Raw genomic sequence first — 115,343 nt, forward strand, 5'->3', positions numbered from 1 at the left:
ACCTGGGATCAGGTTGAAGTTATTGCTAAAGACAAGATGTCTGACCTGAATGCGTTCACCCTTAACAGCGCCATGAGCATGGTTGCTGGTACTGCACGCAGTATGGGTTTAACTGTAGAAGGAAAAGCCCCCTGGGAAAACAATTAATTTATTCACCTTTTAATCTGTAAAAAATGTCACTGACTAAGAAAAGAAAAGTAGCAGCAGCAAAGGTGGATAAGACGAAAGCTTATTCCCTGAAAGAAGCCTCTACACTTGTAAAAGAAATCAACTGTACCAAATTTGATAGCTCTGTTGACCTGCATATTCGTCTGGGTGTAGATCCTAAGAAAGCAGACCAGCAGGTTCGTGGTACCGTTTCATTACCACATGGTACCGGTAAAACCAAAAAAGTACTGGTACTTTGTACGCCAGATAAAGAAGCATCTGCAAAAGAAGCTGGTGCTGATTTTGTAGGTCTGGATGAGTTCATCACCAAAATTGAAGGTGGATGGACAGATATCGACGTGATCATCGCTACACCAGCCGTAATGCCAAAAATTGGTAAGCTCGGTAAAGTGTTAGGTCCACGTAACCTGATGCCCAATCCTAAAACCGGAACAGTAACCAATGATGTTGCTGCAGCGGTAAATGAGGTGAAGGGTGGTAAGATCGCCTTTAAGGTTGATAAAGCAGGTATTGTTCACGCTTCTATCGGACGTGTATCATTTGCTCCTGAGAAGATTGCAGAAAACAGTGCTGAACTGATCAATGCAATCATCAAACTGAAACCATCTTCTGCCAAAGGTATTTACCTGAAAGGTGTGAGCATGGCCAGCAGCATGAGCCCCGGTATCGCTTTAGACACCAAATCATTAATGAACTAATTCCTGGTGATCCTTACTCGCCTTAGGCGAGTTGGAAATGACCTGGGTTTTTAAAAAAGATCAGATATGACAAAAGATCAAAAAAATGAGGTGATCGAAATTCTGAAAGAGAAATTCGCTCAATACAATAACTTCTACATCACCGATACAGAATCGCTGACTGTAGCACAGGTGTCATCTTTGCGTCGCACTTGCTTTGATAAGCAGGTGGAGATGAAAGTGGCCAAAAACACCCTGATCCGTAAGGCTCTTGAGTCTTTGGATGCAGAAAAATATGCAGGTGTGTATGAGTCTCTGAACAATGTAACTGCATTGATGTTCTCAGAGAATCCAAAAGAACCAGCATTGATCATCAGCTCTTTCCGTAAATCAAGCAATGGTGAAAAACCAGTATTGAAAGCAGCATTTATCAATGGTGATATCTACACTGGCGATAACAACCTGAAAACACTTACCCAGATCAAGACGAAGAATGAACTGATCGGTGAAGTAATCGGATTGTTGCAGTCTCCTGCTAAACGTGTACTGGCTGCATTATTGCACCACCACGAGAAGCAAGCGACAGCGAGCGCAGAATAATTTGAAAATTCGGGAATTTGAAAATTTGAAAATGGAGAACCATTTCAATATTCCAAATGCCAGACTTTCAAAATAAATTGTGTTAACTGAAAATTAAGGGGTTTGCTCATTTTCAAATTTTCAAATTCCCAAATTTTCAAATTAATAAGGATCAAATTTTTTTAAACCATCCGCCGGACTCTTACAGGGAATGAAGGCGGAAAAAATTGAAACAAAATGGCAGACGTAAAATCATTAGCCGAAACATTAGTAGGCTTAACAGTAAAAGAAGTTCAGGAATTAGCTGATGTATTGAAAGCTGATTACGGTATTGAACCAGCTGCTGCTGCAGTTGTAGTTGCTGCTGGCGACGGCGGTGGAGCTGCTGCTGCTGAAGAGAAAACATCTTTCGATGTTGTACTCGTTAACGGTGGTGCAAGCAAACTGAACGTAGTTAAAATCGTGAAAGAGTTGACTGGTCTTGGACTGAAAGAAGCAAAAGACCTGGTTGACGGTGCTCCAAAACCAGTAAAAGAGGGTATCTCTAAAGCTGAAGCTGACGATATCGTTGCTAAGCTGAAAGAAGCTGGTGCTGAAGTAGAAGTGAAGTAATTTCACAAGCTGTTAAGCAAAAAATATAGCCGCTCCTGTTGGAGCGGCTTTTTTGTTTCTAGCTTCTAGCTGCCAGCTACTAGCAAAAGAGGTAGAAAATTAAATAGCAGTTTGGTTTCATTAGCTTGTAGCTAGAAGCTGGCAGCTAGTAGCCTATTTATTTCTTCCACTGTTTCTCCAGCATCTTAATAAAATATCCCCCCACCACACTTCTTGCCTGGAAACCTACCTGTTTGCCATCAGTTGTTTCATGCCAGTCGCTGAGCGGCACCCGACTGCTGGTTTCTATGGCATATTTATAAACCGGATTGATAAATGTTTTGAAGTCTTTCTCTTTATTGGCCAGAACAGAAGTCCATACAATCCAGTCGCTCTTGGTATACGTTTTACGGCTGTCTAAGGGTAAGCCATATTTGTTTTGTTTAGTAAGATAGTAGCTCACTTCTTTTTCATATACCGAAGCCGGGAAGAGGTTTAGGTTTAACAGTTTATCCCATACCAGGTTATACTTCTGGCTCCAGGTTCCTTTCTGGTCAAAAGCCAGTGTATAATGATCACCATCGTTTGCCATCTGCATCCATTTGAATGCATAGTCACGGGCAATTTTATTATATTTCTCAGCTTCTTCTTTTTTGCCGAGCTGTAAAGCCATTTGTGCGTATGCACCAATACCAACAATGGCTTTCATCGATAAATTGGTATTGCGTGCAAGATGGCCGGCGAAATCATCCGTACATAACTGGTTGGCAGGATCGAATCCATCTTTGTTTAAAAACTCTACCCACTGACTTAATAATGACCAGTGTTTTTTTGCAAACACTAATGATTTTTCTGCTTTACAGATGGCTGCGGTAAGAATGATCATATTGCCCGATTCTTCTACAGGCATATCTTCTCCATAAGTTTGACCATTCGCCAAAGGATATGTGCCAAGATCATGTGCAGGAAAAGGTTTGGTCCATTTACCTGATTCACTGTACTGCATAATGGGCTCTACCATACCTTTTAATAAAGCGGGATTATAAATTAAAGTAAGAGGCGCAGAAGGATAAGTTACATCAACGGTCCAGATAGAACCATTGCTGAAATTTTCTTTCTGCGGAAACAGGATTTCATCATTGGCTCCTCTTACGAGTTTGTGGGCCGCCAATGATTCCCGGTAAGCAAGTACACAAAGTCTTGCATAGTTTTCGCCACCGGCTTTTAATGCATCAGCATACAGTTGCTGATCGAAAAGGTTACAGCTTGCTTCAATGCTTTTAAATTCTTCCATCGATTTTTTTAGCATTTCTTCTGTAGAGCTATAATTCTTTTTCCACCAGGCTTTTAAATTTTCATTGAAATACTGAATGGAATAGAGATCATCATAAGCCAGTATCACGGTTTTGGAGACGGGAGCAACACTCACTTTGCCATAATCCATTGTAAGGTTACAGATAGCAGCTATATCAGTTTTTGATGCTGTATTGTTATGACTGATCGGATTGGGTGGCGATAAGCGTGTTCCTTTTTCCTCTGTTACAGCGAGATAGGCATAACCCCAGTCAATCCGTACATCATCACCTTTTCTTTTTAAAATTTCCTGTGCAGTAGTGCCTGTTGTTTGTATCAGTAATGAACCATATTTATTGATCTTGCTACTAACCGGCTGACTTATTTTGTTGCGGGCAATATCGGCACTGCTGTTAAAAAATATTTTTACATCGTGCTGCTTACCGTCGGTTGATTTTGTGTCAAAACTGATATAGCTGATGGGGCGGGAATAAATATCAAGATTGCTCATCAGGAGCGGAGATAAAAATTTCACACCAAGGTTGATGCCTTCACAACTAAACTGGTAATGTGTTTGGGTAGCCGTGATGTTGACAGCTATTTGTGTGGCCTGTGAAACCGGTTCATCAGGCAATTGGTTATACAGCCCTGCATCAATGATGCCCGGACCACCAGTATTCTCGCAATAAACGGCCAGGGTATTCTTGCCCACCTGTATCTTGTTGGCTATTTCTTTTGTCAGTTTTATTTCTTTATTGGAGGAGCAACAGCCTGCTTCATAAATTTTCTCGCCGTTCAGGAACACTTTAATATTATCGTCGTATTTGAGTGTTAGTATTAACTGATTGAAATTGGTTTCTGTAACTGTGAAGGTTCGGCGGAACCAGATTTCCTTGCTGTTCCATTCTGTGGTAGCATCCATGTTTTTAGAGCCAAACATGCCTTTGCCCGTTTGCCAGTTGTTATCATTGAAATCTCGCTCATGCCAGTTGGCAGCGGGTTTTGTTTCGGTAAACCTGCAATCAAAACCAGCGAGGTCGCTGTTCGCCAGAATGGGCTGCAGTTTCCGGGGAGCTGCGCCGAGAAATTTATACAGTTTATTATCTACCGAAATATAACCCAGGAGTGAATGATCGGCACCTGTCCAGTGTTTGGTGGTGCTCTCATTCAGTTGATCCGAAAAACTCCAGATGCTGAAATACGGGTCATGTGTAACCAGTGGATAGGCTGGTGCTTTTGAAACCTGGGCAAAAATGGATTGACTCATTGCAAAGGCAATGAACAGACAGTAAATTTTCTTCATGGCTTAAATAATCAAGGGTATATGATGTACTAAGATTCAATTTAGTAAAAATTGAACCAGGAAAGCCAGTATCATCATTTTCTAACAGATTTTTACTGACGAAACAATCGAATGGTATAATCAAGCAAGGCTTTGTCGCCGGGCTGCCCGTGCCCAGGGATGACGATTTTGATCCCCGGATACTGTTTTTTCACCGCTTCTACAGTGGGTGACCAAGCTTTTTCATTGGCATCGCCCAGATAACCTTTGTTGGCATCGAGTTCTTTAATGAGACAACCGCCAAAGAGTATCTGATCCGTTGGAAAATAACCCACGATATTATCTTTTGTATGCCCCTCACCAAAAAACCGGGCATACAGTTTTTCTCCTCCAACTGTTAAAACAAGCTGGTTGGTAAATCCATTGACAGGTACAGGATATTGTTGTGCTTTTGCTAAAGTGATCGTTGACTGATTGGCATAGGATGCAATATTGGATTGGTGGAATTCTTTTAAACCTCCCAGACAGTCCCCATGAAAATGGGTTGGTATGATGGCTTTGATGTTGCTTTTTGAATCAGTTTGTATCCAGTTAATTAATTCAGCCGTACTGGTATCATTGGCCGGGGTATCAAAAACAACTGCTTCTTTTTTGTTGAGTACAATCATGCCATTGCATGGTACTTTACCAAAACTGTTGGTGTACAGATAGCTGGTATGTACATAACAGTGTTTTGATAAACGGGTAATGATGAGCTGTGCAGACCGATATACCGTATCATCTGTTGAGATGCTGTTGGAAAAACATGTATCAGGAATGCAAAAGAGCATGATGATGGCCCAGCAAGAGATAGTTTTCATAGTTAGATTGATCATACTTTGTAAATATACAAAATCGCATCATTTGAATAATGAAGAGATAGCGTTAACCATTCGTAAAATGAATCGGAATGCAGGTAAAATGAAACTCGCATACTCATAAATTCACTTCAAGTAAAGTGTACTTCACGACAGCTTTAGCAGATCCGATTTTAATCGGATAAACCTACACTAGCTAATGAGGGAAGGGTATATTTAGTCGTAAATGTTAATAAAAAAATAGTTCACAAATTGTGAACTTCATAAAAAAATATATACCTTTGTTATGAAAGTACATTTGATAAGACGAGAAACAATTGATGCATATAAAATACAAAATGCACAAAGCAGGGTGTCATTTGATGAATGGTTTAGCAAACTAAAGTATGCAGATTGGCATGAGCCTGCCGATATGCAGCTTAGTTTCCGGAGTACAGATTTACTGGGTAAAGGATCGAACAGAGTTGTGTTTGATATTGGTGGGAATAAGTACAGGCTCATTGGCAAATATGCTTTTGGAGATACGCAGGTGCATCTTTTTATTTGCTGGATAGGTACGCATGCGGAATACAGTAAACTCTGCAAAACAGGAGAACAGTTCAGTATCAATAATTATTAAAAGATAGATCATGTCAACATTAAAATATAAAGTAATTACCAGTAAAACCCAGTACAAGGAATATTGCAATGTATTGGAAGAACTCGTGTTCTCTGGAGCAAAAGACAGAAACACCAAAGATGAAATTGCATTACTTACACTTCTTATCGAAAAATGGGATGCAGCTCATCTTTCATCTACTGATCTAGACCCTGTTCAATTATTGCAGTCTTTCATGAACGATCATCACCTGAAAGCAAAAGACATGGTCGATATATTGGGTATTAGTAAGGGTTATGTTTCTGATATCCTGCATTATAAAAAGGGGTTGTCAAAGGAAGTGATCAGAAAACTGGCTGAATATTTTAAAGTATCGCAGGGAGCGTTTAACCGGCCTTATGCGTTGGTGGTTCCGGTAAATGTTATGAAAAGTGTGCGTAAGAAGAGGGCAGTGGCGGTGTAGTATTATATTGCTATTACAGCAGTACGTGCGTTTCGTCACCCTGACGAGCATCTCGATCGCAGATCGTGAATTGCAAGGAAGGGTCTGTTTGTTAGTAATGAAACTGCAGTGTAAAATTAAATGCAGATACGGTGGCTGTCTGACACGAAGAGTCCTTAGGAAAACTTCACAGAACTTTTTGAAGACCCTACAGAGAAGAAAAATAATGAACGGGGAAGTAACTTTCCGACATTCCGATCTTCTGTCTTCCAAACTAATATGTAAACGGTTTGGTAATCCCCTAATAATTCCAAATATTTATCCAACTAAAACTTCGCTATGAAACAAATCATACCCGCACTTGCAGGAGTCGCTTTATTGTTTGCATCCTGTAAAAACAATGCAGACCAGTCAAGTTATTTCGATAAATCCGGCATGGATACAAGCATTCACCCCGGCGATAACTTCTTCATGTATGCCAATGGCGCCTGGATCAAAAACAGTGTGATACCAGATGACCAGAGCGGATGGGGTAGCTTTTATACCTTATATGATGAGAACCTGAAAAAACTCAGAACCATTTTAGATGAAGTCTCTGCAAAGACCAATCATAAAGCAGGAAGCCTCGAACAAAAAGTAGGCGATTTTTATGCGAGTGGTATGGATACCGTAGCCATTGAAAAAGCTGGTTACGATCCACTCAAACCTATGCTGGCCAAAATTGATGCGGTGAAAGATTATAAAGAACTGGTGAACCTGCTGGCAGAAAGTTACACGGAAGGAGATGGCGACCTGATTGGTATTTATATCGGCGCTGATGAACGAAACAGCAGTAAAAATATCCTGAGCTTATACCAGACAGGTATTAGTTTACCAGAGAAAGACTATTATACCAAAACAGATTCTACCACTGCAATGCAGCGTCAGAAATTTGTAGAGCATATCACTAATTATTTTGTCCTCACGGGTGTATCAAAAGAAACAGCCACCCAACAGGCGGCCGGTATACTGAAACTCGAAACAGAAATTGCCAAATCGCATCTGGCACCTGTTGAATTGCGTGATCCCATTCGCAATTACAATAAAATGTCGGTAAGGGATCTGGAGAAAATTTCACCTAATATTAGCTGGAGCAGCGCACTTCAGAAAATGGGGATTAAAACCGATAGTATTAATGTAAGTCAGCCCGCCTATTACAAAGCATTAAGTGCTCTGCTGGCAAGTCAACCGATTGATGTATGGAAAAGTAAAGTGCGTTATGATTATATCGCATCGAATGCTTCGCTGTTGAGTAAAGCTTTTGTTGATGAGCGTTTTTCGTTCAATAAATTATTCTCCGGTGCCAAAGTACAGGAAGACCGCTGGAAGAAAATGGTGAACATGGCTGATAACGGTTTGAAAGATTTATTGGGTCAGCTTTTTGTACAGAAATATTTTCCTGCTGATGCCAAAAAAAGAATGGATGAGCTGGTGAATAACCTTCAGACTGCTTTCAGCAAACGCATCAATGCTTTGGATTGGATGAGCGATACCACTAAACAAAAAGCACAGGAAAAACTGGCTGCTTTTATGAAGAAGATCGGTTATCCGGATAAGTGGAAATCATATGATGATGTTACCATTACACGAACTGCCTTCTACGATAACATGCGCAGCATCGCCAAACACGATTATAAAGAGAGCATTGCTAAAATTGGTCAGCCAGTAGATAAAACAGAATGGCAGATGACGGCACCAACCGTGAATGCCTATTACAATCCTACTTTCAATGAGATTGTTTTCCCGGCCGGTATTTTGCAGTTTCCTTTCTTTGAACTGAAAGCAGATGATGCGATCAACTATGGAGCGATAGGGATGGTGATTGGTCATGAAATAACACATGGTTTCGATGACCAGGGCCGTCAGTATGATGCACAGGGTAACCTCACCGACTGGTGGACGAAAACCGATGGCGAAAAGTTCAATGCTAAGGCCAAAGGGGTGGTTGAGCAGTACAATGCCTATACCGTATTAGATAGCTTACATGTAAACGGTGCGCTTACACTGGGAGAGAACCTGGCCGATATAGGCGGACTCGCCATTGCATTTGATGCATTTAAACTTACCAAACAGGGGCAGGGAACAGAAAAGATAGATGGCTTTACACCTGACCAGCGTTTCTTCCTGGGTTATGCACAGGTATGGCGACTGATTGATCGTCCGGAGAGTATGCGTACCCGTATTACTACCGACCCACATAGTCCGGAAGAGTTTCGTGTAAACGGACCACTGGCCAATTTTGAACCTTTCTATAAAGCTTTTGGGGTAACCGAGAAGAATAAACTCTACCGCCCGGCTGATCAGCGGGCGAGAATTTGGTAATTTTTTTTACCACAGAGTACCACAGAGTGTGGCACGGAGTTTCACTGAGGTTTTCTATTCTGCGACTAAGCGCTAGTAATTCAACCTCCGTGAAACTCCGTGTTTACCTCTGTGCAACTCTGTGGTTAACTTACTTTTCCCGTAAGATTACGGCGGGTGGTGGGATAGCTGTTCTGGCAATAGAGGGAAATCTAATATATTGATTACCATTTACTTACTCACTACTGACTACTCGCCACTCACTCCCCATTCACCATTTGCCTATAAATTTGTTTTTGCAATTGCCTGCCCATTTCTTACCTTTGCCATCCTTATTTTTGGGCCAATTAGCGGGTGGACATTTTTATCATTGACGTTTGAATGATGAATGAGCCGATTGTACGTTAAGAGAATCTCACCATTCTCCCCAAATTTTTATCGTATCAAAACCGGTTTTCATTTATATGTCTACAACAACATTGAACAACAGGGTCGGCTTCGGTAAAACTAAACATTTGGCTGATGCCCCTGACCTGCTCGACATCCAGTTAGAATCATTCAGAGAATTTTTTCAGTTAGAGACAACACCCGATAAACGTAATGTGGAGGGTTTGTTCCGTGTGTTCAAGGAAAACTTTCCTATCACCGACACGCGTAACATTTTCGTACTGGAGTTCCTGGATTATTTCATTGATCCGCCCCGTTATACACTTGATGAGTGTATGGAGCGTGGTCTTACTTACGCTGTGCCTTTAAAAGCAAAACTGCGTTTAAGTTGTAATGATGAAGAGCACGTAGATTTCCAGACCATCGTTCAGGATGTGTTCCTGGGTAATATTCCTTACATGACGCCCCGTGGTACTTTTGTAATCAACGGAGCTGAGCGTGTGGTAGTATCACAGTTACACCGTTCACCTGGTGTATTCTTTGGTCAGTCTGTACACCCCAACGGTACCAAAATTTATTCTGCCCGTGTCATTCCTTTCAAAGGAGCATGGATGGAGTTTGCTACCGATATCAATAACGTGATGTATGCCTACATCGATCGTAAGAAAAAGTTCCCTGTAACAACCCTGTTACGTTCTATTGGTTTTGAAACCGATAAGGATATCCTGGAACTCTTCGGTATGGCCGATGAGGTAAAAGCCGATAAGAAAACCCTTGCCAACCATGTTGGTAAAAAACTCGCTGCCCGCGTATTAAGAACATGGGTAGAAGATTTCGTGGATGAAGATACTGGTGAAGTTGTGAGCATTGAGCGTAACGAAATCGTAATGGAGCGTGATACTGTTTTAGATGAGGAAGCCATTGCTACCATCATCGAAATGGAAATCAAGAGCGTATTCATCCAGAAAGAAGATGTGGGTGGTGATTATGCGATCATCTACAATACTTTAAACAAGGATACTTCAAACAGCGAACTGGAAGCGGTACAACATATCTACCGCCAGTTACGTGGTGCTGATGCGCCTGATAATGAAACAGCGCGTGGTATCATCGACAAACTGTTCTTCTCAGACAAACGTTATGATCTGGGTGAAGTAGGCCGTTATAAAATTAACCGTAAACTGAATCTCGACTATCCGCTGACCAAGAAAGTATTGACCAAGCAGGATATCATTGAGATCATCAAATACCTGGTTCGTTTAACCAATGCGAAAGCAGAGATCGATGATATTGATCACCTGAGCAACCGTCGTGTTCGTACCGTAGGAGAGCAGCTCTATGCACAGTTTGGTGTAGGTCTGGCCCGTATGGCACGTACCATCCGTGAGCGTATGAACGTGCGCGATAACGAGGTATTTACACCGGTTGACCTGATCAATGCCAGAACACTGTCATCTGTAATCAATTCCTTCTTCGGAACCTCACAGTTGTCGCAGTTCCTTGATCAGACCAATCCATTGAGTGAGATCACCCACAAACGTCGTATTTCGGCACTCGGACCAGGTGGTCTGAGCCGTGAGCGTGCCGGTTTCGAGGTACGTGACGTACACTATTCTCACTATGGCCGTTTGTGTACCATTGAAACACCGGAAGGACCAAACATCGGTCTGATTTCGACCCTTTGTGTACACGCTTCTATTAACGATATGGGCTTTATTGAAACGCCTTATCGTAAAGTAGAGAACGGAAAAGTAAACATGAAAGAACTCACTTTCCTGAGTGCAGAAGAAGAAGATACTGCGAGAATCGCGCAGAGTAACTCTCCGCTGACTGAGAAAGGAGAATTTGCAGAAGATAAAGTTGTTTCCCGTCAAACAGGTGACTTCCCGATTTTAGATAAAGAGGATGTGGAATATATGGACGTAGCGCCCAACCAGATTGTAGGTCTGAGTGCTTCCCTGATTCCGTTCCTCGAACATGATGATGCCAACCGTGCGCTGATGGGATCAAACATGCAACGTCAGGCCGTACCATTGATCCGTCCGGAAGTGCCTATCGTAGGTACCGGTCTGGAAGGAAAAGCTGCCCGCGATGCACGTATCCAGATCCACGCAGATGGTAATGGTGTGGTGGAGTTTGTGGATGCCAACGAAATTCATGTTCGTTACGACAGAAATGATATCGACCGTCTGATCAGCTTTAATGATGATCTGCAGGTATATAAACTCACCAAATTCATCAAAACCAACCAGGCAACCTGTATCAACCTTCGTCCGGCCGTGAAGAAAGGACAGAAAGTGAAGAAGGGCGACTTCTTAACGGAAGGTTATGCAACCAAAGATGGTGAACTGGCATTGGGTCGTAACCTGCAGGTGGCATTCATGCCATGGAAAGGTTACAACTTTGAGGATGCGATTGTAATCAGTGAGAAAGTGGTTCGTGAAGATTTATTTACCTCGATCCACATTGATGAATATGAACTGGAAGTGCGTGATACCAAATTGGGTGAAGAAGAGCTGACACCAGATATTCCTAACGTATCTGAAGAAGCTACCAAAGACCTTGATGAACATGGTATCATCCGTATTGGTGCCACCATTAAAGAAGGAGATATTCTGATTGGTAAGATCACACCAAAAGGTGAATCTGATCCTACACCGGAAGAGAAACTCTTACGTGCCATCTTTGGTGATAAAGCAGGTGATGCAAAAGATGCTTCACTGAAAGCGCCAAACGGTACAGAAGGTGTGGTGATTGATAAAAAACTGTTCCAGCGTGCGAAGAAAGACAAGAATGGTAAGATCCGTGAGAAAGCACTGTTGGAGAAAGTAGAAAAAGTACACCAGCAGAATACAGAATCTATCAAAGAACTGTTACTGGATAAACTGCAGACTTTGCTGAAAGACAAAGCATCTACAGGTGTTAGCAACAACTTCGGTGAAATGTTGATTGGTAAAGGTGCCAAGTTCAATCAAAAGAACCTGAGTACCATCGATTACCAGAATGTAAACCCATTGGGTTGGACTGGTGATGCGAAAACCGATGATCAGATCAATACCTTATTGCACAATTACAGCATCCGTTACAATGAAGAACTCGGACGTTACAAACGTGAGAAGTTCAACATTTCAATCGGTGATGAGTTACCAGCAGGTGTATTGAAACTCGCTAAAGTTTACCTCGCTGTAAAACGTAAGTTGAAAGTGGGTGATAAGATGGCGGGTCGTCACGGAAACAAAGGTATCGTTGCGAAGATTGTACGTGCAGAAGATATGCCTTTCATGGACGATGGTACACCGGTTGATATTGTACTGAATCCATTGGGGGTACCTTCAAGGATGAACCTGGGTCAGATTTATGAAACCATCCTCGGATGGACCGGTAAACGCCTGGGTGTGAAATTTGCAACACCAATCTTTGATGGTGCAAGCACCGATGAGATTGAGCAGTATTGTAAAGATGCCAGCATTCCAAGAAACGGGCATACTTACCTGTTTGATGGTGAAACAGGAGAACGTTTCCACCAGAAAGCAACTGTGGGTGTGATCTACATGATCAAACTGCACCACATGGTTGATGATAAGATGCACGCACGTTCTATCGGACCATACAGCTTGATTACCCAGCAGCCGTTGGGTGGTAAGGCTCAGTTTGGTGGACAGCGTTTTGGTGAGATGGAGGTATGGGCACTGGAAGCATATGGTGCGGCCAACATCCTGCAGGAATTGCTGACGCTGAAGTCTGATGATATCATCGGAAGGGCGAAGACCTATGAAGCCATCGTGAAGGGAGATAATATCCCACGCGCCGGTGTACCTGAATCGTTCAATGTATTGGTACATGAACTGAGAGGTTTGGGTCTTGACCTGAAATTTGAATAAGAGAAATTAGCAGCTACTAGCTGCTAGCTTTTGCGAATACTAATCTTTTTTAAAATTTAAATACAGCTAGTAGCTAGCAGCTAATAGCTAGAAGCTTAAAAATATGGCCATTAAAAGAGACAATCGCCCTAGACCAACCTTCTCCCAGATCACGATCAGTCTGGCATCGCCGGACAGTATCCTGGAAAGAAGTTTTGGCGAAGTACTGAAGCCTGAAACCATTAACTACCGTACATACAAACCAGAACGTGATGGGTTGTTCTGTGAAAGGATTTTCGGTCCTGTAAAGGATTACGAATGTGCCTGCGGTAAGTATAAACGTATCCGTTACAAAGGCATCGTGTGCGACCGCTGCGGTGTGGAAGTAACAGAGAAAAAAGTTCGTCGTGAACGCATGGGACACATCAAACTGGTGGTTCCTGTTGTACATATCTGGTATTTCAAAAGCTTACCCAACAAGATTGGTTATTTGTTAGGTATGAGCTCTAAGAAATTAGAGACCATCATCTATTATGAAAGATTTGTGGTAATACAGGGTGGTGTGAAGGAAAACCTGAACATGGGTGATCTGCTCACAGAAGAAGAGTACCTGGATATCCTGGATAATTTGCCAAAAGATAACCAGTACCTGCCCGATGATGACCCACAAAAATTCATCGCCAAAATGGGTGCTGAAGCTGTTCATGCATTGCTGGAAAGAATAGACCTCGATGGTCTGAGCTTCTCTCTGCGTAATGCCGCAGCTACTGAAACATCACAGCAACGTAAAGCAGATGCCTTAAAGCGTCTGAGCGTAGTGGAATCATTCCGCGATGCAAGCACCAGAATCACCAACCGTCCAGAGTGGATGGTGATGCAATATATTCCCGTTATTCCACCAGAACTGCGTCCGTTGGTTCCTTTGGATGGCGGTCGTTTTGCGAGTTCAGATCTGAATGATCTGTACCGTCGTGTGATCATCCGTAACAACCGTCTGAAAAGACTGTTGGAGATCAAAGCACCGGAAGTGATCCTGCGTAACGAAAAACGTATGTTGCAGGAAGCCATCGATTCACTCTTCGATAACAGCCGTAAATCAAATGCGGTGAAAGCAGAAGGTGGTCGTGCACTGAAATCACTCTCAGATGTACTGAAAGGTAAACAAGGTCGTTTCCGTCAGAACCTCTTGGGTAAACGTGTGGATTATTCTGGTCGTTCGGTTATCGTGGTAGGTCCTGAACTGAAAATGCATGAATGTGGTCTGCCAAAAGATATGGCGGCAGAACTGTTCAAACCATTTGTGATCCGTAAACTGATTGAAAGAGGTATCGTGAAAACAGTGAAGTCGGCCAAGAAACTGGTTGACCGTAAAGAAGCTGTGATCTGGGATATTCTGGAAAATATTCTGAAAGGACACCCTGTATTGCTTAACCGTGCCCCAACACTGCACCGTTTGTCGATCCAGGCCTTCCAGCCAAAATTAGTAGAAGGTAAAGCCATTCAACTGCACCCTCTCGTAACTTCAGCGTTCAACGCCGATTTCGATGGTGACCAGATGGCGGTACACGTGCCTTTGAGCAATGCCGCAGTACTGGAAGCTCAGTTGCTGATGCTTTCTTCACACAATATTCTTAACCCACAGAATGGTACACCTATCACCCTGCCTTCTCAGGACATGGTACTGGGTCTGTACTATATTACCAAGGGTAAGAAAACAACAGAAACAGAAATCGTAAGAGGAGAGGGCAAGGCTTTCTATAGTATGGATGAAGTGATCATCGCTTACAACGAACAGGTGGTTGATCTGCATGCCAATATTAAAGTGAAAGTAAATGTGCGTGAAAGCGGTAAACTGGTGAAAAAACTGATCGACACAACTGTTGGTCGCGTATTGTTCAACCAGCATGTACCTGTTGAAGTAGGATATATCAATGCATTGCTTACCAAGAAAAGCCTGAGAGAAATCATCGGTGATATCATTAAGATCACTGATGTGCCTAAGACAGCTAAATTCCTCGATGATATCAAAACACTCGGTTTCCGTATGGCCTTCCGTGGTGGTTTGTCATTCAACGTGAACGATCTGATCGTTCCTGATATGAGGAATGAACTGCTGGAGAATGCAAAAGTGGAAGTAGAAGAAGTATGGGAAAACTATAACATGGGTCTGATCACCAATAACGAACGTTATAACCAGGTGATCGATATCTGGAGCCGTGTGGATACACGTATCACAGAAACCCTGATCCGCGAAATGCAGAATGATAAACAAGGGTTTAACTCTGTTTACATGATGCTTGATTCCGGAGCCCGTGGTAGTAAAACACAGGTAAAACAGTTGGTAGGTATTCGTGGTCTGATGGCGAAACCGCGTAAGAGTGGTAGTACAGGAAGCGAGGTAATTGAAAACCCGATCCTGTCAAACTTCAAAAGCGGTCTGAACGTATTGGATTACTTTATCTCTACCCACGGTGCGCGTAAAGGTCTGGCGGATACGGCCCTTAAAACAGCCGATGCCGGTTACCTGACCCGTCGTCTGGTAGACGTATCACAGGATGTGGTCATTTCTGAAGAAGATTGCGGCACATTGCGTGGTATTGCTACAACAGCATTAAAAGATAATGAAGACATCATTGAACCACTGGCAGATAGAATTGAAGGACGTACTTCATTACACAATGTCTATCATCCGGTAACGGAAGAACTGATCATTGTGGCAGGTGAAGAAATTTCGTCTGAAGATGCAAAAGCCATTGAAGATGCAGGTATTGAAACCGTAGAGATCCGCTCTGTACTCACTTGCGAAAGCAAACGTGGTGTGTGTGTGAAATGCTATGGTAAAAACCTGGCAACAGGTTACATCACACAGAGAGGTGATGCTGTGGGTATTATCGCTGCACAATCAATCGGTGAGCCTGGTACACAGCTTACACTGCGTACCTTCCACGTGGGTGGTGTTGCAGGTTCTGCTTCAGTAGAATCTGGTCTGGCAGCTAAATTCGACGGTACTATCCAATTCGATGGTCTGCGTACTGTAGATACCCTGAACAATGAAGGTGATAAAGTAAAACTCGTTATTGGTCGTACCGGTGAGGTAAGGATCATGGACGTGAAGAACGACCGCCTCATGATCACCAACAACGTACCTTATGGTGCCACGCTGAACGTGAAAGACGGACAGCAGGTGAAGAAAGGAGATATGATTTGTACATGGGATCCGTTCAACAACGTAATCGTTGCAGAACAGAACGGTACCATCAAATTTGAAAATGTACTCGATGGTATCACTTACCGTGATGAAGCTGATGAACAAACAGGTCACCGCGAGAAAGTGGTTATTGAAACCAAAGACAAAACCAAAATTCCTACTATCATCGTAGAAGGAAAAGAAATCAAACAATACAACTTACCTGTAGGTTCACACATTGCTGTAGAAGAAGGTGATGACGTGAAAGCGGGTCAGGTAATGGTGAAGATTCCACGTATCCTCGGTAAGCTGAGAGATATCACCGGAGGTCTGCCTCGTGTAACTGAATTGTTTGAAGCACGTAACCCGGGTAACCCTGCAATTGTGTGTGAGATTGATGGTGTGGTTGCATTTGGTAACGTAAAACGTGGTAACAGAGAGATCATCGTAGAATCGAAAGATGGTATGGTGAAGAAATACCTGGTTCCATTGACACGTCAGATCCTGGTACAGGATGGCGACTTTGTGAAAGCAGGTACACCAATGTCTGACGGACAAATTGCACCAGCCGATATCCTCGCTATTAAAGGTCCATTCGCTGTACAGGAGTACGTAGTGAATGAGATCCAGGAAGTATATCGTTTGCAGGGTGTAAAGATCAATGACAAACATATTGAAGTGATCGTACGCCAGATGATGAAGAAAGTAGAAATTGTAGATGCAGGCGATACCAAATTCTTAGAGGAGGATCTGGAAGACCGTTTCGACTTTATCGAAGAGAACGACAGGATCTACGACAAGAAAGTTGTAACCGATGCAGGAGAAAGCACCAAACTGAAAGCGGGTCAGATTATCACCCTGCGTGAGTTGAGAGAAGAAAACTCAATTCTCCGCAGATCTGATAGAAAACTCGTGGAAGTACGTGATGCAAAACCTGCCACTGCCACACCGGTATTGCTGGGTATTACCAAAGCATCGCTGGGCGTACAAAGCTGGATTTCTGCTGCTTCGTTCCAGGAAACAACCAAAGTATTGAGCCAGGCTGCTATACAGGGTAAGACCGATGCTATGCTGGGTCTGAAAGAGAACGTGATCACTGGTCACCTCATCCCTGCAGGTTCCGGACAGAAAGAGTTCGAGAACATGATTGTAGGTAGTAAGGAAGAATACGAAGTGCTGGCAACCACACGCGAAGCGATGAGCTTTGATGATGATGAGTAAGCATCCGTAATGGAAGGAATAAATGTTAAAAGTAGGAAGTGAAAACTTCCTACTTTTTTTCAGGTACACACCCTGTTACTTATACAGGATTTTTGTATGCTGATATTTATTGTTAATCTTGTCATCCGGGGAAAGAACCGGGATAAAAGCGTTTAATTTTATTACCTAAATTTAGTTCATGAAAAATTTTACGATCGGATTAAATATTGCTTTAGTCATTGCGGTGGCTGTATTGTTTTACCTGCAGTTCTCATCTGGTGGAAATGGTAAAACAGGTGTGTCAACTGGTACCAAAGAAGTACCACAGGGTAACTTTAAAATTGCATATTTCGAGATCGATTCTATTGAAGCACATTTTACTTACTACAAAGAAGTAAGTAATTCTATCCAGGCAAAAGCCCAGGAGAATGGCAAACAACTAAATCAGTTAAAAGAAGCATTCGCAGCCAAGTACCAGGAATTACAACGTACTGCACAAACTATGACGCAGGCGGAAGTAAATAACAAGCAACAGGAGCTCATGCAGATGGAGAAAACCTACAACAGCAAGGAGCAGATGATGAACAATGAGATGCAGGACGAGAGCATGAAGAAAATGCTGGATGTGCGTCAGCGAATCAGCGATTACCTGAAAGAATACAATGTGTCGAAAGGATATGCATTCATCGTAGGAAATAATTCAGAATCACTGGCTTTTTACTATAAGGATTCAGCATATGATATCACAGCAGATGTGATTAAGGGGTTGAATGAGAAGTATAAGAAGAAGCAGTAGCAGCAAAAGCTACTAGCTTCGAGCTTTGAGCTTTGAGCTTTGAGCTTTGAGCTTTGAGCTTTGAGCTTTGAGCTTTGAGCTTTGATAAAAAATAGCATACAAGTTAATTTTTTTTGAGACGCATGGATAAAATCCATGCGTTTTTTTTTACACCTGGCCCTCACTAAAAAGCGTACCAGATGGACTTTCGTTGAGGTCTTTTAAAAATATGAACTATTGGCTAGCAGCTAGCGGCTCGAAGCTCGTAGCTCAAAGCTCACAGCTTGCTGCTTGCAGCATTTTTTCCTTATCTTGAACCCCTAACTACGCAACCATATGAGTAATACGAACCCTTCGTTTAAACCTACCCTGAGTTTATTTGATGCCACCATGATTGTAGCCGGGGGCATGATCGGATCGGGAATTTTTATTGTAAGTGCGGATATCACCAGGAATGTGGGAAGCGCCGGATGGCTGGTGCTGGTATGGCTGATTACCGGTTTTATGACCATCACTGCAGCCGTGAGTTATGGTGAACTGAGTGCCATGTATCCAAAAGCAGGCGGACAATATGTATACCTGAAGGAAGCGTATAATTCGCTCGTGGGATTTCTTTTCGGCTGGAGCTTTTTCTCCGTAATTCAAACAGCAACCATTGCGGCCGTAGGTGTAGCATTCAGCAGGTTTACCGCTTACCTCATACCTTCTGTGAGTGAACAAAATATTATTGCTGATCTGGGTTTCATCAAAATTTCTGCAGCACAATTGCTGGCCATAGCCATGATTGTCTTTCTCACCTATACCAATACCCGTGGGGTAAAAGGGGGTAAAATTATTCAAAGCACATTTACGGTTACCAAATTGATATCCCTGTTCGGCTTAATTGTATTTGGGTTCCTGCTGACTAAACAAAGTTTCTGGTCCGAGAACTGGCAGACTGGTTTATCAGCTATGCAGGATATGGGGGCAAAAGATGCGGCCGGCGCATTACAACCCACCGGCTGGCAACCTATTTCAGGAGCCGTATTAATTGGAGCCGTAGCCGCCGCCATGGTGGGCTCTATCTTCAGCAGCGACTCCTGGAACAACGTAACTTTTATTGCGGGCGAAATCAAAAACCCGCAACGTAATATTGGGCTTAGCCTTTTCCTGGGTACACTGATTGTAACACTCATTTATATTACAGCCAACCTGATGTACCTCCATGTTTTGCCATTGCAATCCATCGCTTTTGCTGAAAACGACAGGGTAGCAGTAACTGCTGCCAATGAAATATTCGGTAATGCCGGTACCATTGTAATCGCTGTCATGATCATGATTTCCACTTTTGGTTGTAACAATGGTCTTATCCTCGCCGGTGCCCGTGTCTATTATACCATGGCACAGGATGGATTGTTCTTTAAAAAAACAGGAGAGCTGAATAAAAATTCCGTACCCGCTTATGCGTTATGGATCCAGTGCCTGGTGGCTTCGCTCTTATGTTTAAGCGGCAAATACGGTGATCTGCTGACCATGGTATCTTTTGTGGTGGTGATTTTTTATGTACTCACCATCATCGGCATTTTTATACTCCGTAAAAAACAACCCGATCTGCCAAGACCATACAAAGCCTTTGGTTATCCAGTATTACCCATCATCTATATCATACTGGCCTCATTATTTTGTGTAGGACTGGTATGGTCTTCTCCCACTTATTCATTATGGGGATTGGCCATTACGCTGATTGGTATTCCTTTGTATTATCTTGCAGTCCGAAATAAGAAACAGGAAGCCTGATGAATTTTGAACAGCTTTTTGCAGATTTTAAGCATACACGTGTTGCCATTCTCGGCGATGTAATGCTCGATACCTATTGGTGGGGTTCGGTAGATCGTATATCGCCGGAAGCACCTGTGCCCGTTGTGGCATTAAAACGAAAGGAATTGCGTGTAGGTGGTGCAGCTAATGTAGCACTCAATACTGCTTCACTGGGTGCCAAAACAACCATGATATCAGTGATTGGTGCAGATGCTGATGGAGAAGCATTGCTGCAACTTTTGCAGGAAAAAAATATTGATACACAATACATCAAACCAGCAGCCAACAGGGTAACCACCAATAAAACCCGTGTGATGAGTCGTAATCAACAGATGATGCGGCTGGATGCAGAAATGACGACTGATATTGATACAGCAACAGAAGATGTATTACTGGAACAGGTAAAACTTTGTATTGAAACACAGAAGCCTCAGATACTCATACTGGAAGATTATAATAAAGGAGTGCTTACACCGCGTGTCATTCATCAAGTGATTGCCTTATGTAAAGAAAAAAATGTAATCACGGCTGTTGATCCCAAGAAAAAGAATTTCCTGGCCTACCAGGGTGTTACCATCTTTAAGCCCAACCTCAAAGAAGTAAAAGAAGGATTGAATTTACTGGTAGATACGATTGATCTTTCGTCGTTGAAACAGATTCATGAAACATTACAGCAGCACTTACAGCACCAGGTCTCACTAATTACTTTATCGGAGAAAGGAGTATTCTATCAGGATCAAACATCGCACCGCATCATCCCTACGCATATCCGTAATATCGCCGATGTAAGTGGGGCAGGAGATACTGTTATTGCGGTAACCTCATTATGTTATGCAGCAACAAAAGACATGCACCTTGCCGCCGAAATGGCCAATATTGCAGGCGGTCTTGTTTGCGAAGAAGTAGGTACGGCAGCCATTAATAAAGAAAGATTATTGCAGGAATGTGAGCTGTTGCTTGGTAGTTAATAGTTAATAGTCAATAGTCAATAGTGAGTAGTGAGTAGGGGAATGCACCTTTTACTACTTTGTTTACTCACTATTGACTACTCACTACTCAAATACTTTCTCTCCCTCTCCCTGCCATTGCATTATTCAAAAAAATAATCTATCTTACTGTTTTGATGATGTAGTCTATGCCTGCTTACCAAAAACTCCAATATCGGCAAGGCTTTCGGGAGAATCCTGATAAGGCTTTGCGCTCTGTACATTCAGTAGGGAAATCTCTCCCTGCAGTAAGCCCTTATTCTCAGGCGGCTATATCACCAAATACGGCACCCATTCAAATGTATAAGGAAGACAAGGGTTATAAAATCTCCGATAATAACCAGTTTGCTGTATTTAATGAAGGACAGCCCGATAGCAAAATGTATGCTACCAAACATGCAAAACCAGCAAAACTGAAAGAAGAGGTAGTTTCGTTTAATATGGTTGATACCGCTGACTATCCGCAGGAATATGGTATGCAGGAAGTGGTGCCTGATAAAAGAATGTCACCCGAAGAAATAAAGGCCATTCATTGCGGCCCCTTCTCCAGAAAAGCCACAGGCAGACAAGAGGAAGTGGAAAATGAAAATGCACCGCCGGGTAGAAGTCTTTATGTAAACGATTTTCGCTGGAGTGAGCCCAAAGGTCTTAAGGAGGATAATCCGAGCAGGGGTACATGGGAAAATCATTATGCGCCGGTTATTCTACAGGATGGAGATGACAGAGGTACTTTCGAAACGGCAGTGCATGTAGATCATGCTTATTTTGGCATTTATGGCAGTAAAAGAGGCCAGACATTCCGTTTAAAAACAGTGATGGCTGATATTGAATTGTCTGTAAAGCGCGGACTACTGGCGCGTGATGTTGCAGACAAACTGAAACAGGGTATTAATAATTATATCAAAAATGATCCTGTTGGAACAGACGATACATACCTTACACAGGAGATAGCAAAAATTGAGCAGATCAGTACCAGTAATCCCGATATAGATAAGCCTTTCAGGGAAAGAGAAGAAAAAAGCCGGCAGTTTGAACAAAAACAAAACGCTTTCTGGAAACTGGTAGAAACAGGTGATACAGAAGAAATATGGTCCCGCATTAAAGAAGAGGATAATCTGCGTTTTGCTCTTACATTCATGGCCACTTTCAGTCAAAAAGCCAAACGCGAAGGGAAACCTGATGTTGATAAAAAAATACAGGACTGTATAAAAAGAATTAATAAAGCATTAGAGGATGAATCGGAAACCCATAATGCAGGTAATTCAGGTATCGGAATAGCTACTGTGGGTGTGGGGATGGTTGCCGCCGCCGGAATTGCATATGGTATATTAAGTCTCCTGAAGCACAAAGGATATATTAAGTAGGGTACGAGTGAAAGTTGCTCACTACTCACTATTCACCATTTCCCCCTCTTCTTTAAAACCTATCTAACAAATCATCCAAACAATTCGATTTTATCAGTTTTCTTATTGGCTAATTTCGGGTGCTTTAAGAAACAGCTATGGCAGAGAATTTCACGATTGTAGTACATGGTGGGGCAGGAACCATCCTGAAAGAAGATATGACCCCCGAACTGGAACAGGCTTACCAGACAGGTTTACAACAAGCGCTGGATGTTAGTTATGCAGTACTGGAGCAGGGTGGTACAGCAGTGAACGCTGTAAAAGCAGCGATTGTAATACTCGAGGATAATGTATTGTTCAATGCAGGCAGAGGCTCTGTATTTACCAAAAAAGGTTTACAGGAAATGGACGCTGCCATCATGGACGGGTCAACACTGGCTGCAGGTGCCGTTGCTGCTATCAGGAACGTAAGAAACCCGATAGAGCTGGCCACTGAAGTGATGCGCAACAGCAATCATGTGTTCCTGAGTGGAAAAGGAGCCAATGATTTTGCCATTAAACAGGGTGTGAAACTGGAACCCGATGAGTATTTTTTCTCACAGTTCAGGTACGATCAATGGAAAGCCATCAGGGATTCAGATAACTATTCACTCGATCATACCAACCATCACTTGGAAGAACTGATGCGCGATAAAAAATTCGGCACCGTAGGTGCTGTAGCCTGCGATACCAAAGGAAATATAGCAGGCGCCACATCAACAGGTGGTATGACAAACAAAAAATATGGCCGTATAGGCGATAGTCCGCTGATTGGCAGTGGTACTTATGCCAATAATCATACATGTGCCATCAGTTGTACAGGGCATGGGGAGATGTTTATCAGAACTGTGGCTGCCTATGACGTAAGTTGCCTGATGGAATACAAAGGCCTCAGTTTGCAGGAAGCCATGGAAGTGGTGGTGCACGATAAACTCATGAAACTGGAAGGGGAGGGAGGCATGATTGGTGTTGATGCCAAAGGCAATGCCGCCATGGTTTTTAACAGTGCAGGCATGTACCGGGGGCTGAAAAATAGTGGGGGCAGAAATGAAGTTTTTATTTACAAATAATTATATTTGGTTAGAACTGATACACATGAGAAAAGGGTGGGCTACATTTGTAGCCCTCTTTTTTTAGAGAAAACATCATGCAAAAAATTGCTGTTATTGTTGCCGGCGGAACGGGCCAGAGAATGGGGGCCTCCATACCCAAACAATTCCTGTTATTAAACGGGAAACCATTGCTTTATTACAGCATTCAACGATTCCTCGAAACATGGCCTGATCTTGAGATTATTCTCGTATTGCCTAAAGAACATATTGCTGCAGGTAACGACATCATAAATGAGTTACAGGCAAGTTCACGCGTAAAAATAACAATTGGAGGAGACAGCCGGTTTCATTCTGTGAAGAATGGACTGGCACTGATAAAAGATCAGGCGGTTGTATTTGTGCATGATGGTGTCAGATGTCTTGTCAGCAGCGATCTGATCAAACGCTGTTATGCGCAAGCACTGGAAAAAGGAAGTGCCATACCAGCTATTGCGGCAACAGACAGTATCCGTATTGCGAATAAAGATCATCACGAAATAATCGACAGAAATAAGGTTCGCATTATTCAGACACCACAGACATTTCTGAGTGAAATACTTATTCCGGCTTTTGATCAATCCTACGAAGAAAAATTTACAGATGAAGCAACAGTGGTGGAAGCTTCAGGCAAAGAAGTATTTCTGGTAGAAGGAGAATACACAAATATAAAAATCACCAGACCTGCAGATCTGGTGATTGCTGAACAGATCATGCAATCGCAGGACCCTGTTTAAAGTCCTGTTAGAAAATTCCTTTTATAATGAAAATAAGGCTGAACATGTCCGCCGAATTTTTTGTAAAAAGTTTTAACGCCCTCCAGTTCAGAACCTTCAAAATCAAATAAAAGATCCTGTCCACCAAATTCCTGTAAAATCTGGTCAAGCAACCAGTGATTACTATGCTGTAATCTTCCCTCTGCAGTGGTAGTATTAAAGAGATGATAGATTCGTTTATTGTCTCTTAAAAGCAAAGCATTAGACAGCATTGTACCGTTTTCATTACAAACCGATCTTACAATACAATTACGACGGTTATCCAGTTGTTTACAAAGCACTGTAAACCTCGAAAATTCATCTTCACTTACATGGGGTATTCGGGTAGCATAGTTTTGCTGATACGATTCAATAGCCGATAAATAATCATATTGCTTGTTCAGTAAAAAACCCGGGTTGCTTTTTTGTAATGTTTGTTTGAGATCATGGCTATAGGCGGCCTGGATGGCGGTATAGCCGTTGCTGAGGTTGATGATAAAATTGGTTTTGTTTTTAGCTTTTACTGCCGAAGCGAGCCGGTGATTACTGAAATTCAAATAAAGATCACCATGCCAGGCAAACCAGCGAATCTTTCTGATAAGCCTGTCATAATCAACAGCCTCTGTATTGCCCATAATACCCAATTGCTGAATAAAGGGAGGCGTATAATAATACCTGAAGCCATACTTTTTTCTCCAGGGTAAAGTCATGATTGCTTCATAATCACCCACAACAATACCGTGCCAGTTGTCGCATATATTGTCTAAATAATCATACTGAGCGTAAATCAGGCCATTGGAACTGTTATGAATACAATTATCCCATTTGCTCTGTTCAATAAGATGGGGGGGTAATATCAGTATTTCTTTATTCAATCATCGTCAGTTAATACGTGTCCATGTTTCTGTTCTGCCCAATAATGCAACGCCAATGTATCCTCTAACACTTAATATTTTTACATCTTTTAACCGTAAAAAACATTTATAGTCTTTGCCGTTTTGCGGATCATAGATTCTTCCACTGTTCCATTCATCATCATCAAATACAAAGTCGCGAAGAATGATTGCCCCAATCAGAGGTTTGGTTTTAAGCGAAGCATTTGGATTTTTCGAATCAACTTTCGGATTACCCTGTTCATCATTAGGTTCTTTTAGCCATACCAGTTTGCCATAATATTTATTGCCCTGTTTATAAATCTGAATTTGTCCTTTCCCGGAAGCATTCAGCCAGGTGCCAATGATCGCATCAGGGTTTATCTTATCGTTACCGAATGCGATGAACGAGCATAAAAACAACATGCTGGTCAGTAATAATCTTACTCTTTTGCGCATATTAATCTGATTTAAGGATGTAGGTAAACTTTCCCTTCTTTAATCACCAAAACCGTTTTTCTCATCATTGAAATATTCTCGAACGGGTTTCCATCAACAGCAATGATATCGGCCAGTAAACCTTTTTGCAACCGGCCAATTTTATCAGCTACCCCAAATACGCCCGCATTAACTGATGTGGCGGATTTAAGTACGTCAATGGTTGGCATACCATACTCAACCATCAGTTCCATCTCACGTGCATTATCGCCATGAGTAAATACACCCACGTCACCACCAAAGCAAATGGTTACAGCTTTCTTTAGTGCAAGCTGAAAAGTTTTTTTCTTGGCAGCTACGCGATCAGTTGGTGGCATGCTTCCTTTTTTCCAGCCATTATAGCTTGCGGAAGCTTCAGCGGCACTGAGGGTGGGGCAGAGTGCTACTTTATTGCGGAGCATCCAGTCAAACACTTCATCATTGGCATAATCACCATGTTCAATGGTGCTGACACCTGCTTGTGCTGCTCTTTTCATGCCTTCAGCGGTACTGGCATGTGCCACCACCTGCCGGCCTGCACTTGCAGTCACTTCAACAGCTTTGCGTAGCTCTTCAAGCGTAAAAGTGGGTGCAGGCAAGTCATCTGGGCCCCATCTGTAATCGGCATATATTTTTATCAGATCAGCACCATTACCTATTTGTTGCCTGATTTCTTTTGTCAATTGTTCCACACCATCTGCTTCGGCAGCACCTTTCACCAACTGGTGGCTCAGGTTGCCGAGCTTAGGGCCATAAGTACCAGTGGCAACAATGGCTTTGGTGGCAATCAGCATTCTGGGGCCGGGTATAATTCCTTTTTCAATAGCCGATTTTAAACCAACATCTGCATAACCTGCACCTTCGGAGCCTAAGTCTCTTACAGTCGTAAATCCGGCCATTAGCGTGTTGCGGGCGTGAACAACGGCCCTGGCAATTCTTTCTGCATCAGATTCTCCCAATACCTGCTTTTCCCAGGTAGCCTCATTGTATGGGTGGAGAAGCAGGTGAGAGTGGCCCTCAATCATACCCGGCAATATGGTTTTGCCTTTCAGGTCAAAAGTCTTAATCGCAGCGGGTTTCGGCAGACTTTCCAAAGGGCCGGTGGCGATAATTGTTTTTCCCTGTATGAGAACACCCCATCCGGTATGTATTTGTTCGCCATCAAAGAGGCGATCGCCTTTAATCAGTATAAAACTATCGGTTGTTTGTGTTGCGGTTGCCTTGAGGCTTCCAGTAAGCAATAGAAGGGGCAGTAAATAGCGGAATTGGATCACCAGCTTTCGGTTTTCCTGAAAATACCAAACTATGATCGAAAAAAAATTTGTTTGTATAATACAAGTACCCCATTTTTGCAACACGATGAAAATAACAATCAACATTCAGTGGTGGTGGCATTCAAACTCCAATCGGGGATTGTAATGGCGTAGCCAATACTGTATGAATCATATTCAGAAACCCCGACAGTCATTGTCGGGGTTTTTTGTTGATATACCCTAGGGTTCAAAAAAGAAACATGAAAAAGATCCAGATTCAGACGAGTGTAAAAAAAATACTGGCAGATGTGTACACACCGGTTGGTATCTACCTGCGTATCCGCGACAGGTTTCGGGATACTATTTTGCTGGAAAGTACCGATCATCACGCAGCAGAGAACAGCTATTCATTTATCTGTATCAATGCCATTGCAGGTGTTGAAATACGTTCGGCAGATACCATGGAAATAAAACTACCTGCACAGCAGCCTGAAAAACGGGGAATCAGCGATCAATCGACGGTGCCCGTTCAGTTATGGGATTTTATGAAACAGTTTGATGTCGAGGCAGTACCAGCAAAAGAAGCGGCTTTTGCACAGGGGCTTTTTGGTTACAGTTGTTTTGATGCAGTCAGTTTTTTTGATACTGTTCAGTTAAAAAAAACAACATCAGAAAAAACAGTGATTCCTTTGATGCGGTACAGGTTATACCAGTATGTAATTGTATTCAATCATTTTAAAGATGAATTGTTTATCTGCGAAAACAGGATCAATGGAATTGAGTCTGAACTGGCCGTTGTGGAATCATTGATCAGGAGTAAGGATGTGCCTGTTTATCCATTTAAGGTAAAAGGGACAGAAACATCAAACATGACTGATGCGGATTACCGTTCAATGGTACAGAAGGGAATCCAGAGCAGTTTGCGGGGAGATGTATTCCAGATTGTATTAAGCCGGCGTTTTCAGCAATCATTTACAGGCGATGAATTTAATGTGTACAGGGCTTTGAGGACAGTGAATCCATCACCTTATTTATTCTTTTTTGATTATGGTGAATACAAACTGATGGGATCATCACCCGAAGCACAATTGATCATACAGCAGGGTAAAGCCATTGTTCATCCGATAGCCGGTACATTTAAAAGAACGGGCGACGATGAAGTGGATCAGCAGATGGCAGCCCGCTTACTGGATGATGCCAAAGAAAATGCAGAACATGTAATGCTGGTAGACCTGGCCCGCAACGATTTGAGCCGGACCTGTTCTGAAGTGGAAGTAAGCCAGTACAGACAAGTACAATACTATAGCCATGTGATTCATCTGGTAAGTGAAGTGAGGGGGAAAGTACCTGCAGGACATAACCCATTTGCCATCCTTGCACAAACCTTCCCTGCTGGCACATTGAGCGGAGCGCCAAAATTCAAAGCGATGGAACTGATTGATGCATATGAACCAACGTCCCGCAGTTATTATGGAGGTGCAATTGGATTTATGGGTTTTGATGGCAGTTGCAACCATGCTATTATGATCCGTACATTCCTTAGCAGAAACAATACGCTTTATTATCAGGCAGGAGCAGGTGTTGTAGCCGCTTCCAATCCGGAAAGCGAATTACAGGAAGTAAACAATAAATTGAATGCGCTCAAAACAGCCATCGGTATAGCAGAGAAAATAGGTGATGCCTGAGCCAACAAATCAAAAATCAAAGATTCCCAAAGGGGACTTTCAGACAAAAAATTAAACTTAATGAACATCCTTGTTTTCGATAATTACGATTCATTTACCTATAACCTGGTTCACCTGGTCGAAAAAATCATTCATGGGAAAGTAACCGTGAAAAGAAATGACCAGATAACACTGGAAGAAATAGAGGTCTTCGATAAAGTTATTTTATCACCTGGGCCAGGTGTGCCAACAGAAGCAGGCTTGTTATTACCCTTAATTAAAACATATGCGCCATCAAAATCAATATTAGGCGTTTGTCTGGGGCACCAGGCGATTGGAGAGGCTTTTGGGGGGAGTTTAACCAATCTCAGTACGGTTTATCACGGAGTGGCTACACCTATTCAATTACAAACCGCAAGCCGTAAGCCACACGTAAATGATGTTTTCCAGGGGTTAGAAAAAGAACTGATCGTTGGGCGATACCATAGTTGGGTCATCAATGAAGACAATTTTCCTGCTGAACTTGAGATTACAGCAAGAGACCAGCATAATTATATCATGGCATTACAACATAAGACTTATGATGTACAGGGCGTGCAATTTCATCCCGAAAGTGTATTAACGCCAGATGGAGAAAAAATTATGCGCAACTGGTTGAGACAATAACACAATTTTGAATTTTGATTTTCTGGACTATGAAAAAATTATTACAATATTTATTTGAGCATAAGACATTAAGCCGTGAAAAGGCAAAAGAAGTATTGCTTCAAATGTCTTCCGGCCAATTCAATGAATCGGAGATGGCTTCCTTCATTACCGTGTTCCTGATGCGCAGTATTACCATTGAGGAATTACAGGGATTCAGGGATGCTTTGCTGGAGCTTTCTGTGAAAGTAAATATGAACGGACATGAAGTAATGGATATTGTTGGAACTGGTGGAGATGGTAAAAACACTTTTAATATCTCCACTTTATCCTGCTTTATTGTAGCAGGTGCGGGGCAGCAGGTAGCCAAACATGGTAACTATGGTGCATCATCAGTTAGCGGTGCATCAAACGTAATGGAGCAGTTGGGGTATAGATTTAAGAATGATGAAGGACAGTTGAAAAAAGAATTGGATGCGGCCAATATCTGTTTTCTGCATGCGCCATTGTTTCATCCAGCCTTAAAAGTAGTATCGCCTATTCGTAAAAATCTGGGGGTACGTACTTTTTTTAATATGCTGGGTCCAATGGTAAATCCTGCATCTCCTGTATACCAGTTGGTAGGTGTATATAACCTCGAAATGGCGCGTATTTATAATTACCTGCTACAGGAAACTGGCAGAGCATTTACGGTGATCCACAGCCTGGATGGCTACGATGAAATTTCATTAACCAACGATACCAAAGTGATTACCAATGAAGGCGAAAAAATCATGACACCGGAGCAACTGGGTAAACGAATGGTAACGGCAGAAGATATATATGGAGGTAACACAGTTGAGGAAGCTGCCAAATTGTTCACACGTATCATCAAAGGAGAAGGAAGTTGGGCACAGAATGCGGTGGTACTGGCCAATGCCGCCATGGCACTACATTGTACCGGAAAATATAATAACTATGAAGCAGCCTATGCTGCAGCAGTAGAAAGCCTTGAAAGCAAAAAAGCATTCCTGGCATTAGAAAAATTAATCAACCTGCAATAAGATGAATATACTGGATACCATAGTAGCACAAAAAAGAAAAGAGGTTGAGCAGCGTAAATTAACTACACCCATAAGTGTATTGGAGCAACAGGCTCATTTTATCAGACCTGTTTTTGCGCTTACGGTTTTTCTGGCCGATAGTAACAGAACGGGTATTATCGCAGAGTACAAAAGAAAATCACCATCAAAAGGCATCATCAATGCTACTGCAACAGTTGAAGAAGTAACAAAAGCCTATGCAGAACATGCGGCAGGCATATCTGTACTCACCGATACGGATTTTTTTGGGGGAAGTACTGCTGATCTTGAAAAAGCACGCTTCAATAATATTCCCATTCTCCGTAAAGATTTTATAATCGATGAATATCAGGTATATGAAGCCAAAGCCATGGGTGCAGATGTAATATTGTTGATTGCAGCCTGCTTAACGCCACAGCAGGTAAATGAATTGGGAGCCTGTGCCAAAGGACTGGGTATGGAAGTATTACTGGAAATTCACAATAACGAAGAGCTGGAACATATCAGCGATATGGTAGATATGGTAGGCGTAAACAACCGAAACCTTAAAACATTTGAAGTGGATATACAGACCTCGCTTCAACTGATCGACCATATTCCTTCTGGGAAACCAGCTATTGCAGAAAGTGGCATCAGTAATGTAGATACAATCGTAACTTTACGCAATGCCGGGTTCTCTGGTTTTCTGATAGGAGAAAACTTTATGAAAGAACCCAACCCTTCGATTGCTTTTGCTGATTTTGTACATCAACTAAAAGCAAACTGATATGCGAATCAAGGTCTGCGGTATGACCAATACCGAACAAGTCATGCAACTGGATACGATGGGAGTTGAATTTGCCGGGTTTATTTTTTACCCCAAATCACCCCGTTATGCATTCAGGAATATGTCAAGACCTGAGATAAAAAAAATAAAAGGACAACATATCAATAAAGTTGGTGTTTTTGTGAACACCCCAGTTGAAGAATTGTTACAGACAGTAGATGAATGTGGTCTGCACCTCGTGCAATTACATGGCGATGAAACACCTAAGTACTGTGAAAAAGTGGCAGATTATGTAGGTGTAATCAAAGCATTCAGGTTACGCGAAGAAGACCAGGTGCTGTGGAAGGTAAAAGACTATCAGGATATTGCTGATATGTTTTTATTCGATACAGATGGAATGGGCTACGGAGGAACAGGAAAGAAATTCAACTGGACCATGCTCAAAGGACTCAATATCAACAAACCTTTTTTTCTGAGCGGAGGTATTGGTCCGGGAGATGTAGATGAATTATCTTCTTTTGTAAAAGACCCGGTTGCAAAAGATCTTTTTTCTATAGACGTAAACAGCAAGTTTGAAACAATACCGGGTTTAAAAGATATGCAGGCAGTGGAAAAATTTGTGCAGGCAATAAAACAATTATAAATGACAACTACTTATCAGCAACCAGATGTACAGGGTTATTACGGGCAGTTCGGTGGAGCGTACATTCCTGAAATGCTGCATCGTAATGTAGCAGAACTGAGGGCTCAATACCTCAACATTATGAACGACCCTGCATTCAAAACCGAATTTGAAGCATTGCTAAAAGATTATGTAGGTCGACCAACACCATTGTTTCATGCTGAACGACTGAGTAAAGAAACAGGAGCAACCATTTTTTTGAAGAGAGAAGACCTTTGTCATACCGGTGCGCACAAAATCAATAATACCATCGGACAAATACTGCTCGCCCAACGATTGGGTAAAACAAGAATTATTGCAGAAACAGGAGCGGGTCAGCACGGCGTTGCAACAGCTACAGTTTGTGCGTTAAAAGGCATACAGTGTATCGTTTATATGGGTGAGAAAGATATTGACCGACAGGCGCCCAATGTAGCAAGGATGAAGATGCTGGGAGCAACAGTCATTCCAGCCACAAGTGGGAGTAAAACATTAAAAGATGCTACCAATGAGGCGATACGCGACTGGATCAACAATTCCAACGACACACATTATATTATCGGCAGTGTCGTGGGTCCGCATCCATATCCCGATATGGTAGCAAGATTCCAGAGTGTCATCAGTAAGGAAACACGTGCACAGTTAAAAGAAAAAACAGGTACAGAACTGCCAACGCATGTCATAGCTTGTGTTGGTGGTGGGAGCAATGCAGCAGGAGCTTTTTACCATTTCCTGGACGAAACATCTGTACAACTGGTGGCAGTAGAAGCAGCAGGTCATGGGGTAAATAGCGGCATGAGTGCGGCGACTACCCAATTGGGTAAACCGGGTATTTTACATGGCAGTAAGAGTTTACTGATGCAAACAGCAGATGGACAGGTAATAGAACCACACAGTATTTCTGCGGGACTTGATTATCCGGGTATTGGCCCATTGCATGCCAACCTGTTTGAAACAGGAAGGGCTGTTTTTGTGAGTGCAACCGATGAGGAAGCTTTACAGGCCGCATTTCATGTCAGTAAAACAGAAGGTATTATACCGGCCCTCGAAACAGCGCATGCGTTTGCTGTATTAAACAAACTGAACCTGAAAAATACAGATCGAGTAGTGATTTGTCTCAGTGGCAGGGGCGATAAAGACCTGTCAACCTATATGCAACATTTATAAAGTTTACAACAACAAATGAGCAGGATACAACACTTATTTCAACAAAAAAAACAAAGGGTACTGAATGTGTATTGCACAGCAGGCTATCCGGGGATGAACGATACCATTCATATAATACAGGCCCTTGAAGAGAGTGGGGCAGATTTAATAGAACTGGGTATGCCTTACAGTGATCCGCTGGCCGATGGTCCGGTGATACAAGCCAGTAGCACCGTTGCTTTGCAAAATGGAATGAGTATCGCTATTTTGTTTCAACAATTAAAAGACCTGCGTTCTACAACAGATATCCCCTTGATACTGATGGGTTATATGAATCCTGTATTACAATATGGGTTTGAACAATTTTGTAAAGATGCGGCAGCAGTAGGGGTTGATGGATTGATATTACCCGACCTCCCGGAATATGAATACGAAATCATCTACGGATCGGTAATCAAAAAATATGGCCTTGATTTCATTTTTCTGGTAACACCGGAAACCAGTGAAGAGAGAATTAAAAAACTCGATACACTGAGTACTGGGTTTTTATATGCTGTTAGTTCATCGGCTACAACAGGAAATGACAAAGATTTTAGTTTGGTTGAAACTTATCTGCAACGTTTGCAAAGTCTTCAGCTCAGCAACCCCATACTGGTAGGCTTTGGTATCAAAGATAAAGCCACTTTTGAAGCAGCCTGTAAATATGCCAATGGCGCCATCATTGGCTCTGCATATATCAAAGCATTGGAACAAGGAAAAGATATTCGTGCAACAACAAAACAATTCCTGGAACAGGTATTACAATAAATATGAATCTGGTAATCATAAAATATAATGCGGGGAACATTCAATCGGTTCGTTATGCATTGGAACGAATTGGCGCAACAGCAACTGTTACAGATGACCATGACAGTATAGCTTCTGCTGATAAAGTAATTTTTCCCGGTGTAGGAGAGGCGAGTACTGCCATGCAATATCTCAAAGAAAGAAAACTCGATCAGCTTATTACCACTCTCCAACAACCCGTGTTGGGTATTTGTCTGGGAATGCAACTGATGTGCAAGCATTCGGAGGAGAATAACACTATCTGCCTGAATATTTTTGAGGAAGAGGTAAAACAGTTTAAACCAGAACAGGGTGATGGTTTGAAAGTGCCACAAATTGGCTGGAACACAATACAGCATTTAAAAACACCGCTTTTTGATGCAGTAGCAGAAAACAGCTATTGTTATTTTGTACACGGTTATTATGCGGCAAAGGGCGAACACACAATTGCTGCGACTGATTATATACAACCCTATAGTTCTGCATTACACCGTGATAATTTTTATGGTGTTCAGTTCCATCCCGAGAAAAGTGCGGAAGTGGGAGAGAAAATATTGGCTAATTTTTTAAAGATCTGATCAAAAAATGCAAATTATTCCGGCAATAGATATCATTGATGGTAAATGTGTGCGGCTTACGCAGGGCGACTATAACCAGAAAACCATTTACAACGAAAATCCGTTGGAAGTGGCTTTGCAATTCCAGGACGCTGGTTTGCAGAGACTACATTTGGTAGATCTGGACGGAGCAAAAGCCGGCGCTGTAAAGAACTGGAAAGTATTGGAGCTGTTAACAGCCAAAACATCTTTGGTGATTGATTTTGGTGGTGGTATTAAAAAAGAAGAAGACCTGTCTGTGGTGTTCGATTCAGGAGCTGCTTATGCTACCATTGGTAGCCTTGCTGTAAAACAGGAAGATGTTTTTGCAGCATGGATAAAAAAATATGGAGCCAATAAGTTTTTACTTGGTGCAGATGTGAAAGATGAAAAGATAGCTGTAGCAGGCTGGCTCGAAACAACAGATATATGGATTTATGATTTTATTGAAAAATACATGGGGCAAGGCATTCGGCAATTGTTCTGTACCGATGTAAGTAAGGATGGTAAACTGGAAGGGCCTTCTGTTGTTTTGTACAAACAGATACTCGAAAAATTCCCTTCACTCCAATTTATTGCAAGTGGTGGTGTAAGTAATATGCATGATCTTGAATTGTTACGTGAAACAGGATGCAAAGGTGCCATTGTAGGTAAAGCAATCTATGAAAACAGGATCAGCTTAAAAGAACTGTCAAAGTTTAATAGATAAGTTTAAAAATAAGAGAACGCAGCGTTAATAGTTAGAAATCATTTTGAAAAATGCTCACAAAAAGAATCATACCCTGTCTCGATATTAAAGATGGCCGTACTGTAAAAGGGATCAATTTTGAAAATATTCGCGATGCAGGTGATCCTGTTGAGCTGGGTGCATTGTATGCCAGAACAGGAGCCGATGAACTGGTGTTTCTGGATATAACGGCTACCAATGAAAAACGTAAAACCCTGAGCGCACTGGTCAACCGTATCTCTCAAAACATCAATATCCCTTTTACTGTTGGTGGTGGTATCAGCAGCGTGGAAGATGTACAGGTGTTGTTACAGCATGGTGCTGATAAAATATCCGTAAACACGGCTGCTTATAAAAATCCGCAACTGATTGCCGATCTCTCAAAAGAATTTGGCTCGCAGTGTGTAGTGCTGGCGATAGACACCAAACAGGAAGCAGATGGTCAATGGTATGTATACCTGAATGGAGGACGGGTAAAAACAGATACCCTGTGCACAGACTGGGCAAAACAAGCGGTGAATCTTGGAGCCGGTGAAATATTGCTGACCTCCATGAACCATGATGGCACCAAACAGGGTTTTGCATTGGATATAACAGCAACACTTGCCGGTAGTTTATCTGTTCCGGTTATTGCTTCTGGGGGTGGTGGTACCATGCAACATTTTACAGATGTATTCACGCGTGGAAAAGCTGATGCGGCACTCGCGGCCAGTATTTTTCACTTCAAAGAAATCGGTATACCGGAACTGAAAGAGTATCTTGCAGAGCAGGGAGTAAGGGTCAGGAAATAGATAATGAGAAATCAGGAATAAGCGATAATTGAATAATGACGTGGGGGGCTTTTTTTGAGTGATTAAACTAATAGTATTATGAAAGTAGATTTTGGGAAATATGCGGATGGGCTGGTGCCGGCGATTGTGCAGGACTTCAATACACATAAAGTATTGATGCTGGGTTTTATGAACCAGGAAGCACTTGCCAAAACCGAAGAATCGGGGAAAGTTACTTTTTACAGCCGCAGTAAAAAAAGGCTCTGGACCAAAGGGGAGGAGAGTGGTAATTTTCTGGAACTGAAGAGTATAGCTGCTGATTGTGATAACGATACTCTACTCATACAGGCGCATCCAGTAGGACCTGTATGTCATACAGGAGCAGATACCTGCTGGAGCGAAAGAAACCACAGCGAAGATTTTTTATTGTACCTGGAAGACATTATCCGTTTGCGAAAACAGGCTTCACCTGATGAGTCATATGTAGCAAAATTGTTCTCAAAGGGTATCAATAAAGTGGCCCAGAAAGTAGGAGAAGAAGCAGTAGAACTGGTCATTGAAGCCAAAGATGACAATGCCGAACTCTTTCTGAATGAAGCAGCAGACCTGCTCTTCCATTATTTACTTTTACTTAACGCCAAAGGCCATAACTTAGGGTCGGTGATAGATATATTGAAAAAAAGACACTCGCGATAGTATGAAAAAATTATTGGTGCTATTATTACTGCCCTCTGCTCTTTGGGCTCAGGTGGGCAAAGATTCTTTCGCTATAAAGGGCACGATCAAAGGTCTGCCAGATAATACCATTGTTTTTGTAAGCAATGGGGTAACCGGACAAACCCTTACAACCGATGTGGCGAGTAAGGGCAATTTTTTATTAAAAGGCCGGGTAAAACAGGCAGAACTCCTTCAAATTGGTTTTGTAAGACGGAATGAAAAACTGGATATTTTTATCGGAAATGATCTGGTAACATTAGATGCTGTAATCTCGAATCTGAATGCTGCTGTGGTTACAGGCTCGGCGGTACAAAAAGATTACGAACGTTTCAGGGTTAAGTTCAATCCTACAAAAGATAAACTCAATAGTCTAGCTTCTGTCATCAACCAATCAACCCAGCCTAAAAAAAGAGATTCTTTAATCAATGTATTCAATCAATACAAAGCAATTGTACTGGCTGATGCAGCTAGTTATGTAAAGAGTAACCCGGAATCTCCTGTAAGTCCGTTTGTGTTATTTGCAGTAAGTCCACTTTATGAAAGTATTGATGAACTCGAAGCACGTTACAATGAACTGCAACCGATAGTGCAAAAAGGATTTTATTCGGAAGCAGTTGCCAAAATGATCTCCGATGCCAAAGTAGGAATGGTAGGTTCAATGGCAATAGATTTTACGCAGAATGATGTAGAGGGTAACCCGGTAAAATTATCTTCTTTCAAAGGCAAATACGTATTGGTTGATTTCTGGGCAAGCTGGTGTCGTCCCTGTAGAATGGAGAACCCCAATGTGGTATTGGCTTATAATACGTATAAAGACAAAAATTTTACCGTATTGGGTGTATCACTCGACCAGGACCGTAGTAGCTGGTTGCAGGCCATTAAAGCCGATAGTCTAACCTGGACACATGTGAGTGATCTTCAGTTTTGGAACAATGCTGCTGCACAATTATACCGTATTCAAAGTATTCCGGCTAATATGTTGATTGATCCCGAAGGAAAAATCATCGCCCGCGACCTGCGCGAGCAGTATTTGCAGCAGAAATTAAAGGAGTTGCTGAAATAGGTGAATCGTGAATGATCAATAGTAATTAGTGTATGGTTATTACTGTAACATCTTCACCATTGACCATTGACGATTGACCATTCATGACATAAATACTTCTTCATATTTCTTCGCATCAAACCCCACCACCATCACTTTATCTCCTTTGGTAATAACCGGACGTTTGATGATGCTGGTATTTTCTATCATGATGGGTATGGCTTTTGCTGCGCTGGTTACAGATGCCTGTATTGCCGGAGATAATTCCTTATAGGTAGTGGATCGTTTATTAAAAATGGTTTCCCAGCCTGCCTGTTCGCACCAGCTTTTTAATTCTTTGGCAGTAATCCCCATGGTTTTATAATCATGGAAATGATAGTTTATTTTTTGCTCCTTCATCCAGTTCAACACTTTTTTTACCGTGTCGCAATTCGGAATGCCGTATATCGTGTACATATTTCTTGTGGTATTTTTAAATTGCTGCGAATATACGAGGAGCCGATAAAAAGGCTTATTCCCCGATTTTCTGCGGTATAGAGCCAATTATCTAATTTCCCGGCGATTATAACCCAATAATCTTTATTTTGTTGTCAAGCAATCGAAAAACCTTGAGAATCTACTTACTGTGGGTAGCACTGTTGATTACCCCGTCAATTATCGCACAAAAACCAGAAGAAAAAACCCGTGCCCAGATGGGGCTCATCATTGGTAATATTTTAGAGTCTAAAACAGGAAAACCACTTGCTTACGCCAGCGTGCAGTTACAGTTACTGGCCGATACATCAAAGAAACTGAGTAAGGTTGCTGATAAAAATGGTGCCTTTGAATTCAGTAAGCTATCGTTAGGTTATTACCGGTTAATGGTGAACATGGTAGGTTACGCTGAAACAAGAATCGATAGTATCAATCTCCGCTCTGAACGATATGATTTTAACCTTGGCGATATTAAACTGAATGATGCATCCAGTTCTTTAAATGAAGTAATTGTATATGCAGAGAAACCACTGATTGAAAACAAAGACGACAAAATCACCTACAATGTAGGTGAAAGTGCTTTAAGCGGTGGTGCTACCACAGCCGAATTATTAAAGAATATGCCACTGATCAATAATGACCCCACCGGCAAAATATTACTCAAAGGAAAAGAGCCCAAGATTTTGATTGATGACAAACCCACAGAACTCAATGCACAGCAATTGCAGGACCTGTTAGAGAGTTTGCCAGGGAGCAGCATCGAGAAAATTGAGGTCATGACTAATCCGCCGCCACAATACGCAACGGAAACGGGTGGTGTTATTAATATCGTTACCAAAAAAGGAAAGATAGGATGGGTGGGAAGAACAACGGTAAGTGGGGGTACAAGGGGAGAAGGTAATATTGCCCTGAATGCCAGCTATAGAACACAACCTTTCTCGCTGAATATTACAGCAGGTATCGGCGGAAGTGTATTAACCGGCAACAGTTACTCAAAGCGGGAAAATATTTACAAAGACTCTATCAACTATTTCAATACAACAGGTGCATTTGAAAATAAAAATCTTCGCCCAAATCTGCGGGTGCAAAGTGATTTTGAAATGAATAAAAGAAACCAGTTAAACATTACTTACCAGGGTAACCTCAACTATTACGATAATGAGAGTAATAGCAGTTTCACCAATATCAACAAAGACAAACAAATATACCGTTACAGTACACGTACCAACAGAAGTGACGGGGAAGGATATGGTCATAATGCATCTCTATCCTATACCCATAAGGCAAAGAATCCAGCAGAGTTTGTGAGGGTGATCCTGAATGCCAATTTCAACAAGAATAACAATGACCGTGGGTTTTTCCAGGAATTCCTGCAGCCTGATATGTCGCCCACAGGTATAGACTCTACACAGTCGCAATTTTTTGATAATTATAATCGATCTGTTTCTGCCCGTATTGATTATAACAAACCACTCAAAAAAAAGGGGAGTAATTTTTCAACAGGGGTTACTTATAACAGGTCTTATTTTCACAATACACTTAATACAAATTTTCTTAGAAAGTCTGACAGCCTGTTTATACCCAATGATTTACTGAGTAATGATTTTGAGTTTCGGCAGGATATCTTTACTGCAAGAGCAGGTTTTGGATTACAACTCAATAAAGGATGGCGCCTGAATATGGGTGTGCAGGCTGAACATACTGCCATGGGTTTTACTTTTTTCAAAGGAAACAGTACCAATGTAGATAATAGTTACTGGAACCTGTTGCCCAATTTTACTTTACGTAAAGAATTTAATAAAACACTGAATACATCAATCGTTTACAGGGCAACCATACGTCGTCCGGGTATCGGTGAACTGAATCCGAATGTTGATTACAGTGATCCATATAACCTTCGTTTTGGTAATCCTTATCTGCGTCCAACCTTATCTGATAATTTCGACTGGACCGTTAGCTGGATCAAGGGTAAGTATTATATCAATACATCGGTAGGGTATAATAAACTGAGAGATGTGTTCAACTCCATCCGTAACCTGGTGGGTGGCGGTAAAACCGAGGTGAGCTGGCTGAACATTGCCGACAGAAAAGAATATGAAGCCAGTATCTGGGGTGGTTATACCATCAGTCGCCAGTGGCGTATCAATACCAGTATGGGTTATACCATGAACCGTTACAGTGCCGCAGAAAAAACATTGTATAAGTACCGTGACGGGAACAGTTTTTACAGCAGTTTCAATTATACGTTTACACCCAGTAATGTGTTAACTTTTGAAGGAAGTGTCCGGTTCAGCAATTTTGCCAACCCGCAGGGAAGGAGCAGGAGCAATGTAAATATGAACCTGGGAGTGCAGCATCGTTTTTTTGAGCGCAGGCTGATCATTAGTTTCAATGCCATTGATCCATTTACGCCTCAGCGTTATACCACATATACTTATGGGGCCAATTTTAACCTCGAGAGTTTCAATTCAAGTAATACCCGCAATTTCAGGTTGTCGGTAAGCTACCAGTTAAACAGGGTGGTGCAGAAGTCAAAGTTGAGTGATAAAGACAAGAAAGCTGCCTTGCAAAAAGTAAAGAAGGCCTGATCATTCTGACCATAGATTCATAGATGATGATTCGCTAATCTGTGAATCTGTGGCTCAAAATTCATCTCAAAATCTACATCCACTTTTATGGTATTGACTTGATATTGTGAAATATTAATTCTATTTTACTGAAAATTGTCAACATGAAATACCAGATCAGTCTTGTAATAGCAGCAACGCTAATAGGCTTCCTGATATACGCCATCAGTTTCTGGGGCTTTGGTCTTGAATCAAAACAATCCTGGGTACTCGCCATTGCTGCCAGTTTCGCTGGTTTGATTGTAGAATGGATACGTCCACTTTTTCTTAAAAAGAAAGTATAAGACTGGTGCGTTCTGTTTGAACAAAATATATTTTATTTTGAAAGGAAAGCGATAAAGATTGAGAGAAAACGCACATAGATATAAAATCCGAATTGACAATCCCTGTAATCAAAATTGGAATGGGTTTCCACCTAGAGAAGGGGGAGGTAGATATTGCGGCAATTGCGCAAAAAACATTACAGACTTTTCACAGTATTCTGATGATGAATTGATTAATGCAATCAAAAATGATATGATATCTTGCGGTCGTTTTGAGATAAAACAACTCGATAGGATAATAAAACAAGAAGAAGTTGCAAAAATGTTAGGGTTGAAGGCTAGAGTTCTCAGAATAATTACGGGATGGGTTTTGTTATTTTTTTCAAAACAAGGAGTGACTGCTGAAGTTTCGCAATCATTATATACTGAGATAAATACTAGTTACAAAAAGGGTGATGTAAAAACTAAAGAATTAGCAACTATAGCAAAGCAGGACACTCTTAAAAATTATATTACAGGCAGAATACTTGAAAAGGAAACGGCAAAACCGGTAGCATACGCAGTAGTGCTTGTTCAAGGTACACAGATATCTACATTATCCGATACAGCAGGTAATTTTATTTTAACATTACCTGCGGATATGCTAGGACAAACTATAACGCTGGAAATAGTTTCAGTTGGCTATGATAAAATGGCTGTTTTAGTAGACCCGAAGCAAACAAGAAACAACTTAATTCAATTAGAAATGGCTTCTACTCTCATGGGAGAAGTAGTAATTACGAACTGTTTTCCTAAAAAGAAAAAATGGTGGCAAGTGTGGAAAAGGAAAAAATCACGCTGATTGCGTTGCTATATTTTATAATGTGCTCATTTTTGCCTTTAACCAACTATTTTTTACTGGTACCAACCATTTCTCCATTAACTCTTCTTTGGTGGAAACCAGGTTATTGAAGTACTGTGTATCAGGACTGATAAAATGATTCTCCAATGCATAGTTGAACTGTGCCAATGGAATCAGTTGTATTTTATCTTTCACCACGAAAGCCAGTTGTTGGCGGTCGAACATACTCACTTTAAAACGCTCCTCAATTTGTTTCACCACTCTGACTGAACTGTCAGTACTGCAACCACTTACACCTGTAGCTGTTTCATCGGCTATGAAAACGAGGAACTGACCAAATAAGAGATTGGCATAACCTTTTACTGGTGTGCCATGGCTCAGCCAGTTGTCTGTAAATTCTTTCAGTATATCTTCAATCTCAAATGCTTCACTGATCAGGAATAAGCGAGATGACTGGTATACCCACACACGGGAACTAGGATGAAAATCGGATGGGATGAAAGAATGATAGTTCAGATCCATAGGGCAAAGATACAAAATGAAATTGCTGATCTCAGATGGCGGATGTCGGATTTTTTGTGAAAGAAGGTGCGTTAATTCGTTTCGGTTTCGGCTGGTTTTGAGAAAGACGAGATGAAAGCCATAAAAATGGCCAGATAAAGATGCCTAAGTATATGCGGAAAGGCAAGTTCTTCGATGCCATCTTTTTGAAACAACAAACGCCAGCCTACAAAAAACAGGAACAGGAAAAAACTTATCCACCACATTCTTCTTAACGAAAAATAACGCCAGCGAAACTGCTCCGTTCCTTTTTTGAAAAATGTTATGATAGCACTCATATTAAACATGTTAATTCACTCGTCACTAATAAATCCTGCATCAGATATCCTACATCTGACATCAGACATCTGCCATCAAAATATTATTCCCCCATGCTTTGTGCCACCATCTCCGCAATATCGAGTACGGCAACTTCTTCTTCTTTTTCGCGGTTCTTAACACCATCTGTCATCATGGTATTGCAGAATGGACAGGCTGCTGCAATAAAACCGGCACCTGTGGCCAGCGCTTCATCTGTTCTTTCGATATTAATTCGTTTGTCGCCGGGTTCATCTTCTTTGAACATCTGTGCACCGCCGGCACCACAGCATAAACCCTTACTTCTGCAACGTTTCATTTCTACCAGTTCGGCATCCAATGCTTCCAGTACTTTTCTTGGGGCTTCATAAATATTGTTAGCTCGGCCGAGGTAACAACTGTCGTGAAAAGAAATTTTCTTTCCTTTAAAGGCACCTCCTTCTTTTAATTGAATACGGCCTTCATCTATTAGTTGCTGCAGTAGGGTAGTGTGGTGAATCACTTCATAATTTCCGCCCAGTTCTGGGTATTCATTTTTGAGGGTATTAAAACAATGCGGACAGGTGGTGACAATTTTTTTGATGCCATATCCATTCAGTACCTGGATATTCTGGTAAGCCATCATCTGGAACAGAAATTCATTACCAGCCCTGCGAGCGGGGTCGCCGGTACAGGCTTCTTCTTTACCCAGTATGGCATAGCTGAATCCTACTTTATCCAGTATGCTGGCAAAAGCTTTGGTGATCTTTTGAGCACGCTGGTCAAAACTGCCAGCACAACCTACCCAGAATAATACTTCGGGTGTTTTCCCATTCATTGCCATTTCAGCCATGGTCATCACTTTCATAGCCATTCAAATTATTGCTGAAAAACAGCAGGTTATCAATTTTTTATGCTTTTGTAAGATGTATTCCTTGCAGATTACGGTTGTAAATTTATGGGTATCAGGTTATATGAAAGCTGTTTTGTTAGATACCCACTCCCAGATTTGTATTTATCATAAAAAAAATGGATATTGTTGGACCTAGGGATTCAGAAACACCAGCTCCCCCTCATGAAAACAAACCGACACGCGTTTACTGGTAAATCACCGGTCAGAATAGAAGAATCAGCGCAACAGAAATCTGCTGCTCCTGTAAAATCGCTTCCGGCCGTTCGTCCATTTTCTCATACACCTGTACAAAAAAAAGCTGTTGAACAGCCTGAGGAAAAAACCGAAACCATACCAGTCATAAAAGCGGTTCAATCGGAGGAAATCGCTGAACCCAATGATGCTCCGTCTCTGAAGTCAACTGATACAACTAATGCTCAGCAGCCGGTTCAAAGAGCAGGTTTGTGGGATCGGTTCAAATCAGGAGCTTCATCATTAGGATCATCTATTAGTTCAGGAGCCTCATCATTATGGGATAAAACGAAATCAGGAGCAAGTGCTGCCGGTAGTGCCATCGCTTCTGGCGCCAAAACAGCAGGCAGTGCCATTGGCTCGGGGGCATCGTGGTTATGGGATAAAACGAAATCTGGAGCGAGTGCTGCCGGTAGTGCTATCGCTTCCGGTGCAAAAAAAGCAGGAAGCGCTATTGGCTCTGGGGCATCATGGCTGTGGGATAAAACGAAATCAGGAGCAAGTGCTGCGGGAAGTGCCATCGCTGCGGCTCCGGATAAAGCATCAGCTTTCATGAACAGAGATGAAAACATTAATCGAAAAAATACAGCACTTAATTCCGGATTACCCATGGCATTAACAGGTGCCAGTATAAATGCTGCGGTTGATACTGGTCAAAAAGGTTTTTTACAGCAGGGAAAATCTGCAGGTGGAACAGTAGGTGGTTCATTAAGCATTGCCGGAGGAGCTGTGACAGGGGGATTGGGTGTTTATGAAGCTGTTAAAGCTGCTCAGACAGGCGATACCAAACGCGGACTTCTGGCCGGAGCAGATATAGCCAGTGGGGGGCTTTCGGTCGCTAGTGGTGCTTTATCGATTGCCGGAACGACCGGTGCGGCCATACCAGGTCTTGGTATAGCATCCGCCGGATTAGATACCCTGGTACAGGGAGGTAAAAGTATTTACGCGCATAAGCAGATGAATAAACTGGCTGCTATGCAAAGCAGGATACAGGAAAGAAACGGACCTGGTTTTGGGCAACTGTCTCCGGGCCAGGGTTATACAGGTGATCTGAAAAAACAATTTGCCCTGTTAAACATTGCCAAAGAAGCAATGGATGTTCGAAGAAAACAACGTAACAGAGCGGGCATTAATGCAGTTGGTTCTGCCATTGAAACTGCAGGACACAGTACGGTTGTGGGAGCAGGTGTTACCGGAATTGGTGCGGCGGTAGGTATGGGGTTGGTGGCTGGTGGTAAAGGTATCAAAGCTATTGCAGGTCTGGTTCGTGGCGCCAAACAAAAAATGATTGACAAGGGCTGGGTTGGAAAGGGCAAAGAGGATGAAAGAACCTCAGAAAACAAAGAGAAGCGGGCTCAGGCATTCATCGATAATGTATTGGAAAATCATTCAGATCCCGAAGTGCAGGAAGCAATGGATGCATTAGGAGCCAACAAAGAGCAAATGGCATTATTGAAGGAAGGTAAATTGCCAAGAGCAGAAATTTACAAACTGTATAAAGCAAGATAAATAACAGTCATCATTCATTCAGCACTCTTCAAACCGTTTATATGTTTACCGCAAAAGAATCCAAATCCAAAAAAGCGAATGAGCAGGAGGTAGAGTCTACAGCCTATTCAACCGCAAAAAAATTACCTGCAGTTGCACCCAGTTTTGTTCAGACAGGTCCTGTTCAACGAATGGGCGTGGAAGAAGAAGAGCCTATGCAGGGTAAGTTCGCCACCGTTCAGAAAATGGGAGTCGAAGAAGAAGAGCCCATGCAGGGTAAATTTGAAACTGTTCAGAAAGCAGGAGTAGAAGAAGAGGAACCCATGCAGGGTAAATTTGAAACTGTTCAGAAAGCAGGTGTAGAGGAAGAAGAACCGATGCAGGGTAAGTTTGAAACTGTTCAAAAAGCAGGTATAGAAGAAGAGGAGCCCATGCAGGGTAAATTTGAAACTGTTCAGAAAGCAGGTGTGGAAGAAGAGGAACCCATGCAGGGCAAGTTTGAAAATGTAGTGCAACGCGAAAAAAATAATACAGGACTGCCTAATAACCTCAAATCCGGGGTTGAAAAACTATCCGGAGTTTCGTTGAATGATGTGAAAGTGCACTATAATTCCGCCAAACCTGCTACATTACAAGCCCATGCATATGCACAGGGTACCGATATTCATGTAGCACCAGGGCAGGAAAAACATTTACCACATGAAGCCTGGCATACGGCTCAGCAAAAACAGGGTAGGGTAAAACCAACGATCCAGATGAAACAGGGTGTGCCCGTGAATGATGATGCAGGCTTAGAATCAGAAGCAGACCAGATGGGAGCAAAAGCATTGGAAGTGGGTAAGGACAATAGCTAGACATAAGATTTAATGCATAACCTCATCTTTCAAAGCGCATGTCTTGGCCGAAGAATCCAAAGTAAATAAAACAAATGCCCCTGTTCAGCAAGCATCTGAAAGTGTGGGTGAAAACGGTATATCCTTACCTGCGGTTCCAATAGCACAACTGGCCAAATTTCATACCAAAGCAAAAAAAGAAGAAGGTGCAGGTGATCCGCATGAAGAAGCGGCAAAAACATTTAAGCTTACAACCCAACGTAAACCTGCTGAACCTCTATCAGACCCTGTTCAGCAGGAAGCATTCAAACCCCGTTCAGTTCAGTTAAAACAAATGGACGGGTTTGCGGTTGGTCCATATCGTCCAGAACCTGTTCAAAAAAAATCAAGCAGGGATTTGCCGGTTATTCAGCAAATGAGTGCAACAGGAGTGGTTCAGCGGGAAGGAGAAGGAGAGGGTTGGACAGAAGTAAAAGGGAAAGGCCGTGGTAAAGGAGGCGCTGGGGCACCAGCAAGAGATCCTGCAAGTCCGGCACCTTCCAGTACATCGATTGAAACGGAAAATCCATTTGCCCCACTGGCTCCCAGTTCTCCCAGAACTGTTGCAGAACTGGCGGCAGGTATATCTGCCAAGCGTGCAGAATGGGCTTCGGATGATGATGTGTTGATGGAAATACTAAAGGGGCCGTTCGAAGCAAACTGGTTTAAAGCCAGAGCCTGTTTAACAATGGGGCAATGGCCATCTACCATAACACCCGATAAAAAACCTTCGCACGACGATGGCATTATGTTGATGAATGCATTGGTCGATATGCGTTGGCGCGTATGGAAAGAGTTTACAGATATTGCGCTTGGGAAAATGCAGACAGCCGTAAAAGAAACGGCACAGAACCCAGCCATGGCTTCTGTGAAAGATAAACTGATGGATGAGGGTAAAGAAAAAGACAAAGATAAACTGGCCAAGACACTGGATCCGGTAGGCTCCATGGCTGTTACTTCAGATATTGACCTTTCATTGGCAGGCAGCAATACTGAAATTGCAGTAGGCCTTCTGAATAAAGAATTCCGATCGCATTTCGGAGTACCTTATGATCCGGGAACCGTATTTGATATTAACGTGTATGCATCTGACTGGATACATGGTGCAGATGATACAAGTGCACCTGGAAGTACCACCAAAGAATATACGCCTAAGCCAGAGGTAAAAGGTATGTCGAAGCAAGCGGTGGAAGAACGCGATGATAAAATGGAAGTATGGTCGCTGGTGAAAGTGAGAAGAAACATGGAGCAGACAGAGTGGGATTCTTATGTAAGACAAACCCTGAGCGTATTGCCACCAGGTACTGCTAAAACAAAAATGAAAAACAAACTGGATCAGGCAGCATTGGAGTATGCTAAATTCAGGGATGCTGTGACCAAAAGAATACAGAAGAATGATGCAAAGCTGAAAGCAGATGAAAGCAGGCTTACTTTCTCTGGCGGAAAGAAAAGCGCTTTTGAGAATAATGCTGAATTCGAAGAGTCGGCAGCAGAAACCAGGGCCTCAAACGAAATTTATGCAGAGAAACTGGTCGAAATAAAAGCATTGAGATTGCAGTTAAATACCCTCACCAATGCCCCTGTTAAAAACCAGGTTGAGATTGATAACCTCGGAAAGGTATTAGGCGATAAAATAGCCGAAGCCCTGACTTATGCAAACGAAGTGTACGCTACAGAAGGCGCTGTGCAACACACTGTACTGGATCAGGGGGCTGGAAAAAAACTGGATAAACTGAAAGCAGAAGCAGCAGATGAACGCAAGAAACCAGTTGGTCAGCAGCGACGAGAAATACTGGATCAGGAAAACATACAAAAAGTAAAATACAATTTACGCAAAGAGCTTTTCCTCCAATCTGTAAATGAGAATGTAGGAGATGCGTTACACTCACTGCATGCCTATCATCACCTGCCTTATTATGCCGCGTATCGTGCAGGTAAATATATGTCGAGACTGGTAGAAGCTTCATCCAAACTGATTGATGATGAAGAAGCTTTAGCCCGGATACCATTTTATGAAGAAGTTGCGCATATCGGAACAACCGCCATGTCCATCAAATCGAATAAAGTAGTAATTGAAGGGAAGGAGCTGGAAGGAGACCCTGCTGAAGTGGAAAAGAATGACCTGTTCAAAACATTTGATCATGGTAAAGTAGATGCCTTACGCGTAAAAGTCATTTCATTTGGTGCAAAAGTGCCGGCTATTTTTAATGAAAAGAAAGCAGAAGCTACAGGAGAATAAAAGATGAATACTTTGAAGTCTACAGAATGGATTGAATTGCTGAAATCGGATATCAGCGCCTTTAATACTGCCATTGCATCAGTAGCGGCAGCAGATCGAACCATGTTCAGAGCTGCAGATCTATCGGGGCTTGATCTCAGACAGGCGCACCTGCATTATTGTGATTTTACAGGGGCCTGTTTAAACGATGCCAAGTTGCCTGGTCTGGCATTATCACGTTGTCGTTTGTACCAGACTGAATTGAACAATATTGCTCTGGATGATCCTTACTGGCAGCCAGCCATACAGCAAATACAGCTATTGTGGCGTAGCGCAGAAGAATGGAATCATTTTCGGACAACAAATACACCAGCGATACTGGAAAGTGCCTGTTTTGAAAAAGCCAATCTGGCAGATGCTGATTTATCTGGTATGTTTTTTACATCGGCTAATTTCAATGGAGCTGATATCAGTAAATGTAAACTTGAAGAAACTAATTTTCTTGGTGCTAATCTTCATAAAGCAAAGCTGTCTGATAATATATTGGACCACACAAATTTTGCAGAAGCCAATATGAAAGAAGCAATACTGGATGGCGCAGTATTTCGTTTCTCTAACCTGGTAAAAACAGATATTGCTGGTTCTTCATTAAACCATGTTTTCTTTGAGCATACGGATGCACATTCCATGCAAGCAGAAAATTGTAACTGGCAAGATTCAAAAGCGTCGAATAGTCTTTTCTTTGATGCCTCCTTAAGTAATAGCCGTTTTACCAATACAGATTTTGATCATTGTAATTTCAATGGAGTTTCCTTTCAACAGTCGGTATTCAGTTATGCAAGTCTGATAAACTGTACGATGTCAGGTGCAGATACAACAGGTGCAATATTTGAAAATACGAGACGCGAAGACGCTGTATTTTAACTCCTATCTAAGATAATCAGCTTTCACAAAACTCCTCCCGTTCTCTCTTTCTCCCTGTTAAACACACCACCACAAACGCACAGCTTACTTTTGATAGGCTTTGATTAACAGGGAGAAAGAGAGAACGGGAGAGAAGATCAATGATACATGAAGATGGTATAATCATTGGGTTTGTAATCATCGAAGAAGCGGACGTTTTTAGATAGCCGCTCACAGTATTCTCTGATAAAAGCAGGTTTATACGAAACAATCAACCCTTGTTCCGGATCGGCATAACTCAAAAGGTTAAAACCAAAAGCAATCCTGCAATTATTGAATAATTTTTCAATCATCTTCAAAACAAAAAGGGGGTCACTGTTTATATAATTCAGTGAACCTGAGAGTAGGATATAATCTGTAACTGGTAATTCCGAGCTGGAGAAATCGCCCTGGAAAAAAAGTGTTTCGGGTAAAGATGCATAGCGTTCTGCAGCAATATCCAGTAATTCAGGTATTTGTTCTACACCAAAATAACGAACATGCGGATATTTCTCTTGCAGATAACCACGCAGGTCACCATAGCCACAACCGGCATCTAATACTGAGCGATGATTCAGATCGCCTATATTGAATAATACATCAAATCTTTGAACCTGCCCTTCATGGTTCTCCCAACCTAATGCTTCTGCAGTACCCTTTCCATATAGCTTGATTTGTTCTTTATGAAACCGGAATATCCCTGCAGTATCTAATAATGACATACTCGAAGTGTTGGTTAAACTATGGGATATCATCCCGCTTAATCAGCGGCAGAATCAGGTAACGGGTAATGGCAAAGCCTGCCAGCATACCTGCAAGAATAATACCCATCAAAGTATATAAAGGCATATTGATACAGGTATCATTGGTGTCGGTATCACAGAAGGATGAATAAGTGGCGGTGTTATTTACAGAGGTATTGGCCACTATATCATGTCGGTTGGCGCCAACCGCAGGTGCCGATCCAAATAAAGGAATGGTATCATCGCAGAATAAATAACTGAAAAAAGAAAGCACAAAAATGATGGTAATACCCAATAACACGAGTTCCATCTTCTTTTTCCATTTCCATTCTGAACTGTTGACTTTTATCTGATAGATATAGAAACCAGTTGCAAGCAACAATAAAATAAACAGAACTATACTGGTTACAATAAGCAGGTTGGTTAATTCATAGTTGATGTATTCGAACCTGCTCTTATATCTTTCAGCGGGGGGCAGTAATTTATTTTCTGCAGCAATCAGTGAATCAATTTTCAGTTCCTGTAAATAGCGGTTAAGCTTAGTAGCGTATTCACTATCCTGTATATCATCAAAACAAACTTTGCAGGGATTGTTTACAATATACCAGTAGAGCGACAGTTTTCTTTTAGCTTTATCAAGCCAGCTTAACTGCAAGTTTGCGGGGGCAACAATTAAACTGTCGCTAAGGAAGCTGGTATCGATAATGGCAAATTTATAGGCCAGCATATCCCATAATTCGCCATATCCTTTATCATAACCAAGCGCATCAATGCTAACACCACCAAGTCCGTTCTGAAGAATAAAATCGTATTTCTTTTCCAGAGAATTGTCATCATCAAAAATGATTCTTCTGATGGTAACACCTCTCTCATTAACAGAGTCCATGATGGCATTGGCGCTTTCCTCGTCGTAATAAACGGGCCAGTTATAACGCTGGCGGATTTCCGAATAGGTGAGAAGCTGAATAAAACGACCCTTGGTTTCACCTCTGGCCAATTGCCAGCGTGTTCCGGTATATGGAATGGTAATGATTAATTTGTCGGCCTGCACATCAGTATTCAGGTATCTTGATACAGCAGTTTCAATGGTATAATCATTTCGTCCTTTTAAAGGAGCAAGTGCGCCATTGCCCAAAGGAGGCAGGTTACTGAAATCGATGAGGAACCTGTATACAGACTCATTCAGTGCCAGCAGGTCAAAAGCTTGGTCCCTGTCGTACACAGGTAAAGTAACCATCACTTTATAACCTGTGTCCTGAATTTTCAGAACGTCTGCAAAGAATTTAATAAAAGCGCTGAACTTTTCACTTTCATACCCGGGCAGATTATCGAACTGTATATTAACACCATTTGCATTCCTGAGTTTGAGCAGATAAATGGCATTGTCAACAAATTTTTTCTGTGCAGCTGTGTTGCTTAAAAAGTGACTGATACTAGCCGGCTGATTCATTGCTACGGTAAACATCACTTTGCAACCTTCTCCCTGTGCGTCGCTGATGACTTGTGCAGTGTCCCATCCATTCAGCTCTTTTATATTGCCGGTTTTCCCATTCAGAAAAAGTGACTGGTATAATAGAGTATTGAGATAGCCAAATTTATACCCGATGTAACCATCATTCATGGTATAATTATGCATGCCAATCACTTCTGCCTTGTTTTTAACAGAAAGTGTAAACCGCTTTACAATTTTTTTAGCAGTATCTGTAACATAGTTTACAGCACCAGCGCCAAGCCGAAGTTTACGTAAAGCACTTAATGCTTCTCTTTTCTCTTTGCCAGATTTATCCTCATTTACTTTTTCTGTAATGAGGGGTAGGAGTTTATTGGTCAGGTCTTCAATGTCTTTATCGGTAACAATTTTGCTGTCAGAAGGCTCCGGGCGAAGTGGATCTTCTTTTTTCGCTTCTGTTACTGCTGCCGGAGGATCTTCTTTTTCTGCAGCCAGTTTAATAGCGCTGATGATGGCGAGTAAAGTATCGAAGTGCTGATTCTCTCTCAGAGAAAGTTCATCAATTAACAGTTTGATATTCTCAGAAGTAGCAGCAATGGAGTCATTGATACCGAGGCTTTCAAAAACACCGAGGATACGGTCTTTTTCTTTGAGGCGACTGTTTTTTCTGAATTTAAAGAAGTTGGCTACTTTCTTAAAAAGGTTGCCATCTACTTTTGGTGCCTGTTTGGGTATTTCAATTTTTGGCGCCAGTTTTTTAACGGCATCACCTGCAATTTTTTTACCGGCCTCACCACCAGCTTCTTTGGCGGCATCTTTTACTTTTTCTCCCGCTTCTTTTAATGCCTGAACAGCAGAATTTTCTTTCTTGGGAACAGTGTCGGTGTTTTGCTGGAAAAAATCGAAGACTTCAGATGAATGATAGCTTATAGAATTGCCATGCTCCATTCCGTTACGGGAATATGCTTTGGTTCCGATTGCCAGTAGTAAGTAAAAGGCAACGGATAAAAACAGTAAGCTTTGGCGGCTTTTCATATCAAGTCAATAAAAATATCATTTTATTTATATTCACTTGTATTTTTTTGTGAATTTATTATTGTTTTTTATTATTTTTAGTTCCCACCGGAACCCGGCTACCTATTGAGATGAAGGCGAATGATTCGTTCCGATGTATAATCCGCAACCAAAATGATCTATGAATCACTTAACTGTGTAGCCGAAGAACTCAATGAATATTTCAGGAGTAAACTCAGGATATCTGAAGACAAAGTTGTGCTGTCTGGTATTGTGAACCAGGATGGAACAATTGCGATCCAGGGAGAGAATAAAGTATTGATTACTTTAATTAACACTGAGAAAGAGCCCAGCGTAAAAAGCAATGCATCAGCAGGAGGAGCAAGAACATTTGCCAATACCTCTTCCTCTATGAGCGTGAACCTGTACGTATTGTTTTCTTCTTATTTTACAGGCGCCAATTATCCGGAAGCGCTTCGTTTTCTTTCCTTTGTGATTGCCTTTCTGCAGGAAAAAAACGTGTTCAGTCTTTCCAATACACCCAGACTGGATCCCGGAGTTGAAAAACTTACATTTGAAATGGAGAGCCTGAGTTCTGAGAAACTGAATAATGTGTGGTCGACACTTGGGGCCAAGTATATGCCATCGGTTGTGTACAAGATAAGAATGCTGACATTCGACAGCTCAGTGATACGAGAGTACAGACCGGCTGTGGCGGGAGTGGAGAGATCCAATGATGCAGTATAGTGCTGCTGTATTGATATAAATTAAACTAACTGCCAAAAAACCTATGGCTTCATCGTTCCATATATTAACGGGCGTGACGGTTACGCATGCCTATTTCCCTAATGAGATACCAGCAGGTTTTTCTTTTACACCAGATGATGCCACAAGACATTTATGCTTACGTTTAGGTTTGGTATTCCGTGCTGCCAACAATAAAGCATCCGTTTTTTATGATGCACAGTTTGCCGGAAGTCCGCGTACACGGGAAGATGTATTATCAAATGAAGAGACGCTTGTATTCAATCTTTCGAATTCCGATTCCTCTTTTTTAAATTATACAGGTAACATTGAAGCAGGTAATATCAGTAAATCACTGTTTCTATTTAGTAATCTGGATCGTGATGGGGCGAAAAGAGAAGGCTTAACAAAGACTGAATTTGTTTCAGTGGATGATATCATTCCTGTCGATCAAATGGAAGAAGCGTTTTTCAGTAAGCCGTTTGGGCAGCTAAGAATAAGACTCCACAAGGATTTGACGGCATCTTTACAGGTAAAATTCCAGGCAAAAGCTACTTATTGGCGTTATATATTAACGAGCGATCACCTGAAAACGCTGGTTAATCCGGCCGTTGTGCATAAAGAAACCAAACAGGCATTTATTGGTCCGGAGCATTTTGTGCTGCCTGATCAGCGTGATGCCATTGTTTTCAGATCATCAACACCTGTTCAGATGACAGCTTTGCCTAACAAGTCATTTCAGTTGCTGGAAAATTATGAACCTGCGAGTGGGAGGGGAAGGGTCATCATTGGAATGATGCCGAACCCGAGTAATAGTGCCATTAGTCATTTGCAGGAGGCGGGTACAGAGAAATTAAATTATTCGGAAATATTTCTTTAATCTTTTATTAATAACAAACAAACATTATATTTAGAATCCAAAACCAATCACCATGGCTGCAACATTAATGACTCCTGGCGTTTATATCGAAGAGAAAAACGCCTTCCCCGGCTCGGCAGTTGCCGTAGAAACTGCACTTCCTGTTTTTATCGGGTACACCGAAAGAGCGGAACGAAATGGAAAATCACTTTTGCACAAACCCACTAAAATTTCATCTTTTGCAGAGTATGTAGAGATGTTTGGTGGCGCGTTCAATCCGAAATTCACCATCACCGAAGCTCCTGCCGGAACCAAGGAAGAAACATTCAGTCTGAATGGCAAAGAAATGCTTGTCAAAGCCAATGACAACAACACTTTGTACTTCTACAACTGTATTCGTTTGTTCTATTCTAACGGAGGCGCGGGTGCTTATATTTTATCTGTAGGAACTTATGCAGGTAAAGATGGTCTGGAAATCAATTTAGATGATTTCGTAGGCAGCAACGTACCCAATGTATTTGAAGTACTTGAAAAAGAATACGAACCAACACTCGTAGTAGCTCCGGACATTATTGCAAAGCCTGAAATGGCCAATAATTTTTACCAGTTGGTATTACAGCATTGTCATAAAACACAAAGCCGCTTTGGTATTTTCGATGTAACACAATCGAATTCTCAAAGTGCAATGGATGATATTACCCAGTTCAGGGAAGCCATCGGAACCAATTTCCTGAATTATGGTGCTGCTTATTATCCCTGGCTGAAAACATCTATCGTACAGGCTTCAGAACTCGATTTCATGAACCTCGATGCTTCTGTTGACCTCGGTACTATTTTACCTGAAGATGCTGCCAAGCAGGTAGTAACCAATATGAAGGCACTGTCTCCGCAAGACCTGGCCGCATCTCGCACCAATGTTCACCAGTCGCTGAAAGCATCCAGCTCAACTTATGTTCATATACTGGAAGAAATCAGGTCAAGACTGAACCTGCTTCCACCAAGTGCTGCGATGGCAGGCTTGTATACACTGGTAGACAGTTCAAGAGGTGTCTGGAAAGCGCCTGCAAACGTATCTGTTAATATGGTGAATGCGCCATCTGTAAATGTATCGCATGAGCAGCAGCAGAAAATGAATGTAGACGTTATTGCAGGTAAATCAATCAATGTCATCAGACCTTTCCCTGGTATCGGAACACTTGTTTGGGGTGCCCGTACACTGGATGGTAACAGCCAGGACTGGCGTTATATCAATGTAAGAAGAACATTGATCATGATTGAACAATCATTGAAACTGGCAACCAGGGCTTATGTATTCGAGCCGAATGATGCTGGTACATGGGTAACAATTACCAGTATGATGAATAATTTCCTGTACAATCTCTGGAAACAGGGTGCATTAGCAGGTGCTGCTCCCGAGCAGGCTTATGATGTGCAACTGGGATTGGGTGCAACCATGACACCTAACGATATTCTTGATGGTATTATGAGAATTACTGTTAAAGTAGCGATCGTAAGACCAGCGGAATTCATCGTGATCACATTCCAGCAACAACAGCAACAATCATAATTTCAAAGGGATCTCAACTATTCATTAATTCAATAAAAAATATTTTATGGCAGATAATGGAGCAGCACAGTCAGCCGCAACGTGGCCACTTGTCAAATTTCAGTTTTCAGTAAAAATCGGATCCGATGAACTTTTCTTTCAGGAAGTTACCGGACTCTCATCTGAAACACAAGTAATAGAATACAGAGCGGGCAATAGCCAGGCTTATTCAACCGTAAAAATGCCGGGTATCAAGAAGTTCGGTAACATTACGTTGAAGAAAGGCATCTTCAAAGATGATAAGAAGATGTGGACTATGTATAACGCTATTAAGATGAATACCATTGAAAGGGTAACCGTAGTAATCAGTCTTCTCGATGAAGCCAATGCGGTAGCCATGTCATGGAACCTCACTAATGCGTTCCCGTGCAAGATGACCGTAACCGATATGAAATCTGATGCGAATGAAGCAGCTGTGGAGACCATGGAGCTCGCGCATGAAGGATTAACGATCGTAGCTTAACATAAGCGAAAGGAGAAGTACGGGTATTGATTTGAAACTTGATTAATCATTATGTCAAAGAGCCAATATCCTTATAATATCCCTGTCGGATTTAGTTTTAAAGTGGTATTTCCTCTTTTCGCCTTTCTGGATGGAAATGAATGTATGTTTCAGGATGTAACAGGCATAAACGTCCAGATAGAAACCACCGATGTGCAGGAGGGAGGAGTAAGTGCTACTTACAAATTGCCCAATAGGGTTAAATACGATAATCTTGTTTTAAAGAGAGGGCTCCTTAAGGGCTCCTCTCTTTATTTTTGGATGAAGAACTCATTCAGCAATTTCGATTTCAGACCTATGGATATCCTGATCATGCTGCAGGATGAAAGAGGTATTCCCTCCGTTACATGGATGTTCAGAAAAACATACCCTGTAGCAGTGAAAATATCAGAATTCAAATCCATGGAAAATTCGATCGTGATCGAAACACTTGAATTGTCGTACAACTATTTTGAACGCGTAGATACACCTTCTTTTATATAACAGAAGGTATTTAAAACAGTGCTTATGCCACTTGAAATACGTGAACTGGTCATCAGGGTGAATGTTCGTGAAAACGAAAGACAGACTGATGAAGCTGAGATCAATAGGAAGATCCAGGAAATGAAAACAAAAATTGTAAAAGAGTGCATGGAGAAACTCCTCTCCAGGATCGATAACTTAAACACGAGATGATATGAGTGTGATGGATACCTTATTGGGTGGGTTAAAAAAAATCAAGATCGAATGTTTCTCCGATCCATCCTGTTCTATTACCAAAAAGAAAGGAGAAATCGAAGCATTTATCAATCCTAAATCATACACGAGAAAAAAAACAGTTGAATATACCACACCAGAAGTCATCAGCGACAGCGGTCAAACCTATTTCTTTTCAAAAATGGGAGAAGAAACATTGGTGTTTGATGAAATTATTGTAGACGGAACCGGTCTTACTGAAAACTCTGTTACTTCTATTTTATTTCACCAGGATGTAGAAACTTACGTACAGGATTTTCAGGAAGTAGTATGCCAGTATGATGGAGATTCGCATAGTACCAATTACCTCAAAATATCATGGGGTAAATTGTCGTTTAAATGTGTTTGTAAATCGGTAACAGTAAAATATACACTCTTTAAACCCGACGGAACACCGCTGCGCGCATCCATTAATATGGAACTGCAGAAAAATGTAGACTGGCAGCAGAAAGCGATGGAAGCAGGTAATAACTCACCTGATCTTACGCATTTACGTACCGTAAAAGCAGGAGATACACTTCCTCTCATGAGTTACCAGATTTATGGCGACAGTTCTTATTACATGGAAATAGCCAGGGTGAATAAATTATCTAACATCAATGCAATAAAACCGGGAGACCAACTCTACTTCCCTCCATTGAAAAAATAATTCCCTATGGCTACACCTTTAGATAACCTTACGAGCCTTACACTGAGGGTTACCGTAAAAGTGGACGGGTCACCAATGGGAGATACCTACGGACTTTCTTCTGCCAATATTGTTCATACGGTGAATAAAATATCAGTGGCCGAACTGGTATTGCTCGGAAACATCAATCCCGCAGAAGGTACGGTGCCCATATCCGATGCAGCAGATTTTAACCCCGGAAAAGAAATTGAAATAACTGCCGGTTATGGAAATGCAGCAGAAAAAAGCCTGTTCAAAGGTTTCATCGTAAAACACAGCCTTGAAGTAGATGGTGAATCGCCTTTTAAAGTAAGACTTACCTGTAAACACAAGGCAGTGAGTATGACTTTTAATGAAAAGGAAGCCAGCTTTAAAGAAAAAAAAGACAGCGAAATTATTACTGCTGTTATTGGAACCTATAGCGGATTAAGTTCAACCGTAACGGCTACTACAACTACCTATGAAAATTTTTTCCAGGTAAGGTCAACGGACTGGGATTTTATTTTATCCCGTGCAGATTTTAACGGTTATATCATCTGCATGGATGGAACCGACTACAAACTCGAAGTAGATAAGCCCAAACTCGATGGAGCTGCTGTAATGAAAATTGCTGTCGGAGAATCGATGATGGCTTTTGAGGCAGAACTCAATGCAGAAGACCAGCCCACAGCCTTGAATGCTTCCGGCTGGGACAATAAGACACAGGCCATGCTCAAATCTACAGCAGCAGAGCCTACGGTGAATGCACAGGGTGAATCGTCTTTATCTCCAAAGTCGCTGTCTGCAAAATTAAACCAGAAGGCACTTGATCTGGTATCGCCAACCCCCATGACTACTGCCGAATTAAAAGTATGGGCAGATGCAGTGTTACTACGTAAACGTATGGCGGCCTTCAAAGGAAGAGTGAAGTATGTAGGTAATGCTACCGTAAAAACAGGTAATATCATTGAACTGGAAGGTGTGGGTAAAAAATTCAATGGTAAAGCATTTGTCTCATCGGTTAATCATATCATCGAACCAGGTACATGGAACACTACGGTTCGGTTTGGATTGGATAATACACCCATTCATAAACTGCCCGACTTCGGTTATTCTCCTGCTACAGGGCAATTGCCTCCCGTATATGGCTTGCAAATTGCTACCGTAAAAAAATTAAGTGCAGATCCTGGTGGACAATACCGTATTCAGGTAGAACTGGCATCAGTTGCAGAAACCAAGCCGCAGTTATGGGCCAGGTATGTTAACTTTTATGCTACTTCAACAGCAGGAGCGGGATTTCTTCCGGAAATCAATGATGAAGTAATCATTGGCTTTCTGGATAACGATCCAAGATATCCTGTGATCATTGGTTCTGTTTACAGTCCTAAAAATAAACCGGCTAATCCACCTGCAGATGAAAATAATTATATCAAATCCATCATCACCAAAGCCAAACTGAAAATCACATTCGATGACGAGAAAAAAGTGATGAAGTTCGAAACACCGGGCGCCAATTCCATTACCATCAGCGACGAGGATAAATCTATTCTCATCAAAGACCAGAATGGGAACACGGTAAAAATGTCATCGGCAGGTATTGACCTTGATAGTGCGAAAGATATTAACCTGAAATCGAAAGGTGCTGTATCTATTAAAGCAACAACAAAAGTATCCATTGAAGCAAGTGGAGGAGATGTGGAACTGAAAGGGCTGAATATTAAAAACACAGCCCAGGTAGGATTTACAGCAAAAGGAACAGCCACCGCAGAGTTATCGGCTTCCGGACAAACAACAGTGAAGGGAGCAATGGTGATGATAAATTAAATAATAAAGAAATGCCACCAGCAGCCAGACTAACTGATATGCACACCTGCCCGATGCAAACACCGGGAGTGCCGCCTATTCCGCATGTCGGAGGACCGATTGTTGGTCCGGGAGCACCAACGGTATTGATTGGTAAAATGCCTGCGGCGGTGATGGGAGACAATGCAGTTTGTGTTGGGCCACCCGATTCTATTGTAAAAGGTTCATCAACTGTAATGATCTGTGGTAAACCCGCAGCACGTATGGGCGATACCACAGCGCATGGAGGCAGTATTGTATTAGGATGTCCAACCGTAATGATAGGAGGATAATTATGAGTAATGAAATAAAATCATTCTTGGGAACAGGCTGGAGTTTTCCTCCAACCTTTAACCGTTTCAGTAATTCAGTGCAGATGGTATCCGATACCAATGATATCGAAGAAAGTATCAGGATCATATTAGATACATTTCCAGGTGAAAGATTGATGCAGCCCGAATTTGGCTGTTTCCTGAAAAGACTGGTATTTGAAAAAATTGATACGGCATTGATTACACAGATCAATGATGTAATTGCAAAAGCCCTGCTCAATTTTGAACCCAGGATCAAATTCATTAATTCAGAAGTCATGCAGCGAAACGATACTGAAGGTGTTTTGCTGATCAGAATAAACTATACCGTCATCATAACCAATACCAGACACAATATTGTTTATCCGTTCTATTTTACGGAAGGTACCAATGTGCAGGGTAGTTAATGAAGTGAGTTAAGCAATGAGTCAATTTGAAGCATCCCATATCGCAGATGGCATTAGCCAGACAGAGAGATACCCACGCTCACTGCAACCCGATTTTTTTCAGATCGATGAACGGGATATGGATGATATGCTTCGTTTTATTGTAGAGTTATCGCAGCATTTCAATTATTATAATCTTAACAACCAGATTGACGGTAATTGGGAAGATATTCTTCTCTCTGATATCAATGTCATTTTACGTATCGTTCCCAAATTCGGGGTGAATAGTTTTATCAGAAAATACGATCAGCTCAAAAGCAGTATCAGTCGTCAGCAACCTGATGAGGTAAATATCAAAGCAGTAAACCGTATTTTTCAGTTCCTGGATAATTTTATCGGATTCCAGGAATCAGTGCACCAGAAATTCAGGATCAGTTCCAGAACAGATCAGGGCATGCTCGATTTCAGGAAAATTGTAGCTGGTCATGATGCTTTTGATACCGAAGCGGAAGAGTTAGACCAGTTGATCCAGCAGGCAAGAGAAGTTTTTGGTGATGCCATTGAACTGCCTGTCTTCAGAAAAGTTCGAAGTGTGGTAGCCGGTATTACAACCGTTGAAACGGAATCCTTACAAGGCTCTCATACAGTTGCGCAAATCAATGACCTGTTACACAAAACAGACAAGCTATTCGGATCGGTACGATCAAAATATAGCCGACTTTCGGAAGCAGCAGAATGGTTCCTGTATAAGCAAAAAGGTAGTGCAGACGAATACGAGCCACATATTGCCTTGCTTATCAGCTTTCTGGAATTGTACAAATACCTGCGAAGTGACATCAATCAACTAACGGGTAAACACCTTGACTTTTATTATAAGGATATCCTCGGACTAAAAGCAAAAGAAGCCATACCTGATAAGGCCCATATTGTAGCATCTCTAAACCCGTCTTTTGAGCAATACCTGCTCAAGAAAGGAGAAATAGTGGTTGCTGCTGTTCCAGGTATGGAAAATGAAGTTCGTTTTGCTGTCGATGATGATCTGCTGATCACCAAAGCCAGCATCCGCGAACTCAATACCGTGTATGTAAGTGAAACGGTGAAAATACCGTTTAAATCAGACGAGTATGAAGATGTAAAAGAGTTACAGGTATTTTTTGCTAATAACCCGGTGACTGCTGATAAAGATGCGCCAGCATGGCCATTGCTGGGGGAAGATCAGTCAGAATTATCTTTTGATCAGCGATCCATGATGCCAGCCGACATGGGTTTATTTGTATCGTCGCCATTGTTATATGCAGAGGATGGTAAAAGAAACCTGCGGGTAAAATTTTATATACATGATAAAAGTGCGCTCGGGTTTCTGCATCATGTAAGAAATTTTTCTGCCGTTACAGACACGCATGAAAAAGTGCTGATTTTTGAAATGCTTTCAAAAGCATTTATGGTAAGCATTACGGGGAAAGAAAACTGGATCAATATAGATAAATACACCATTCATTACGAACTGGAAGCAGTAACGGATAAATATATTGAAATTGATTTTGAATTAGGTCATAATGATCCTTCAACAGGTGTATATCAGCCAGCCATTCATGGATATCAACTGGAAACTGCATGGCCTTTACTTCGGTTGCAGATTAACAACAATTCATTTCACAATCCCTATACTTTTCTGAAAGACATGGTATTACAGAGGGTTGGTATCCGTTTGGCTGTTACGGACAGTGCTTCTGTAAAACTGCAAAATAATATTGGTGTACTCAGTATGGCCAGTCCCTTTCAGGTATTCGGACCACAACCGTCTATCGGATCCTATCTTGATATACATAACCCAAATATTTTCAACTGTTACACAAAAGATATTTCAATAAGACTGCACTGGTTTGATCTGCCACGAGACAAAGGTGGATTTGAAACATATTATACATCGTACCCGAAATATTTTGGTAACGATGCTTTTAAAATAGCAGTAAGTGCATTAAACGATGGACGTCATCAGCCCATCCCTGAATTACGCCAGCGGTATTCACTTTTTGAAATGGGGAAAGAGCCTGGCACCATGGCATACCTGGGTAATACAACACATGTTGAGGGGATTGATTTTTCAAAAATCAGGTTTGCCAATACGCTTTCTCTGGAAGAAACAGCAGCCGGAACAGAAAACAGTTATCGTGAAGGTTCGGTAAGATTAGAGCTTACCTCCCCTGAAGAAGGTTTCGGGCATCGTATTTTTCCAGGGCTTTTTCCTGAAGTGATCATGCATAATGCAAAACGCTTCGCAAAAAAAATACCGATACCCAATCAGCCATATATACCAGTATTGAGCCAGGTTTCGATTGATTATGTGCTTGAACATGCAGAAGCTGTAAATGGCATTAATAAGGAAAGCGAAAAAGCGCATAACCTCAGTTTATGGCACTATACACCTTTTGGCTACCGGTCTAATTATCCATCCAATGATGTATCTGATATGGGCTTTATTCCCGTATTGAGAGACCAGAGTAATTTGTTTATCGGATTAGCAGATACGCAGCCTGGTGAATTACTCAGCCTGTTTTTCCAGATAGAGGACAATAACAATGATGATGCAAGTTTTGAAATAGAAACAGTTCAATGGGCAGTATTACAGGGTAATAAATGGAAAGAAATTTCCAAGTCGGATATATTGCAGGATTCTACAGGCAATTTTATTAACAACGGAATTGTTGTTTTACGCTTACCATCATCAGAGAATGGCATTAATACGGTACTGAATCCTGCTTATTGCTGGCTCAGAATTTCCTGTAATAACCGTGGTGATCTCAGAACAAAAGTCAAGGGCATTTTTACACAGGCAGTTACGGTGTCCCGCTTACTGGATGAAGGAACGGCATCTGGTTTGTTACAACTGGCACCGGGTATGATTAAAGGAACTGCGAAAACCATTCCGCAGATACAACAAATCGTTCAGCCTTACGCATCTTTCAATGGAAGAGAACCAGAGTCACCGGAAAAATATTATGCAAGAATCAGTGAAAGACTACATCATAAACAAAGACCACTCACAACTACCGATATTGCTGAAATGGTGCTTGAAGCTTTCCCTGATATCATTAAAGTACATTGTCTTGGTGCAGGCGTTAGTGTAACGGCTCATCATGCAGCAGAAAGCGATATTAAAGTGGTCGTTATTCCTGGAAAAAAATCACATGTAACCGATTGGTCGGAAGAGCCCAAAGCGTCATTATCTACCTTGTTCCAAATCAGGAAACTGGTACTCTCTAAGCTTCCATCTTTTATTAAGGTGGATGTCGTAAACCCTGTTTATGAACGGGTGAAAGTAGTGTGTGGAGTGATCTTTAATGATGCCAAACATAAAGACAGTATTGGGAATAATATCAACAGACTCAATCACGATATCAGACGGTTTATTTCTCCATGGCTTTTCAATGCAGATTCCGATGTACAAATGGAGGGGAGGACATATATATCCGAGATACTTAATTTCATCAAGAAATGTCCGTATGTGATGCATGTAACATCATTTTCTGTGTTGCATTTTTATCATGTTTATGATGAGCAAACAGGACGTTACGAAGCTAAAGTGGTGGATTCTGCAGTTCAGAAAGTCGATTTTTTAAAAGGCTCACTTCCGGGTAGCATATTAATATCAGCTCCTGAACATGAGATCAGTATTTTACCGGAAAGAAAATACCTGAAACCACAGGAAACCGGTATTGGCGGATTGGTAATTGGAGAAGAACTCTTAGTGACCAGTGAAAAAAACAAACTCCAGGCAGACGATAAAATAAAAGATAGTGAGGAGGAAAGATTTGATTTTACATTTCATTCAAACGACTGACCTATATGAAAACACAAGGCAATAATAAGTCTTTCGGAAGAGAGGATCTGAAGAAGTATTTCCGTAACGGGCAGATACCAACAGAAAATCATTTTGCTTACCTGATTGATTCAATGATCAATAAACAGGATGATGCTTTTCTGAAAGATAAAGATGATGGTTTTGTAATTGCCACCATGGGAAATTCCAATCGGTTTATCTCGCTATACAAGAACATCAACGACCTTGATCCTTTTTTCTGTATTGAAAAGGATGAACAGGGCGTAGAAAGCATGAAAATAAACCCGGTTCGTGAAGATGAAGAGAGTTCAGATAATAGCAGTTTTTATTTTGACGTAAATGGTAACCTGGGCATCGGTAAAAGAAGTACTGGCGGTTTAAAGCTGGATGTGGCAGGGTTCAGTGGCATGCAGGGCCGTTTGGGAACTTTTGCATCAGGATCTGTACCCGCTGATGGTAAATGGCACACCATAGTGGAAGGACTTGATAACTGTAATGCTTTTGAGGTAGTAGCCAGAACAGGAAAAAAAGGAACCGGAAAATTTGCCATTCTACATGCAATTGCATTGAGTGCATTTGGTGGATCGAGGGGACGCATCAGAAAAACATCAGCCCATTATGGATTTTTCTGGAACAGGCTTCGTTTGCGTTGGACGGGCAAAACACATAACTACAGCCTGCAAATCAAAACTGGAAATAATTACGGTAATGAAGTAGATATTTTTTACAATATCACAAAACTATGGGACGACGAATTATGTCTGCCAGGAGAATATTTTAACTCATGGAAGACAGATGATTCTGTATAAAAAGCAATATGGACAGGGATAGTATATTAGAATTTCAGTTGGAAAAACCAACAGCACCAGATTCTGCACTGAATTATGAATTTCTTCGTGCAAAAGGACTGGAGTTGGTACAACGATACGCCGGCTCAAAATGGACCGATTACAATCTCCATGACCCGGGCGTAACCATATTGGAATATCTCTGCTATGCCATAACAGATTTAGCTTACCGTACCGGTTTCGATATCAAAGAAATTCTTACCGGGAAAGACGGTAAAATCAACCTTGAAAAAAATCTTTTTTATCCAAGGCATCAGGTCCTTACATCAAAACCTATACTGGTTAATGATTTCAGAAAACTCATCATCGACCGTATTCCGGAGATCCACAATGTTTGGATTGTTCCGGTAACGGATACAAAGGGAAAAGAAGGGATCAAAGGATTGTATAATGTTTTGATTCAGGTAAACAATGAGGAAGCAGATCAGTATTTAAACACAGAAGCTTCACCTGAAGATAAACAGTTATATAAAAAGAAAATAATTGATCAGGTTAGAACTGTGATTAACGGACAGCGAAGTTTAGGAGAAGACTATCATTCATTTGTGGTGCTTGATCCTGCTGATATTCAGATTGAAGCGGAAGTGGTGGTGGAAAGACACCAGATGCATGAAGAAATTTTAGCGGATGTGTATGACATGCTGATGCGTACCATTACTCCTCCTATTCATTTTTACTCTGAATCGCAATTGGAGAAAGAAGGCTGGAGCATTGAAGATATTTACAGTGGGCCATCCTTAAAACATGGTTTTATAAAAGATGAAGAATTAAAAGAAAGAGTTGCCATTCTGGATCCGTCAGACATGATTCAGTCAATACTGAATGTACCTGGTGTAAAATATGTACGCAATTTTATGATCCGGTTCAGCCAGGCTGAGTATGATTTCAGACCTGTTAACCTGGATGCCGAAATGTTTCCCCGTCTTGTATTCGATGTGCATAATCCCGGAATCAGGGTATTCAATACCAGTCACGAGTTACCTGTTAAGGCCAGCATATTTTCAGGCCTGTTGCACAAAAAAACCGACAATAGTAAAAGAAAATACATCAAAGGATATGGTCATGATGAAGCCAAGCATATTAAAGCCGATCACCGGCAGATAGATGTGTATTTTTCCATCCAGCATTTATTTCCGCACTTATACCGGCTGAATGCAGATGAAATTGAAGGAGCTCGAGTGATTAAAGAAGAGCAGGATCCGAATATACGCGCAGATAAAGCTAAAGTAAAACAACTGAAAGCTTATATCATGTTGTTTGAGCAGATTATGGTTAATTATCTAGCACAGTTGTCAAATGTGGGGAACATACTTACAGCAGATATTGATTTGCAAACGGCAAGCAGCACCTATTTTACTGGCAACCTGTATGAAGTACCCGGAGCAGGAAATATACTTTCTGACTTCATGTCTAAAAACGCCAACCTGAACCATGTAGACTGGGATTATTTCAAGAATGATCCTGAGAATGGGTACCTCAAATTCCTTAGTAATTCGATAGAACCGGATGAAGTGTTTTTCGACAGAAAAAAAAGGATACTGGATCATTTGCTATCTCGCTTTGATATCAACCTTGTTAAATATCCATTACAACTGTATTATCAGTTATACCAGCATGGAGATGAAAAGGCGTCACGCTTCGCGGAGTTGGAGTGGAAATCTGATATCCTGAAAAGGATAGTTTCATTTGGTTCTCTCAGAAACCAGGCTATCGATTATACAGACCAATTTTCCAATAAAAGAAGTGGTTACGATAGCTTGATGGCTGCCCTTCTGTATTTACCCGAATCGGGTATCAAAAATATTTCCCTGTCATTTGACGAAAGTCTTGGTCAGTGTTCTATCAGCAGCAGTAATCATTATGAGTCATCTCATTCAGGGAAAAAAGTGTTGTATGAAGTTCGATGGGATGATGAACGAATAGAAATGCTGGTTAATGAATCCTTGCTGGAAGAGTTGCTTTCATCCGGGGAAGAAAAAACGAATACGGTTGAAGAAACAAATATCAGTGTGTCCTCACAAAAGACAGCTTTTTTGAAAGAAGGCATAGACCATAAATATTATCGGATAGGACAGGAAATAAATGGTCAGGGGTATATTGTATTATACAGACCTCCTGATAAAAGACAATGGCTTCGCATCGGAAAATTTACAACGCGTGAAAAAGCACAACAGCAGTTGAATCAATTTATTGATACATTAAAACAGATCAGTGTTTCATCTGAAGGCTTTCATACACTGGAGCATATTTTATTGAGGCCTGAACCAGAGGCTAAATCATTCGGATTTCAGGTATTCGATGATAGGGGATTGCTGCTGCTTCAGCAAAATGACTGGATGGATTTACATAGGAGGGAGGAAGTGCTTGACATCATTAAAACAACCTGTCAGCGAATCATGGAAACCGGCGACTATTCGATTTTTTCGGAACTCGATGAATTATGCCAGATCAATTTGAGTCAGGACAGAAATTATACCTGGCTCATCACTCCCAAGACTTTGCAAGTGGCATACAGGGAACAAATGGACCAGTTTGTCAGAAAAATTACTCATACAATCAACCAGTTGCAACTACAGTCATCTTCAAAATACCCGACCATAAAAAGTATAGTAAGTTATTCGAAAGATATTGTATTGGATGAACAGTTTTTCTCATTCAGGATGTCGGTAATAATGCCAGCCTGGCCAGCAAGATTTCAGGAAGGCGATTTCAGGGAATTTGCGGAAAGTCTATTCAGGGAACATGCGCCGGCACATATGAGACAGCAATTTTTCTGGCTATCGGTGAAAGAGATGAAGAGATTTGAATCGATTTATTTTCCCTGGCTGCAATCTTTACAGGAAGGTGGTAGTGTTGGAGCCATGAACCGATCTCTGAGTAGAGAACTCATTATGATTATAGCAGGCGCGCAACATATCTCATCATAAAAACAACCCATTGTCACGTCAGTATTTCAGTATCAACAGGGAAATATTTGATATCGATTTTACGTCAAAATCGGGGGGCTATGATTTGCAAAGCCGCATCAGTTCATTGGTGAATGGCACACTGACCCGGCAAATGGAATTGTTACTTGAGAAAAATATTCCGGAAGAGTTTTTATATAAAATCAATACACTGACTGTAGAAGTAGGTACGGTTAACATTGATAACCTGGAGCAGGAACTGCCTCAAAAATTCATGGAAGCTTTTGCAGCCGTACTGGAAGAACAGATTCGCAAACAACAATCAGGGCTGGGAGGAGATAATATTGAGATATTACCCACCGATCATAGTCTTATTGACCTGATGGATTATTTTTTATACACAGGCCATTTGCCATGGTGGGCTGTAAAGAACGAATCTTTTACGCCATCGGTGGCCTTGGAAGAGTTACTGCGTAAAGATACTGCAGCACTCAGAGCCATCATCATGCGGGCCGGACAGTTTGAGCATGTTCGCAGGCGTTTAGTAAGACAGTTTTCCAAAGAACAGGTACGAGGTATTATAGGGGTTCTTGAACCGGGTGAAGCCGCATATATTTTTGGGTTCGAAGAAAAAATAATAGAAGTAAAAAATGCAGATGGACTTGTAAAGGCAGAAGAAAAAGAATTTGAACAGTCACTCTCTTATTTTATTCTTACGTATTTGATTGTTGAAAGAGGTGGAGCATTCAACAGAAAAGAATTTGCTAAAAGTATACTCGGACAAATTGCATTTAATTTCAACATGCAGTATGTAGCACTGCTCCATGTGTTTTATTCAGCACTTGAAATTATGAAAGCAGATGGTCCGGATTATACATCTTCTTTAAAACTGTTGATTCAGGAATTAGCAACAGAGGCATATGAAATGCCGGAATGGAAGGATATTGAATCTGCAAAAAAAAGAAAAAATATAGCTCCTGAAGACAGCATCCGGAGTCTGAGTATCATCAGACAATATCTGGTATCAGGCACTTTGCCATTCTGGATTTCAATGAAAGAAGGAGAAGTAGAATCTACAAGAGCTTTATTGTTCAGGCTTATATCAACGGTTCCTGATACATTTCAATTAATGCTGTCCCAGTTGTCATGGAACAGGGATATAGCTGATCGTTTATATGCATTACTTGGTACAGACAGGACCAGAGAATACTTGAAAATTTTGTACAGTAGCCGTGCAGAAACCTTTTTAAAGATAGCTGCGACTTTCAGTTTGCTACATAAAACAAAACAAACCTGGATGGTTACAGAACAGGTATTCGAAGAAGCAGTATGGCATTCGGTATTGGCTGCAACATTGCTTTCGCCAATTAACCTGGTCGATGACAAACAACTGGTTCGGTTATTATTAAAAGGTATCGGCGCACATCTTCGTGTTTCTGTACCCACAGTAGTACAAAGAATACAGGCAGGAGTAAAAGCGCTTTTTAATGTAGACCAGATGCAGATGCGACACCTCGATTTGATTAATGATGTATTGGCAGAAACGCAGGGAGCAAATGATCTTTTGTTGATGGTAAATAAAACTGAGCAGAACAAGGAGCAGGAACTTACTGAATCATTATTTAGTACTGAAGCACAACTGCTGAGTCATCTTCTACGTTTTTTTCTTCAATATGGAAGTCTGCCCTGGTGGGGGCGCTCACATGCCGGAAAATCTCCTGCCATGTTATTCCAACAATTGCATGCAAAATCACCTGTGGAAGCACAGTTGGTATTCAGGTTTGCCGGCTCATCTTCGCAATTAAGGAAAAGATGGTTACAAAGCCTGGGGAAAGAGTCATTTTTAATGATGTTACAACATACCGATGCTTCAGGTTTTGTAATAAAAGCATATCAATTGCAACTGGATTTTTTTGCCGTTCTGGCTGCGTCATTGAAAAAAAAGCATATTGATTCTGTAAAAGCTGAATGGGTAATAGCAGATATCAGTTGGCAACTATTTCATGCAGGGCTCTATCAATCGTTTTCTCTGACAGATTTTTATCTGAAAAATTTCTTTGCAGGTGTTCAGCTTCTGGAAACAGAGCCAGCACTTTTATTGCATGAATGGGAACGATGGCTGGCATTGCCTGACCATACAGTAACACCTGCACGATCGGTTTTGCATGTTTTGGTAAATAAATATGCAAAACCGGATATTTCGAAACCCAATATACCATTGTCTGAAGAAAACCTGTTGTCTCCGGTCATCAGGCAAGCATTAATCAATATAGGCGTTCAGGTAGCTGCCGATGTTAAGTACACATCAATTGCCGAGCTGCTAAAAATGGCTGATAGTAGCTCAAAAGAAAAAATGGCCACCTATTTCATGGGGGTATTAAAATCTTACCTGGTATCAGGTTTTTTACCTCCATTTTTTGACATAACTGATGAGCACGCAAGAATTGTTTTTTTCAGACAGTTAGTAGAGATCGTTTATACCATCTATCCTTTGGAATTGGTAAAACTGTTATCAGCAACAGAAGTAAACGTATTCCGTGTGCTGGAAATAACATCGCTTTACCAGGTATCGGAAGGAGGCGATGCGAAAGATATTGCTTTATTGATGTTGCCTGTTCGTAATAAAGTTCAATCTTTTATTCGGTTACAGACAACAGAGGAAATAAAAATACAAGGGAAAAGAGAGCAGGAAGTATTTGTGGAAGACATGCTGATGGCTTTTTCAGCTGAACCGGAAACGGCAGCAGATAGAGACAGGGCTAACATTATTTATCATATTCTGCGATATTACCTTACCTGGAACAGGTTGCCAGATTCATTATTGAAAACTGTGACGATTTCAGGGGATATGGTGATTCGACATTTTATCAGACAACTGTTTTCCATAGATCAGCAGAAAGTGCAACAATTATTGGGAGAGCATACCAATCTTCCATCTTCCATCATGTCTTTGTATGCAATCCTCGCTCTCAGTGATAATAATGATGATAAAAAAATACTGAAGTTACTCAGTGGTTACCTAAAGAAAAATACAGAACAGGATAAGGGAGCGATTTCATTACCCGAATTCTTGGATCAGGCAGATATTCCTTCATTTTCACCATCCGGAGAATGGGAGGATCAAGCAGCGCTTGAAACAATGATCCGTTCAGGTTCTATAAAAGAAACCCTGAAACAGAAAAAGGAATGGGTGAGTTATTTGTCTGAAAAGGGCGGGTCTTTGTATAATGAAGTGCTGGTAGTGTATAAAAACCAATTGCACAGCTCTTTTCAGGAAGATGCTTTTTATTTAGAAAATCTGGTGTTTGCTGCGTTTACAGATACACTCCTCCGTGAAAAAGCACTCATCGTGTTACGTTATTTCAACCTGCAATCTGCTGTTCAGGGCTTACAATTCAGAAATCGCGAAGAATATTTTTCTTTATTTCTGTCATATTTCACCCACACCATGCCCAATGGTACTCATGCAATTGAGCAACTGTATAATAAAGAAACAGAAAAGAAAGAAGCGCAGGAAACAGGGTTATTGCCCATCTTGGCAGCACAGGTTAGTATGTTAAAAGATATTGAACTGGCATCTGATTCATTTAATCAATTTTATGAAGACAGACATGCTTCGCTTACTTCAAGAGACCGTTTACTGGAACAACAGAAAATAGCTGAATCCCTGGAGAAAGAATTGAAAGCCGCTAAAGAGAAAGAAAGAATGTTGGAGGCTGAAGAAGCGGCATTAAAGCAAAAAGAAAAAAAGACAAAACTCTTTATACCCAATGCAGGGTTAGTTATTCTTCATCCTTTCTTTTCTACCTATTTTACCAGACTTGGACTGATGGAGGCGAGTGCTTTCATCAACGAGGAAGCAAAAGAAAGAGCTGTGCTTTTATTACAATATCTTGCAACCGGGCGAAATAAGTTTGATGAATATGAACTCATACTGAACAAACTGCTGTGTGGAATGCCTATTGAGCAACCTGTTGCTTTTGATATTGAACCCACAGAAAATGAAATTGCCCTGACAGAAGAATTATTTGAAGTGCTGAAGCAAAGATGGGATAAGGTAAAAAACAGTACTGTTGAAGGTATCAGGGCATCGTTTATCATCAGAGAAGGCGCACTTGAATTCATTGAAGACCAGTGGAACCTGCGGGTTGAACAGAGAGGGTATGATATGTTGTTGCAAACACTGCCATGGGCTTTCGGATTTATTAAAACAAATTGGATGAATCAAATACTGACTGTAGAATGGATATAAAACCTGCAATAGAAAACGCTGCGACCCTTCGGTCTGAACTACAATGGTTGGCAAATATCATTGATGCAAGATTTAAAATATACTGGCAGCAGGAAGGTGCATTGACTGATATTTTTGAGATACCGGCACCCGACCTTACAGATAATACATCCATGTATGCCCAGGTGGTAAAACATTATAAAATGTCTGTAGCCGAAAGAATGATCCTGCTTCTTTCGCTGGCACCGCATGTGCAACCACATTTACTTGATGTGTTTTATGTTAAGAATGCCAATTATGACCGTGGCTTTACAGAATTCGGCGGGGTGAAAGGACAGAACCACTCCGGGTTTATTCCTACAGGAGAAACGGCAGCATTCATACTGGCAGCAGATAGCCTGGAAAAAAGATTCTCATTGCTGGAGATTTTTGGAGAAGACCATTATTTCGGTAAACATAAAATACTCAAACTTTCACCTACACATGCTGATGAGCCTTATTTAAGTGGTGTACTCACATTGTCTGTTGAATACCTTAACTATTTTACCAATGGCAATTCGCATAAACCCGATTACAATGTAAACTTTCCCGCAAAAAGAATAACTACCCAGTTAGACTGGGAGGATCTGGTTTTACAGGACGACACATTGGAGGAAGTAATGGAAATCAGAGACTGGATTCAGTATGGAGGTCATTTGTTGAATGAGTGGGGCATGAGTAAGAAAATAAAGCCCGGTTATCGCTCTCTGTTTTATGGCCCGCCAGGGACAGGGAAAACACTGACTGCATCATTGTTGGGAAAATCGTCCGGACTGGATGTGTACCGTATAGATCTTTCCATGGTGGTTTCGAAATATATCGGTGAAACAGAAAAAAACCTTGGTAATATTTTCGATCAGGCACAGAATAAAAACTGGGTCTTGTTTTTTGATGAGGCAGATGCCTTGTTTGGTAAAAGAACCCAGACCAGCAGCTCAAACGACAGGCATGCCAACCAGGAGGTTTCATACCTGCTCCAGCGTGTGGAAGATTTTCCCGGAGTGGTCATCTTGGCCACCAATTTAAAAGCCAATCTCGATGAAGCTTTCACCAGGAGGTTTCAGTCGATGATCTATTTCCCCATGCCAACACCAGAACACCGGAAAAAATTATGGCAACAGGCCTTTTCAGACCACACAACCCTTGATGCAGGAGTGAACCTGGATGATGTGGCTGAAAAATATGAAATGGCAGGCGGAGCTATCATCAATGTAACCAGATACGCTTCTTTAATGGCTTTGAAAAGAAACTCCAACATCATTTTAATGAAAGACATTCTTACAGGCATTCGAAAGGAATTTGGAAAAGAAGGAAAAACGGTCTGATTTGTATAGGATGTGTGTATCTCGTGAGGATTTTTAGACAGATAAGAAACAGATGTATCTGATAAAAATGTAAATTGTTCATCTTAAAACCAACTAACTCACCTTGCTATGAATTTAAAGCGGGTTAAGCCATTTATTTTCCCTGTACTGATCATTTCAGTATTTCTTTTTGCCATCATTGGCTTTAGGGAAGACCTTGGCGAAAAGTTTAATTTCTGGGGTGTACTCTTTGCTATTTTCAACTATTTTATCATGAATGATGCCGACCCCGTAGAAGTGTCGGGCAATCCATTCCTGCTGGCAGCAAAATACCTGGCGGCTGTGTTAGTCGGATATGGTCTTTTCTCACTCTCATTCAGATTTTTGCGTCGCTTATATTTTTCCTATCGCATCCGCTTTTCTTTTTCAGATCACATCATTATTTTTTCACTGGATCCAATTGCAAAAAGCATCGCTGAACAATTGCTTACATCTGGTTATAAGGTAGTGATCGTAGAAAACGATGAAGAAAATCCTTCAATTGAAGAAATAGAGGAAAAAGGCGGTATCATCATCACATCCAGTCCCTTTGAAAAGAAAACATTGGATATGGTAGGTCTTTCAAAAGCAAGAATATGTATCCTGGCACATACGGAAGATATTACTAATATACAGATTGCTGATAAGATCAGCAGCTACGCTTACCAGTTTCATATCAATGAAGAGCGGGACGGACATGATGTATTAAAGATATTCATGCATATTGATGAGTATGAGAACATAGATGTGATCAAGGATTATTTTGACATCAATAACTCGGATGAACATTATGACCTTCATGCATTCAGTATCAATCAACTGGCGTCGCAGAAAGTGTATGATACTTATGCGCCTCATCAATATTTTTCACCCGCAAATGAAGAAGAGTGTTCTATTGCTGTGATTGGCTGCAATAAAACCACTGAATTTTTCCTGCTCGAAAATATTATTCTAAGTCATTATGCCGGAAAAAAATCATTGAAAATTTACCTGGTAGATAAAGATGTAGAAACTTTCTATCATGATTTCCATTATCAATATCCATTTTGTGATGAATATGTTGAGCTGATTCCGGTTAAATTATTGAATGCCAATTTCTTTGCCAATTTTGCCTGGTCAAAATCTCATATAGAAAAACTCGCAGAAGTAAATGCTGCTTATTTCTTTGGGGAGAGTGATTCTGTTGTAATGAGTACTGCTGCTGCATTCAGGCAATTTCTTTATTCACAAACATTGTCGGTATCGCAGGTGCCGCTGATCATTACTTTGCCCGAAGACAGTGGCATATATAATTTTCTGAATGAAAACGATATGCACAAAGATGAGGTGGAAAATATGTTCAAGTCCTCACTCAATATGCATTACCTGAGAAGACAAAGTGATACTTTCTCAGGTAAAAGCCTGATAGAGGAATCTGAAATGACTGATTCGCTATCGAGAGTAATTAATTTTTATTACTCGGTGAGTTATGAATTTGAATATCTGCTGACAGATTTGTTTAAACTAACCAATGTCAAATCGCTTATACCAGAACTGGTTTCCTATATTGAGCAATATCCCTTAAAGCACCCATCCATTACTGAGTCTGTTCTGGAGAATGATTTTATTGATTTTCTGGCTGGAAAAACAGGTGTTGATAAAAGCCAATTATTAAAACATTGCACCATCAAGAAAAGATGGAACCTGCTGAACAACAGGAAAAAAGACTCTAATCGTTATGCGGCAAGAAACCTGGTAGTAAAACAATACATGATGCAGCAGATTGGTTGCTGGCCGGTAAACAGGGAGCAGATCCTGAAATTTTATTCGGTGTTGGCTGCTGTTGAACATAAGCGCTGGAGTGCTGAAAAAATGGTCTTCAATTTCAAATACGGGCCATTCCCTGCAGACCGGAAAGAGAAAGCTGTACTAAAAGAAGTATTGAAAATTCATGACCAGTTGATACCCTATGAAAAACTAACAGAAGGCGAAAAGGAAAAAGATCTGAATCTCTTTCTGTTAATGCCATTATTATTTGCTTTAAAACAACCCTCAAAATTATAAACATCCTTGATGCAGTTTCCGAAAGACATATTTATCAGTTACGCGCATATCGATGATGAATCATTGATTGAAACACAGAAAGGGTGGATTGCTGAGTTTCACAGGGCATTGGAGATCAGGTTAGCGCAATTGTTGGGTAGACGGCCTGTTATCTGGCGTGACCCTGCATTACAGGGTAATCACATATTCGATCAGCAGATCGTTGACCAGTTTTCGCAGGTAGCTGTAATGATTTCCATACTTACACCCCGTTATATTAAGTCAGAATGGTGTGTAAGGGAAGTAAATGAATTTTATGAATCCTGTCAGAAAAACATTGGCTTTAGTATCAATAACCAGGCAAGGATATTCAAAGTAATTAAAACTCCTGTCAAGGTAGATATGCATCCTGAAAAAATTCGGAATATTCTAGGGTATGAATTTTATACCACCGATGTTCAGACAGGCAGGTTGAAAGAATTATCTCAAACATTTGGTCAGCAGACCGATAAATTATACTGGGAAAAACTGGATGATCTGGCCAATGACCTAGCCAGTTTTCTGGAGGGGTTAGAGTACCAACAACCAGGACAGGGGTCTACCGGTGGTGGAACTACACAGAAAGATGATTTTAATATTTACCTGGCAGAATCCAGTTATGAAACACTTCCATTCAGGGATAGTCTCAGAAGAGAGTTGCAGGATAATGGCTACAGAATATATCCTGATAAGCAACTGCCATTAATTGCTCCGGTATTGATTGAAGACGTGAAACATTATTTACAGGACAGTACTTTGTCTATTCATCTTGTAGGAGAAAACTATGGTATTGTACCAGAGGGTACGCAGAAGTCAATCATAGAATTGCAAAACGAAATAGCTGCTGCTGCAAGTGGAGGCAACCAGTTGGAGAGACTGATATGGATACCCGAGGGTAAAGAAGCGAAGGAAGAAAGACAGCAAACATTTATCAGCCGCCTGAATGAAGGGAAAGAGGGTATTACAGGCGCAGACCTTGTATATGGCTCTCTGGAAGATTTTAAAAGTGTGGTATTTGATAAACTAGCGGCCATTGAAAAACAAAAAAAGAAAGAACCTGAGGCGGCAATAATTACCGAAGCAGTTACTTCTTCAACAGGAATTGTGTACCTTATTTGTGATGTACTTGACCTGGATGACATCAAGCCATTGGAAGATTACCTGTTCAACCAGGGTTATGAAGTGGTATTGCCCATATTTGAAGGGGATGAATCCATGATCAGGGAAGACCATGTTGAGAACCTGAAAATGTGTAATGCTGCCATTATTTATTATGGAAATGCCAATGAAATATGGCTGCGTTCCAAAACAAGGGATTTTCTTAAAATCAACGGTTATGGTAGAGAAAAACCACTGGCAGTAAAAGCTATTTATATCGGTGGGCCGGCAAATGCTTCCAAAGAACGATTCCGTACACTTGAGGCGGAAGTGGTAAATGGAGTAGAAGGGTTGCCAATGGAAAAATTAAAAGCATTATTATCCAAAATGTAGAACCGGATGTTCAATGATCTGATCATACAAAACCCTTTTCCCGGTCTTCGCGCTTTTGAAGAGCATGAAGATGTCTTGTTTTTCGGCAGGGAGAAGCAGGTCGATGAGCTGTTAAAAAAATTGCGTACCACAAGATTCCTGGCGGTCATTGGTTCTTCAGGAAGTGGTAAGTCTTCGCTGGTTAAATCCGGCCTCATACCTGCTTTACACAGTGGCTTTATGTCGGGTGCTGGTTCATTATGGCGTATCTGCTCATTCCGGCCAGGTAATGATCCTATTTATAATATGGCTGTTGGTCTTGCAAACCCGGGCGTTTTAAATGAGGGTACAGAAACAGCAGATGCGGAAACAGTGGCTGCCATCAACGAAAGTGTATTACGAAGAAGCAGCAATGGATTGGTAGCAGCTTATAAGCAATCTGGCCTTGATCCCAAAAATAATTTGCTCATTCTTGTGGATCAGTTTGAAGAACTGTTTCGTTTCAGCAGATATGAAAAAGACAATAAAGATGGTAAACGTGATTCTGTTGCATTCATCAACCTGTTATTGAAAGCAACAGAACAAAGAGAAGTACCCATTTATGTGGTATTTACCATGCGGTCTGATTTTCTGGGCGACTGTACGGAATTCAGGGGATTGCCCGAAGCCATCAACGCCGGTGACTACCTTGTTCCGAGAATGACACGTGAAGAAAGAAAGGAAGCGATTGTGGCGCCTATTTCTGTTGCAGGGGCAAATATCAGTCAGCGTTTATTAAACCAGTTGTTAAATGATGTAGGAGATAATCCTGATCAGTTGCCAATATTGCAGCATGCACTAATGCGTACCTGGGATATATGGAAACAAAAAGGAAATGCAGATCAGCAAATCGATATAGATGATTATGAAGAAGCTGGCACCATGGAGCATGCTTTATCGCAGCATGCAGAAGAAGCATACAGCGAGTTGACTACATCACGGCAAAAACAAATCTGTCAGTCACTTTTTAAAGCATTAACAGATAAAGGCAGTGATGCACGGGGTATTAGAAGGCCAACGCGTCTGGCTGAAATTTGTGAATTGTCAAATGCGCCCATAGAGGAAGTAGTAGAAGTAATTGAAGTATTTCGTAAACCCGGTCGTTCATTTTTGATGCCGCCATCGGGTATTCATTTAAAAGAAGAAAGCATTATCGATATTTCCCATGAAAGCCTGATGCGGGTATGGGAGAGGTTAATAGAATGGGTAGATGATGAAAACCGATCGGCTGAAGCTTATAAACGTTTATGTAATGCTGCTGTCATGTATCAGTTAGGTACGGGTGGATTACTCAGAAACCCGGAACTGGATATTGCCCAAAAATGGCGTGTACAGAATGCGCCCAATGCTACCTGGGCAAAAAGATACAATCCCAATTTTGAAAGTACCATAGCTTTTCTTGATTATAGTAAGTCGCAGTATGATTTTGAGATAGAACAGAAAGAATTACAGCAAAAGAAAAGAATAAAGCGTGCCAGAATGATTGCTGTGGTACTCGGAACGGCATCTATGATCTGCCTGGTATTTTTACTGGTAGCACTTAACCTCAAATTCAAAGCAGAGGAAAGTGAAAAGAAAGCACTTGAAAACCAACAACTGGCCATTGCAGAAAGTAAAGAGGCGTTAAGACAAAAGCAATTAGCAGATACGGCCAAGCAAAGAGCTGAGGAGCAAAGAGTAGTTGCAGAAACAGAAAGAAAATTTGCAGAAGAACAGAAAAATATAGCTGATAAACAGAGAATGCTGGCTGAATTTGAAAAGCGAAATGCTTTATTTCAAAGAGGTGTGGCAGAAAAGGCAACAACTGTAGCATTGGACGCCAAGTCAGAAGCGGAACTCAGAAAGAAAGAGGCAGAGGAACAGACAGTGATTGCTAAAAATGAAAGATCAATCGCAGAAAGAGAGAGAATAAGATCAGAAAATTCTGAAAAAAATACACGTAAACTCAGGCTGCTGGCATTGAGTCGAACCCTTGCTAATCAGTCGGTAAGAGAATTTAACAGTAACAATCTTGAGTTGTCACGGTTGCTTGCGGCGCAGGCATATGCTTTCAATAAAGAAAATGGCGGTAATGAATATATTCCGGAAATATTTACGGCATTATCAGCTGTAACGGCCAATCAGAAAAGTTATCGTGTATTTAATAGTGGTGTAAGGGCAATAGCAGTAAATAATAATTTATTTGCTGCCGGTGATGAGTCGGGTATGATTAAGCTCTGGGAAGGAGATGACCTGTCTCAAAAATCGAAAGAGTATAAACCCAAAGGAGCAGGTCAGCACAATATCAGATCTATTGCTTTTAGTAAAGATGGGCAAAAGATAGGAGTAGGTACAGCAGGGGGAATGGTATATGTATTCAATACATCGTCTTTTCCTGCCACGCCCGTTTTGATTAATGCGCATAAAGATCCTGTAACCGATATCCGCTTCCTGAATAATAATACGATTTATACATCATCAGGCGACAGTACCATTCAACGTATCAGCCTGAATGGCAACCTCGCGCAAAGCTCACCAGTTGTGAAAGCGGGTAGCCGTATCATGAGTATCAGGCTTTCTCCTGATGGTTCCAAGATTGCAGCAGCAGAAGAGAATGGTAAACTCTTACTGATTGATGGATTACAAACAAGTACTCCTGTAAAAAAAGAGTTGCTGATTGTGAAAGAGTTGATCAAATCAGTAGAATTCAGTCTGGATGGAAAATTCCTGGCCTGTGGTACAACGGAGGGTAATATTTATTTATTTGAATCGAATCGGCAGTATGCCAACCCGCAGAAAATAAAAGCACATCAGTCGCCGGTATATGCCATCAGTTTTAAAGATGATAATAATCTTATTGCAACCGGTGCTGGTAATGGCGAAATTAAAATATGGCATACCAATAATTTCCTGCTAGAACCCTTGCTGTTAAATGGTAATGATTCATGGGTGTGGGATATGCGGTTTATGGCCAATGGCACTCAGTTGGTATCTGCCGGAGCTGACAGAAGCATCCGTAAGTGGACTTTTGACCAGGAACAATTGCGAAAACAGAATTGTGCACAGATTGGACGGTCTTTTTCAACAGCTGAATGGAAAACCTATATAGGAGAAGATATTGAACAAAAATCAGTTTGTGGTAATCGATAAAACGGTACTCATGCAACGACATTTAAAAGTTATTGTTTCATTGGTTGGATTACTGTTCGTGCAGTTCTCCAATTTACAGGCACAGGCTGTTTGTGGAGAACAGGCGTTGAAGCTGGCCGACAGGCAGTACCAGGCAGGCTCCTTTGAAGAAGTGGAAACGACATTGTTGCCCTGTTTGTCAGCAGGCTTTACCGACCAGGAAAAAGTACAGGCATACAGGTTATTGTCATTGAGTTATATCGCCAATGATTTTCCCGACAAAGCCAATAAAGCGGTAGCTGATCTTTTAAAAATCAATGCTTCCTTTGAACCTTCATTTTTTGATCCCGAAGAATTCAGCAATCTCGTACGGCTATTAAAAATAGGTTCCTCGGTACAGTTGGTAACTTCTGTATCAAAAAAAGCGGAAGATATCCGTAAAGCACCAGCCAGCATTTCTGTTATCACACAGGAAGAAATCATACAACGTGGATATACTGATCTTGTGGAGTTTCTGAATGATTTGCCGGGCTTCCAAATATCGCGTTACTATGGCCCACAACTCGCCAATATGTATCAGCGTGGACTAAGAACCAATAACACTGAAAAAACTTTGTTGTTGATTGATGGGGTGGAAGAGAATGATTTATGGACTAACTGGGCCGATATCTCAAGACAGTATTCATTATCAAATATAAAACAGGTGGAAGTAGTATTTGGTCCTGCATCAACCATGTACGGATCAAATGCTTTTGCAGGTGTTATTAATATTATCACCAAAACCGCTGCCGATTTTACCACTGCACAGAAACCGGTTGGTGTAAAAGCCATGGTTGGGTATGGCGCCTATAATCATCGCTTTGCAGATATTACCATGGGATACCGTAAGAAGCTGGTATCCGCCACCTTAACAGCACGTGTATTTGAATCGGGTAGTCATGATCTTTCATCACAATCTTTTTATGATTATAATCCCGCAGCCTATAATACTATAAACTATAACGCTATTTTGGGTATTCGTAGTGGAGCACAACAATACATCAATCAGCATGGCATACCACTTACCAGCAGCCTCTACACGGTTTATGGTACCCCTGGAAATGCGGACAGTATTATACCAACACTACAAGGCATCGACCTGGCCAGGAACCTTGATAAATCGGCATACACACAGATGGTGAATGGACAACCCGTACGGTATTCAAAAACAGATAAAGCCTACCTTATCAATGCAAGGATTACTATTGGTGATTTTACCATTGGTGCGCAAACCTGGAAAAAAAGTGAAGGAGGAACCACACAGTTTACAGATATGTATGTAGCTGGTGGCGATAATGGACAAGTCTGGATTCCGACACAGACTTTTTTCTATGTAAAATATGACAAACAGCTTTCTGATAAAGTAACCATTTCCAGTTTTTCCAATTACCGGATTCATGGGGTAGATGATTCAAAGCTCGTTTTCATGAGTAACTATGCACGTCGTGATCTTACGATCAAGGATTTACTCACCAACAGGGCTGCTTTCTGGAGTACGAGGTATCTCTATTCCAATTCAAAACAATTCAGAACAGAATTGAAAATGTTGTATACGCCCAATAGAAAACTGGATATGATTGCGGGTATTGAACTTCGTAACAGCCAGTTGCAGGGTAATTACCTGGTTTCGCTCAATGTTCGAGACGCTCAGGAACGTGGATTATTTACCGCACCGCCAGAAGGAGGAAATCAGTTCAATGTAAATGATGCAGGTATCTATGGACAGGCAACTTATCGTTTTACAGAAGCATTCAGGGCCACGTTTGGTACACGTATCGATTATAATGTGATCAGGACATCGGGAGGTTATGGTACCGAAATCAACCCAAGGCTTGTATTGGATTATACAAAAAATAGCTGGGTGTTTAAAGCTATTTATGCAAGAGGTATCATGAACGTTTCTAACTGGACTAAGTTCTCTACTGCAGGTAATCGTATTCCGAATCCGAATTTGGGAACGGAAAGTATTCATAATATCGAATTTGCTGCAAGCAATGCCATCAGTAAAACCTTAACAGCCGATATCACTTATTATCGTTCCTCTATAAAAGATGTGGTAGGAACCAGGACGCTCACCACAGGACAGAATATCAATGATAATATCGGTAGGTTTAATATTTCAGGTATACAGGCCAACTTAACCCTTCGGAAAAAATCTTTAAGCGGTTACCTGAATTACGCCTATACCAAAGGTAAACAAACCAGGGATGAAAAAGGAGATGTGAACCTTGTTATAGGAGACATTGCCAGTCATACCATTAATGCAGGTGTTTATTATGAACCGTTGAAATACCTGGGAGTTAACCTGCGAACCAATTATATCAGCAACCAGCCGGTAGGTGTTGGTACATCTGTGCCATCTAATGCAAGAACTTTCCCGGCTTATTTCCTGGCACATGCTACGGTGAGCCTGAAAGAATTGATCAGGGGAACAACCATACAATTGATTTGTAACAACCTCTTTGATAAAAATTATTTCAATCCGGGCGTGAAAGCTGCAGATGGTACTGAAAACCCAACTGAAATTTTGCAGAGAGGAAGGAATATACTGCTTCGTTTAAATTTTGATTTTTAATGAAAGCAATAACCTCCCCATACAAAGAAAAATTTGATTCGCCAGATTGGGGAACATACTATGTGCCTCCAGAACACTTAACAGGAGAGAAGGAAGGGTTGCGGATTGTTCTTTTTGGCTCAACATTGGGAGGTATGTGGGTATTGGAAAGTTTGAAACGACTAAAAGAAATATTGGGTGAACGGATATCGCTTGTTGGACTGGCAACCGATGACGCAAGGGATCCGCAAGCAAGAATATCACTCAAAAAAAGAATCTGGCATTATTTTGAAAAGCCAGACCAGTACAGGATGGTAGAGCAGATTATTCAGGGTGGATTATCTGAAGGGATGGAAGTATTCACCGGAAATATTAAATCCGAATATTTTTATCAGCTATTGCATAAGTGGAACCCGGATCTGATTATTATGGCCTGTTTCGGACAAATTGTTCCACGCTCAATATTCACTTATCCAAAGATGGGAATGTATAATTTCCATCCATCCGACCTGAAGAACGATATAGGTGCAGGCCCCAGACCATTTGAAGATACGCTTCATAGCCGGATGAGTAATACCTGTGTAAGTTTAATGGGCGTAACAGAAGTGATTGATCATGGACCAATGATTGGTCAGTCACCACCCATTAGAATTACCGGAGATAATCATACTTTTTTTGATGATGTGCTGCTTTCGGAAGAAAAAGTAACCAGCATCTTTCCACATATGACATGGGTGCTGGTAAAAAAAATATTGTCATTTTATGGATCTTCCTTACCGGTCAATTTTCATATTGATTTTGATAGAGAAATTCACGAGCAGGTTAAAGAACGCCTGATGCAGCCATTGTCGGGGCATCACAGCCTTGTGTACCCATTTCCGGATCTTCATTTGTTTGATATGCAGCACAAAAATATATCCGTTTGAGTCAGTCATCTGCCATAGCAAAAACTTTTAACCGACTTTTTAATATTAGAAAAGGCGAAAGAAAAGATATTTTACTGCTATTGTGTTTTTCCTTTCTGAGTGGTATTTCTTTTGTTTTTTATTCTACGGCTACAGTTTCCGTTTTTATATCCACTTTCAAAGCTGATATGTTGCCCTATGCTTTTATCGCATCAGGTGTGGTTGGGTATTTGCTTTGGTATTTGTTTGCACGGATTCAGCAATACCTGACTTTTGGTAACCTGTTGACTTCCGGGTACCTGTTTTTGCTTTTCAGTATTGTGTTTCTTTTTTATATGGCTGAGGGCAGCGACAATAAATGGTGGTATTTCGCCATGTTTGTCTGGATGCGTTTTTTTACTTTTCTGAATGCTGTTATGTTCGGTGGTCTCTTTGCCCGTATATTCAATATGCAGCAAGGAAAAAGACTATTTGCGTTGATTAGTGCCGGAGACGTGGTTTCGCAGATGCTGGGTTATTTCTCTATCCCCTTATTACTGAAAACGGCGGGGGTATCTACCTTATTATGGATCAGTATGGGAGGAATATTGTTACAGTTGTTACTGATTCTTTTTTTCAAAAGCTATTACAGACAAAAGTTCAATCCGCATCACTCAAAACCAGCAGATACGAAAGTTGTTCAGGAGCAGTCAAAGAATCATCATGCACGTACTTATTATCTGTTAATGTTCCTGGTGTCTTTATTGCCTATGCTTGGTTTTTATTATGTGGATTATATGTTTTTAAATGAACTGAAACTGGAATATACTTCCGGACAGGCCGTGGCAGGATTTCTGGGTTTATTTCTGGGAGGGGTCGCGGTGGTGGAACTGATAGCCCGTTTATTTATTTCAGGCAGATTGCTCACCATGTATGGGTTAAAGTTTGGCATTAATATATTGCCGGTAGCATTATTGCTATCCACTATACTGATTATCTTTTTTGCTTTGATGCCAGGCTTTGCAGGTCTTGTATTTTCTATGATCGCATTTTCAAAATTGCTGGAAAGGGTATTGCGTTTTTCTTTTAATGAACCAGCATACCAGATATTCTACCAGCCTGTTCCCTCTGAACAACGCTTTCGTTTGCGCACCAGAATGGAAGGGGTGCCCAAAGCATTGGGTGTAATCATAGCAGGCTTATTGATTCTTGTTTTTAACCTGCTTGGTTTTAAAGCATCTTTATACCTCAACCTGCTTTTTCTTGTGGTATTGGTTAGCTGGTTACTGGTTACCAAAGCTGCTTATAAAAGCTATTGTGTGATGCTGGCACAGTTTGTGAAAAGAAAATTCGCATTCGTTGATCCGCTTAACACAAGCATTCAAAGAAGTAAAGTTGATTCACCGATATCTATTATCAAACAGATAAGTCCTGCGGAATGGCAGCTATTTACCGAATTGAATAAGATTGTTGCTGAAGCCGAATCAAATAAACTGATCAACGAAAAAAAATGTGTGGAGTTTTTGTTACAGAGTATACTTCCTGCCAGCTACTTTAAACAGTGGTTTGAAAAAGAACCCATGATTGTTCAATTATTGAAAAGCAGGTTTCAGTCGGCTGAAAGTGCAGCAGAACAATTAAGGATACTTGAGTTATTAGCAGAAGTGAAACAGGAGCAAGGGTTTATTAAACAGCAAATGCTGTCAAAAAACCCTTTCATTTGCCAGATGGCTGTGAAATGTCTGCAAAAGCAACAGGCACAAATGGATACTAAAGACAAAGCTCTTTGTAAAACATGGATACAGGAGATGATGGGGAAGCAGTTGTGGTATGATGTAGCCATAGCAGATATTGGCGATGATCTGCAACTGGAAAAATTGAAAGAAGCGTTGAAACAGGAAAGTCAGGACATCACCCATCTTATATTTGATGTGCTGGCATTTGTATATGAACCTGCAGCGGTGGCCGAAATAAGGGAGGGCATTACAGGGCAGCAATCGGGTGACGGAAAAATGCTTTCACATGAATTACTGGAAAACTTTTTCGACCAGGATATCAGGGAAAAGATAACAGGGTTGTACCTGCAGGACGAAACGGCTGCAAAGTTGCAATTGTTGCATGAGTTTTATCCTCAACAAAGATTGACGCCGGCCGAGAGGTTGATTGATATCCTGCATAAGGAGTACCAGTTGGTGCCATTGTACCTGAAACTGCTTGCTTTGGAAGCCATCTGTAAAAGAAATGATCCTTTGAAGGAAGATATATTGCTTGAATCTTTGCAAAGTGTACACCCATTGCTGGCGATCAGTGCAGGTGAACAGTTACGGAATGAATACCCCGAACTTTATTACAAAGCATATGAAAAGTTGACTGCCGTTCAACAGAAAAGGATGGAGTCGCTGGTTGATGGTTGGCGGGAAGATTTAGAGACAGCAGGGAATTTATCATCGTCATTGCCTGTTCCGGCTGCCCTTTTACCTTTGCTATCTTCTTACTTTATTACAGAACAGGAGGACCTGACTCATACATCCTGCTACATTTTACAGCCAGAAAGTGAATATGTGTCAACAGGGGTTCAATGGGCTTATGAAGACAAAGCCCAGAAAATTTATGTACCTGTCAACGCATCTGGTATCTTTACTGCTCGGCCGGTGAAAGGAGTAAAATCTACCCCCGCACTTTCTTTTTTCTCTTGAATGAATGTCTGATTGAATTGCTACTATGCTGTATATTTTTTTTATTGCTGCACTGATCAGTTTTCTGGGACAATTGCCCTTAGGTAATATGAGTATTACATCTACCCAGATTGGCATACAGGAAGGATTTAAAAAAGCATGGATGTTTGCCATTGGTGTAGCGATTGTTGAAATGCTTTACCTCCGATTTGCGCTTACCGGCATGGACTGGGTGGTAAAACATAGAACATGGTTTGTAGTATTGGGATGGATAACGGTAGTATTGTTTTTACTGCTAGGTGTATTTTCTTTTGTATCGGCCAGAAAGCAGGTATCAGAAAAAAAATCGGTAATACTGGATAATAAATTGCACAGGTTCCTGCTGGGCCTTGTGATGAGTGCTTTAAACCCAATTCAAATACCTTTCTGGTTTTTATGGACATCCACCATGATCCAGACAAAAGTTCTACCGATAACCCACGGGGCCTATAACATGTTTACGGCAGGCGCGGGGCTTGGCACCATAGGAGGACTCGCGCTCTATATACATGGGGGCAACTGGCTGGTAAAGAAAAATAATACCAGTAATAGAACACTGAATCAGATCATGGGTGTCATCTTCATGATTACTGCATTGATTCAGCTATACCGTATGGTTTACAAACCCTGGATATAATCAATCAACAATGAATAAGGTGCAGCCATCTTTTGAGTAAGATCGGTGTGCGTCTGAATTGTCACCTACTGTGTATACCTGCCCTTTTCTCAGTATATGTTTTGTTCCATTCTCCAGTTCGGTTTCCATTTCTCCTTCCGCACAGAAAATAATATGTCCCTTGTTGCACCAGTGATCAGCTAAATAGCCGGGTGAATAAATAACCAGCCTGATACGTATATCATCTCTCCTGATAATTCTCCACTCTGCAAAACCGGTAATGCCCTGGTGGAGTTCAGGCACAACATCTTTAAAGTCAGTAATTGAAAAGGGGAATGCAGAGAGTGTCATGGCAATGAAATTGGAATAAGAAATATGAAATAAGAAATAAGGAGTGAGAAAGGAAAGAAAAAAGCAGGTATTAAACACTACTTTCTGATTCTTTATTCCATATTCCTTATTTCTTATCTACGTCGTTGCCCACTGGTCCCTTTCATCGGGTGAAAATTTCCATGGGGCAAAATTATTTTCGGTGTTACTGAACATACCATTCCATTCCTGTGGTGCATTGCTTTCTTCCATGATCAGCGAACGGCGTAATTCAAGAATGATCTCTAATGGCGAAATACTTACGGGGCATTCTTCCACACAGGCATTACAGGTGGTACAGGCACGAAGTTCTTCCACAGAAATATAATCGTGTAATAATGATTTATTGTCGTCTATAAACTGTTTATTGGCGTTGATGTTCTTACCCACATCTTCCATACGGTCGCGAGTGGCCATCATGATTTTCCTCGGGCTTAATAATTTACCTGTTGTATTGGCAGGGCAGGCAGCGGTACAGCGTCCACATTCGGTACAGCTATAGGCATCCATAAGGTTTTTCCAGCTCAGATCAAAAATATCTTTGGCACCAAAACGGGCAGGTGGGGCAGCGTTGGCGGGGGCCAGTTCGGGTTGCATGGCATATAAAACTTCATTCTGCACACTGGGCATATTTTTCATCTTACCCTGTACTTCCAGTCGGGCATAATAGGCATTAGGGAAAGCCAGCATGATATGCAGGTGTTTCGAATAGGGCAGGTAATTAAGGAATGCAAAGATGCCCACAATATGTAACCACCAGCAGGTTCTTTCAATGATCACAAGTGTTCCATCTCCCAAACCACTGAATGCACTACTGAGTATACCTGAAAGATAAAATTGTCCCGTAACAGGGTAGTGGCTATTTCCTCTTTCCTGTAAAACAAGATCCGTTGCATTCATGGTAAGAAACAGGCTCATCAGGATGATCTCTGTAAAAAGAATATAATTGGCATCAGTACGGGGCCAGCCATCTAAATCTTTATTAATAAAACGTTTTAGTTTGATGATATTTCTACGACAGAGAAAGACAATACAAACCAGTAATACACCTGCAGCCAGAAATTCAAAAGCGTTGATCAGCCAGTCGTATAAAGCACCCAGTGGCTGGGCAAATAAACGGTGACTTCCTACCATACCATCCAGTACAATTTCTAATACTTCCAGGTTGATGATGAGAAAGCCTGCATAAATAATAAAGTGCATGATGGCTACAAGCGGGTTCGAAAACATCTTTTTTTGTCCGAGTGCCAGTAACAACAGATTTTTCCAACGAAGGGAAGGGTTGTCACTCAGGTTCTCCTCTTTTCCCAGGAGGATGTTCCGGCGTATTTCACCGATTTTCCGTGCAAACAACCAGATGGATACCGCAGAAACTGCAACGAATAAAATTTGCTGAATATACTGCATAAGCAAGGCTTGATGACGCTAAGATAACAGTTTTGGCTGTTTACACTGATGATTGTTGATTGCTTTTATTGTTGTTACATTTGATGTATAAACCCGATCCATGTCTGAACGTAATTATATCCTCGATAAAACGACATCAGCCCGGAAATTACACCGGATGGCCCTTGAACTGGCAGAACAACTCAATGGTGACCTTACGCCTGTTTTAATATTTGGTATTCGTAACAGCGGTACAGTGATTGCGGAACAGATTGCCAGCTTTCTCCGGCAGTATATTACCAATGATATACAGACTGCTTCATTGACGCTTGATAAATCGATGCCGCGTGAAGTTGAAGTAAGCATATCTGCTGACCTGAATGGCTTTCATGTAGTTATTGCAGATGATGTAACCAATAGTGGTAAAACCCTGCTATATGCATTAAAGCCTTTACTGCAATTTCATCCAAAATCCATTCAGACACTGGTGCTGGTGGAACGTATGCATAAACTTTTTCCGGTGAAACCAGATTTTGTGGGTTTGTCAGTGGCAACCACTATTCAGGATCATATTCAGGTAGAGGTAAAAGACGGTCAGATTGAAGGGGCATATATTTCATAGCATATTTATTACATGATGGCTTTGCTGGTAAAATGAACAAAAATTCCCAAAACTTATTATATTCAATCCACACAATTATAAAATTGATTAATTATGGATGCTGCCATATTGGAAAAAGTGAATAGCTGGCTCAATGGAAATTATGATACAGCTACAAAAGATGCTATCCGCAAAATGCAGTCAGCCCAGCCTGATGAACTGGCCGATGCATTTTACAGAAACCTGGAATTTGGAACGGGTGGCTTGCGTGGTATCATGGGAATAGGAACCAACCGGGTGAATAAATATACCATTGGCATGGCCACACAAGGGTTTGCCAATTACCTGAAAAAAACATATACAGACAAAGAAATAAAAGTGGCCATTGGTCACGATAGCCGTAACAACAGTCGTTTTTTTGCAGAAACCACGGCCAATGTTTTTGCAGCCAATGGCATCAAAGTGTTTCTGTTTGAAGCATTGAGACCAACACCTGAACTGAGTTATGCCATCAGGCACCTGGGCTGTCAGGGTGGGGTGGTTTGTACCGCTTCACATAATCCCAAGGAATACAATGGGTATAAAGCATACTGGAATGATGGTGGGCAACTGGTGCCACCCCACGATAAAAATGTCATCAAGGAAGTGGAAGCCATTACCAGTGTAGATGAAGTGAAATGGGATGGTGGGGAAGCAAATATTACATTATTGGGTGCAGCAATGGATCAGGCTTACATCGATATGGTGAAGCAGTTAAGTGTTTACCCCGATGTAATTGCGCAGCAGCATGATCTTAAAATTGTGTATACCCCCATTCATGGAACCGGCATCACCCTGGTGCCGCAGGTATTGAAAACTTTTGGGTTTACCAACGTGACCGTGGTAGAAGAACAGGCAACACCTGATGGCAATTTTCCTACGGTAGTATATCCCAACCCCGAAGAAAGCGAAACCATGAGTATCGGTTTGCAAAAAGCCAAAACACTGGATGCTGATATTTTATTGGGCACAGATCCTGATGCCGACCGGGTGGGAATCGGTGTAAAGAACCATAAAGGAGAATGGGTGCTGATGAATGGCAACCAGACGGCCGTACTGGCATTTGCTTATATGATTGAAGCCAGGAAAGCAAAAGGAATAGCAACGCCCAATGATATGGTGATTTCCACCATTGTAACCACGCAAATGATTAACCAGGTGGCCAAACAGAATAATGTGGCCTGTTACAATGTATTAACAGGGTTTAAATGGATTGCTGAACTGATTAAAGAAAAAGAAGGGAAAGAAAACTATGTAATAGGAGGAGAAGAAAGTTTTGGTTTGATGATTGGCGACAGGATCCGTGATAAAGATGCGGTAAGTGCCGTAGCCCTCATGTGCGAAATGGCAGCTTACGAAAAAGCAAAAGGAAGAACACTGTTCGATAAAATGATTGAACTGTATATGCAGTATGGATTTTATTATGAGAACCTCATCAGTATTACCAAAAAAGGCATGAACGGGCAGAAAGAAATAGCTGCCATGATGGAAAGCTATCGCCAGCAACCACCAGCTACGATTGATGGAGCGAAAGTGGTTGAATTATTAGATTATGAGTTGCAGACAGGGAAGAACCTGATTACAGGTGAACACTGGAAAATACAATTGCCAAAGAGTAATGTCTTGCAATTTATTACGGAAGATGGAAGTAAGATATCTGCACGTCCGTCAGGGACTGAGCCCAAAATAAAATTCTATTTCAGCGTAAACACTACCCTGAAAGATAAAGCTTCATTCGATGAGCAATATGCAGCTTTACAGGATAAAGTCAAACGGATTATTGCTGACATGAAATTGCAATAAAAAAAGCCTTCCGGTTCAGTACCGGAAGGCTTTTTTCTTTTTATCGAATGTTTAATTCACTCTATTAATCTTCAAATTTTTGAATTCTCCGTCACTAACAGTGTGTTCTCCGGTTTTATTACCATAGTGATCAAAAGTGAAATACGTAAACTGAAACTGACCACTTACATAGTCAGCTCCGATTTTAGTAATTTTCAACTGCCCGCTCTGGAAGAAATGATATTTGCCATGTGTTGAATTTACCAGATCTTTCCACTCTACAAAATGACCGGTAAAATTGGTATTGAGTGCAAAGGTTTTGTTTTCTGTAATACCATCGCGGGTAAAATCCAATATGGTAAAACGAACCTGGGTGAAGCTGTCTGCGCTGATTTTATGACTGCCAAGAATACTCAATAGGTGGTTACCTCCCTCCACTACACGTTCTGATTTGCAAATGAGCTGATCGGTGAATGTTTTCTCCGTTCCTGATACGATGGCCTTAAAACTCACGGGTAAAGGTGTTGCTGAGGGGATAGCTTCCTCTTTTTTGCACGCAATGAACAAAAACAAAAGAACACATATGCCGGCTAATTGCTTCATAAACTAATTTTTAGCAAGGTTCGGGGAACAGTCATTATAGAAAAGGAATGTTTTGAGTAATGGCAGCATATTTACTTAAAAGGCATTTGCGCTCACATAAATATGTGGGTAATTTATGCTGGATTAAATTCTTTTCACAGTTTATTGAATTCTTAAGTAAGCCAAAAGGGAAAGATTATATTCGTACCTGCTTATGAAACCAAAATTCGACGATACTTATCAGCATAAAGGACTCCGGCGGCAGTTGATTCAGTTACTGCGGGAAAAAGGTATTACAGACGAAGCGGTGCTGGAAGCCATGAATAACATTCCCCGCCATTTTTTTCTGGATTCAGCCTTTGATAAAATTGCTTACGAAGACCGGGCTTTCCCCATCGGGGAAGGTCAAACTATTTCACAGCCGTATACAGTTGCCTATCAGACCCAATTACTCAAGGTAAAAAAACTGGAAAAGGTATTGGAGATTGGTACGGGAAGTATCTACCAGTCGTCTGTACTGGCAGAAATGGGCGCCAAAGTATACACGATAGAGCGTCAGAAAAAATTATACGATCAGCATAGTTCATTTGTATTCAAGTCACGCTACCCCAATCTGAAATTTTTTTTTGGAGATGGTTTTGAAGGATTACCTGCCTTTCAGCCCTATGATAAAATATTAATTACTGCCGCCGCTCCGTTCATACCACCTAAATTAGTGGCACAACTCAAAACAGGAGGGATGATGGTATTACCAGTAGATGAAGGTGAAAACCAACGAATGCTCCGCATCACCAAACTCGAAGATGGAACCCTGCAGGAAGAAGCATTTGAAGAGTTTTCTTTTGTGCCGATGCTGACAGGGAAAAACAGGTAGGAGAGGAAAACTGATTAATAAGAAATATCGAATAAGGAATCAGGAAGTGATTTGATGAATCATTTTTCTGATTCTCCAAGTGAGTCCTTAGGACCTTTTTTAAGTTGCAGAAATTAAAAATGTCCAAGTAGTTATCTACTTGGACATTTTCTTATTCCTTATTCTTCTGTTCTCCTACTGTTGAACCATATCCATTCCACCACCTTGATCAGCTTTGTTGTTTTTACGCTTGAAGAGGGTAGCATCAAACTTACCAAAGCGGAAGTTGAAGTTCAGACGTAATACTTGCGGATCTCTTCTGCGCTGGCTGGTCTGTGTAAACAGGTTGCTTTCAGAATAAGATTCAAATAATTGTGTACGGAAAACATCGTTCATCGCCAGTGTCAAAGAGCCACTTTTACCATTTTTCCATGTCCATTCTTTACGGATGGCAATGTCAAATCCATAACGTGGAAGGTTGTAGCCCTGTGCAGTACCCTGCATGCCACCACCCCACATCATGCCACCACCGCCACCACCTGGCCCACCACCACGTCCACCACCACCGCCACCTGGAGGTAATACGGTTTTAGCCTGGTAATCGCCGCTGAATTGTACAGAAAGCGTTTTGGTTAATTTAAAACTGCTGTTCATTTTAGCGAACCAGCTTACACGTGCATCATTGTTGATGTTCTGACCAGGAATGGTAGCATTGATTTTTGCACTGAATAAGTTTGCACTCAGTGTCAGATCCCACCATTTGGTAACCGGCATTTTATTGCTCAGCTCAAGACCATAAGTGATGCTGTTATCGGCATTAATGTATGAGTTGTAGAATACAGGCATGGTATCAGTTGGATTCAACTCATTTTTGCCGGTATACGAATAACGTGTAATCAGATTGGTGCTGTATTTGAAGAAAGCAGTTACCAAAAAGTTGGCACCGCGCTTATAAGCGTTGTTGTAAGAAACTTCAAATGAATTGGTAAACTCAGGTTTCAGTCCCGCATTACCTATGTTGATGTTTTGTGGATCAGAATAATCAGGGAAAGGCATTAGCTGGAAGAAATTAGGTCTGTTTACACGACGTGAGTAGTTCAGTTGTAAATCTACTTTGTCACTTACTTTATATGTAATAAATGCACTAGGGAACAGGCTCAAAGGGAAACTCACTTTGAATTGCGAAGAGTCAGCACCAGTTGTTTTTAACAATGTACCTGTATAGTTAGAACTCTCAGCACGCAGACCTAACTGGTAGCTGAATTTCTTTACTTTAAAGCTGTAAGTAGCATAAGCGGCAAATACCTGGTCGTTAAATTTGTATCTGTTGCTGATTGCAGGAACCAAGGTGTATTTACTTGTATTATAATCGTATCTGAACTGGTTACTCGTGTTGCCGAAATCACGAATAGCTGCACGGGCACCTACTTCCAGTTTACTGTCATCACTTAACGGGTTCTCGTAGTCGGTCTGGAAAGTATAAAACTTATTGGTTCCGCTACCTGTTGTTTGTTGTAATAACGCAGGGAACTTAATACTGTTGTCTGCTCTGTAAGTACTGGTACCAGTGTAAGCGTTATTGTCGTTTTTGCTGGAGTTGAAGTTAACATCCGCAGAGATATTTTCTCCATTACGTGCAAAATTGTGTTTATAACTCAATTGTGTACCAAAGTTTTCAAAATTGCTGCGACTATTATTCTGAATCTGGTTATAAGAGGTAAAAGTATTCTGTACAGTAGAGTCAACTTTTTGGGTGTTCACATTATCAAACTGCCCTTTGTTATAGTTGGCAGCTACAGAAATGGTATTCCTGTTGTCAACCAGGAAATCAAATCCACCACGGAAGAAACCAAAATAACCTTCGTTTACACCTTTCCCGGTTGTTTTTACATTGCTGGGTGTTGTAAACAGGTTAGTTCTGTCTGTATAGTTATTAGAGATAGATTTACGCTGGTTAAAGTTGGCGCTCAGGAAAGCATTTATTTTATTCTGACGGATATTGATATCACCACCCAGGTTGATACGACCACGTGAGTCGATACCCGTTCTGATACCACCGTTATAACCTGTCTTTTTATTTTTCTTCAACACAATGTTCAGTATACCTGCATTACCACCTGATGCATCAAATTTAGCAGAAGGGTTGGTAATCAGTTCCACACGCTCTATAATATCAGCAGGAAGCTGATCGAGGGTAACGGTGGTAGGACGACCATCAATAAAGATCGTAGGAGAAGCATTTCTCAGGGTTACATTACCATCAACATCCACATTCAAAGCAGGAATGTTTTTCATGATCTCCGTAGCTGTCTGACCGGCACTCACCAGGTTTTTATCTACATTAAAGATCTTTCTGTCAATACCCATTTCAAACTGGGGTTTGGCTGTAGAAGTAACAGTAACGTTACCCAGATCGGTAGCATCCGGCTCCATTTTTATATTGCCCAGGTCTTTGTCGGTCATACCAGCCATTTGCTGCATACCACCACCGCCTGTTTGTCCGCCTTCACTGCGGGCTGGCATTTTAATGCCAAAAGACACGGTTTTTTCCAGTGCCGCATAACCTAAAGCGCTGAATTTCAGTTTAAAATCGCCAAATATAGGCAGGTTATCAAAGCTGAAATCACCGTTGGCACGGGTAATCTGGGTATTTAAAACAGCCTGAACCATTTTTTTAGCCACTGTATCAAAACGGTTACCGGTAATTTGCACGGTAACACCCTCAATACCTTTGTTGGTTTTGCTGTCAACAATCTTACCATAAAAATGCCCCATATTCATATTGGCGGCACCGGCACCACCCATTCTGCCACCAGCAGGAAACTGTGCAAAAAGGGTAGATGAAAGAAGAAGAAGAACCAAACTTGTCAATAATTTACTCATGTTTTTATGTTGAATTATACTAATGCAAAGTTGCAACGTTGTTTCTGTATGTTATTTTTCATTACACAGACGGTAGTATGACAATTTTAAATGGGTAAAGTTTGAAGCAGTATACCCCTTAAAGGATGACTTGTCGGTGATATCGTTGTTTAATTCGGTGTACTAGGCGATTAAGGTGATGAATACCTGTAACAAACCAATAATGAAGCCAAGAATACCGCCCAATATCTCAATAAAGCGAAACTCTTTTGCCATAATGGAAACCAGAATACTTTCGAGCTTATCGGTGGAAAACCCAGCTACTTTATCAATAACAATGCGTTCCAGATCGAGTTCCTGTTGCAGGTTGCCCATGTATCGCTGCATAATCACGGGGAAAAGGGTTTCCAGCTCTTTCATGAAAACCGATTTCAGTTGCTGAATCGTGTTTTCACCGATAAACATGCTGATAATAGGCATTTCATCGGCCAGTTTTTTGCGCAAAAACTGGTCAATATGCTCTTCCACCACCGGCATCAGTTGCTGGATATTTTTGGGGCTCGTGATCTTTTTTTCGATATCAGTAAAAGAAAGCAGTTCCTCACTCACCAGTTTACCCAGTTTTTCGGCAAACTGTTGTTGTCTTTTGGGGAAAATGCCCTGGAAAGTAAAGCCCAGTATTTTACGTGGCTCGCGTGGGTGGAACAGCATCTTAATTGCAATCCAGTTGGTAAACCAACCGATAAACGCAGAAATAAGGGGGATTAGGATGAAAGAATAGCTCATGTATAAAAATTTAAAAACCTATAAGGTGTCAGCTTATAGGTTTTACCAGGGAGAACGATGGGTCTCGAACCCACGGCCTTCAGTGCCACAAACTGACGCTCTAACCAACTGAGCTACGCTCTCCGTTTTATTGGAGTGCAAAAATAGGGGTAATTGAACATTTTTCACATAAGAATCGACTGTTTTTTTTCCGTCACCCGTTCATCAAAACCTTTGTTAATTGGTGAAAACTCTGGATCACTGATCAGGCTTTTCAGTTATTTTTGAAGAGTAACATGCAAAAAATCAAGGATTTTATGAAGAGTAGAAAAGGGTTACTTCTCCTCGCCGTAGTATTATTCGGCGGGTTGTTTTTCGCTTTCAGGTATACTGCTGGTGGAACTGATACGGTTTTATCGCAAAGACAACGCTTATTGTCGGCAGTCGGTTCTTTACTGGAATCGCAACATTACAGTCCAAAAAATATCAACAACGATTTCTCCAAAAAACTCTTCCAGAAATTCCTGGATGAACTCGATGGGGACAAAAGTTTTTTCCTTCAGTCAGATATCAATGCATTACAGAAATATGAACTCACTTTAGATGATGAGATTAAAGGTGCTGATATTCGTTTTGCACCTGCTGTCGGAGTTATTTATGAAAAAAGACTGGCAGAGGTAACGGCATTGTATAAAGACATACTTGCACAGCCTTTCGATTTTACAAAAGAAGAAACTGCCATGCTTGATGGATCAAAACTGCCTTATGCTGCTACTGAAGCAGAACAAAAAGATCGTTGGAGAAAACTGTTGAAATATTACACACTCGAAAGATATGTAGACCTGCAGGAGCAAAGAGAGCAGAATAAAAATAAAAAAGATTTTCAGGTGAAGACAGATGCAGAACTGGAGGCTGAAGCAAGAGCGGTGGTACTGAAAGCCATGAATAAACGCTTCGACAGGATCAAGAATACGGTAAAAGAAGAACAGCGCTTCAATACATTTATCAACTCTGTAACCAGCCTCATGGATCCGCATACCGATTATTTTGCACCGGTAGAAAAAAGATCTTTTGATGAGCAGATGAGTGGCCGCTTTTATGGAATTGGCGCACAACTTACCGAAGATGATTTTGGTGTAAAGATTGCATCCGTTCAGCCAGGAGGTGCCGCTTGGAAATCAGGTGAACTGGCCGTGAATGATGTGGTATTGAAAGTGGCACAGGGTGCTGCCGAACCTGTAGATGTGGCCGGCTTTGCAACCGAAGATGTAGTTAAGCTAATCAGGGGTAATAAAGGAACAGAGGTAAGACTCACGGTAAAAAAATCGGATGGTACCATTAAAGTGATAACCATGCAGCGTGATGAAATTGTACTCGACGAAACTTTTGCACGCAGCGCAGTGGTACAGGAGGGTGGTAAAAAAATTGGATATATATGGTTACCTGAATTTTATGCCGATTACGAGCGTGAAAATGGTAATCGTTGTTCAGAAGATGTGGCTAAGGAAATCGTAAAACTCAAAAAAGAAAATATCCAGGGTCTTGTGATGGATCTTCGTAATAACGGCGGCGGATCATTGTATGAAGTAATACAAATGGTAGGCCTCTTTATTAACCAGGGCCCTGTGGTACAGGTGCGCGACAGAGACGGGAAAGCAAATGTGTATGGCGACCAGCGTCCCGGAACATTATACGATGGGCCATTAGCGGTACTGGTAAATGAACTCAGTGCATCGGCCAGTGAAATTTTTGCAGGAGCCATCCAGGATTACAGAAGGGGAGTGGTCATTGGCAGCACATCCACTTATGGTAAAGGAACAGTGCAGAAAACAGTGCCTTTTGGTAATGTGGTTGATATGAACAGCGGCAGAACGGATATGGGTGCTGTAAAACTTACTTTCCAGATGTTCTACCGCATCAATGGAGGGTCTACACAGTTAAAGGGAATTGAACCGGATATCGTATTGCCAGATTCTTATGAGTATCTCAAGATCAGGGAAAAAGATGTACCCAATGCTTTGCCCTGGGATCAGATTAATAAAGCTACTTATCTTACCTGGCACAAAGATTATGGACATGATCTAGTTATACAGGCCGAAAATGAGCGGGTAAAACAAAATGCTTCCCTCAATCTTTTAAAAGATAACCTGGTGTGGTTATCAAAACTCAATGATGAGCCGGCAAGTCTGAATATCAACAAATACCGCGATTTACAAAAAAGAATCAGATCAACTGTCAACCAGAATACTACTTTATTAAGGTTAGGGCAGGAAATGAATGTAACACCTGCAGAAGTAGACAAGGATAAGTTTTTCAACAACCCCGACAAAAATAAAGGAGAGCGTTACCAGGCATGGCTTCGTTCCCTTAAAACAGATATGCATATTGGTGAAACCATCAAAGTGCTGGGAGGTCTGGCTACGGAAATTACCAAAGCCACAGCGGCAGTGAATTAGAGATTAACTGAATTATAGTAAGTTTGCAGGCGATTCCATGGGAGTCGCCTGTTGTTTTTAGTTTAAACTACGTGAGAGATGGAGCCTGAAAAGAAATGGTACGCCCTGTATACAAAACCCAGATGGGAGAAGAAAATAGATTCGGTACTGATCCGAAAAGGTATTGAAAGCTGGTGTCCGCTTCAGAAAGTGGAACGCCAGTGGAGCGACCGGAAAAAAATAATAGAAGACCCGCTTTTTAAATCCTATGTATTCGTTCGAATTGCGCCCGATGAAAGAACAAAAGTGCTGATGACAGACGGGGTACTCAATTTTGTACATTATCTCGGCAAGCCCGCCGTTATTAAAGATGATGAAGTAGATACCATCAAAAAATACCTGGCTGAAAAAGAAGCAAGTATCAGCATTCTCTCTGAAGAAGGTTTCCAGAATGAAATGAAGATCAAAGTAAAACATGGCGTATTTATGGGTAATGAAGGAACCGTCATCAGAGGAGGGAAGAAAAAAGTCTATGTAAAACTAGAGAGCCTGGGGCAGGTGATGGTGGTAGAGTTTCCCGCGGAGTATTTGTCAGTAATGTAAAGCTACAAGCTGCAAGCCTCAAGCTACAAGTATTTGATGTAATAGAATACTTTCACTAACCACTTGCAGCTTGAGGCTTGTAACTTGTAGCTTATAACTGCCATTCCACCACTTCATTCGCCCACTCTTTCCTGTATGGCGTTGTAATGCGGATATAGTTATCTGAATAGCCTTCCATCATGCCATTCTTTTCGAAAGCTTCAAATAATACTTTTCTGGTTTGTCCGCTATGCTGCTCTGTGAAGTATTGCATTTTCATGTAAGAAAGATTGCGGAGTGTTTTGTTTCTTTCATGACGTATCTGAATAGGCACTACAGGCTCTATATCCAGCGCTTTGGTATGATCGCGTTCTGAATAAGTAAACACATGTAAGTAAGAAATATCGAGTGCATGCAGAAAATCAAAAGTCTCTTTGAAATGCGCATCTGTTTCACCCGGAAAACCTACAATCACATCTACACCAATGGCACAATGAGGCATCAGCGTTTTGATGAGCTGCACCCTTTCTGCATAGAGTTCTCTTTTATACCGGCGACGCATCAAACCCAGTATTTCATTGCTTCCACTTTGTAAAGGGATATGAAAATGCGGCATGAATTTATCGCTGTTGGCAACAAAAGCAATAATGTCGTTGGTCAATAAATTGGGTTCAATGGAAGAAATCCGATAACGCTCAATGCCAGTCACTTTATCCAGTTCCTGGACCAATCCGAAAAAGTCTTCCTCGTGTCTGCCGCCATCAGGCCCTTTGCCAAAATCGCCGAGGTTTACACCCGTCAGTACAATTTCTTTGACGCCATCTGCAGCCAGTTGGCGGGCATGCTTCAGTACATTTTCAATACTGTCGCTCCTGCTTTTTCCACGGGCCATGGGAATGGTGCAGAAAGAACAGTTATAGTCACAACCGTCCTGCACTTTCAGGAAAGTACGGGTGCGGTCGTTCTGAGAGAAAGAAGCATTGAAACCACTCACTTCATCAATATCACAACTACAGATACGAGCAGGATCACCTTTTGATAATTCGCTGATGTGTTGGGCAATATTAAATTTCTCAGCGGCACCCAATACCAGATCAACGCCGGGTATCTCAGCTATTTCTTTGGGTTTTAACTGTGCATAACAACCGGTGATCACCACAAAACTTTCGGGACTGCGTCTTTGTATACGTCGCACCAATTGGCGACATTCTTTATCAGCATTATCGGTAACAGAGCAGGTATTGATTACATATACATCTGCTGTTTCATCAAAATGCTTTTTCTCAAAACCTTCCTGCTCCATCATTCTGGACAGTGTGGAAGTTTCTGAAAAATTCAGTTTACAGCCTAATGTGTGAAATGCAACGCTACGTTTCTGACTCATGGGCTGCAAAGGTACTAAGGAATACCGAATTGAGCATACTGAACAGACAGGATTCACCAAGAATGGAATTTGTTTTCAAATGTTTGATAATCAATTTTTTGTGATTATTTCTACATGGAAATTTTCCTCATTCAATCGTTCATCCATTGATTGATGGCCAAACGCATTTTGTTTAATAACTTAGAAGAAATCAAGTGCTGATATTTAAACATGCTTGTCCTTGTTAAGAAACATATCTGGAACAGATGGATTGGTTCTGCCGAACAGTTTTCCCTGGAACAGCGGATATTTCATGCCATTCTATTGATCCTGGTGCCCATATTGCTGATCTCTTCCATTTTCGATCTGATGATCGGTCTAACAGGAATAGGTCTTTATTTACTCTTTGCTTTGGCCTGCCAGTTGCTGGCTTTTTTTCTGTCGCGTTATAAACAGAAAACGAATATCGCTATCGTATTATTTGCTTTAAATGGATATGGATTCCTGGCTTTGAATTATTACCTCAATTCCGGTGTGCAGGGGCCTACACTCTTGTTGTTTCTGCTTGCTGCCATGATAGTACTGGCTGTATCGCCCGACAAATTGAACCGGCTGTGGATGTTGATCAACCTGCTAATGGTAATTATTTTACTCTGGTTGGAATACAACAATCCCGGCTTTATTGATATTACCTATGAAAACAGGGCCGTATTTTTTGCGGATATCAGTTTTTCCTATTGCTGTAGCTTATTGGTTATTTATGGTATTACGAGTTATATCAAGTTTAATTATACACGCGAACGAAAACTGGCGACAGACAGGGCTGAAATCAATGCACAGCAAAAACAGCAACTGGAAAAAATTGATGAGCAAAAGAATAAACTATTTTCCATCATAGGTCATGATGTACGAGGGCCATTGATGCTGATACGTGGTTACCTCGATCTGATGGAACACAAAGACGCGCTCAATGAGTCGGAGTCTGAACAGTTGCGCTTGCAGTTACAGGAAAGTGTAGATGGAACCATCGAAATGCTGGAGAACCTGCTGGAATGGTCGAGATTACAATATTTGCAGGAAACCCAATGGGAGCAGGTAAATATTTCAGCCACGATCGACCGTGTACTGGTATTACTGGAAAAACAGGCTGCAAAAAAGCAAATTCATATTCACCGGGTCAAACCTGCATCCACACAAATTATTTCCGGCAATCAAAGAATAATGGAACTGGTTTTCAGGAATGTTATTCAGAATGCCATCAAGTTTACTCCATCCAACGGCAGTATTGAAATAAAAGAAGAAATAAAAGAAGGGGCCTATTTGGTTGAAGTAAAAGACAGCGGTATGGGGATGTCGGAAGTACAATTAAAAAGTCTTTTTACCTTCAAGGCGAAAACCACCTATGGTACCAACCGCGAAAAAGGGACAGGAATGGGATTGATGCTTTGTAAAGAATTGTTATCAGGTATTGGAGGCGTAATTACAGCGGAAAGCAGGGAGGGACAGGGTAGTTGCTTTCTGATATTGTTTAACAGGCCTCATTAGTTGCTTTACGCAGGTTTGTTTCAGCAAACAGTTGAATATACGATCATGTATAATGCCCGGATTGTTGGTGCGTGCAACTATTAGCCATGCAGGATCTGATGGTAACTGAATCAAAAATTCCTTTTATTACAAAAACCAGTTGGACACTACAATAAAAAACTTTGCCGCTATTGACCACCCAATAAACGGCAAAGCATATAGAACTAAAACTACGAGACAATTTAGAAGCCGGAAGTCGTCATCATTTTTTTGCCAACAGGATACGAAGTATTTGGTTCGTTCTCTGCTGTAATAAAAATCAGGTTTGGCTTGATAGATGAAACGGTTTCAAAAGAAACAGTTAACCGTCTTGATAACAAACTACCCGAACTGTTAATCCGGCCTATATTTTTAACGGGGTTGTTTTCTGATTCCATCCATACCACATAACTTTCTTTCGGAGGATCAAGTCTTTTAACTTCAGCCAGATTAGACAGCTCCAGTTTAATGATATAATTGTTATTATTGTCTTTGGTTACTTTCACATAACCTCTGGCTGCGGGTACTTCGGCCGAGTTCTGAAAATTGATTTTTTTAGAACAGCCCTGGATAAGAATCAAAGCCATCATTCCCAAAGACAGCTTACGGAGCAAGGATAAAATAGAACGCTGTTTAGAAGTAATATTCATTTGTCTGTCTTTTTAAAGTGTTAATCTTTTTTAGTGACAAAGCCTGCAATCGCTTTACCTAATTCATCCATGTCTTTGCCGAACTCGGTTTTAAAAGAAGACCAGTTTCCTTTTTCCTTGTCATAGGTATCGATTCTGGTTTTCAGGTTTTTGTTTTGCAATTCCATGGCATCGATTTTGGAAGCATATACGGCATCCATTGTTTTTCCTGATTTGGTCATTTTAACACGTAATTCAGCAATCCTGATTTTATTGTTTTCAATGGTGGTTTCAGCGTTGTTCTTGAAAATTTTCCATTCGGCATCATTGGCCTGTTGCTGTGCATCGGTAATTGTTTCCTGTTTGGCGTCTTCAAGATTGGTCTGGGCGTTTTCTACTTTAACCTCGGCATCGGCTTCTTTTTCAGCAGCCGTTTTGCAGGCATTCAGTGTAAACAAAAGACTAATCGATAAAAGAGAGGCGAATACATGTTGTTTCATTTTTTATGATTGATAGGGTGAGTTAATTTTAATTGGTGGGTAACAATTATTGTTCAAAGCAGATGATTGAACCTTTGTTCCAGTATGGTAAGACGATCTTTTTTGGGAGGCAGCTTGGTCAGGTTGTTTTCGCTAATCCATTCCAGCCATCTTTTTTTAATGGGCGTAGTAATGTCTTTTAAAATGCCATAACCAGTTTTCGGTATTCCGGGCAGAGGTACCCAGGTTTCAGAATCGATCATAATAGTATAGTGGTATTAAATGAACCACAAAGGTGAATCATTCAATTCCATGGTTATTACAGATATTACGATAAGAGTTACATGATTAAAGTCTGATTGCAACACTTGGAGCTGTAAACAAGGATGAAGGGGAATCTCTTTCGAACTGTTTTCTATGAAGTAAACTGGTCATGTCTGAAAAAACGCATCAGAATAATTTCACCAGTAAAGCGTAACCAACATAACCAAAATCTCTGTTAATAAGATGATCATCCTGAAAAACATGATCAAAACTGATCCTGAACTGAACAGTTTCTTTTTTATTGGCTGCCAGTAAAATACTTTGTCTGAAACCCAGGTCGGTGTTTCCTATAGAAAAGCTCGGGCCAAAACTGGTAGCCATTTTCACCGGACCCCATAAACGATACTGAATGCCTGTATGAAGCGTTTCTACTCCATCTTTAGCCCGATAGTATTCTCCGTTGATGATGATGGCTTCTTTGGTGCCGCCATAAATAAATGAGCTGCCTTCCAAAAATAGCTGGATGTTTTTTCTCCATTGGTAGTCAACTTTTATACCGCCCCCCATACCCCAGCCATTTTGACGGGTTACTTTATCGTAGCGTGTATCGTTGATTTGACCAAAAACAGCAAAAGACCATTTTTTGGTGACTGTTTGTGCTGAACCATTGTAAAATAGAAACAGTGACAACAGTAGTGCAAATACTTTCTTCATACAATAACAAAGAGCAGCATAAGCGGATAGTTGCTGCCTCGGGGGAGTAGTGAATAGTGAGTGAGTGAGTAGTCAGTAGTCAGTATGTTTTTTTCACTCACTACTGACTACTCACTATTCACTCACTCAATGATCATAACTCAACACCCTTGTTACTTTCCATCCCGCCTCGGTTTTCTTCCACACCATGATATTCTTGAATGTACCACAGTCGTCTTTCCCGTTTTCAAGATGGCAGAAACGGTGCAGGCAGCTTTCGATGGCACCATAACCTGGTACAGGATACACTTCCAAACTACCCGGCACCAGGGTGCGTCTGAAATGATTGTTCCTGTTATTCCTAAATAATGAAGCTGTTTTGACTTTGGTTTGCTCCCAATTATCGAGTCCGCCTTTGTCGTGATAAAATTCGAGATCCTTATCGAAATACGACATAATACCATCTAGGTCCTGCCGGTTCAGGGCATCAAACATCAGGCTGTCGGCCAGGTAGATCTCTTTATAGAGGGCTGGGTCGGCCATAAGCACTTTTTCCTTTTTTAGGGGCATAAAAGATACCAGAACCAGGCTACAGGCAGTTAATACATATTTCAGCATCATTCATTGTTTGTATGAAGATAGGCAGCATGGGGAATTACGATGATTTTCTTATACGAAAGGAGAGGGTAACAATCCGTATTGCCATATCCGCATTTAAGCGGTTTTCACCCGGGAAATTCTATATATAACCCCCTGCTTTATAACATTTTCTTAAAAAAAAGGAAACGGCCCCCTCCATTTTCAATTTTAGGATTAATAAGGTATGTTTGCCAGTCTTAAAAAACCAAAACCAATATGCAGTTTACCCGTATTAATAATCTGGTGGGGTGGGTAGTATGTTTTATTGCCTGTACCGTGTATGTTTTAACCGCAGAGCCCGGAGGCAGTTTCTGGGATTGTGGTGAATTTGTGAGCAGTTGTTACCGGTTACAGATACCACACCCTCCCGGCGCACCCTTATTTGTTATCCTGGGCCGCTTATTCATTGTTGTATTTGGTGATAATCCTATGGCCGCAGCCAAAGCTGTGAACATCATGAGTGCACTGGCAAGTGGTTTTACCATCTTGTTCCTTTTCTGGACCATCACCCATTTTGCACGTCGAATTGTAAACGTGAAAACAACAGACACGCTCAATAGTGGTCAGCTCTGGAGCATTATGGGTGCAGGTGTGGTAGGCGCGCTTGCCTATACTTTCAGCGATTCATTCTGGTACAGTGCAGTGGAAGGGGAAGTGTATGCCTTATCATCCTTCTTTACCGCCATTGTATTCTGGGCTATGTTGAAATGGGAGAACCATGCAGATGAACCGGGAGCAGATCGTTGGATCATCTTTATCTTCTTTATGATGGGATTGTCAATCGGCGTTCACTTATTGAACCTGCTTACTATCCCTGCCATTGTAATGGTGTATTATTTCAGGAAAAGAGAAAACTTTAATTATACGGTTATTCGTAAATGGTTTCTTCGTTTAACCGTTATAGGTGGCGTACTTGCTTTCATTGGTGCATTGATCATGGCCAATAGTGATGTTACTGAAAGAAATCCATCCATGGACAGTACGCTGGCGGGCTTAATGATTTTAGGAACCGCTGTGGCTATTGGATTACTGTTTTTAGTGGAAGGGATCAATAAACAGAAGAAAAACGTTTATGGTGGAATCTACATCTTCTTTATACTGGCCTGTTTAATTACAGGTGCTATACAGGTAGGCGTCATTCAATACACCGTAAAATTTGCAGGAACATTTGACCGCTGGTTTGTCAATGGGTTTGGGTTGCCTTTCTTCTCTGGTTTTGCATTTTTCTTTATACTTATTGCTGTACTGATATGGTATGGATTGAAATACGCCGCCCGTAAAAACTGGGCATACCTGCGTTTGGGTTTATGGTGTGTAACATTTATGCTGATTGGTTACAGCACCTACGTAACCACCATGATCCGCAGTAATGCCAATCCATCTGTAGACATGTATAATGTAGATAACCCCATCAGTCTGGTGGGTTACCTCGGTCGTGAGCAGTATGGTGATTTTCCTTTGTTATACGGACAGAAATTTACCGCACGCCCGGTTGACCTGAAAGTAACAGGTATGCGTTACCAGAAAGCGAGAGATAAATATATTGAGCTGGGTGAAGACAGAAAATATGCATTCGCTCCTGCCGATAAAATGATTTTCCCTCGTGTATGGGATATGAGCAACGACCAGAACCATGCTGATTATTATGCTTATTTCCTCGGCATCAACAGAATGAACGATGGTAGCTGGGAGCGTGAGCCGAACCAGGCAGACAATATTAAATTCTTCTTCCAATACCAGATGAACTGGATGTATTTCCGCTACTTCATGTGGAACTTTGCAGGTAAACAGAACGATAATCAGGGACTGTTTGCCGGTAATGTAAGAGATGGTAACTGGATTACAGGAATTCCTCCGGTAGACAAATTTATTTATGGCGATCAAAGTATGATGCCAGACAGTCTGAAGAACAATAAGGCAAACAATACCCTTTTTGCTTTACCATTGATACTTGGCCTGATTGGTCTGTTTTATCACCTGAAAAAACGTGGAGACGATTTTGGAGTGAATTTCCTGATGTTCTTCTTTACGGGTTTTGCTATTGTATTATACCTTAACCAACCCGGTTACCAGCCACGTGAGCGTGACTATGCTTATGTAGGCAGCTTCTATGCATTTGCTGTGTGGATTGGTATCGGTGTATTGAAAGTAAGAGACTGGTTAAGCAAAGCGGTAAAACAGGCAGGTGCATCGGCGATGCTCGCCACCGTGATCTGTTTACTCGCAGTGCCTGTATTAATGGCACAACAGGAATGGGATGACCACGACCGTAGTAAAAAAGTGCTGGCACCAGACCTGGCAAAAGATTACCTCGAAAGCTGTGCACCGAATGCCATCCTGTTTACGTTTGGTGATAATGATACCTATCCATTATGGTATGCACAGGAAGTGGAAGGCATCAGAAGAGATGTACGTGTTATCAACTACAGCTTATTGGGTATCGACTGGTACATCAACCAGCTTCGTTATAAAGTGAATGAAAGTGCACCAATTGATGTAATCTGGTCTGCTGAGCAGATTGAAGGTGGTAAACGTGACTTCATTGAATACAGACCGGATCCCAATATTCCGGAGAACAGGTATTATGATCTGTACGACCTCATGAAAAACTATGTAGGTAAAGACAATGAGCAGAATGATTATAGTTATCCGGTAAGAAAATTATCTGTACCTGTTGACCGCGATTTTGTGATTAAAAATGGTACCGCGAATGCAACAGACAGTATTGTGAGCGAATTGCGTTTTGAAATTGCCAAGACTTCATTGATGAAAAATGACCTGGCGGTATTGAACGTGATAGCCGCCAATAAATGGCAGAGACCTATTTATTTCACCGCACCACAAACAGATGGTTTAGGGCTGGATCAGTTCCTGCGCAGAGATGGCATGACCTACAGACTGGTACCCGTAGAAAACGACAGGGTAAATACCAACTGGATGCTGGATAAAGTAACCAATAAATTCAGGTTTGGTAATGCCAATGTTCCAGGCGTTTATTTTGATGAAGAAAACCGCAGACACCTTAACAGTATCCGTACGGCTTATGCTGATCTGGCATTGGATCTGGCATCTAAGAACAGAAAAGAAGAAGCCCGTAAGGTATTGAAGCAGGTAGACAGCATGATGCATGAAGGCAATATGGCATACGGGATGACCAGCAGAGGCAACCTCCACAACAGGAACTCACTGGTGTTCTTAGAAGCCTGTTACCTGGCAGGGGATACAGCATTGGCTGCTAAAGTATCTGCATCGGTGAAAAAAGACCTGGAGCAACAGATTCGTTTCTACAATTCATTAACCGGCCGCAAGGCGGAAGGAATGGAGCAGGAAAAACGTGCGGCAGACAATTACCTGCAGGCAGTTGCACAAATGCAGACCATGTATAATCCGAAATTGCAGATTCCGGGTAAAATGATGGCGGCTGATACAACACAGAAATAATAACCATCATACAACAGTTATAAACAAAGGCCTCCGGTTCAGGAGGCCTTTTCTTTTACGCAAATCGCAAACCATTCAGTCTCTTTACTTGTTAAATTGCATATACATGATCGGACACAGATTCATACATTTTGATCCCAATGAGCATGGTCAGGGTAAATTCGAACAATTGCTTAACCTTTTTATGCAATTACTTACTTATACCAATGGCGATGCAGGAGAGGCCCTGCAATGGCTGAATGAACTGGATAAACAATACCAGCTTACCGATAGTGAATATGGTATGGGCGATTTTATTGAGGAACTGAAACAGCAAGGTTACCTCAATGAAGATCCGGCCAGTGGTAATTTTAATATCACTGCCAAATCGGAACAAACCATCCGCAAGAAAAGCCTGGAAGAGATATTCGGCAAACTCAAGAAAAGCAAACAGGGTAACCACCAGACTTTTAAACCCGGACAGGGAGATGAAATCAATCCTGATACCCGTCCATTCCAGTTTGGTGACATGCTCGAACAAATTGATTTTACCGAGAGTATCCGGAATGCACAAATCAACCGGGGCATAGATAGTTTTTCCATGCAGGAAGATGATCTGCAGATCAGGGAAAGCGACTTCAAAACCCAGACTTCCACGGTGCTCATGATCGATATTTCTCACTCCATGATTCTCTATGGCGAAGACAGGATTACACCCGCCAAAAAAGTAGCCATGGCACTCAGTGAACTCATCACCACCAAATACCCCAAAGACACATTGGATATTGTGGTATTTGGAAACGACGCATGGAGTATAGAAATAAAAGATCTTCCGTATTTACAGGTAGGCCCATATCATACAAATACCGTTGCCGGACTTGAACTAGCGATGGATTTACTGAGAAGAAGAAAAAATCCGAACAAGCAGATATTTATGATCACAGACGGTAAACCCACCTGTTTAAAAATCGGGGGTCGTTATTATAAAAACAGTTTTGGATTAGACAGGAAAGTGGTGAACCGTTGTATAAACCTGGCAGCACAGTGTAAGAAACTGAAGATACCCATCACCACTTTTATGATTGCTTCTGATCCATACCTGCAAAAGTTTGTACAGGAATTTACAGAAATGAACAATGGCAAAGCATTCTTTGCCAGCTTAGATAAACTCGGAGCCTTTATTTTTAAAGACTTCGAGAGCGGAAAAAGAAGAACGGTTTACTAATAGCATCAACCTCTCTTTGCATTTCTGTTCCTTGCTCTGGATTTTGACCCGGAGCAAGGAACAGAAATACAAAGTTTTCGAGAGGAATGGTCATCCATTAAGACACTAATAAAATATGATGAAGATTAAGGACATTAATACATTAGGACAACTAAAAAAGAGTGGTTATCAGTCACGCTCAGTAAAAGAAGAAATCAGGGCGAACCTGATCCACTCCATTCAACAGAAAGAACAACCCTTTACTGGTATCATTGGTTATGAGGATACTGTCATTCCAGATACAGAGCGAGCCATTCTCAGCCGGCATAATATTCTGTTTCTGGGCTTGCGTGGCCAGGCAAAGACTAGAATGGCCCGACAGATGGTAGACCTGCTAGATGAGTACATTCCTGTGATTGCAGGTTCAGAAATCAATGATGATCCACTACAGCCATTGAGCAAATTTGCAAAAGACCTGATTGCGGAACATGGCGATGAAACGCCCATCCGCTGGTTACACCGCAGTGAACGTTATGGTGAGAAACTGGCAACGCCCGATGTAAGTGTGGCAGATCTGATTGGAGATATTGATCCTATTAAAGCTGCTAACCTGAAACTGAGTTTTGCCGATGAAAAAGTTATTCATTACGGTATCATACCCAGAAGTAACCGGGGCATTTTTGTGATCAATGAATTACCCGATCTGCAGGCAAGGATACAGGTGGCTTTATTCAATATTTTACAGGAAGGTGATATCCAGATACGTGGTTTCAAATTGAGAATGCCACTCGATATACTTTTTGTATTTACAGCCAATCCGGAAGACTATACCAACCGTGGCAGCATTGTAACGCCATTGAAAGACAGGATACAGAGCCAGATACTCACGCACTATCCTAAAAATATTGAACATGCCTTGGCCATAACAGAGCAGGAAGCCTTCATCAGTCAAGAACAGTCATCACTGGTAGAGGTAAGTGATCTGATAAAAAGATTGATAGAGCAAGTGGCATTTGAAGCGCGTAGCAATGAATATGTAGATAAGAAAAGCGGTGTAAGTGCCAGGTTAACCATTGCAGCATTTGAAAATGCGGTAAGCACAGCAGAGAGAAGGGCACTGATACATGGTGAAGAAAAAACACAGGTATGGATCAGCGATTTGAGTGGTATCATTCCAGCTATTACCGGAAAAATAGAACTGGTCTATGAAGGAGAGCAGGAGGGCCCCTACCAGGTTGCTGTGAATCTGCTCGATAAAGCCATCCGTTCACAGTTCATTACTTACTTCCCCAATCCAGAACAAGCGAAGAAAAGAAGAGCATCTGGTAAAAAATCAGTGGAGGAAAAAGAGCCGGAGAATCCATATAAATCCATCATCCGCTGGTTCGATGCAGGCAACCATCTCGATATGCTGATGGATTGTAAAGATGAAACAAGAACACAAACCTTATACAAAGTAGATGGACTTTATGCTTTTGTAAAAAAGTATTTTCCACAGGCCAACGAAAAACAGCAGGCATTACTGATGGAGTTTGTACTACATGGTCTTGCAGCCTATTCATTCATCAGTAAAAGAACCATTGAAGGAAAAGTAGAGTTCAAGGATCTGATCGGTAGCATGATGAACCTCGGTGATATGCGCCTTAGCGCAGAAGAGGAAGATGATTTTAATGAAGATGACTATAAATAATCATCTTGTTTTGATCTCTCGTTCTCCTTTTCTCTTTGTAAAAAAGAACTTTGTAAATAGTAGATATACTAATGCTGGATGCTTTTTTACAAAGAGAAAGGGAGAAGAGGAGATATTTATAATTACTAGTAGGCTAAAATTTAAAACCCGCTGAGATTCCGCCATAAAAAGGAAACACACCTGCACCGGTAATCAATGGTGAAACGAATACCCTAGCAGTAAACCCTTTTTTCTCAGGCTGATATCGATACCCGAAATTCAGGTAACCGAAAATGGTAGAATTACTGTTTTCAAAAAAATCTTCCCCATCTGTAACAGTAATAGCACTGGCGCCGGCACCGAGTTCGAGATAATGCCCATCTTTTCCTGACAAATGATTAAAGCCAACGGGTAAGGCAAACACACCTGAGCTAATAAAACCAATACCACCCATTCCTACACGAAATCCCCATCCTTTTTGTCCTTTAAAACGTTGGTCGTAGTTGGCAGAGAAAAGTCCGGGACCACCAATTTCACCAAATATTGTTTTGGCAGGCGGTCCGGGTAAATCAGTATCTCTTTGCTGGGCTTGAAGTTGCAGACCCACAAGCGTGGTCATTAAAAAAAGGAAAAGGAACTTATGTTTCATGGTGGTTTAGTTTTTTATGACTGACACCCGAAACTAAAATTTCGCTGTTTGCAATCCCTGCCGTTTATCCAATATCACATGTTTATGGGAGTGAGGAGGACTATGTTTAGATCATATCTTTCAACTGCTCCACCACTTTGTCGATCTCTTCTCTGGTATTTTTTTTCGAAAATGAAAAACGCACCGTTACCTGGTTGGGGTTATTATTGATGGCCCTGATAACATGCGAGCCCTGATCGGCACCGCTGGTACAGGCACTGCCTCCACTGGCACAGATATTATTGATGTCGAGATTGAAAAGAATCATCTCACTTTTTTCGGTTTTGGGGAAACTGGCACTTAATACGGTGTACAAAGAACGACCCAATATATCTCCGTTGAAAGCAACACCCTTGATGTGTTTTTTCAACTGCTCCATCATGTACAGTTTCAGGCCTTTGATATATACGCTGTCCTGTTCATAATGTTGAGTGGCCAGTTCAAGCGCTTTGGCAAAACCAACAATACCATAAAGATTTTCGGTACCCGCACGCATATTTCTTTCCTGGCTGCCTCCATGTACAAATGGTTTGATCTTTACATTCTCATTGATGTATAATAAACCTACACCTTTTGGCCCATGAAATTTATGACTGGCTCCAGTAATAAAATGTACAGGAGTATTACGCAAATCAAAAGGAAAATGTCCCACTGTCTGAACAGTGTCGCTGTGAAAAATGGCGCCATATAATTTACACAGTTCGCCAACAGCATGAATATCCAGAATATTTCCAATTTCATTATTGGCATGCATCAAAGTCACCAGACATTTCTCTTCACTCTCGGCTAATAGACGTTCGAGGTCTTCAAGATCAATATGTCCGTTGGGTAAAAGCTTTACATAGCTCAGTGCAGCTTCTCCTGAATGATACATATGTTCAACTGTATGCGTAGTAGCATGGTGTTCAATAACGGAAGAGATAATATGCTTGCAACCCAGGTCGCGAACAGCGGCTGCAATAGCCGTATTGCTGCTCTCTGTACCTCCACTGGTAAAGAATATCTCGGCAGGATGCGCATTCAGTATTTTAGCCACCGATTTACGTGCATTCTCAATGGCCAGACGGCTCTCACGCCCATAACTATAAATAGAAGAGGGATTGCCAAACTGGTTCGTCAGATAAGGCATCATGGCTTCCAGCACAACAGGGTCGAGTGGGGTAGTAGCAGCATTATCGAGGTATATCCTTTCCATGCGGCAAAAGTACAAAAAAACTGAGTAGTGAGGAGTCAGTACTCAGTACTCAGTAAGGTATAGTTACTCACTACTGACTACTCACTACTCACTTTATAACACTTCCTGTATATCCTTAATCAGTTTTCCTGCAATATTGGTGGCAACAGTTTCGGAATTGCTCTCGGCATAGATACGAATGATGGGCTCTGTATTACTGGTGCGAAGATGCACCCAGTCGGTCTCAAATTCAATTTTCAGTCCGTCTTCTGTATTGATGGGATGCTTTTTGTATTTCTTTTTGATGTGCTCAAAAATCTTTTTAAGATCAAAGCCGGCAGTAAGTTCAATTTTATTCTTGCTCATGAAATAATCCGGATAAGTATTTCTGAGTTGCTTAGCCGATTTTTTTTCTTTCGCCAGATGGGTCAAAAATAAAGCAATGCCAATGAGTGCATCGCGACCATAATGCAGATCCGGTACAATAATACCACCATTGCCCTCTCCGCCGATAACGGCATTTACGGCTTTCATTTTCGTTACTACATTTACTTCACCAACGGCACTGGGGGTATAAATGCCGCCATGTTTGAGGGTAATATCTTTTAAAGCGCGGGTGGAAGACATATTGCTGACCGTATTACCTTTTCTGTTCTGTAAAACATAGTCGGCCACGGCAACCAAAGTATATTCTTCGCCAAACAGTGATCCATCTTCACATACAAAACAGAGACGATCCACATCCGGATCAACTGCAATACCCAGGTGTGCATCCTGTTTCACTACTTCATTACAAAGTTCGCGCAGGTGTTCGGGTAAGGGCTCGGGATTGTGTGCAAAACGGCCATTTACTTCGCCATTCAGCACGGTAACTTTCACACCCAATAATTTTAACAATGCAGGAACCGCAATGGCGCCGGTACTGTTAATGGCATCCAGTACCACATTGAATTTTGCTTTTTTAATAGCGGCCACATCCACCAGCGGATAAGTCAGTACTGCATCTATATGCTGTTGCAATGCCTGTTCGTTGGTGGTATAAGACCCCAGTTTATCTACAGCAGCAAATTCGTATTCATCTTTGGCGGCAATTGACAGCATGGCTGCACCATCTGCACCACTGATGAATTCTCCTTTTTCATTGAGCAGTTTCAATGCATTCCATTCTTTGGGGTTATGGCTGGCAGTAAGAATAATACCACCTGCCGCTTTTTCAAACACTACGGCCATTTCAACCGTAGGGGTGGTGCTGAGACCAAGGTCTACCACATCAAGCCCCAGTGCATTGAGTGTACTCACAACCAGACGCTGAACCATTTCACCACTGATACGACCATCGCGACCAATCACAATTTTCTTATTATTACCGGATTGTTGCAACAACCAGGTGCCGTAAGCTGCTGTAAAACGAACAACATCCAAAGGACTTAGTGTTTCACCGGGTTTACCGCCAATGGTTCCACGAATGCCGGAGATACTTTTAATCAATGCCATAACAGGATTTTAACGCCTGCAAACATAATTCAAATTTTTTGTAAGCCTGCTTGCTGTAATTTCGCTCTATCAAAGTGTTTTTATGCCGGATAAAGCGTGGTTTAAGGATTGGTTCAACTCTCATTATTATCATTTGTTATACCAGCACAGAGATGATCGTGAGGCACTGGCATTTATTGATACACTGATTCAATACCTCAAACCTTCTCCCGGTTCAATGATGCTGGATGTGGCTTGCGGAAAAGGCCGGCACAGCAAAGCACTGGCCGAAATGGGATTTGATGTAACAGGAATCGATCTTTCTGCTGCATCCATCAGTGCTGCAAAAGCGGAAGAGTCTGATAAGCTTCATTTTTACCAGCATGATATGCGTTTACCTTTTCGGGTAAACTATTACGACTATGCGTTTAATTTTTTCACAAGCTTCGGCTATTTCAGAACCCGTCGTGAACACGACAATGCCATTCGAACCATTGCACAAAGTATTAAACACGGGGGCTGTTTTATCATCGACTATCTGAATGTGCATTTTGCCGAGAAGCACCTCGAAAAATCTTTTACAACAGCCATAGGAGAGGTGGCTTTTCATATTACCAAATGGCAGGATGAGGAACATTTTTTTAAACAGATACAGGTAACCGATCCAACGCATAAAACGCCACATCATTTATATACAGAAAGGGTAGCTAAATTTTCTCTGGGCGATTTTACAGATATGATGGCCTACCAGGGTATGCAGGTACAGGAAGTGTTTGGTGACTACCAGCTGGGAAGGTATGATGTTCGCCGTTCTCCAAGGATGATCATCCTGGCTAAGAAGAACTAAAATCCATTTATTTCTTTTCTCCGGTAGGTAAGGTATTTTTTTCTGTTTTCCCTACTACAAAAATGACACCCCCTTTCGCTTTGGTTTTGTCGAATGCATGTGTTCCGGGCATATTGTACACATAATTACTATCGGGGTATAAAACGGGCATTGTATTTTTCTGGATAAAGTCAGGCATAATCAGTTTAGGCCTGTTTTGTTCTTTCATGGCAACCGCCTGCTTTTTTTTCAACAAATCAAACGGTGCTTTTAATTGTGCCTCGTTCTTTTTCTTCACAC

Annotated in this window: 92 protein-coding genes and 1 tRNA gene (2 of these 93 running past the window's edge); 66 read left to right on the plus strand and 27 right to left on the minus strand. The window is 41.3% G+C overall.

The genetic code is table 11. The annotated features are described in order from the left end of the window. The 4 genes from rplK to rplL form a co-directional block, all read left to right on the plus strand. Positions 1–147 carry the 3' end of a 50S ribosomal protein L11 gene (gene rplK, locus ACH3Z1_RS14905; protein WP_294990403.1) on the plus strand. Its footprint begins 300 nt before the window's first position, so the window shows 147 of its 447 coding nt (coding positions 301–447); the start codon falls outside the window, past its left edge; its stop codon occupies positions 145–147. A gap of 26 nt (positions 148–173) precedes the next feature. Then, complete coding sequence (rplA, locus tag ACH3Z1_RS14910; protein ID WP_490822781.1) at positions 174–866, plus strand: 50S ribosomal protein L1; 693 nt, start codon at positions 174–176, stop codon at positions 864–866. Positions 867–932: 66 nt separating this feature from the next. Further along, positions 933–1,445, plus strand: coding sequence for a 50S ribosomal protein L10 (gene rplJ, locus ACH3Z1_RS14915; RefSeq protein WP_490822782.1), 513 nt, complete (start codon positions 933–935; stop codon positions 1,443–1,445). Positions 1,446–1,661: 216 nt separating this feature from the next. After that, the gene (gene rplL, locus ACH3Z1_RS14920) at positions 1,662–2,036 is read left to right on the plus strand and encodes a 50S ribosomal protein L7/L12 (protein ID WP_490822783.1); all 375 of its coding nucleotides are present in this window, start codon (positions 1,662–1,664) and stop codon (positions 2,034–2,036) included. Between the two features lie 157 nt (positions 2,037–2,193). Here rplL and ACH3Z1_RS14925 read toward each other — a convergent pair whose 3' ends face one another. Together ACH3Z1_RS14925 and bla are read right to left on the minus strand one after the other, a co-directional pair. Next, on the minus strand, positions 2,194–4,611 hold the full coding sequence (locus ACH3Z1_RS14925) for a glutaminase family protein (protein ID WP_490822784.1): 2,418 nt from the start codon (positions 4,609–4,611) through the stop codon (positions 2,194–2,196). Positions 4,612–4,703: 92 nt separating this feature from the next. Continuing rightward, positions 4,704–5,450: a subclass B1 metallo-beta-lactamase gene (gene bla / locus ACH3Z1_RS14930; RefSeq protein WP_490822785.1), complete on the minus strand. Its 747-nt coding sequence runs from the start codon at positions 5,448–5,450 to the stop codon at positions 4,704–4,706. 283 nt (positions 5,451–5,733) lie between these two features. Between bla and ACH3Z1_RS14935 the strand changes: the two genes are divergently transcribed. The 11 genes from ACH3Z1_RS14935 to ACH3Z1_RS14985 all read left to right on the plus strand — a co-directional run bounded on the left by ACH3Z1_RS14935 (position 5,734) and on the right by ACH3Z1_RS14985 (position 24,226). Beyond that, positions 5,734–6,066: a type II toxin-antitoxin system HigB family toxin gene (locus tag ACH3Z1_RS14935; RefSeq protein WP_490822786.1), complete on the plus strand. Its 333-nt coding sequence runs from the start codon at positions 5,734–5,736 to the stop codon at positions 6,064–6,066. Between the two features lie 10 nt (positions 6,067–6,076). Then, positions 6,077–6,508, plus strand: a complete 432-nt coding sequence (locus ACH3Z1_RS14940; RefSeq protein ID WP_490822787.1) for a helix-turn-helix domain-containing protein — start codon at positions 6,077–6,079, stop codon at positions 6,506–6,508. Positions 6,509–6,826: 318 nt separating this feature from the next. Next, positions 6,827–8,848: a M13 family metallopeptidase gene (locus ACH3Z1_RS14945; RefSeq protein WP_490822788.1), complete on the plus strand. Its 2,022-nt coding sequence runs from the start codon at positions 6,827–6,829 to the stop codon at positions 8,846–8,848. A 443-nt stretch (positions 8,849–9,291) separates the two neighbouring features. Further along, positions 9,292–13,095, plus strand: a complete 3,804-nt coding sequence (gene rpoB, locus ACH3Z1_RS14950; RefSeq protein WP_490822789.1) for a DNA-directed RNA polymerase subunit beta — start codon at positions 9,292–9,294, stop codon at positions 13,093–13,095. 103 nt (positions 13,096–13,198) lie between these two features. Continuing rightward, complete coding sequence (gene rpoC, locus ACH3Z1_RS14955) at positions 13,199–17,482, plus strand: DNA-directed RNA polymerase subunit beta' (protein ID WP_490822790.1); 4,284 nt, start codon at positions 13,199–13,201, stop codon at positions 17,480–17,482. A 178-nt stretch (positions 17,483–17,660) separates the two neighbouring features. Continuing rightward, positions 17,661–18,257 (plus strand): OmpH/Skp family outer membrane protein, encoded by a 597-nt coding sequence (locus ACH3Z1_RS14960; protein ID WP_490822791.1) that lies wholly within the window; start codon positions 17,661–17,663, stop codon positions 18,255–18,257. A gap of 315 nt (positions 18,258–18,572) precedes the next feature. Next, a complete protein-coding gene (locus ACH3Z1_RS14965) occupies positions 18,573–20,012 on the plus strand; it encodes an APC family permease (RefSeq protein WP_490822792.1) in 1,440 nt (479 codons plus the stop codon). Continuing rightward, a complete protein-coding gene (locus tag ACH3Z1_RS14970; RefSeq protein ID WP_490822793.1) occupies positions 20,012–21,001 on the plus strand; it encodes a bifunctional heptose 7-phosphate kinase/heptose 1-phosphate adenyltransferase in 990 nt (329 codons plus the stop codon). Before ACH3Z1_RS14965 ends, ACH3Z1_RS14970 begins: the two co-directional genes overlap by 1 nt. A gap of 317 nt (positions 21,002–21,318) precedes the next feature. Continuing rightward, positions 21,319–22,383 carry a hypothetical protein gene (locus ACH3Z1_RS14975; RefSeq protein WP_490822794.1) on the plus strand — a complete coding sequence of 355 codons (1,065 nt, stop codon included), beginning with the start codon at positions 21,319–21,321 and terminating at the stop codon, positions 22,381–22,383. Positions 22,384–22,520: 137 nt separating this feature from the next. Beyond that, a complete protein-coding gene (locus ACH3Z1_RS14980) occupies positions 22,521–23,471 on the plus strand; it encodes an isoaspartyl peptidase/L-asparaginase family protein (RefSeq protein WP_490822795.1) in 951 nt (316 codons plus the stop codon). A gap of 77 nt (positions 23,472–23,548) precedes the next feature. Beyond that, on the plus strand, positions 23,549–24,226 hold the full coding sequence (locus tag ACH3Z1_RS14985; RefSeq protein ID WP_490822796.1) for a 2-C-methyl-D-erythritol 4-phosphate cytidylyltransferase: 678 nt from the start codon (positions 23,549–23,551) through the stop codon (positions 24,224–24,226). On the opposite strand, the gene ACH3Z1_RS14990 is transcribed toward ACH3Z1_RS14985, so the two are convergent. Genes ACH3Z1_RS14990 through ACH3Z1_RS15000 form a run of 3 tightly spaced genes read right to left on the minus strand, consistent with a single transcriptional unit; the run spans position 24,223 to position 26,867 of the window. Further along, the gene (locus ACH3Z1_RS14990) at positions 24,223–25,119 is read right to left on the minus strand and encodes a hypothetical protein (protein WP_490822797.1); all 897 of its coding nucleotides are present in this window, start codon (positions 25,117–25,119) and stop codon (positions 24,223–24,225) included. The two genes, ACH3Z1_RS14985 and ACH3Z1_RS14990, sit on opposite strands and share 4 nt — an antisense overlap. Positions 25,120–25,125: 6 nt before the next feature. Beyond that, positions 25,126–25,575, minus strand: a complete 450-nt coding sequence (locus tag ACH3Z1_RS14995; RefSeq protein WP_490822798.1) for a DUF2147 domain-containing protein — start codon at positions 25,573–25,575, stop codon at positions 25,126–25,128. Positions 25,576–25,586: 11 nt separating this feature from the next. Continuing rightward, the gene (locus ACH3Z1_RS15000; protein WP_490822799.1) at positions 25,587–26,867 is read right to left on the minus strand and encodes a metal-dependent hydrolase family protein; all 1,281 of its coding nucleotides are present in this window, start codon (positions 26,865–26,867) and stop codon (positions 25,587–25,589) included. 239 nt (positions 26,868–27,106) lie between these two features. Here ACH3Z1_RS15000 and ACH3Z1_RS15005 point away from each other — a divergent pair, with 239 nt between their 5' ends. The 12 genes from ACH3Z1_RS15005 to ACH3Z1_RS15060 all read left to right on the plus strand — a co-directional run bounded on the left by ACH3Z1_RS15005 (position 27,107) and on the right by ACH3Z1_RS15060 (position 37,487). Beyond that, complete coding sequence (locus tag ACH3Z1_RS15005) at positions 27,107–28,531, plus strand: anthranilate synthase component I family protein (protein ID WP_490822800.1); 1,425 nt, start codon at positions 27,107–27,109, stop codon at positions 28,529–28,531. 60 nt (positions 28,532–28,591) lie between these two features. Beyond that, the gene (locus ACH3Z1_RS15010) at positions 28,592–29,176 is read left to right on the plus strand and encodes an anthranilate synthase component II (protein WP_490822801.1); all 585 of its coding nucleotides are present in this window, start codon (positions 28,592–28,594) and stop codon (positions 29,174–29,176) included. 29 nt (positions 29,177–29,205) lie between these two features. Beyond that, complete coding sequence (trpD, locus tag ACH3Z1_RS15015; protein ID WP_490822802.1) at positions 29,206–30,198, plus strand: anthranilate phosphoribosyltransferase; 993 nt, start codon at positions 29,206–29,208, stop codon at positions 30,196–30,198. A gap of 1 nt (position 30,199) precedes the next feature. Next, on the plus strand, positions 30,200–30,982 hold the full coding sequence (gene trpC / locus ACH3Z1_RS15020) for an indole-3-glycerol phosphate synthase TrpC (protein ID WP_490822803.1): 783 nt from the start codon (positions 30,200–30,202) through the stop codon (positions 30,980–30,982). 1 nt (position 30,983) lies between these two features. Further along, complete coding sequence (locus tag ACH3Z1_RS15025; protein WP_490822804.1) at positions 30,984–31,625, plus strand: phosphoribosylanthranilate isomerase; 642 nt, start codon at positions 30,984–30,986, stop codon at positions 31,623–31,625. Continuing rightward, positions 31,626–32,810: a tryptophan synthase subunit beta gene (gene trpB / locus ACH3Z1_RS15030; RefSeq protein ID WP_490822805.1), complete on the plus strand. Its 1,185-nt coding sequence runs from the start codon at positions 31,626–31,628 to the stop codon at positions 32,808–32,810. A gap of 15 nt (positions 32,811–32,825) precedes the next feature. After that, a complete protein-coding gene (gene trpA / locus ACH3Z1_RS15035) occupies positions 32,826–33,596 on the plus strand; it encodes a tryptophan synthase subunit alpha (protein WP_490822806.1) in 771 nt (256 codons plus the stop codon). 2 nt (positions 33,597–33,598) lie between these two features. Next, the gene (hisH, locus tag ACH3Z1_RS15040) at positions 33,599–34,192 is read left to right on the plus strand and encodes an imidazole glycerol phosphate synthase subunit HisH (protein ID WP_490822807.1); all 594 of its coding nucleotides are present in this window, start codon (positions 33,599–33,601) and stop codon (positions 34,190–34,192) included. Positions 34,193–34,199: 7 nt separating this feature from the next. After that, positions 34,200–34,919: a 1-(5-phosphoribosyl)-5-[(5-phosphoribosylamino)methylideneamino]imidazole-4-carboxamide isomerase gene (hisA, locus tag ACH3Z1_RS15045; RefSeq protein WP_490822808.1), complete on the plus strand. Its 720-nt coding sequence runs from the start codon at positions 34,200–34,202 to the stop codon at positions 34,917–34,919. A 50-nt stretch (positions 34,920–34,969) separates the two neighbouring features. Then, on the plus strand, positions 34,970–35,728 hold the full coding sequence (gene hisF, locus ACH3Z1_RS15050) for an imidazole glycerol phosphate synthase subunit HisF (RefSeq protein WP_490822809.1): 759 nt from the start codon (positions 34,970–34,972) through the stop codon (positions 35,726–35,728). Positions 35,729–35,806: 78 nt separating this feature from the next. Then, on the plus strand, positions 35,807–36,403 hold the full coding sequence (gene hisIE, locus ACH3Z1_RS15055) for a bifunctional phosphoribosyl-AMP cyclohydrolase/phosphoribosyl-ATP diphosphatase HisIE (protein WP_490822810.1): 597 nt from the start codon (positions 35,807–35,809) through the stop codon (positions 36,401–36,403). A gap of 1 nt (position 36,404) precedes the next feature. Continuing rightward, a complete protein-coding gene (locus tag ACH3Z1_RS15060) occupies positions 36,405–37,487 on the plus strand; it encodes a redoxin domain-containing protein (protein WP_490822811.1) in 1,083 nt (360 codons plus the stop codon). A gap of 81 nt (positions 37,488–37,568) precedes the next feature. Here the strand turns inward: ACH3Z1_RS15060 and ACH3Z1_RS15065 are convergent, their stop codons facing one another. Beyond that, a complete protein-coding gene (locus tag ACH3Z1_RS15065; protein ID WP_490822812.1) occupies positions 37,569–37,922 on the minus strand; it encodes an ArsC family reductase in 354 nt (117 codons plus the stop codon). Between the two features lie 152 nt (positions 37,923–38,074). On the opposite strand from ACH3Z1_RS15065, the gene ACH3Z1_RS15070 reads away from it, so the two are divergent. From ACH3Z1_RS15070 to ACH3Z1_RS15080, 3 genes are all read left to right on the plus strand, one after another. After that, complete coding sequence (locus ACH3Z1_RS15070; protein WP_490822813.1) at positions 38,075–40,528, plus strand: TonB-dependent receptor; 2,454 nt, start codon at positions 38,075–38,077, stop codon at positions 40,526–40,528. A 143-nt stretch (positions 40,529–40,671) separates the two neighbouring features. After that, a complete protein-coding gene (locus tag ACH3Z1_RS15075; protein ID WP_490822814.1) occupies positions 40,672–40,851 on the plus strand; it encodes a hypothetical protein in 180 nt (59 codons plus the stop codon). Positions 40,852–40,909: 58 nt separating this feature from the next. Beyond that, positions 40,910–41,671, plus strand: a complete 762-nt coding sequence (locus ACH3Z1_RS15080) for a carboxypeptidase-like regulatory domain-containing protein (RefSeq protein ID WP_490822815.1) — start codon at positions 40,910–40,912, stop codon at positions 41,669–41,671. Between the two features lie 15 nt (positions 41,672–41,686). On the opposite strand, the gene ACH3Z1_RS15085 is transcribed toward ACH3Z1_RS15080, so the two are convergent. The 3 genes from ACH3Z1_RS15085 to ACH3Z1_RS15095 form a co-directional block, all read right to left on the minus strand. Then, entirely contained in the window at positions 41,687–42,193 is a 507-nt protein-coding gene (locus ACH3Z1_RS15085) for a hypothetical protein (protein WP_490822816.1), read from the minus strand. Between the two features lie 71 nt (positions 42,194–42,264). Then, positions 42,265–42,510 (minus strand): hypothetical protein, encoded by a 246-nt coding sequence (locus ACH3Z1_RS15090; RefSeq protein WP_490822817.1) that lies wholly within the window; start codon positions 42,508–42,510, stop codon positions 42,265–42,267. Between the two features lie 83 nt (positions 42,511–42,593). Beyond that, entirely contained in the window at positions 42,594–43,361 is a 768-nt protein-coding gene (locus ACH3Z1_RS15095; RefSeq protein WP_490822818.1) for a (Fe-S)-binding protein, read from the minus strand. A 222-nt stretch (positions 43,362–43,583) separates the two neighbouring features. Between ACH3Z1_RS15095 and ACH3Z1_RS15100 the strand changes: the two genes are divergently transcribed. From ACH3Z1_RS15100 to ACH3Z1_RS15115, 4 genes are read left to right on the plus strand one after another with little or no spacing between them, the layout of a single operon-like run. After that, entirely contained in the window at positions 43,584–45,161 is a 1,578-nt protein-coding gene (locus ACH3Z1_RS15100) for a hypothetical protein (RefSeq protein ID WP_490822819.1), read from the plus strand. Between the two features lie 41 nt (positions 45,162–45,202). Next, a complete protein-coding gene (locus ACH3Z1_RS15105; protein WP_490822820.1) occupies positions 45,203–45,994 on the plus strand; it encodes an eCIS core domain-containing protein in 792 nt (263 codons plus the stop codon). A gap of 43 nt (positions 45,995–46,037) precedes the next feature. Then, positions 46,038–48,251, plus strand: coding sequence for a hypothetical protein (locus ACH3Z1_RS15110; protein ID WP_490822821.1), 2,214 nt, complete (start codon positions 46,038–46,040; stop codon positions 48,249–48,251). 3 nt (positions 48,252–48,254) lie between these two features. Continuing rightward, positions 48,255–49,154, plus strand: coding sequence for a pentapeptide repeat-containing protein (locus tag ACH3Z1_RS15115; RefSeq protein ID WP_490822822.1), 900 nt, complete (start codon positions 48,255–48,257; stop codon positions 49,152–49,154). Between the two features lie 137 nt (positions 49,155–49,291). Here ACH3Z1_RS15115 and ACH3Z1_RS15120 read toward each other — a convergent pair whose 3' ends face one another. Beyond that, entirely contained in the window at positions 49,292–49,894 is a 603-nt protein-coding gene (locus tag ACH3Z1_RS15120; RefSeq protein WP_490822823.1) for a class I SAM-dependent methyltransferase, read from the minus strand. A gap of 19 nt (positions 49,895–49,913) precedes the next feature. Beyond that, positions 49,914–52,400: a glycosyl hydrolase family 18 protein gene (locus tag ACH3Z1_RS15125; protein WP_490822824.1), complete on the minus strand. Its 2,487-nt coding sequence runs from the start codon at positions 52,398–52,400 to the stop codon at positions 49,914–49,916. Positions 52,401–52,553: 153 nt separating this feature from the next. On the opposite strand from ACH3Z1_RS15125, the gene ACH3Z1_RS15130 reads away from it, so the two are divergent. From ACH3Z1_RS15130 to ACH3Z1_RS15235, 22 genes are all read left to right on the plus strand, one after another. Further along, a complete protein-coding gene (locus tag ACH3Z1_RS15130) occupies positions 52,554–53,126 on the plus strand; it encodes a Pvc16 family protein (protein ID WP_490822825.1) in 573 nt (190 codons plus the stop codon). A 43-nt stretch (positions 53,127–53,169) separates the two neighbouring features. Continuing rightward, positions 53,170–54,003 (plus strand): hypothetical protein, encoded by an 834-nt coding sequence (locus tag ACH3Z1_RS15135; RefSeq protein WP_490822826.1) that lies wholly within the window; start codon positions 53,170–53,172, stop codon positions 54,001–54,003. Between the two features lie 52 nt (positions 54,004–54,055). Continuing rightward, positions 54,056–55,549, plus strand: coding sequence for a phage tail sheath family protein (locus ACH3Z1_RS15140; RefSeq protein ID WP_490822827.1), 1,494 nt, complete (start codon positions 54,056–54,058; stop codon positions 55,547–55,549). 46 nt (positions 55,550–55,595) lie between these two features. Then, entirely contained in the window at positions 55,596–56,051 is a 456-nt protein-coding gene (locus tag ACH3Z1_RS15145; RefSeq protein ID WP_133475171.1) for a phage tail protein, read from the plus strand. A gap of 51 nt (positions 56,052–56,102) precedes the next feature. Continuing rightward, positions 56,103–56,573, plus strand: coding sequence for a phage tail protein (locus ACH3Z1_RS15150; protein ID WP_490822828.1), 471 nt, complete (start codon positions 56,103–56,105; stop codon positions 56,571–56,573). Between the two features lie 24 nt (positions 56,574–56,597). Next, a complete protein-coding gene (locus ACH3Z1_RS15155) occupies positions 56,598–56,765 on the plus strand; it encodes a DUF5908 family protein (protein ID WP_490822829.1) in 168 nt (55 codons plus the stop codon). 1 nt (position 56,766) lies between these two features. Continuing rightward, positions 56,767–57,474, plus strand: coding sequence for a CIS tube protein (locus ACH3Z1_RS15160; RefSeq protein ID WP_490822830.1), 708 nt, complete (start codon positions 56,767–56,769; stop codon positions 57,472–57,474). A 6-nt stretch (positions 57,475–57,480) separates the two neighbouring features. Continuing rightward, positions 57,481–59,295 (plus strand): type VI secretion system tip protein VgrG, encoded by a 1,815-nt coding sequence (gene vgrG / locus ACH3Z1_RS15165; protein WP_490822831.1) that lies wholly within the window; start codon positions 57,481–57,483, stop codon positions 59,293–59,295. Positions 59,296–59,306: 11 nt separating this feature from the next. Continuing rightward, a complete protein-coding gene (locus ACH3Z1_RS15170; protein WP_486366940.1) occupies positions 59,307–59,606 on the plus strand; it encodes a PAAR domain-containing protein in 300 nt (99 codons plus the stop codon). A 2-nt stretch (positions 59,607–59,608) separates the two neighbouring features. Further along, positions 59,609–60,031: a GPW/gp25 family protein gene (locus ACH3Z1_RS15175; protein WP_490822832.1), complete on the plus strand. Its 423-nt coding sequence runs from the start codon at positions 59,609–59,611 to the stop codon at positions 60,029–60,031. A gap of 16 nt (positions 60,032–60,047) precedes the next feature. Further along, entirely contained in the window at positions 60,048–63,851 is a 3,804-nt protein-coding gene (locus ACH3Z1_RS15180; protein WP_490822833.1) for a hypothetical protein, read from the plus strand. 5 nt (positions 63,852–63,856) lie between these two features. Continuing rightward, positions 63,857–64,660 (plus strand): hypothetical protein, encoded by an 804-nt coding sequence (locus tag ACH3Z1_RS15185; protein WP_490822834.1) that lies wholly within the window; start codon positions 63,857–63,859, stop codon positions 64,658–64,660. Positions 64,661–64,668: 8 nt separating this feature from the next. Beyond that, entirely contained in the window at positions 64,669–67,626 is a 2,958-nt protein-coding gene (locus tag ACH3Z1_RS15190) for a baseplate wedge protein (RefSeq protein WP_490822835.1), read from the plus strand. A gap of 10 nt (positions 67,627–67,636) precedes the next feature. Further along, positions 67,637–71,857: a contractile injection system tape measure protein gene (locus ACH3Z1_RS15195; RefSeq protein WP_490822836.1), complete on the plus strand. Its 4,221-nt coding sequence runs from the start codon at positions 67,637–67,639 to the stop codon at positions 71,855–71,857. Then, positions 71,848–73,200 (plus strand): ATP-binding protein, encoded by a 1,353-nt coding sequence (locus ACH3Z1_RS15200; protein WP_490822837.1) that lies wholly within the window; start codon positions 71,848–71,850, stop codon positions 73,198–73,200. The genes ACH3Z1_RS15195 and ACH3Z1_RS15200 overlap by 10 nt, the downstream gene beginning before the upstream one ends. Before the next feature lie 108 nt (positions 73,201–73,308). Next, positions 73,309–75,261: an NAD-binding protein gene (locus ACH3Z1_RS15205; protein WP_490822838.1), complete on the plus strand. Its 1,953-nt coding sequence runs from the start codon at positions 73,309–73,311 to the stop codon at positions 75,259–75,261. Between the two features lie 9 nt (positions 75,262–75,270). Continuing rightward, on the plus strand, positions 75,271–76,770 hold the full coding sequence (locus tag ACH3Z1_RS15210; RefSeq protein WP_490822839.1) for a toll/interleukin-1 receptor domain-containing protein: 1,500 nt from the start codon (positions 75,271–75,273) through the stop codon (positions 76,768–76,770). 6 nt (positions 76,771–76,776) lie between these two features. Beyond that, on the plus strand, positions 76,777–79,917 hold the full coding sequence (locus tag ACH3Z1_RS15215; RefSeq protein ID WP_490822840.1) for a WD40 repeat domain-containing protein: 3,141 nt from the start codon (positions 76,777–76,779) through the stop codon (positions 79,915–79,917). Between the two features lie 10 nt (positions 79,918–79,927). Next, positions 79,928–82,510 carry a TonB-dependent receptor plug domain-containing protein gene (locus tag ACH3Z1_RS15220; protein WP_490822841.1) on the plus strand — a complete coding sequence of 861 codons (2,583 nt, stop codon included), beginning with the start codon at positions 79,928–79,930 and terminating at the stop codon, positions 82,508–82,510. Then, positions 82,510–83,415 carry a formyltransferase family protein gene (locus tag ACH3Z1_RS15225; protein ID WP_490822842.1) on the plus strand — a complete coding sequence of 302 codons (906 nt, stop codon included), beginning with the start codon at positions 82,510–82,512 and terminating at the stop codon, positions 83,413–83,415. Before ACH3Z1_RS15220 ends, ACH3Z1_RS15225 begins: the two co-directional genes overlap by 1 nt. Beyond that, positions 83,412–86,069 (plus strand): hypothetical protein, encoded by a 2,658-nt coding sequence (locus ACH3Z1_RS15230; RefSeq protein ID WP_490822843.1) that lies wholly within the window; start codon positions 83,412–83,414, stop codon positions 86,067–86,069. The genes ACH3Z1_RS15225 and ACH3Z1_RS15230 overlap by 4 nt, the downstream gene beginning before the upstream one ends. 25 nt (positions 86,070–86,094) lie before the next feature. Then, entirely contained in the window at positions 86,095–86,724 is a 630-nt protein-coding gene (locus tag ACH3Z1_RS15235; protein ID WP_490822844.1) for a LysE family translocator, read from the plus strand. On the opposite strand, the gene ACH3Z1_RS15240 is transcribed toward ACH3Z1_RS15235, so the two are convergent. Together ACH3Z1_RS15240 and ACH3Z1_RS15245 are read right to left on the minus strand one after the other, a co-directional pair. Further along, on the minus strand, positions 86,725–87,054 hold the full coding sequence (locus tag ACH3Z1_RS15240) for a DHCW motif cupin fold protein (RefSeq protein ID WP_490822845.1): 330 nt from the start codon (positions 87,052–87,054) through the stop codon (positions 86,725–86,727). It abuts the gene before it with no gap. A gap of 117 nt (positions 87,055–87,171) precedes the next feature. Continuing rightward, on the minus strand, positions 87,172–88,479 hold the full coding sequence (locus tag ACH3Z1_RS15245) for a 4Fe-4S dicluster domain-containing protein (protein ID WP_490822846.1): 1,308 nt from the start codon (positions 88,477–88,479) through the stop codon (positions 87,172–87,174). A 100-nt stretch (positions 88,480–88,579) separates the two neighbouring features. Between ACH3Z1_RS15245 and ACH3Z1_RS15250 the strand changes: the two genes are divergently transcribed. Continuing rightward, the gene (locus ACH3Z1_RS15250; protein WP_490822847.1) at positions 88,580–89,080 is read left to right on the plus strand and encodes a phosphoribosyltransferase family protein; all 501 of its coding nucleotides are present in this window, start codon (positions 88,580–88,582) and stop codon (positions 89,078–89,080) included. A 93-nt stretch (positions 89,081–89,173) separates the two neighbouring features. Continuing rightward, positions 89,174–90,901 carry a phospho-sugar mutase gene (locus ACH3Z1_RS15255; protein WP_490822848.1) on the plus strand — a complete coding sequence of 576 codons (1,728 nt, stop codon included), beginning with the start codon at positions 89,174–89,176 and terminating at the stop codon, positions 90,899–90,901. A 51-nt stretch (positions 90,902–90,952) separates the two neighbouring features. Here ACH3Z1_RS15255 and ACH3Z1_RS15260 read toward each other — a convergent pair whose 3' ends face one another. After that, complete coding sequence (locus ACH3Z1_RS15260) at positions 90,953–91,483, minus strand: hypothetical protein (protein ID WP_490822849.1); 531 nt, start codon at positions 91,481–91,483, stop codon at positions 90,953–90,955. A gap of 193 nt (positions 91,484–91,676) precedes the next feature. Here ACH3Z1_RS15260 and ACH3Z1_RS15265 point away from each other — a divergent pair, with 193 nt between their 5' ends. After that, a complete protein-coding gene (locus tag ACH3Z1_RS15265; RefSeq protein ID WP_490822850.1) occupies positions 91,677–92,336 on the plus strand; it encodes a protein-L-isoaspartate(D-aspartate) O-methyltransferase in 660 nt (219 codons plus the stop codon). Between the two features lie 174 nt (positions 92,337–92,510). On the opposite strand, the gene ACH3Z1_RS15270 is transcribed toward ACH3Z1_RS15265, so the two are convergent. From ACH3Z1_RS15270 to ACH3Z1_RS15280, 3 genes are all read right to left on the minus strand, one after another. Further along, entirely contained in the window at positions 92,511–95,198 is a 2,688-nt protein-coding gene (locus tag ACH3Z1_RS15270) for a TonB-dependent receptor (RefSeq protein ID WP_490822851.1), read from the minus strand. 162 nt (positions 95,199–95,360) lie between these two features. Beyond that, complete coding sequence (locus ACH3Z1_RS15275; protein ID WP_490822852.1) at positions 95,361–95,963, minus strand: DUF445 domain-containing protein; 603 nt, start codon at positions 95,961–95,963, stop codon at positions 95,361–95,363. Positions 95,964–96,012: 49 nt separating this feature from the next. Continuing rightward, positions 96,013–96,086 (minus strand) — tRNA-His (locus ACH3Z1_RS15280). A gap of 173 nt (positions 96,087–96,259) precedes the next feature. On the opposite strand from ACH3Z1_RS15280, the gene ACH3Z1_RS15285 reads away from it, so the two are divergent. Both ACH3Z1_RS15285 and ACH3Z1_RS15290 read left to right on the plus strand, forming a co-directional pair. After that, the gene (locus tag ACH3Z1_RS15285; RefSeq protein WP_490822853.1) at positions 96,260–98,398 is read left to right on the plus strand and encodes a carboxy terminal-processing peptidase; all 2,139 of its coding nucleotides are present in this window, start codon (positions 96,260–96,262) and stop codon (positions 98,396–98,398) included. Between the two features lie 78 nt (positions 98,399–98,476). Continuing rightward, complete coding sequence (locus tag ACH3Z1_RS15290; protein WP_490822855.1) at positions 98,477–98,980, plus strand: UpxY family transcription antiterminator; 504 nt, start codon at positions 98,477–98,479, stop codon at positions 98,978–98,980. Between the two features lie 91 nt (positions 98,981–99,071). Here the strand turns inward: ACH3Z1_RS15290 and mtaB are convergent, their stop codons facing one another. Then, a complete protein-coding gene (gene mtaB / locus ACH3Z1_RS15295) occupies positions 99,072–100,343 on the minus strand; it encodes a tRNA (N(6)-L-threonylcarbamoyladenosine(37)-C(2))-methylthiotransferase MtaB (RefSeq protein ID WP_490822857.1) in 1,272 nt (423 codons plus the stop codon). 210 nt (positions 100,344–100,553) lie between these two features. Between mtaB and ACH3Z1_RS15300 the strand changes: the two genes are divergently transcribed. Next, positions 100,554–101,867 (plus strand): sensor histidine kinase, encoded by a 1,314-nt coding sequence (locus tag ACH3Z1_RS15300; protein ID WP_490822858.1) that lies wholly within the window; start codon positions 100,554–100,556, stop codon positions 101,865–101,867. A 221-nt stretch (positions 101,868–102,088) separates the two neighbouring features. Here the strand turns inward: ACH3Z1_RS15300 and ACH3Z1_RS15305 are convergent, their stop codons facing one another. The 5 genes from ACH3Z1_RS15305 to ACH3Z1_RS15325 form a co-directional block, all read right to left on the minus strand. Beyond that, positions 102,089–102,535, minus strand: coding sequence for a hypothetical protein (locus ACH3Z1_RS15305; protein WP_490822859.1), 447 nt, complete (start codon positions 102,533–102,535; stop codon positions 102,089–102,091). Between the two features lie 20 nt (positions 102,536–102,555). Further along, a complete protein-coding gene (locus ACH3Z1_RS15310) occupies positions 102,556–103,014 on the minus strand; it encodes a hypothetical protein (protein WP_490822860.1) in 459 nt (152 codons plus the stop codon). A 53-nt stretch (positions 103,015–103,067) separates the two neighbouring features. Continuing rightward, complete coding sequence (locus ACH3Z1_RS15315) at positions 103,068–103,256, minus strand: hypothetical protein (RefSeq protein WP_490822861.1); 189 nt, start codon at positions 103,254–103,256, stop codon at positions 103,068–103,070. 187 nt (positions 103,257–103,443) lie between these two features. Then, the gene (locus ACH3Z1_RS15320; RefSeq protein WP_490822863.1) at positions 103,444–103,971 is read right to left on the minus strand and encodes a hypothetical protein; all 528 of its coding nucleotides are present in this window, start codon (positions 103,969–103,971) and stop codon (positions 103,444–103,446) included. Positions 103,972–104,097: 126 nt separating this feature from the next. Continuing rightward, positions 104,098–104,493 carry a nuclear transport factor 2 family protein gene (locus tag ACH3Z1_RS15325; protein WP_490822865.1) on the minus strand — a complete coding sequence of 132 codons (396 nt, stop codon included), beginning with the start codon at positions 104,491–104,493 and terminating at the stop codon, positions 104,098–104,100. Positions 104,494–104,805: 312 nt separating this feature from the next. Here ACH3Z1_RS15325 and ACH3Z1_RS15330 point away from each other — a divergent pair, with 312 nt between their 5' ends. From ACH3Z1_RS15330 to ACH3Z1_RS15340, 3 genes are all read left to right on the plus strand, one after another. Further along, positions 104,806–108,030 carry a glycosyltransferase family 117 protein gene (locus ACH3Z1_RS15330; protein ID WP_490822867.1) on the plus strand — a complete coding sequence of 1,075 codons (3,225 nt, stop codon included), beginning with the start codon at positions 104,806–104,808 and terminating at the stop codon, positions 108,028–108,030. A gap of 106 nt (positions 108,031–108,136) precedes the next feature. Continuing rightward, positions 108,137–109,234: a vWA domain-containing protein gene (locus ACH3Z1_RS15335; RefSeq protein ID WP_490822868.1), complete on the plus strand. Its 1,098-nt coding sequence runs from the start codon at positions 108,137–108,139 to the stop codon at positions 109,232–109,234. A gap of 118 nt (positions 109,235–109,352) precedes the next feature. Further along, positions 109,353–110,903, plus strand: coding sequence for a sigma 54-interacting transcriptional regulator (locus ACH3Z1_RS15340; RefSeq protein WP_490822870.1), 1,551 nt, complete (start codon positions 109,353–109,355; stop codon positions 110,901–110,903). 133 nt (positions 110,904–111,036) lie between these two features. Here ACH3Z1_RS15340 and ACH3Z1_RS15345 read toward each other — a convergent pair whose 3' ends face one another. The 3 genes from ACH3Z1_RS15345 to glmM form a co-directional block, all read right to left on the minus strand. Further along, positions 111,037–111,531, minus strand: a complete 495-nt coding sequence (locus ACH3Z1_RS15345; RefSeq protein WP_490822871.1) for a hypothetical protein — start codon at positions 111,529–111,531, stop codon at positions 111,037–111,039. Between the two features lie 106 nt (positions 111,532–111,637). Further along, on the minus strand, positions 111,638–112,765 hold the full coding sequence (locus ACH3Z1_RS15350) for a cysteine desulfurase family protein (RefSeq protein WP_490822873.1): 1,128 nt from the start codon (positions 112,763–112,765) through the stop codon (positions 111,638–111,640). Between the two features lie 93 nt (positions 112,766–112,858). Further along, complete coding sequence (gene glmM / locus ACH3Z1_RS15355) at positions 112,859–114,238, minus strand: phosphoglucosamine mutase (protein ID WP_490822874.1); 1,380 nt, start codon at positions 114,236–114,238, stop codon at positions 112,859–112,861. A gap of 82 nt (positions 114,239–114,320) precedes the next feature. On the opposite strand from glmM, the gene ACH3Z1_RS15360 reads away from it, so the two are divergent. Beyond that, positions 114,321–115,064, plus strand: coding sequence for a class I SAM-dependent methyltransferase (locus ACH3Z1_RS15360; RefSeq protein ID WP_490822875.1), 744 nt, complete (start codon positions 114,321–114,323; stop codon positions 115,062–115,064). A 7-nt stretch (positions 115,065–115,071) separates the two neighbouring features. On the opposite strand, the gene ACH3Z1_RS15365 is transcribed toward ACH3Z1_RS15360, so the two are convergent. Beyond that, positions 115,072–115,343, minus strand: the 3' portion of a protein-coding gene (locus ACH3Z1_RS15365; protein WP_490822876.1) for a hypothetical protein. It continues 109 nt past the right edge of the window; the window shows 272 of its 381 coding nt (coding positions 110–381); the start codon falls outside the window, past its right edge; its stop codon occupies positions 115,072–115,074.

The sequence above is a fragment of the Sediminibacterium sp. FW305-C-49 genome (genome assembly GCF_058231085.1).

What these genes read in the sequence shown, in the direction of transcription:
- rplA (WP_490822781.1), top strand. Translation starts at nt 174, where the DNA reads ATGTCACTGACTAAGAAAAGAAAAGTAGCAGCAGCAAAGGTGGATAAG.
- rplJ (WP_490822782.1), top strand. Translation starts at nt 933, where the DNA reads ATGACAAAAGATCAAAAAAATGAGGTGATCGAAATTCTGAAAGAGAAA.
- rplL (WP_490822783.1), top strand. Translation starts at nt 1,662, where the DNA reads ATGGCAGACGTAAAATCATTAGCCGAAACATTAGTAGGCTTAACAGTA.
- ACH3Z1_RS14925 (WP_490822784.1), bottom strand. Translation starts at nt 4,611, where the DNA reads ATGAAGAAAATTTACTGTCTGTTCATTGCCTTTGCAATGAGTCAATCC.
- bla (WP_490822785.1), bottom strand. Translation starts at nt 5,450, where the DNA reads ATGAAAACTATCTCTTGCTGGGCCATCATCATGCTCTTTTGCATTCCT.
- ACH3Z1_RS14935 (WP_490822786.1), top strand. Translation starts at nt 5,734, where the DNA reads ATGAAAGTACATTTGATAAGACGAGAAACAATTGATGCATATAAAATA.
- ACH3Z1_RS14940 (WP_490822787.1), top strand. Translation starts at nt 6,077, where the DNA reads ATGTCAACATTAAAATATAAAGTAATTACCAGTAAAACCCAGTACAAG.
- ACH3Z1_RS14945 (WP_490822788.1), top strand. Translation starts at nt 6,827, where the DNA reads ATGAAACAAATCATACCCGCACTTGCAGGAGTCGCTTTATTGTTTGCA.
- rpoB (WP_490822789.1), top strand. Translation starts at nt 9,292, where the DNA reads ATGTCTACAACAACATTGAACAACAGGGTCGGCTTCGGTAAAACTAAA.
- rpoC (WP_490822790.1), top strand. Translation starts at nt 13,199, where the DNA reads ATGGCCATTAAAAGAGACAATCGCCCTAGACCAACCTTCTCCCAGATC.
- ACH3Z1_RS14960 (WP_490822791.1), top strand. Translation starts at nt 17,661, where the DNA reads ATGAAAAATTTTACGATCGGATTAAATATTGCTTTAGTCATTGCGGTG.
- ACH3Z1_RS14965 (WP_490822792.1), top strand. Translation starts at nt 18,573, where the DNA reads ATGAGTAATACGAACCCTTCGTTTAAACCTACCCTGAGTTTATTTGAT.
- ACH3Z1_RS14970 (WP_490822793.1), top strand. Translation starts at nt 20,012, where the DNA reads ATGAATTTTGAACAGCTTTTTGCAGATTTTAAGCATACACGTGTTGCC.
- ACH3Z1_RS14975 (WP_490822794.1), top strand. Translation starts at nt 21,319, where the DNA reads ATGTATAAGGAAGACAAGGGTTATAAAATCTCCGATAATAACCAGTTT.
- ACH3Z1_RS14980 (WP_490822795.1), top strand. Translation starts at nt 22,521, where the DNA reads ATGGCAGAGAATTTCACGATTGTAGTACATGGTGGGGCAGGAACCATC.
- ACH3Z1_RS14985 (WP_490822796.1), top strand. Translation starts at nt 23,549, where the DNA reads ATGCAAAAAATTGCTGTTATTGTTGCCGGCGGAACGGGCCAGAGAATG.
- ACH3Z1_RS14995 (WP_490822798.1), bottom strand. Translation starts at nt 25,575, where the DNA reads ATGCGCAAAAGAGTAAGATTATTACTGACCAGCATGTTGTTTTTATGC.
- ACH3Z1_RS15005 (WP_490822800.1), top strand. Translation starts at nt 27,107, where the DNA reads ATGAAAAAGATCCAGATTCAGACGAGTGTAAAAAAAATACTGGCAGAT.
- ACH3Z1_RS15010 (WP_490822801.1), top strand. Translation starts at nt 28,592, where the DNA reads ATGAACATCCTTGTTTTCGATAATTACGATTCATTTACCTATAACCTG.
- trpD (WP_490822802.1), top strand. Translation starts at nt 29,206, where the DNA reads ATGAAAAAATTATTACAATATTTATTTGAGCATAAGACATTAAGCCGT.
- trpC (WP_490822803.1), top strand. Translation starts at nt 30,200, where the DNA reads ATGAATATACTGGATACCATAGTAGCACAAAAAAGAAAAGAGGTTGAG.
- ACH3Z1_RS15025 (WP_490822804.1), top strand. Translation starts at nt 30,984, where the DNA reads ATGCGAATCAAGGTCTGCGGTATGACCAATACCGAACAAGTCATGCAA.
- trpB (WP_490822805.1), top strand. Translation starts at nt 31,626, where the DNA reads ATGACAACTACTTATCAGCAACCAGATGTACAGGGTTATTACGGGCAG.
- trpA (WP_490822806.1), top strand. Translation starts at nt 32,826, where the DNA reads ATGAGCAGGATACAACACTTATTTCAACAAAAAAAACAAAGGGTACTG.
- hisH (WP_490822807.1), top strand. Translation starts at nt 33,599, where the DNA reads ATGAATCTGGTAATCATAAAATATAATGCGGGGAACATTCAATCGGTT.
- hisA (WP_490822808.1), top strand. Translation starts at nt 34,200, where the DNA reads ATGCAAATTATTCCGGCAATAGATATCATTGATGGTAAATGTGTGCGG.
- hisF (WP_490822809.1), top strand. Translation starts at nt 34,970, where the DNA reads ATGCTCACAAAAAGAATCATACCCTGTCTCGATATTAAAGATGGCCGT.
- hisIE (WP_490822810.1), top strand. Translation starts at nt 35,807, where the DNA reads ATGAAAGTAGATTTTGGGAAATATGCGGATGGGCTGGTGCCGGCGATT.
- ACH3Z1_RS15060 (WP_490822811.1), top strand. Translation starts at nt 36,405, where the DNA reads ATGAAAAAATTATTGGTGCTATTATTACTGCCCTCTGCTCTTTGGGCT.
- ACH3Z1_RS15065 (WP_490822812.1), bottom strand. Translation starts at nt 37,922, where the DNA reads ATGTACACGATATACGGCATTCCGAATTGCGACACGGTAAAAAAAGTG.
- ACH3Z1_RS15075 (WP_490822814.1), top strand. Translation starts at nt 40,672, where the DNA reads ATGAAATACCAGATCAGTCTTGTAATAGCAGCAACGCTAATAGGCTTC.
- ACH3Z1_RS15085 (WP_490822816.1), bottom strand. Translation starts at nt 42,193, where the DNA reads ATGGATCTGAACTATCATTCTTTCATCCCATCCGATTTTCATCCTAGT.
- ACH3Z1_RS15090 (WP_490822817.1), bottom strand. Translation starts at nt 42,510, where the DNA reads ATGAGTGCTATCATAACATTTTTCAAAAAAGGAACGGAGCAGTTTCGC.
- ACH3Z1_RS15095 (WP_490822818.1), bottom strand. Translation starts at nt 43,361, where the DNA reads ATGGCTGAAATGGCAATGAATGGGAAAACACCCGAAGTATTATTCTGG.
- ACH3Z1_RS15100 (WP_490822819.1), top strand. Translation starts at nt 43,584, where the DNA reads ATGAAAACAAACCGACACGCGTTTACTGGTAAATCACCGGTCAGAATA.
- ACH3Z1_RS15105 (WP_490822820.1), top strand. Translation starts at nt 45,203, where the DNA reads ATGTTTACCGCAAAAGAATCCAAATCCAAAAAAGCGAATGAGCAGGAG.
- ACH3Z1_RS15115 (WP_490822822.1), top strand. Translation starts at nt 48,255, where the DNA reads ATGAATACTTTGAAGTCTACAGAATGGATTGAATTGCTGAAATCGGAT.
- ACH3Z1_RS15120 (WP_490822823.1), bottom strand. Translation starts at nt 49,894, where the DNA reads ATGTCATTATTAGATACTGCAGGGATATTCCGGTTTCATAAAGAACAA.
- ACH3Z1_RS15125 (WP_490822824.1), bottom strand. Translation starts at nt 52,400, where the DNA reads ATGAAAAGCCGCCAAAGCTTACTGTTTTTATCCGTTGCCTTTTACTTA.
- ACH3Z1_RS15130 (WP_490822825.1), top strand. Translation starts at nt 52,554, where the DNA reads ATGATCTATGAATCACTTAACTGTGTAGCCGAAGAACTCAATGAATAT.
- ACH3Z1_RS15135 (WP_490822826.1), top strand. Translation starts at nt 53,170, where the DNA reads ATGGCTTCATCGTTCCATATATTAACGGGCGTGACGGTTACGCATGCC.
- ACH3Z1_RS15140 (WP_490822827.1), top strand. Translation starts at nt 54,056, where the DNA reads ATGGCTGCAACATTAATGACTCCTGGCGTTTATATCGAAGAGAAAAAC.
- ACH3Z1_RS15145 (WP_133475171.1), top strand. Translation starts at nt 55,596, where the DNA reads ATGGCAGATAATGGAGCAGCACAGTCAGCCGCAACGTGGCCACTTGTC.
- ACH3Z1_RS15150 (WP_490822828.1), top strand. Translation starts at nt 56,103, where the DNA reads ATGTCAAAGAGCCAATATCCTTATAATATCCCTGTCGGATTTAGTTTT.
- ACH3Z1_RS15155 (WP_490822829.1), top strand. Translation starts at nt 56,598, where the DNA reads ATGCCACTTGAAATACGTGAACTGGTCATCAGGGTGAATGTTCGTGAA.
- ACH3Z1_RS15160 (WP_490822830.1), top strand. Translation starts at nt 56,767, where the DNA reads ATGAGTGTGATGGATACCTTATTGGGTGGGTTAAAAAAAATCAAGATC.
- vgrG (WP_490822831.1), top strand. Translation starts at nt 57,481, where the DNA reads ATGGCTACACCTTTAGATAACCTTACGAGCCTTACACTGAGGGTTACC.
- ACH3Z1_RS15170 (WP_486366940.1), top strand. Translation starts at nt 59,307, where the DNA reads ATGCCACCAGCAGCCAGACTAACTGATATGCACACCTGCCCGATGCAA.
- ACH3Z1_RS15175 (WP_490822832.1), top strand. Translation starts at nt 59,609, where the DNA reads ATGAGTAATGAAATAAAATCATTCTTGGGAACAGGCTGGAGTTTTCCT.
- ACH3Z1_RS15180 (WP_490822833.1), top strand. Translation starts at nt 60,048, where the DNA reads ATGAGTCAATTTGAAGCATCCCATATCGCAGATGGCATTAGCCAGACA.
- ACH3Z1_RS15185 (WP_490822834.1), top strand. Translation starts at nt 63,857, where the DNA reads ATGAAAACACAAGGCAATAATAAGTCTTTCGGAAGAGAGGATCTGAAG.
- ACH3Z1_RS15190 (WP_490822835.1), top strand. Translation starts at nt 64,669, where the DNA reads ATGGACAGGGATAGTATATTAGAATTTCAGTTGGAAAAACCAACAGCA.
- ACH3Z1_RS15200 (WP_490822837.1), top strand. Translation starts at nt 71,848, where the DNA reads ATGGATATAAAACCTGCAATAGAAAACGCTGCGACCCTTCGGTCTGAA.
- ACH3Z1_RS15205 (WP_490822838.1), top strand. Translation starts at nt 73,309, where the DNA reads ATGAATTTAAAGCGGGTTAAGCCATTTATTTTCCCTGTACTGATCATT.
- ACH3Z1_RS15210 (WP_490822839.1), top strand. Translation starts at nt 75,271, where the DNA reads ATGCAGTTTCCGAAAGACATATTTATCAGTTACGCGCATATCGATGAT.
- ACH3Z1_RS15215 (WP_490822840.1), top strand. Translation starts at nt 76,777, where the DNA reads ATGTTCAATGATCTGATCATACAAAACCCTTTTCCCGGTCTTCGCGCT.
- ACH3Z1_RS15220 (WP_490822841.1), top strand. Translation starts at nt 79,928, where the DNA reads ATGCAACGACATTTAAAAGTTATTGTTTCATTGGTTGGATTACTGTTC.
- ACH3Z1_RS15225 (WP_490822842.1), top strand. Translation starts at nt 82,510, where the DNA reads ATGAAAGCAATAACCTCCCCATACAAAGAAAAATTTGATTCGCCAGAT.
- ACH3Z1_RS15235 (WP_490822844.1), top strand. Translation starts at nt 86,095, where the DNA reads ATGCTGTATATTTTTTTTATTGCTGCACTGATCAGTTTTCTGGGACAA.
- ACH3Z1_RS15240 (WP_490822845.1), bottom strand. Translation starts at nt 87,054, where the DNA reads ATGACACTCTCTGCATTCCCCTTTTCAATTACTGACTTTAAAGATGTT.
- ACH3Z1_RS15245 (WP_490822846.1), bottom strand. Translation starts at nt 88,479, where the DNA reads ATGCAGTATATTCAGCAAATTTTATTCGTTGCAGTTTCTGCGGTATCC.
- ACH3Z1_RS15250 (WP_490822847.1), top strand. Translation starts at nt 88,580, where the DNA reads ATGTCTGAACGTAATTATATCCTCGATAAAACGACATCAGCCCGGAAA.
- ACH3Z1_RS15255 (WP_490822848.1), top strand. Translation starts at nt 89,174, where the DNA reads ATGGATGCTGCCATATTGGAAAAAGTGAATAGCTGGCTCAATGGAAAT.
- ACH3Z1_RS15260 (WP_490822849.1), bottom strand. Translation starts at nt 91,483, where the DNA reads ATGAAGCAATTAGCCGGCATATGTGTTCTTTTGTTTTTGTTCATTGCG.
- ACH3Z1_RS15265 (WP_490822850.1), top strand. Translation starts at nt 91,677, where the DNA reads ATGAAACCAAAATTCGACGATACTTATCAGCATAAAGGACTCCGGCGG.
- ACH3Z1_RS15270 (WP_490822851.1), bottom strand. Translation starts at nt 95,198, where the DNA reads ATGAGTAAATTATTGACAAGTTTGGTTCTTCTTCTTCTTTCATCTACC.
- ACH3Z1_RS15275 (WP_490822852.1), bottom strand. Translation starts at nt 95,963, where the DNA reads ATGAGCTATTCTTTCATCCTAATCCCCCTTATTTCTGCGTTTATCGGT.
- ACH3Z1_RS15285 (WP_490822853.1), top strand. Translation starts at nt 96,260, where the DNA reads ATGAAGAGTAGAAAAGGGTTACTTCTCCTCGCCGTAGTATTATTCGGC.
- ACH3Z1_RS15290 (WP_490822855.1), top strand. Translation starts at nt 98,477, where the DNA reads ATGGAGCCTGAAAAGAAATGGTACGCCCTGTATACAAAACCCAGATGG.
- mtaB (WP_490822857.1), bottom strand. Translation starts at nt 100,343, where the DNA reads ATGAGTCAGAAACGTAGCGTTGCATTTCACACATTAGGCTGTAAACTG.
- ACH3Z1_RS15300 (WP_490822858.1), top strand. Translation starts at nt 100,554, where the DNA reads ATGCTTGTCCTTGTTAAGAAACATATCTGGAACAGATGGATTGGTTCT.
- ACH3Z1_RS15305 (WP_490822859.1), bottom strand. Translation starts at nt 102,535, where the DNA reads ATGAATATTACTTCTAAACAGCGTTCTATTTTATCCTTGCTCCGTAAG.
- ACH3Z1_RS15310 (WP_490822860.1), bottom strand. Translation starts at nt 103,014, where the DNA reads ATGAAACAACATGTATTCGCCTCTCTTTTATCGATTAGTCTTTTGTTT.
- ACH3Z1_RS15315 (WP_490822861.1), bottom strand. Translation starts at nt 103,256, where the DNA reads ATGATCGATTCTGAAACCTGGGTACCTCTGCCCGGAATACCGAAAACT.
- ACH3Z1_RS15320 (WP_490822863.1), bottom strand. Translation starts at nt 103,971, where the DNA reads ATGAAGAAAGTATTTGCACTACTGTTGTCACTGTTTCTATTTTACAAT.
- ACH3Z1_RS15325 (WP_490822865.1), bottom strand. Translation starts at nt 104,493, where the DNA reads ATGGCCGACCCAGCCCTCTATAAAGAGATCTACCTGGCCGACAGCCTG.
- ACH3Z1_RS15330 (WP_490822867.1), top strand. Translation starts at nt 104,806, where the DNA reads ATGCAGTTTACCCGTATTAATAATCTGGTGGGGTGGGTAGTATGTTTT.
- ACH3Z1_RS15335 (WP_490822868.1), top strand. Translation starts at nt 108,137, where the DNA reads ATGATCGGACACAGATTCATACATTTTGATCCCAATGAGCATGGTCAG.
- ACH3Z1_RS15340 (WP_490822870.1), top strand. Translation starts at nt 109,353, where the DNA reads ATGAAGATTAAGGACATTAATACATTAGGACAACTAAAAAAGAGTGGT.
- ACH3Z1_RS15345 (WP_490822871.1), bottom strand. Translation starts at nt 111,531, where the DNA reads ATGAAACATAAGTTCCTTTTCCTTTTTTTAATGACCACGCTTGTGGGT.
- ACH3Z1_RS15350 (WP_490822873.1), bottom strand. Translation starts at nt 112,765, where the DNA reads ATGGAAAGGATATACCTCGATAATGCTGCTACTACCCCACTCGACCCT.
- glmM (WP_490822874.1), bottom strand. Translation starts at nt 114,238, where the DNA reads ATGGCATTGATTAAAAGTATCTCCGGCATTCGTGGAACCATTGGCGGT.
- ACH3Z1_RS15360 (WP_490822875.1), top strand. Translation starts at nt 114,321, where the DNA reads ATGCCGGATAAAGCGTGGTTTAAGGATTGGTTCAACTCTCATTATTAT.